The organism is Streptococcus sanguinis (assembly GCF_003943735.1).
Classification (GTDB): domain Bacteria; phylum Bacillota; class Bacilli; order Lactobacillales; family Streptococcaceae; genus Streptococcus; species Streptococcus sanguinis_E.
On the sequence record NZ_RJMV01000002.1, the window covers coordinates 171,625 to 286,967 of the forward strand.

At 43.1% G+C, this 115,343-nt stretch carries 113 protein-coding genes, 1 tRNA gene and 3 pseudogenes (2 of these 117 only partly in view); 104 read left to right on the forward strand and 13 right to left on the reverse strand.

The window, feature by feature from the left end; all coding sequences use genetic code 11:
- From srlE to D8877_RS03335, 9 genes are all read left to right on the forward strand, one after another.
- Positions 1-732 carry the 3' portion of a PTS glucitol/sorbitol transporter subunit IIB gene (srlE, locus tag D8877_RS03295; protein ID WP_009660130.1) on the forward strand. The gene continues 249 nt to the left of window position 1, outside the view, so the window shows 732 of its 981 coding nt (coding positions 250-981); its start codon lies beyond the left edge, outside the window; its stop codon occupies positions 730-732.
- Between the two features lie 98 nt (positions 733-830).
- Positions 831-1,211: a PTS glucitol/sorbitol transporter subunit IIA gene (locus tag D8877_RS03300; protein ID WP_125352450.1), complete on the forward strand. Its 381-nt coding sequence runs from the start codon at positions 831-833 to the stop codon at positions 1,209-1,211.
- A 322-nt stretch (positions 1,212-1,533) separates the two neighbouring features.
- Complete coding sequence (locus tag D8877_RS03305) at positions 1,534-2,394, forward strand: hypothetical protein (RefSeq protein WP_125352452.1); 861 nt, start codon at positions 1,534-1,536, stop codon at positions 2,392-2,394.
- 79 nt (positions 2,395-2,473) lie between these two features.
- Entirely contained in the window at positions 2,474-3,409 is a 936-nt protein-coding gene (locus D8877_RS03310; RefSeq protein WP_125352454.1) for a hypothetical protein, read from the forward strand.
- Positions 3,410-3,439: 30 nt separating this feature from the next.
- On the forward strand, positions 3,440-4,453 hold the full coding sequence (locus D8877_RS03315; protein WP_125352456.1) for a hypothetical protein: 1,014 nt from the start codon (positions 3,440-3,442) through the stop codon (positions 4,451-4,453).
- A gap of 349 nt (positions 4,454-4,802) precedes the next feature.
- Positions 4,803-5,501: a 2,3,4,5-tetrahydropyridine-2,6-dicarboxylate N-acetyltransferase gene (gene dapD, locus D8877_RS03320; RefSeq protein WP_125352458.1), complete on the forward strand. Its 699-nt coding sequence runs from the start codon at positions 4,803-4,805 to the stop codon at positions 5,499-5,501.
- A 76-nt stretch (positions 5,502-5,577) separates the two neighbouring features.
- Positions 5,578-6,711 carry an N-acetyldiaminopimelate deacetylase gene (locus tag D8877_RS03325; RefSeq protein ID WP_125352460.1) on the forward strand — a complete coding sequence of 378 codons (1,134 nt, stop codon included), beginning with the start codon at positions 5,578-5,580 and terminating at the stop codon, positions 6,709-6,711.
- Between the two features lie 20 nt (positions 6,712-6,731).
- Positions 6,732-7,268: a 5-formyltetrahydrofolate cyclo-ligase gene (locus tag D8877_RS03330; RefSeq protein WP_125340285.1), complete on the forward strand. Its 537-nt coding sequence runs from the start codon at positions 6,732-6,734 to the stop codon at positions 7,266-7,268.
- Positions 7,252-7,935, forward strand: coding sequence for a rhomboid family intramembrane serine protease (locus D8877_RS03335; RefSeq protein ID WP_125340286.1), 684 nt, complete (start codon positions 7,252-7,254; stop codon positions 7,933-7,935). The genes D8877_RS03330 and D8877_RS03335 overlap by 17 nt, the downstream gene beginning before the upstream one ends.
- Before the next feature lie 100 nt (positions 7,936-8,035).
- Here the strand turns inward: D8877_RS03335 and galU are convergent, their stop codons facing one another.
- Together galU and D8877_RS03345 are read right to left on the reverse strand one after the other, a co-directional pair.
- Entirely contained in the window at positions 8,036-8,941 is a 906-nt protein-coding gene (gene galU / locus D8877_RS03340; RefSeq protein WP_033179226.1) for a UTP--glucose-1-phosphate uridylyltransferase GalU, read from the reverse strand.
- Between the two features lie 16 nt (positions 8,942-8,957).
- The gene (locus D8877_RS03345) at positions 8,958-9,980 is read right to left on the reverse strand and encodes an NAD(P)H-dependent glycerol-3-phosphate dehydrogenase (RefSeq protein WP_125340287.1); all 1,023 of its coding nucleotides are present in this window, start codon (positions 9,978-9,980) and stop codon (positions 8,958-8,960) included.
- Positions 9,981-10,140: 160 nt separating this feature from the next.
- Here D8877_RS03345 and D8877_RS03350 point away from each other — a divergent pair, with 160 nt between their 5' ends.
- The 4 genes and pseudogenes from D8877_RS03350 to D8877_RS12545 all read left to right on the forward strand — a co-directional run bounded on the left by D8877_RS03350 (position 10,141) and on the right by D8877_RS12545 (position 13,618).
- Positions 10,141-11,847, forward strand: coding sequence for an ABC transporter ATP-binding protein (locus tag D8877_RS03350; RefSeq protein WP_185760154.1), 1,707 nt, complete (start codon positions 10,141-10,143; stop codon positions 11,845-11,847).
- Between the two features lies 1 nt (position 11,848).
- Positions 11,849-11,987: pseudogene (locus tag D8877_RS12535) on the forward strand (ABC transporter ATP-binding protein); the annotation flags it as partial.
- A pseudogene (locus tag D8877_RS12540) lies at positions 11,963-12,694 on the forward strand (ABC transporter permease); the annotation flags it as partial. The pseudogenes D8877_RS12535 and D8877_RS12540, both read left to right, overlap by 25 nt.
- Positions 12,695-12,829: 135 nt before the next feature.
- Positions 12,830-13,618: an ABC transporter ATP-binding protein gene (locus D8877_RS12545; RefSeq protein ID WP_376739360.1), complete on the forward strand. Its 789-nt coding sequence runs from the start codon at positions 12,830-12,832 to the stop codon at positions 13,616-13,618.
- A gap of 116 nt (positions 13,619-13,734) precedes the next feature.
- On the opposite strand, the gene D8877_RS03360 is transcribed toward D8877_RS12545, so the two are convergent.
- The gene (locus tag D8877_RS03360) at positions 13,735-15,708 is read right to left on the reverse strand and encodes a peptide ABC transporter substrate-binding protein (protein ID WP_125340290.1); all 1,974 of its coding nucleotides are present in this window, start codon (positions 15,706-15,708) and stop codon (positions 13,735-13,737) included.
- 228 nt (positions 15,709-15,936) lie between these two features.
- On the opposite strand from D8877_RS03360, the gene D8877_RS03365 reads away from it, so the two are divergent.
- The 13 genes from D8877_RS03365 (at position 15,937) to D8877_RS03430 (ending at position 25,728) form a co-directional block, all read left to right on the forward strand.
- On the forward strand, positions 15,937-16,626 hold the full coding sequence (locus D8877_RS03365) for a gamma-glutamyl-gamma-aminobutyrate hydrolase family protein (protein WP_061592453.1): 690 nt from the start codon (positions 15,937-15,939) through the stop codon (positions 16,624-16,626).
- A 265-nt stretch (positions 16,627-16,891) separates the two neighbouring features.
- Positions 16,892-17,341, forward strand: coding sequence for an 8-oxo-dGTP diphosphatase (locus D8877_RS03375; protein WP_049543970.1), 450 nt, complete (start codon positions 16,892-16,894; stop codon positions 17,339-17,341).
- A gap of 85 nt (positions 17,342-17,426) precedes the next feature.
- Complete coding sequence (locus D8877_RS03380; protein WP_002902130.1) at positions 17,427-17,870, forward strand: dUTP diphosphatase; 444 nt, start codon at positions 17,427-17,429, stop codon at positions 17,868-17,870.
- Between the two features lie 9 nt (positions 17,871-17,879).
- Positions 17,880-18,338, forward strand: coding sequence for a cysteine hydrolase family protein (locus tag D8877_RS03385; protein WP_002908592.1), 459 nt, complete (start codon positions 17,880-17,882; stop codon positions 18,336-18,338).
- An 18-nt stretch (positions 18,339-18,356) separates the two neighbouring features.
- Entirely contained in the window at positions 18,357-18,872 is a 516-nt protein-coding gene (locus D8877_RS03390; protein WP_125340291.1) for a histidine phosphatase family protein, read from the forward strand.
- Between the two features lie 52 nt (positions 18,873-18,924).
- The gene (locus tag D8877_RS03395; RefSeq protein ID WP_002911546.1) at positions 18,925-19,557 is read left to right on the forward strand and encodes a methyltransferase domain-containing protein; all 633 of its coding nucleotides are present in this window, start codon (positions 18,925-18,927) and stop codon (positions 19,555-19,557) included.
- Positions 19,558-19,562: 5 nt separating this feature from the next.
- Positions 19,563-20,930, forward strand: coding sequence for a DNA repair protein RadA (gene radA, locus D8877_RS03400; RefSeq protein ID WP_125352462.1), 1,368 nt, complete (start codon positions 19,563-19,565; stop codon positions 20,928-20,930).
- A gap of 116 nt (positions 20,931-21,046) precedes the next feature.
- Complete coding sequence (locus D8877_RS03405; protein WP_125352464.1) at positions 21,047-21,763, forward strand: TIGR00266 family protein; 717 nt, start codon at positions 21,047-21,049, stop codon at positions 21,761-21,763.
- Between the two features lie 113 nt (positions 21,764-21,876).
- Complete coding sequence (locus D8877_RS03410; RefSeq protein ID WP_002908599.1) at positions 21,877-22,572, forward strand: TIGR00266 family protein; 696 nt, start codon at positions 21,877-21,879, stop codon at positions 22,570-22,572.
- 290 nt (positions 22,573-22,862) lie between these two features.
- Positions 22,863-23,348: a GNAT family N-acetyltransferase gene (locus tag D8877_RS03415; protein WP_002908601.1), complete on the forward strand. Its 486-nt coding sequence runs from the start codon at positions 22,863-22,865 to the stop codon at positions 23,346-23,348.
- A gap of 163 nt (positions 23,349-23,511) precedes the next feature.
- Positions 23,512-24,009, forward strand: coding sequence for a beta-class carbonic anhydrase (locus D8877_RS03420; RefSeq protein WP_002905460.1), 498 nt, complete (start codon positions 23,512-23,514; stop codon positions 24,007-24,009).
- A gap of 97 nt (positions 24,010-24,106) precedes the next feature.
- Complete coding sequence (locus D8877_RS03425; protein WP_125340292.1) at positions 24,107-24,973, forward strand: ABC transporter permease; 867 nt, start codon at positions 24,107-24,109, stop codon at positions 24,971-24,973.
- Complete coding sequence (locus tag D8877_RS03430) at positions 24,970-25,728, forward strand: ABC transporter ATP-binding protein (RefSeq protein WP_048773884.1); 759 nt, start codon at positions 24,970-24,972, stop codon at positions 25,726-25,728. The genes D8877_RS03425 and D8877_RS03430 overlap by 4 nt, the downstream gene beginning before the upstream one ends.
- 150 nt (positions 25,729-25,878) lie before the next feature.
- Here the strand turns inward: D8877_RS03430 and D8877_RS03435 are convergent, their stop codons facing one another.
- The gene (locus D8877_RS03435) at positions 25,879-27,360 is read right to left on the reverse strand and encodes an AcpB/EbpR/MafR family transcriptional regulator (protein WP_048773885.1); all 1,482 of its coding nucleotides are present in this window, start codon (positions 27,358-27,360) and stop codon (positions 25,879-25,881) included.
- A 293-nt stretch (positions 27,361-27,653) separates the two neighbouring features.
- Between D8877_RS03435 and D8877_RS03440 the strand changes: the two genes are divergently transcribed.
- The 17 genes and pseudogenes from D8877_RS03440 (at position 27,654) to rpmH (ending at position 42,303) form a co-directional block, all read left to right on the forward strand.
- Positions 27,654-27,893: a GlsB/YeaQ/YmgE family stress response membrane protein gene (locus tag D8877_RS03440; protein WP_125352466.1), complete on the forward strand. Its 240-nt coding sequence runs from the start codon at positions 27,654-27,656 to the stop codon at positions 27,891-27,893.
- Between the two features lie 55 nt (positions 27,894-27,948).
- Entirely contained in the window at positions 27,949-28,530 is a 582-nt protein-coding gene (gene amaP / locus D8877_RS03445) for an alkaline shock response membrane anchor protein AmaP (RefSeq protein ID WP_048773887.1), read from the forward strand.
- Positions 28,531-28,541: 11 nt separating this feature from the next.
- A complete protein-coding gene (locus D8877_RS03450) occupies positions 28,542-28,712 on the forward strand; it encodes a DUF2273 domain-containing protein (RefSeq protein ID WP_002905455.1) in 171 nt (56 codons plus the stop codon).
- A gap of 14 nt (positions 28,713-28,726) precedes the next feature.
- Positions 28,727-29,326, forward strand: coding sequence for an Asp23/Gls24 family envelope stress response protein (locus tag D8877_RS03455; RefSeq protein WP_048773890.1), 600 nt, complete (start codon positions 28,727-28,729; stop codon positions 29,324-29,326).
- Between the two features lie 76 nt (positions 29,327-29,402).
- The gene (locus D8877_RS03460; protein WP_002899152.1) at positions 29,403-29,606 is read left to right on the forward strand and encodes a CsbD family protein; all 204 of its coding nucleotides are present in this window, start codon (positions 29,403-29,405) and stop codon (positions 29,604-29,606) included.
- Between the two features lie 770 nt (positions 29,607-30,376).
- Positions 30,377-32,044 carry a ribonuclease J gene (locus D8877_RS03465; protein WP_002899143.1) on the forward strand — a complete coding sequence of 556 codons (1,668 nt, stop codon included), beginning with the start codon at positions 30,377-30,379 and terminating at the stop codon, positions 32,042-32,044.
- 73 nt (positions 32,045-32,117) lie between these two features.
- On the forward strand, positions 32,118-32,897 hold the full coding sequence (locus D8877_RS03470; protein WP_125340293.1) for an alpha/beta hydrolase: 780 nt from the start codon (positions 32,118-32,120) through the stop codon (positions 32,895-32,897).
- A 106-nt stretch (positions 32,898-33,003) separates the two neighbouring features.
- A complete protein-coding gene (gltX, locus tag D8877_RS03475) occupies positions 33,004-34,461 on the forward strand; it encodes a glutamate--tRNA ligase (RefSeq protein ID WP_002916599.1) in 1,458 nt (485 codons plus the stop codon).
- Between the two features lie 88 nt (positions 34,462-34,549).
- Positions 34,550-35,185, forward strand: a pseudogene (locus tag D8877_RS03480) (DUF6287 domain-containing protein).
- Positions 35,186-35,360: 175 nt separating this feature from the next.
- Positions 35,361-36,560, forward strand: a complete 1,200-nt coding sequence (locus tag D8877_RS03485; RefSeq protein WP_125340294.1) for an argininosuccinate synthase — start codon at positions 35,361-35,363, stop codon at positions 36,558-36,560.
- A 14-nt stretch (positions 36,561-36,574) separates the two neighbouring features.
- Positions 36,575-37,960, forward strand: a complete 1,386-nt coding sequence (argH, locus tag D8877_RS03490; protein WP_125340295.1) for an argininosuccinate lyase — start codon at positions 36,575-36,577, stop codon at positions 37,958-37,960.
- 148 nt (positions 37,961-38,108) lie between these two features.
- Positions 38,109-38,468 carry a ribonuclease P protein component gene (gene rnpA / locus D8877_RS03495; RefSeq protein ID WP_002926202.1) on the forward strand — a complete coding sequence of 120 codons (360 nt, stop codon included), beginning with the start codon at positions 38,109-38,111 and terminating at the stop codon, positions 38,466-38,468.
- Entirely contained in the window at positions 38,452-39,267 is an 816-nt protein-coding gene (locus D8877_RS03500) for a YidC/Oxa1 family membrane protein insertase (protein ID WP_125340296.1), read from the forward strand. Before rnpA ends, D8877_RS03500 begins: the two co-directional genes overlap by 17 nt.
- Before the next feature lie 21 nt (positions 39,268-39,288).
- Positions 39,289-40,314 (forward strand): RNA-binding cell elongation regulator Jag/EloR, encoded by a 1,026-nt coding sequence (gene jag / locus D8877_RS03505; protein WP_125340297.1) that lies wholly within the window; start codon positions 39,289-39,291, stop codon positions 40,312-40,314.
- A complete protein-coding gene (locus tag D8877_RS03510) occupies positions 40,286-41,380 on the forward strand; it encodes a DUF6287 domain-containing protein (protein ID WP_125340298.1) in 1,095 nt (364 codons plus the stop codon). The genes jag and D8877_RS03510 overlap by 29 nt, the downstream gene beginning before the upstream one ends.
- Before the next feature lie 17 nt (positions 41,381-41,397).
- Positions 41,398-42,030 (forward strand): ribonuclease P, encoded by a 633-nt coding sequence (locus D8877_RS03515; RefSeq protein ID WP_125340299.1) that lies wholly within the window; start codon positions 41,398-41,400, stop codon positions 42,028-42,030.
- A gap of 138 nt (positions 42,031-42,168) precedes the next feature.
- On the forward strand, positions 42,169-42,303 hold the full coding sequence (gene rpmH, locus D8877_RS03520) for a 50S ribosomal protein L34 (RefSeq protein WP_002893904.1): 135 nt from the start codon (positions 42,169-42,171) through the stop codon (positions 42,301-42,303).
- A 60-nt stretch (positions 42,304-42,363) separates the two neighbouring features.
- Here rpmH and D8877_RS03525 read toward each other — a convergent pair whose 3' ends face one another.
- A complete protein-coding gene (locus D8877_RS03525) occupies positions 42,364-42,981 on the reverse strand; it encodes a helix-turn-helix transcriptional regulator (RefSeq protein ID WP_125352522.1) in 618 nt (205 codons plus the stop codon).
- A gap of 24 nt (positions 42,982-43,005) precedes the next feature.
- On the opposite strand from D8877_RS03525, the gene D8877_RS03530 reads away from it, so the two are divergent.
- Positions 43,006-43,470, forward strand: a complete 465-nt coding sequence (locus tag D8877_RS03530) for a pyridoxamine 5'-phosphate oxidase family protein (protein ID WP_125352468.1) — start codon at positions 43,006-43,008, stop codon at positions 43,468-43,470.
- 11 nt (positions 43,471-43,481) lie between these two features.
- A complete protein-coding gene (locus tag D8877_RS03535) occupies positions 43,482-44,042 on the forward strand; it encodes a DNA-3-methyladenine glycosylase I (RefSeq protein WP_125352470.1) in 561 nt (186 codons plus the stop codon).
- Between the two features lie 131 nt (positions 44,043-44,173).
- Here the strand turns inward: D8877_RS03535 and D8877_RS03540 are convergent, their stop codons facing one another.
- Genes D8877_RS03540 through D8877_RS03550 form a run of 3 tightly spaced genes read right to left on the reverse strand, consistent with a single transcriptional unit; the run spans position 44,174 to position 46,295 of the window.
- Complete coding sequence (locus D8877_RS03540; RefSeq protein WP_048773902.1) at positions 44,174-45,589, reverse strand: DUF4153 domain-containing protein; 1,416 nt, start codon at positions 45,587-45,589, stop codon at positions 44,174-44,176.
- Between the two features lie 2 nt (positions 45,590-45,591).
- Positions 45,592-45,810, reverse strand: a complete 219-nt coding sequence (locus D8877_RS03545; protein WP_002899126.1) for a helix-turn-helix domain-containing protein — start codon at positions 45,808-45,810, stop codon at positions 45,592-45,594.
- Between the two features lie 8 nt (positions 45,811-45,818).
- Positions 45,819-46,295, reverse strand: a complete 477-nt coding sequence (locus tag D8877_RS03550) for a DUF2975 domain-containing protein (RefSeq protein ID WP_048773904.1) — start codon at positions 46,293-46,295, stop codon at positions 45,819-45,821.
- Positions 46,296-46,500: 205 nt separating this feature from the next.
- On the opposite strand from D8877_RS03550, the gene D8877_RS03555 reads away from it, so the two are divergent.
- Together D8877_RS03555 and D8877_RS03560 are read left to right on the forward strand one after the other, a co-directional pair.
- Entirely contained in the window at positions 46,501-47,583 is a 1,083-nt protein-coding gene (locus D8877_RS03555) for an ArsR/SmtB family transcription factor (RefSeq protein WP_048773907.1), read from the forward strand.
- Positions 47,584-47,713: 130 nt separating this feature from the next.
- A complete protein-coding gene (locus tag D8877_RS03560) occupies positions 47,714-48,955 on the forward strand; it encodes an MFS transporter (RefSeq protein ID WP_048773909.1) in 1,242 nt (413 codons plus the stop codon).
- A gap of 240 nt (positions 48,956-49,195) precedes the next feature.
- On the opposite strand, the gene relB is transcribed toward D8877_RS03560, so the two are convergent.
- Positions 49,196-49,528, reverse strand: a complete 333-nt coding sequence (relB, locus tag D8877_RS03570; RefSeq protein ID WP_260468124.1) for a type II toxin-antitoxin system RelB family anti-toxin — start codon at positions 49,526-49,528, stop codon at positions 49,196-49,198.
- Between the two features lie 147 nt (positions 49,529-49,675).
- Here relB and D8877_RS03575 point away from each other — a divergent pair, with 147 nt between their 5' ends.
- A complete protein-coding gene (locus D8877_RS03575) occupies positions 49,676-51,127 on the forward strand; it encodes a hypothetical protein (RefSeq protein WP_125340305.1) in 1,452 nt (483 codons plus the stop codon).
- Positions 51,128-51,162: 35 nt separating this feature from the next.
- Here D8877_RS03575 and D8877_RS03580 read toward each other — a convergent pair whose 3' ends face one another.
- Positions 51,163-51,606, reverse strand: a complete 444-nt coding sequence (locus D8877_RS03580; RefSeq protein WP_003036577.1) for a hypothetical protein — start codon at positions 51,604-51,606, stop codon at positions 51,163-51,165.
- A gap of 194 nt (positions 51,607-51,800) precedes the next feature.
- Between D8877_RS03580 and D8877_RS03585 the strand changes: the two genes are divergently transcribed.
- The 10 genes from D8877_RS03585 (at position 51,801) to D8877_RS03630 (ending at position 58,991) form a co-directional block, all read left to right on the forward strand.
- Positions 51,801-52,178 carry a hypothetical protein gene (locus tag D8877_RS03585; RefSeq protein ID WP_124765715.1) on the forward strand — a complete coding sequence of 126 codons (378 nt, stop codon included), beginning with the start codon at positions 51,801-51,803 and terminating at the stop codon, positions 52,176-52,178.
- Between the two features lie 14 nt (positions 52,179-52,192).
- Positions 52,193-52,759, forward strand: coding sequence for a hypothetical protein (locus D8877_RS03590; protein WP_124765717.1), 567 nt, complete (start codon positions 52,193-52,195; stop codon positions 52,757-52,759).
- A 236-nt stretch (positions 52,760-52,995) separates the two neighbouring features.
- On the forward strand, positions 52,996-53,847 hold the full coding sequence (locus D8877_RS03595; protein WP_125340306.1) for a rolling circle replication-associated protein: 852 nt from the start codon (positions 52,996-52,998) through the stop codon (positions 53,845-53,847).
- 48 nt (positions 53,848-53,895) lie between these two features.
- On the forward strand, positions 53,896-54,105 hold the full coding sequence (locus tag D8877_RS03600) for a hypothetical protein (RefSeq protein WP_003036575.1): 210 nt from the start codon (positions 53,896-53,898) through the stop codon (positions 54,103-54,105).
- A 64-nt stretch (positions 54,106-54,169) separates the two neighbouring features.
- Positions 54,170-55,309 (forward strand): tyrosine-type recombinase/integrase, encoded by a 1,140-nt coding sequence (locus D8877_RS03605; protein WP_125340307.1) that lies wholly within the window; start codon positions 54,170-54,172, stop codon positions 55,307-55,309.
- Positions 55,310-55,443: 134 nt separating this feature from the next.
- Positions 55,444-56,214: a TatD family hydrolase gene (locus D8877_RS03610; protein WP_125340308.1), complete on the forward strand. Its 771-nt coding sequence runs from the start codon at positions 55,444-55,446 to the stop codon at positions 56,212-56,214.
- On the forward strand, positions 56,207-56,776 hold the full coding sequence (gene rnmV / locus D8877_RS03615; protein ID WP_376739359.1) for a ribonuclease M5: 570 nt from the start codon (positions 56,207-56,209) through the stop codon (positions 56,774-56,776). Before D8877_RS03610 ends, rnmV begins: the two co-directional genes overlap by 8 nt.
- Positions 56,777-56,787: 11 nt before the next feature.
- Positions 56,788-57,675 (forward strand): SDR family NAD(P)-dependent oxidoreductase, encoded by an 888-nt coding sequence (locus D8877_RS03620; RefSeq protein ID WP_125340310.1) that lies wholly within the window; start codon positions 56,788-56,790, stop codon positions 57,673-57,675.
- Complete coding sequence (rsmA, locus tag D8877_RS03625; protein ID WP_125340311.1) at positions 57,656-58,528, forward strand: 16S rRNA (adenine(1518)-N(6)/adenine(1519)-N(6))-dimethyltransferase RsmA; 873 nt, start codon at positions 57,656-57,658, stop codon at positions 58,526-58,528. The genes D8877_RS03620 and rsmA overlap by 20 nt, the downstream gene beginning before the upstream one ends.
- Positions 58,529-58,583: 55 nt before the next feature.
- Positions 58,584-58,991 carry a hypothetical protein gene (locus D8877_RS03630; RefSeq protein ID WP_125340312.1) on the forward strand — a complete coding sequence of 136 codons (408 nt, stop codon included), beginning with the start codon at positions 58,584-58,586 and terminating at the stop codon, positions 58,989-58,991.
- Positions 58,992-59,006: 15 nt separating this feature from the next.
- On the opposite strand, the gene D8877_RS03635 is transcribed toward D8877_RS03630, so the two are convergent.
- Positions 59,007-59,089: transfer RNA gene (locus tag D8877_RS03635), tRNA-Leu, on the reverse strand.
- A gap of 194 nt (positions 59,090-59,283) precedes the next feature.
- Between D8877_RS03635 and D8877_RS03640 the strand changes: the two genes are divergently transcribed.
- The 20 genes from D8877_RS03640 (at position 59,284) to D8877_RS03740 (ending at position 82,756) form a co-directional block, all read left to right on the forward strand.
- Positions 59,284-63,969: a Cna B-type domain-containing protein gene (locus D8877_RS03640; RefSeq protein ID WP_125352472.1), complete on the forward strand. Its 4,686-nt coding sequence runs from the start codon at positions 59,284-59,286 to the stop codon at positions 63,967-63,969.
- A gap of 234 nt (positions 63,970-64,203) precedes the next feature.
- A complete protein-coding gene (rsgA, locus tag D8877_RS03645; protein ID WP_125352474.1) occupies positions 64,204-65,082 on the forward strand; it encodes a ribosome small subunit-dependent GTPase A in 879 nt (292 codons plus the stop codon).
- 11 nt (positions 65,083-65,093) lie between these two features.
- Positions 65,094-65,753 (forward strand): ribulose-phosphate 3-epimerase, encoded by a 660-nt coding sequence (gene rpe / locus D8877_RS03650; protein WP_049552868.1) that lies wholly within the window; start codon positions 65,094-65,096, stop codon positions 65,751-65,753.
- Positions 65,746-66,378 (forward strand): thiamine diphosphokinase, encoded by a 633-nt coding sequence (locus D8877_RS03655; protein ID WP_185760159.1) that lies wholly within the window; start codon positions 65,746-65,748, stop codon positions 66,376-66,378. Before rpe ends, D8877_RS03655 begins: the two co-directional genes overlap by 8 nt.
- Before the next feature lies 1 nt (position 66,379).
- Entirely contained in the window at positions 66,380-67,636 is a 1,257-nt protein-coding gene (locus D8877_RS03660) for a DNA recombination protein RmuC (protein ID WP_125340316.1), read from the forward strand.
- Positions 67,626-68,570 carry a 3'-5' exoribonuclease YhaM family protein gene (locus tag D8877_RS03665; RefSeq protein WP_004185282.1) on the forward strand — a complete coding sequence of 315 codons (945 nt, stop codon included), beginning with the start codon at positions 67,626-67,628 and terminating at the stop codon, positions 68,568-68,570. Before D8877_RS03660 ends, D8877_RS03665 begins: the two co-directional genes overlap by 11 nt.
- A 92-nt stretch (positions 68,571-68,662) precedes the next feature.
- A complete protein-coding gene (gene purR / locus D8877_RS03670; RefSeq protein WP_032905583.1) occupies positions 68,663-69,478 on the forward strand; it encodes a pur operon repressor in 816 nt (271 codons plus the stop codon).
- Between the two features lie 21 nt (positions 69,479-69,499).
- Positions 69,500-69,964, forward strand: coding sequence for a hypothetical protein (locus D8877_RS03675; RefSeq protein ID WP_125340317.1), 465 nt, complete (start codon positions 69,500-69,502; stop codon positions 69,962-69,964).
- A 215-nt stretch (positions 69,965-70,179) separates the two neighbouring features.
- Positions 70,180-70,593 carry a 30S ribosomal protein S12 gene (rpsL, locus tag D8877_RS03685; protein WP_002893867.1) on the forward strand — a complete coding sequence of 138 codons (414 nt, stop codon included), beginning with the start codon at positions 70,180-70,182 and terminating at the stop codon, positions 70,591-70,593.
- A 19-nt stretch (positions 70,594-70,612) separates the two neighbouring features.
- Positions 70,613-71,083: a 30S ribosomal protein S7 gene (gene rpsG, locus D8877_RS03690; RefSeq protein WP_002893865.1), complete on the forward strand. Its 471-nt coding sequence runs from the start codon at positions 70,613-70,615 to the stop codon at positions 71,081-71,083.
- 241 nt (positions 71,084-71,324) lie between these two features.
- Entirely contained in the window at positions 71,325-73,406 is a 2,082-nt protein-coding gene (gene fusA, locus D8877_RS03695) for an elongation factor G (RefSeq protein WP_002908654.1), read from the forward strand.
- Between the two features lie 322 nt (positions 73,407-73,728).
- Positions 73,729-74,736 (forward strand): type I glyceraldehyde-3-phosphate dehydrogenase, encoded by a 1,008-nt coding sequence (gap, locus tag D8877_RS03700; protein WP_002908655.1) that lies wholly within the window; start codon positions 73,729-73,731, stop codon positions 74,734-74,736.
- A gap of 353 nt (positions 74,737-75,089) precedes the next feature.
- Positions 75,090-76,901 (forward strand): glutamine--fructose-6-phosphate transaminase (isomerizing), encoded by a 1,812-nt coding sequence (gene glmS / locus D8877_RS03705; protein ID WP_125340318.1) that lies wholly within the window; start codon positions 75,090-75,092, stop codon positions 76,899-76,901.
- 210 nt (positions 76,902-77,111) lie between these two features.
- Complete coding sequence (locus D8877_RS03710) at positions 77,112-78,158, forward strand: uroporphyrinogen decarboxylase family protein (protein ID WP_125340319.1); 1,047 nt, start codon at positions 77,112-77,114, stop codon at positions 78,156-78,158.
- 56 nt (positions 78,159-78,214) lie between these two features.
- The gene (locus tag D8877_RS03715) at positions 78,215-78,415 is read left to right on the forward strand and encodes a hypothetical protein (RefSeq protein WP_125340320.1); all 201 of its coding nucleotides are present in this window, start codon (positions 78,215-78,217) and stop codon (positions 78,413-78,415) included.
- An 86-nt stretch (positions 78,416-78,501) separates the two neighbouring features.
- Positions 78,502-79,503, forward strand: a complete 1,002-nt coding sequence (locus D8877_RS03720; RefSeq protein WP_125340321.1) for a uroporphyrinogen decarboxylase family protein — start codon at positions 78,502-78,504, stop codon at positions 79,501-79,503.
- Positions 79,504-79,518: 15 nt separating this feature from the next.
- The gene (locus D8877_RS03725; RefSeq protein WP_125340322.1) at positions 79,519-80,403 is read left to right on the forward strand and encodes a transporter substrate-binding domain-containing protein; all 885 of its coding nucleotides are present in this window, start codon (positions 79,519-79,521) and stop codon (positions 80,401-80,403) included.
- Between the two features lie 193 nt (positions 80,404-80,596).
- Entirely contained in the window at positions 80,597-81,289 is a 693-nt protein-coding gene (locus tag D8877_RS03730) for an amino acid ABC transporter permease (protein WP_002916549.1), read from the forward strand.
- 3 nt (positions 81,290-81,292) lie between these two features.
- A complete protein-coding gene (locus tag D8877_RS03735) occupies positions 81,293-81,979 on the forward strand; it encodes an amino acid ABC transporter permease (protein WP_125340323.1) in 687 nt (228 codons plus the stop codon).
- Positions 81,980-81,991: 12 nt separating this feature from the next.
- Positions 81,992-82,756 carry an amino acid ABC transporter ATP-binding protein gene (locus tag D8877_RS03740; protein WP_125340324.1) on the forward strand — a complete coding sequence of 255 codons (765 nt, stop codon included), beginning with the start codon at positions 81,992-81,994 and terminating at the stop codon, positions 82,754-82,756.
- Positions 82,757-82,888: 132 nt separating this feature from the next.
- Here D8877_RS03740 and D8877_RS03745 read toward each other — a convergent pair whose 3' ends face one another.
- Complete coding sequence (locus D8877_RS03745) at positions 82,889-83,641, reverse strand: DeoR/GlpR family DNA-binding transcription regulator (protein WP_125340325.1); 753 nt, start codon at positions 83,639-83,641, stop codon at positions 82,889-82,891.
- Between the two features lie 212 nt (positions 83,642-83,853).
- Between D8877_RS03745 and D8877_RS03750 the strand changes: the two genes are divergently transcribed.
- The 25 genes from D8877_RS03750 to D8877_RS03880 all read left to right on the forward strand — a co-directional run bounded on the left by D8877_RS03750 (position 83,854) and on the right by D8877_RS03880 (position 110,719).
- Positions 83,854-84,573 carry a class II aldolase/adducin family protein gene (locus tag D8877_RS03750; RefSeq protein WP_032906171.1) on the forward strand — a complete coding sequence of 240 codons (720 nt, stop codon included), beginning with the start codon at positions 83,854-83,856 and terminating at the stop codon, positions 84,571-84,573.
- Between the two features lie 21 nt (positions 84,574-84,594).
- Entirely contained in the window at positions 84,595-86,361 is a 1,767-nt protein-coding gene (locus tag D8877_RS03755) for an L-fucose isomerase (RefSeq protein WP_125340326.1), read from the forward strand.
- Positions 86,362-86,426: 65 nt separating this feature from the next.
- A complete protein-coding gene (locus D8877_RS03760; RefSeq protein ID WP_002916544.1) occupies positions 86,427-86,723 on the forward strand; it encodes a PTS sugar transporter subunit IIB in 297 nt (98 codons plus the stop codon).
- A 4-nt stretch (positions 86,724-86,727) separates the two neighbouring features.
- Positions 86,728-87,090: a PTS lactose/cellobiose transporter subunit IIA gene (locus tag D8877_RS03765; RefSeq protein ID WP_111675256.1), complete on the forward strand. Its 363-nt coding sequence runs from the start codon at positions 86,728-86,730 to the stop codon at positions 87,088-87,090.
- A 1-nt stretch (position 87,091) separates the two neighbouring features.
- Positions 87,092-88,588 (forward strand): sugar ABC transporter ATP-binding protein, encoded by a 1,497-nt coding sequence (locus D8877_RS03770; protein ID WP_125340327.1) that lies wholly within the window; start codon positions 87,092-87,094, stop codon positions 88,586-88,588.
- 24 nt (positions 88,589-88,612) lie between these two features.
- Positions 88,613-89,596, forward strand: coding sequence for an ABC transporter permease (locus D8877_RS03775; protein ID WP_111675257.1), 984 nt, complete (start codon positions 88,613-88,615; stop codon positions 89,594-89,596).
- Between the two features lie 56 nt (positions 89,597-89,652).
- Positions 89,653-90,735 (forward strand): ABC transporter substrate-binding protein, encoded by a 1,083-nt coding sequence (locus D8877_RS03780; protein WP_125340328.1) that lies wholly within the window; start codon positions 89,653-89,655, stop codon positions 90,733-90,735.
- Positions 90,736-90,777: 42 nt separating this feature from the next.
- Positions 90,778-92,262 carry a rhamnulokinase gene (locus tag D8877_RS03785; protein ID WP_125340329.1) on the forward strand — a complete coding sequence of 495 codons (1,485 nt, stop codon included), beginning with the start codon at positions 90,778-90,780 and terminating at the stop codon, positions 92,260-92,262.
- Positions 92,263-92,691, forward strand: coding sequence for an RbsD/FucU family protein (locus D8877_RS03790; RefSeq protein WP_002916538.1), 429 nt, complete (start codon positions 92,263-92,265; stop codon positions 92,689-92,691). It begins immediately after the preceding gene.
- Between the two features lie 188 nt (positions 92,692-92,879).
- A complete protein-coding gene (locus D8877_RS03795; RefSeq protein ID WP_125340330.1) occupies positions 92,880-94,031 on the forward strand; it encodes an iron-containing alcohol dehydrogenase in 1,152 nt (383 codons plus the stop codon).
- A gap of 479 nt (positions 94,032-94,510) precedes the next feature.
- Positions 94,511-96,649, forward strand: a complete 2,139-nt coding sequence (locus D8877_RS03800) for an ATP-dependent Clp protease ATP-binding subunit (protein WP_125352476.1) — start codon at positions 94,511-94,513, stop codon at positions 96,647-96,649.
- A 344-nt stretch (positions 96,650-96,993) separates the two neighbouring features.
- Positions 96,994-97,872: a CPBP family intramembrane glutamic endopeptidase gene (locus D8877_RS03805; protein WP_002914085.1), complete on the forward strand. Its 879-nt coding sequence runs from the start codon at positions 96,994-96,996 to the stop codon at positions 97,870-97,872.
- Between the two features lie 272 nt (positions 97,873-98,144).
- On the forward strand, positions 98,145-98,417 hold the full coding sequence (locus D8877_RS03810; RefSeq protein WP_002902212.1) for a TIGR04197 family type VII secretion effector: 273 nt from the start codon (positions 98,145-98,147) through the stop codon (positions 98,415-98,417).
- A gap of 12 nt (positions 98,418-98,429) precedes the next feature.
- On the forward strand, positions 98,430-98,792 hold the full coding sequence (locus D8877_RS03815; RefSeq protein WP_002902213.1) for a hypothetical protein: 363 nt from the start codon (positions 98,430-98,432) through the stop codon (positions 98,790-98,792).
- Positions 98,782-100,362, forward strand: coding sequence for a hypothetical protein (locus D8877_RS03820; protein WP_002902214.1), 1,581 nt, complete (start codon positions 98,782-98,784; stop codon positions 100,360-100,362). The genes D8877_RS03815 and D8877_RS03820 overlap by 11 nt, the downstream gene beginning before the upstream one ends.
- Before the next feature lie 17 nt (positions 100,363-100,379).
- Complete coding sequence (locus tag D8877_RS03825; RefSeq protein ID WP_002902215.1) at positions 100,380-100,700, forward strand: DUF4176 domain-containing protein; 321 nt, start codon at positions 100,380-100,382, stop codon at positions 100,698-100,700.
- Positions 100,690-101,100 carry a hypothetical protein gene (locus D8877_RS03830; protein ID WP_002902216.1) on the forward strand — a complete coding sequence of 137 codons (411 nt, stop codon included), beginning with the start codon at positions 100,690-100,692 and terminating at the stop codon, positions 101,098-101,100. Before D8877_RS03825 ends, D8877_RS03830 begins: the two co-directional genes overlap by 11 nt.
- 641 nt (positions 101,101-101,741) lie before the next feature.
- A complete protein-coding gene (locus tag D8877_RS03840) occupies positions 101,742-101,999 on the forward strand; it encodes a hypothetical protein (protein WP_002893837.1) in 258 nt (85 codons plus the stop codon).
- Positions 102,000-102,547: 548 nt separating this feature from the next.
- Positions 102,548-104,524, forward strand: coding sequence for a transketolase (gene tkt / locus D8877_RS03845; RefSeq protein ID WP_125352478.1), 1,977 nt, complete (start codon positions 102,548-102,550; stop codon positions 104,522-104,524).
- Between the two features lie 177 nt (positions 104,525-104,701).
- Complete coding sequence (gene yajC / locus D8877_RS03850; protein WP_002927941.1) at positions 104,702-105,037, forward strand: preprotein translocase subunit YajC; 336 nt, start codon at positions 104,702-104,704, stop codon at positions 105,035-105,037.
- A 240-nt stretch (positions 105,038-105,277) separates the two neighbouring features.
- Entirely contained in the window at positions 105,278-106,027 is a 750-nt protein-coding gene (uppS, locus tag D8877_RS03855; RefSeq protein ID WP_125352480.1) for an undecaprenyl pyrophosphate synthase, read from the forward strand.
- 18 nt (positions 106,028-106,045) lie between these two features.
- On the forward strand, positions 106,046-106,849 hold the full coding sequence (locus D8877_RS03860; protein ID WP_125352482.1) for a phosphatidate cytidylyltransferase: 804 nt from the start codon (positions 106,046-106,048) through the stop codon (positions 106,847-106,849).
- 226 nt (positions 106,850-107,075) lie between these two features.
- Entirely contained in the window at positions 107,076-108,332 is a 1,257-nt protein-coding gene (gene rseP / locus D8877_RS03870; protein WP_125352484.1) for an RIP metalloprotease RseP, read from the forward strand.
- A 65-nt stretch (positions 108,333-108,397) separates the two neighbouring features.
- Entirely contained in the window at positions 108,398-110,248 is a 1,851-nt protein-coding gene (locus D8877_RS03875; RefSeq protein ID WP_125352486.1) for a proline--tRNA ligase, read from the forward strand.
- Between the two features lie 90 nt (positions 110,249-110,338).
- Positions 110,339-110,719: a PH domain-containing protein gene (locus D8877_RS03880; protein ID WP_125337694.1), complete on the forward strand. Its 381-nt coding sequence runs from the start codon at positions 110,339-110,341 to the stop codon at positions 110,717-110,719.
- Positions 110,720-110,775: 56 nt separating this feature from the next.
- Here D8877_RS03880 and D8877_RS03885 read toward each other — a convergent pair whose 3' ends face one another.
- Positions 110,776-111,318 (reverse strand): DUF1307 domain-containing protein, encoded by a 543-nt coding sequence (locus D8877_RS03885; RefSeq protein ID WP_125337643.1) that lies wholly within the window; start codon positions 111,316-111,318, stop codon positions 110,776-110,778.
- A gap of 167 nt (positions 111,319-111,485) precedes the next feature.
- On the opposite strand from D8877_RS03885, the gene D8877_RS03890 reads away from it, so the two are divergent.
- Positions 111,486-115,343 carry the 5' portion of a PolC-type DNA polymerase III gene (locus D8877_RS03890; RefSeq protein ID WP_125352488.1) on the forward strand. 531 nt of this gene lie beyond the right edge of the window, so 3,858 of the gene's 4,389 nt are visible here — the first part of the coding sequence; it begins with the start codon at positions 111,486-111,488; its stop codon lies beyond the right edge, outside the window.

A 115,343-nucleotide genomic window follows, 5' to 3' on the forward strand; every position in this document is an offset into this window, starting at 1 on the left:
CCTAAAAAGGGGATCCCTACAATCAATATTGTCGCTACAGGGAAAAGTGGCCCTCTAGCACAATATATCACCGAGGAAATCTATGTGTCAGCAGTTGGCCTTAATCAAATTTCTGCTGCTAATGAAGACGAAAAAGCGACAACTGTGGTAACAGAAAAGCCAACTTACGATACTAGTAAAAAAATTACAGAGCAAAAAGCTGAAACAAGTATTGTAGCAAGAATTGGGATGGGCGCTGGGAAGGTCGTTGCGACTTTCAACCAGGCTGCTCGTGAAGCCATCCAAACAATGCTCAACACAATCATTCCTTTCATGGCCTTTGTTTCCTTGCTGATTGGGGTTATTCAAGGTTCAGGTGTTGGAAATTGGCTGGCAAAATTAATGGTTCCCCTAGCGGGGAACATCTGGGGACTCATTTTGATTGGCTTTATCTGTTCCTTGCCATTCCTATCTCCTTTGTTAGGCCCCGGAGCTGTTATCAGTCAGATTATCGGAACCTTAATTGGAGTCGAAATCGGAAAAGGGAATATTCCGCCCCAAATGGCTCTGCCAGCTATATTTGCTATCAACACTCAAAACGGTTGTGATTTCATTCCTGTAGCACTCGGTCTATCTGAAGCCAAGTCTGAAACAGTTGAGGTTGGTGTCCCTTCTGTGCTTTATTCACGCTTTCTCAATGGTGTTCCGCGGGTGCTAGTAGCTTGGATAGCTAGTATTGGTCTTTATCAATAGACCTTTGATAGATGCACGTAAACAGAGCAACTATTATGTTAAACTTATCTATAAGCATAAGTTTAAGACAAATTAGAGAAAGGATAAATAGGAATTAGATGAAGAAAATTTTTGAAGCTAAAGTAATTCAAGTAGGGCCTGAAGCTCAGAATATGATTCAAGATGCCAATATGCTCATTTTATTTGGAGAAGAAGCTCCGGAAGACTTAGCAGAGTATTGTTTTAAAATCGATAACAAAAATCTTCTAGGTGCAATACTAGAAGGTGGAAAGCTGGTCGTAGATAGTCAGGAATATTCGATTACTGCCGTAGGAAATGTAGTAGAAAAAAATTTAACTGGACTGGGCCATATCACTATTTCTTTTGATGGTTCAAAAGAGGGGAGCCTGCCGGGCACTCTCCATGTTGCAGCAGACCAAGCAGTAGTAATTGAAAAGGGCTCTACCATTCAGATTTTTGAAGTAGCTCAAGTAGGATAAAATATCTAAATAAGAATACTAGAAAAATAAGAGTCTAAAAACTTGATTCAGAGCCTGGGCAAAAGTCCAGGCTTTTGGGTCTAAATTAGAAAAAATAGATGACGCAGTGGTTGATTGGCATCTTCCTTCGCTTTTTAAGCCCCAAAGATTGCCTGATCAACTGTGCGGGGGTGGGAAGACGAACTTTTTAACTTGTTTGAAGTTCTTTCCCACTCCCTTTTTGATTGAAAGAACAATTTATGTTATAATGTTGTAAAATTTGTCATTGTTTTTCAATGTTTTCGCAATATGACAAATCAATGAAATTTATAAGGAGAAAACCATGTCAGATAAAGATGGTCAAGGTCAAGTGCAAGGGGCTTGGCAAGAAAATCAAACTAGCAGCCAGCCATTGCAAGGGAATTTCCAGCAGATTCAGCCGCAAGGATTGCCTGATAAGAAGGGTAATATCGGAAAAGTCATAGGACTTTCAATTTTTGCTCTCATAATTGGTCTTTTGATTGGCAGCGGTTCAGCTTATTTTATCGGCAAGCAGGCGCAGACAAATAAGGATATTCAAAGGATTAAGCGTCTGAGTAAGGCTCAGGAAGAAGCCAAAGACAAGAGTGACAGCTTTACTACAGACGGGCAGTCGGTTCAGTTTAATTGGACATTGAAAGACTTGGGACGGTTGAGCTATACAAATGATGAAGGATTAGGCCTGACGGCTGATCAAATCGTTGAAACTTATGGCTTGGCTAGTTCAGCAGAATATGATCGTAATCGTCTGTTACTCCGATGGGGCCCTTCTGTCAGGGACAAGGAGCAAAATATTTCTTTTCAATTTGATAAAGTTGACCAGAACTACTATCTGAGACAAGTGGTAGTTGGAGATTCTTTTAAAGAATATAGAAAAGGGAAGGAAACGACAGATTGGAGCGTATTATCTCCCAAAGACCTTGAACGTTTGAAAAAAGGAGACAAGGAAACAGGTGAAGGAGGAACAGCTTTATCAGAGGTCCTGAAGAAGCATCCTGTTCCGTCAGAAATTGTCATCACAACCGAACGTGACGTAGATAATAAGATTATCTCCAACCGTCTGATTGCTGAGGTGACTTATAAAACAGAAGATGGTTATGAATACCTATTGTTTGTAGGCCAGCCAGATGGAAATTTCTTATATATAAAGTCAGAGGAAATGTAAGTTTTTAGTTATTTAGTTTATCTTTTGTAACTGACTGCTTTCAAAGCATTTCGTTATTAAAAGAGAACTGATAAGACTATTGGAAATAAACAAGAAAGAGGAAAGAAGATTGACAGAACAGCAAACACAGCATTCTTTTGAGCCTTCAAGGAATGCTCAGTCGCAAGAGGAATTCCCGCATCATTTTCAACCTCAGCAGGGCCATGTTTCAAGTCCGCAGGGACCAACCCCACCTTTGGCCAAGAATAAATCTTGGAAAGGAATCCTGATAGGCGGAGCCTTGCTCTCTCTTGGTCTTGGACTAATCGGAGGGGGAATCTGGGGCTATGGAATGGGAGTAGCGGATGTCATCAAAGGTGAATATCCTGTGCTCCATCCTTTGGCAGATGCTAGGGAATCAAAGAGAGATCAATCAGATCAGTACATTGACCCCGATACTACTGAGTTCAAGTGGGACATTGATAGTTTGTCAGAGTTACGGTTCAATACTATTCAGACAGATACGAATGGTACTTCTGTGGAAGATATTCTTGATAAATATGGCAAGGCTTTAAAAGAAGAAATCTCTCGTGACAGCCTTGATTTAGAGTGGGGAACGCTTCAAGATTCTGATGATGAGGAGGACTGGCCAGTTTATTATACAGATCAAACCGCTTCTCTGGCTTTTGAGAAGAAAAAAGATGGTTTCTATCTGAATAGCCTTCATATCTATAATATTCGCTTTGAAGGAAGCAAACATAATGCTGAGGACGAAGCGATGGCGGCTGATTACTTTGAAAAATTGAAAAAAGGCGATGCAAAGACTGGTAAAGATGGCATTTCCTATAAGGAAGTTTTTAAGGAATATGGCAGTCCGCGAAGTATCTCTATTCGTGTAGATGAAGATTTCAATGAGGATACTAGTCAAACCATTATGGAGGTGGCTTATGACGCTCCTAATGATGGTACTTACAGGTTGTTCTTCGTTCAGCAGGAGGACGGAAACTATCTTTTGTCCACTACTGCCAATAAATAAAATAGAACTCGAATAATAAAAGGAGAAACGATGTCAGAACAAAATAAACCGCAGGAACAATCTTTAGAAGGATTAGCTCCATATCCACAGCAAGTCCAGTCATCAGACTCAGGACAATTTGTAGCTAACTCAACAGAGGGGCAGCCTCTTCCAGTAGAAGGGGGCAGTCCTGAAATGCCGAATCCTAATCAAGATTTTGGTGTTCAGCAACCCATTTTTGACGCTCCACAGCAGCAGATGCCTCAGCAGGATAATTGGGGAAATCCCGCTTTTCAAGAAGCAACGTCTCAGGGATTTAATCCAGCTGGTCAGAACTTTGCCGGACCACAGCAAGCTGCAAACTTCGCTGGCCAGCCAAGTCCAGAGCCAAAGAAAAATAGTACGGGCAAGCTGATAGGATTTTTAGGAATAGGTCTGGCAGCGGGACTATTGCTAGGAGGTCTTGGCGGCTATTTCCTAAATGATTTTATGAGTGGGGGAAGTGTGCCAAGTCTGTCTCGAAAGGGACATCAAAGCGATGTTGCTTCTTTTGTGGCTCCGTCAAAAGAGGATGTGTATGAATGGGAAGTGAAAGACCTTGAAAAGCTGAGCATTGTTAGTGCGGATGATGAAGGATTGACCCCTGAACAAGTAGTCAAAGATTTTGGCTTGGCCAGCAGTGTGACGTTTCAAGAAGAAGGGCTCTCATTGTCTTGGTTACCTGACTCTAGTTATACCACTCTGACCTTTATGAAACACGAGGATGGCAGCTACCATCTTCAGGGTATGAGTATTATGCCCGGCAGTGATGACTATAATCAAAAGGTATCTAGCCAGATTACAGAGAACTTAAAGACGGGTGATGCGGAAACAGGCGAGGGCGGTTCTTCCTTTAAAGAAGTAATCAAGGAATACCCAGAATATCAACATATTTCAGTTTATGGGGATGGTGAATCAGAGCCGAAGATGCTTGTAAACTATGAAACATCTTCAAATAAGGAAATAACTTTGACTTTTATCCGTCAGGAAAACGGACAGTACCTATTGAGTAATCTTTCTAAATAGAATAAATGAATAGGAGTGCTTATCTTACAAGCTAGAAGCTCTGAACGGTACGCAAAAGATCAAAATGACCATTGATGCCAACAGTGGGAACATTTTGAACGAAAGAATTAAATAATATCGTTGATATATAGTTTGGAATTGCTTTGTTGGGCACGGACGAAAGTTCGTGCCTTTTTACAATCCGTATCTCATGTAGAGAATCTTATAGGAGTTTTGCAATCCTTTTTTTTGTGTTATAATATTGTCTAATCAAGCTTCTTGGTTTGCTTCAATTGTTCTTCAAGTTGTTGGAGATTGAGGAGATAAACAAACTAAAAGGCTAAACTATTCACGAATCGAGGGAAGAATCATGTCTGCTACTAAAATGAACGCTCAAGAAATTATCAAATTTATCGCTGATGCCAAGAAAAAAACTCCGGTCAAGGTGACCTTTGATGGAGAATTGCACGGTTCGATTCCTTGGTCTGTTGTGAAGTTAGGCAATGTTCTTTTTGGAGACTGGGAAGAAATTAAGCCGCTCCTAGTGAACTTAGAGGAAAATAAGACCTATGTCGTGGAGCAGGATGCTCGCAACTCAGCGGTGCCGCTTTTGGACAAGCGCGATATCAATGCCCGTATTGAGCCGAGCGCTATTATCCGTGACCAAGTCGAAATTGGTGATAATGTAGTCATCATGATGGGGGCAGTTATCAATATCGGTGCGGAGATTGGTGCTGGAACTATGATTGATATGGGTGCCATTCTGGGTGGTCGAGCAATTGTTGGTAAAAACAGTCATGTCGGTGCTGGTGCGGTTCTGGCGGGAGTCATTGAGCCGGCTAGTGCTGAGCCAGTTCGGGTTGGCGATAACGTGCTGATTGGTGCCAATGCGGTTGTGATTGAAGGTGTACAAATTGGCAGTGGTTCCGTTGTTGCAGCTGGTGCGATTGTGACTCAGGATGTTCCGGAAAATGTAGTAGTTGCTGGCGTTCCGGCACGAGTTATCAAGACCATTGACGAGAAGACCCAGCAGAAGACAGCTCTGGAAGACGCTCTGCGTACTCTTTAAAAATAGCATAAAGATGAATTGATTGGGTGCGGCCCGACACTTTGACTGGTCTGACAAGATTTTAAAGGAAAGAAAAATGCTTGATTATCTGAACATTCGCCGTGATTTACACCAGATAGCAGAAATCGGTCTGGAAGAATACAAGACCCATGCCTACCTGATGCAGGTCATTGATGGCCTGACAGCTGGCCTAGACTTTGTGGAAATTCGAACTTGGCGGACTGGTATTTTGGTCTTTATCAAGGGAAGTTCACCGGATAAGACGATTGGCTGGCGGACAGATATTGATGGCCTTCCGATTGTGGAGGAGACGGGTCTGGACTTTGCCAGTACCCATGAAGGCCGGATGCATGCCTGCGGACACGATATGCACATGACGGTTGCCCTAGGCCTGCTGGAACAAGCTGTGAGCACTCAGCCTACCCACAATCTCCTCTTTCTCTTTCAGCCTGCAGAGGAAAATGAAGCTGGCGGTATGCTTATGTATGAAGACGGTGCCTTTGGCGACTGGCTGCCAGATGAATTTTACGGTCTCCATGTGCGACCGGATCTCAAGGTCGGCGATATTGCCACTAACAGAGGAACCCTTTTTGCTGGTACCTGTGAAGTTAAGCTGACCTTTAAGGGGAAGGGAGGTCATGCAGCCTTTCCTCATGAAGCCAACGATGCCTTGGTGGCAGCTAGCTACTTTATCACCCAGGTGCAGACCATTGTCAGTCGCAATGTCGATCCTATCGAGGGGGCGGTTGTAACCTTTGGTTCGCTCCATGCTGGCACGACCAACAATGTCATCGCAGAAACTGCCTTTCTGCATGGCACCATTCGGACTCTGACTCAGGAGATGAACCTCTTGACCCAGAAGCGCTTACGGGAAATAGCAGAGGGGCTAGCCCAAAGTTTCGGTCTGGAATTGGACTTGGAGCTTAAACAAGGTGGCTATCTGCCTGTAGAAAATCATCCTGGTCTAGCAGACGAATTGATGGACTTTTTCCAGAAGGAAGAAGAAGTGGAGCTGATTGATATTGCGCCGGCTATGACAGGCGAGGATTTCGGTTATCTGCTCAGCAAGGTCAAGGGCGTCATGTTCTGGCTGGGAGTGGATAGTCCCTATGCCCTCCATCATCCCAAGATGACACCGGACGAGGCAGCACTGCCCTTTGCGATTGAAAAGATTGGGAAATTCCTAGATTATAAAATCAACGAAAGATAAGAAAAAGGTGGACGAGCTGCATGAAAGAAGAGCTGAGACAAACTGTACTGAACCAGATGAAGAAACTGTCAGGAAAAGAAAAAGAGCTGGCAGATAGCTGGCTGACCCAGCACTTGCTCAGTTCAGCAGCTTATCAAAAAGCTCAGGTTATTGCTACCTATCTTTCTATGCCGCATGAAGTCTCAACTGCAGCCTTTATCAAGCAGGCTCAGTTGGACGGCAAGCGGGTTTTAGTGCCTAAGACCTATGGCCAGGGTCGGATGATATTTGTGGATTATGATGAAAGTTGCCTGCAAAAAAGCTCTTTTGGACTTATGGAGCCGATAAGTGAAGAGGCTGTGGATAAGACAGAAATTGATCTGATTCATGTGCCGGGTGTGGTCTTCAATTCTCAAGGGTTTCGGATTGGTTACGGCGGTGGCTACTATGACCGCTATCTAGCTGATTTTGCGGGAGCATCTATCAGCAGCATCTATAGTTTTCAAAAGTCTGATTTTGAGCCCGATTATCACGATATAGCAGTAAAGGAAGTGTTGACTTATGAACTACATCTATGATAAAAAATATCCTGTGACCAGTATTTTGCTAATTTTGACAACACTTGTCTTTGTGGGTATGCTTATTTTACGTGGTTTTTCTTATGCTGAAGAACAAACTGTCTTTGAATTTGGAGCAGTTTTTTCTCCAACCATTATCATGTATCCTGCTCAGATATGGCGTCTCTTTTCTGCTATCTTTGTGCATATTGGCTTGGAGCACTTTGTGGTAAATGCTGTTACTCTTTATTTTATTGGACGGCAGGCAGAAGATATTTTTGGATCGCGAAATTTCTTTCTGCTCTATATGATGTCTGGCCTGATGGGAAATATCTTTGTCTTCTTTTTCAGTCCAGATGCTCTATCAGCAGGAGCTTCAACCGCCTTGTTTGGACTTTTTGCCTCTATCGTGACCCTGCAATATATCGTTCGCGACAGCTATATTCAGCAGCTGGGGCAGTCTTATATGACCTTGATTGTGGTCAATATCATCTTTAGTTTCATGCCTGGTATCAGCCTGGCGGGGCATTTGGGCGGTTTGATTGGCGGCATACTCTGCGCGGTCATTTTACCTGTAAAAGGCTCGAGCAATGCTTTTAAACCAGCTCAGCGCTGGCTGGTCTTGTTTGGCTATCTTGCCTTAGCGGCCCTTCTGATTTTTCTAGGCTTTCATCATTCCTTGATTTAATGAGTCTTTAGAAAATAACTGATGAGATATCAAAAAAGAGGTTGATAAACCTCTTTTTTATAGCTAAAATTTTATTTTCAACGTTAGTTGTTTGAATCAATTATTTTTTCTCTTGTTTTTTCTCTAGTTTATGGCCCAAGTCAATGATATACTGCTTCAAGGAGTCTTTGACTTGCGGATGCTTGAGGGCATAGTCGATAGAAGTTTTCATAAAGCCGAACTTGTCACCGACATCATAGCGATCTCCCTTGAATTCACGAGCGAACACGCGCTGCGTCTTGTTGAGAGTATCAATTGCATCGGTCAGCTGAATCTCATTTCCAGCACCTGGCTCTTGCTTTTCCAAGATTTCAAAAATTTCTGGTGTCAGCAAGTAGCGGCCGATAATAGCCAAATCACTCGGTGCATCTTCAGGTTTTGGCTTTTCGACAAAAGTTTCCACGCTGTAGAGACCTTTGACACCTTCGCCTTGAGGGGCAATCACACCATAAGAGGAAACTTCATCATGAGGGACCTGCATGACAGCGATGGTAGAAGCATGAGTAGCTTCGTAGTCATCAATCAATTGCTTGGTTAGGGGTACAGCCTTATCATTGGTGATGTCCATGAGGTCATCGCCCAGCATGACAACAAAAGGTTCGTTTCCTACGAAAGCCTTGGCCTGAAGGACAGCATCTCCCAGTCCGCGCGGATGGCTCTGACGGATGAAGTGCAGACCGATACCAGTGGTTTCATCGACCAATTTGAGCAAGTCGTCTTTACCCTTTTCTTTGAGGTTATATTCTAATTCAAAGTTTGAGTCAAAGTGGTCTTCGATTGAGCGTTTTGACTTACCTGTGACAACTAGAATATCTTCAATTCCAGATTTGAGAGCTTCCTCGACGATGAACTGGATGGTTGGCTTGTCGACGATCGGCAGCATTTCCTTAGCTAGAGCTTTAGTAGCTGGCAGGAAGCGGGTTCCGAGACCAGCTGCAGGGATGACGGCTTTCTTAACTTTTGACATAATTATTTCCTTTCTATTAGAACGAAGTCCATTCGTTCTCAGCCTTAAATTCATTGTTCATGATTTCATAAATGGCTTCTTTGATATTCCAGTTTTGATAAATAACCTTATAAATAGCCTGGGTGATCGGCATATAAACATCCAGCTCTTGGGCCAGTTCATAGGCAGCCTTGGTGGTAGAAATTCCTTCGATAACCATGCCCATATTGGCTTCAATATCAGCTAACTTCTCGCCGCGTCCTAGAGCATTGCCGGCCCGCCAGTTGCGGGAGTGGACAGAAGTCCCTGTGACAATCAGGTCACCGACACCAGATAGGCCGCTGTAAGTCAGAGGATTGGCTCCTAACTTGACACCTAGACGCGTGATTTCGGCCAGACCGCGTGTGATAATAGCTGCCTTGGCGTTGTCACCATAGCCTAATCCATGGAGAGCACCAGCTCCGACTGCGATGATGTTTTTCAGAGCGCCGGCAGTCTCCACTCCGATAACGTCGGTATTGGTGTATAGGCGGAAGTAGTGATTGCTGAAGAGCTCCTGCACATACTTAGCTGTTTCTAGGTCCTTAGAAGCAGCAGTAATTAGGGTAATATCGCGTACAATGGTTTCCTCAGCATGGCTAGGACCTGAGACGACGACAATCTCGCTGCGTAGCTCTGCAGGGATTTCTTCTTCTAGGATGGTTGAAATCCGTTCGTGGGTATTGGGCTCCAGTCCCTTGGAGGCGTGCATGATTTTCACCTTGTGGTCTAGGGCTTGAGCCACTTGTTTGGCTACCAGACGGGTTACCTTGGTAGGAACGACAAAAAGCACGGCATCCGCATCTTTTAAAGCTTCTTCTAAGTCATGATAGGCCTTGATGTTTTCGTCTAGTACAATATCTTTGAAATAGCGTTTATTGGTGTGTTCGTCGTTGATTTCGTTGATTTGCTCAGCGATATTTCCCCAAATACGAACCTCGTGTCCGTTGTCATTTAACACTTGTGATAAGGCCGTTCCCCAAGAACCAGGACCAATCACAGCAACTCGTTGTTTATCCATATCTTCTCCTTATGATGAAATTCCGAGTCTGAATTTAAATCAGTTTTAGAGTTCTATATCTCATTTTACCATATAATATAAGAAATTTCTTGCTTGACATTGTTTTTATCTGTGATATAGTAAGGAAACTAAGTCAAATATGAAAAAAGTAGGAGGAAGCATGTTTTTTAAAAGTCTATTACGGTATAAATGGTATGCACTGAGTTCGCTTTTGATGACCTCATTGATGATTGCCAGCTCTCTTTTACTGCCCTGGTTTTTAAAGCACATCTTAGATGCTCTGCAGGAGCAAAATAGCCAGACCATCTACAGTATGGGCGGTTGGCTGATTGGCATCGGTTTAGTTGGACTGGTGGCAGGAGGGATTAATGTGACCTTGGCGGCTTACATTGCCCAGGCTGTCTCATCGGATCTCCGTGAGGAGACTTTCCGCAAGATTCAGACCTTTTCTTATGCCAATATCGAGGAATTTAACGCTGGAAATCTAGTCGTGCGGATGACGAATGACATCAATCAGATTCAAAATGTGACTATGATGCTCTTTCAAATTCTTCTTCGCTTGCCCATTCTTTTTATCGGATCAGTTATCTTGGCCATTGTGACCATGCCCTCTCTCTGGTGGATTATCTTCTTGCTGATTGTGCTCATAGCTGGTCTAACGGCTGTCATGATGGGGATGATGGGGCCTCGTTTTAAGAAATTCCAGACTCTTTTGGATAAGATCAATGCCATTGCTAAGGAAAATCTTCGTGGTGTGCGAGTGGTCAAGTCCTTCGTTCGGGAGGAAGATCAGTTTCATAAGTTCAGTCAGGTGTCTGATGAACTTTTGTCAGAGAATCTCTATATTGGCTACGCTTTTTCAATCATTGAGCCAATGATGATGTTGGTCGGCTACAGCTCTGTTTACTTGGCTATCTGGACTCTATCTGGCATGATTCAGGCGGAGCCAGGACTGGTCAGCTCTATCGCTTCTTTTATCGGTTATCTGAGCCAGATTATTTTCACTATCATTATGGTTGGTTTCTTGGGAAATGGCGTGACGAGGGGAATCATTTCTATCCGTCGGATCAAGGAAGTATTGGCGACGGAGCCAGCTATGACTTTCCCAGACTCACCAGATGAAGAACTAGAAGGCAGCATCAGCTTTGAGCATGTGACTTTTTCCTATCCCAACGATGACGAGCCAATGCTAAAGGACATCAGCTTTGATGTTGAGCCTGGGCAAATGATTGGCGTTGTCGGTGCGACAGGTGCTGGTAAGTCCACCTTGGCCCAGCTGATTCCTCGTCTTTTTGACCCGCAGGAAGGTTCTGTCAAGATTGGCGGTCGAGATCTGCGAGAGCTTAGTCAGGGAACTCTTCGTAAAAATGTTTCCATCGTGCTCCAGCGGGCGATTCTATTTAGCGGGACCATTGCGGACAATCTCCGTCAGGGCAAGCTCAACGCTTCGCTGCCTGAGATGGAGCGGGCGGCTCGCATTGCCCAAGCCAGTGAATTTATCAGCCGTATGGAAGAGAGTTTTGACAGTGCAGTGGAGGAGCGTGGCAGCAACTTCTCTGGCGGTCAGAAGCAGCGGATGTCCATTGCCAGAGGTGTTGTCAACAATCCCAATATTTTGATTTTAGATGATTCGACCTCGGCCTTGGATGCCAAGTCAGAAAAGCTGGTTCAAGAAGCCTTGAATAAAGAGCTGCAAGGAACGACAACGATTATCATTGCTCAAAAGATTAGCTCTGTTGTACATGCAGATAAGATTCTAGTCTTGGATCAAGGACGGCTGATTGGTCAAGGGACGCATGCGGAATTGGTCGCCACTAACGATGTCTACCGTGAAATCTACGAAACTCAGAAAGGAAAGGAGGACTAAGATGCGGACGATTGCATTTTTTTGGCAATATTTTAAGCGTTACAAATTATCCTTTGTCATTGTGCTCTTGATGATGATAACAGCGACTGTTTTTCAGGTCCTTTTTCCGGTTTATGTCGGTCAGGCTGTTCAGCATTTGGTTGAGTTGGGACGTGCTTTTGCAGAGAAGGGTGAGACTAATCAGATTCTGTCGACTTTTGGCAGCGTCATGGGCAGTGTATTGGTATCCTTTGTCTGTCTATCTGTTTCCAGCTTGATTTACATGCTTTTGATGACCCGAGTTATTGCCCATTCGACCAATGAGATGCGCAAGGGCCTGTTTGGCAAGCTGTCCAAGATGACAGTTGCTTTCTTTGACCGCCATCAGGATGGAGATATTTTATCTCGCTTTACCAGTGACTTGGACAATATCCTGCAAGCTCTAAACGAGAGCATGATCCAGGTTATGAGCAATGCCTTGCTCTATCTGGGTCTCGTGATTATCATGTTTGTCCAAAATGCTAGATTGGCCTGGATAACGGTAGCCAGCACACCGGTTGCTTTTCTTCTCCTAGTGGTCATTGTTAGGCTGGCTCGGAAATACACCAATCTTCAGCAAAAAGAAGTCGGCCGCCTCAATGCTTATATGGACGAGACCATTTCAGGTCAGAAGGCTGTTATCGTTCAGGGAATGCAGGAGGAGGTCATCAAAGGATTCATTGAGCAGAATGACCGAGTACGCTTAGCAACCTTTAAAGGACGGACCTTTTCAGGTCTTCTCTTTCCTATCATGAATGGGATGAATTTGATTAATACAGCCATTGTTATTTTTGTTGGATCGGCTGTCTTACTAAGCGACCCTAATGTTGAAACGGCTGTTGCAGTTGGCCTGATTACCACCTTTACTCAGTTTTCTCAGCAGTATTATCAGCCCATCATCCAGATTGCAGCCAGCTGGGGCAGTTTGCAGTTGGCTTTTACAGGGGCTGACCGGATTCAGGAGATGTTTGATGCGCCAGAGGAAGTCCGGCCAGAGAATGCCCCTACTTTCACAGAGCTTACAGACTCCGTGGAGATCAAGCATGTGGACTTCTCATATGTAGAAGGCAAGCCTATTCTCAAAGACGTATCTATTTTAGCCCCTAAGGGCAAGATGACGGCTGTTGTTGGCCCGACTGGATCAGGTAAGACGACCATTATGAACCTGCTTAATCGCTTTTATGATGTGGATAATGGTAGTATCGAGTTTGACGGTCGTGACATTCGAGATTATGAGCTGGATAGCCTACGGAGCCATGTGGGGATTGTCTTGCAGGATTCGGTGCTCTTTAGTGGTACGATTCGGGACAATATCCGCTTCGGTGTGCCGGATGCTAGTCAGGAGATGGTAGAAACGGCTGCGCGTGCGACTCATATCCATGACTATATCGAAAGTCTGCCAGACAAATACGATACCCTGGTAGATGATGATCAGAATATTTTCTCAACTGGGCAGAAACAGCTGATTTCCATTGCTAGAACATTGCTGACGGATCCGCAAGTCTTGATTTTGGACGAAGCGACTTCTAATGTCGATACGGTGACGGAGAGTAAGATTCAGCAAGCTATGGAAGCCGTTGTAGCTGGCCGAACTAGCTTTGTCATTGCTCACCGCCTCAAGACAATCCTTAATGCCGACCAAATTATCGTCCTCAAAGACGGAGAGGTTATCGAACAGGGCAATCATCACCAGCTCCTCAAACTCGGCGGTTTCTATTCAGAACTCTATCACAACCAGTTTGTGTTTGAGTAGATGGTTGGTTTTGCAGCTGGATAATCAGCTAGGCTTTTGAAGAATCAGATAGAAAATTAAAAAAATCCAGCAGGTTTCTGTTCCTGCTGGATTTTTAATTAACATCAAAGTAGTGATTATTTCACATGTTTAGCTAGATCCTCTTGGGCCTTTTTATTGGATTCCTCTTTTTCTTTTTTCCACTTTTCTTGGGCCTTTTGATAGTCTTTAGTCGTGACAATCTCATCACTGATTTCCACGTATTTATGGTAGTTGGCATCTTTTGTACCTGTCTGAGCATAAGAGTTTGTAAATGGCACAATCCGAGAAATGAATGGTGCTGCTCCTCTGCTGCTCATAGTTGGCACAACGAGGGCGCTATCTGTCAGCCATGCTTGAGCTACAGCATATTTTTCATAACGCTTGTCAACATCTTGTGTTTCGTTTCCGGCCTCTTCGATCAGTTTACTATACTCATCCAGTCCTACAGCTTTAGCAGCAGCATTATCTTTGTCTTCAAATCCAAGGTAGGTTCTGGTCTGAGTGCTGTTACCTGGCACTAAAATGTCCAGGTAAGTAGATGGATCTTGGTAGTCTGGATCCCAAGCAACGAGACCGTTGATATCCCAGTCTTCCTGGCTAGCAGCTTCAGCATTGAAGGTGATGTTTAGTGCTTCGTCCTCAGCCAGCATCTGCAGGTCTACAGAGACATTGTCCTTGCCTAAAGCCTCTTCTAATGACTGTTTCAGAGATTGCATACGGTTGACGAAGTTAGTAGAATTCTGAGCGACAGGAACATCTAGGTGAATTGGGAATTGTACGCCTTCATTTGCAAGAGCCTGCTTGGCTTTGGCAAATTCCGCCTTGGCTTTGTCAGTATTGTGGAGACCGTCTTGGCCGTCATCCAGCTTGATACCTTTCCACTCGTCACCATAGGAAGCCAGTGATTCTTCGACAAGAGTGCCAAATTCCTTGCCATTGGCTTGAACGAAAGTTGGCGGAACAAAGAGATTACGGACAGCTGGCTTGGCTGCATCTTCTCCGTTGACCTGAGCCGAATAGCTTTCGCGGTTAAGGGCAAAGGCTAGAGCTTGGCGGAAGTCTTTATTCAGCAGAGCTTTTTTGGTAGCTTCTTTTTGTTCATCGCTGGTTTTAGAAGTGTGGTTATAACTTTGACGGTCAATGTTAAAGCTGATTAGACCGACCCCCGCTCCTGCTTCTGTCATGAAGATATTATCTTTGTATTTCTCAGCGATTGAGGAATAACTGGAAGTGGCTGGGTAGAGTCTTGCCAAACTGTATCCGCCATCCCCAAAGGTCCGCGCTAATGAATCTTGGTCAGAACCATCGTAGTAAGACAGTTTGACACCATCAATCTTAACCTTGTCCTTATCCCAGTAGTTAGGGTTCTTCTCAAATTCGACAGAGGATTTAGAAGTAATGGATTTCATGATAAATGGACCGTTATACAAAATGGAATCTGCCTTGGTTGCCTGACCGAATTCCTTGCCTTGCTTTTCTAGGAAGGCCTCGTTGACCGGCATCATAACACCTGACGTTGTTTTAGAGTTCCAGTAGGTTTCAGGCTTGTTGAGTGTATATTGAACCGTATAATCGTCCAGTGCCTTGACTCCAACAGCTGAAAAGTCCTTGTTGGTTCCGGCTGCATATTCACTCAGCCCCTTGATAGAATCTTGGATAAGAGGGAGAGCGTCTGATTTGACATCAGCAGCATGTTTGATACCTGCCACAAAGTCCTGAGCCGTGACATCTGCGTATTCTTCGCCATCAGCGGTATACCACTTAGCATCTTTGCGCAGCTTATAGGTATAGACGAGACCATCTGGAGAAACTGTCCAATCTTCTGCGATAGACGGAGCTAAGTTTCCATATTTATCATTTTCCAGCAAGCCATCTACACCATTTGTAGTCAGCTCGTGGGTAGACCCCTTTGCCGACTGGATGTAGTCCAAAGTCGTTGGATCAGACGTAAAGACATAGCTGTAGATTTTTTTGCTGGATTGGGAACTTCCGCCTCCAGAACAAGCTGTAAGTAAGCCGACAGAGAGCAGAGTGAGCCCTGCGGCAAGAAGAATTTTTGATTTTCTCATAGGGACCTCCAAGTCATGAGTTTTTACACTGCTTATTATAACAAATTTCTGTCAAAAGTAAATAATTTTCTGATAATTCTGAAATGTTTTTCTAAATTTTAAAAAAGAGATTTGTAGTGTTGCATATTCTGATAAAAAATTTTTATAACCAGCTTTAAAAAAATCTATTGGACGGCTTCGCAGAGGAGTGGTAAGATATACTATATCAAAATAAGGGGGAATCACGGTATGTGCAGAACGATTGTTGGAATTTCAGCCAATCTTTGTCCAGTTGATGAAGCTGGAAAGAATATTCACACCTCTGTATCACGCAAGTTTGTGGACGGCGTACGAATGGTTGGTGGCCTGCCGATGGTGATTCCCGTTGGAGATAAAAGTTTAGTTCAGGATTATGTGGAAACGATTGACAAGCTGATTTTGTCAGGCGGGCAAAATGTTCACCCGCAGTTTTATGGGGAAGAAAAGACCATCGACAGTGACGACTACAATATTGTTCGCGATGAGTTTGAGTTGGCTCTCTTGAAAGAAGCTCTGCGCCAAAACAAGCCAGTCATGGCTATTTGCCGCGGTCTGCAGTTGGTAAATGTTGCTTTTGGCGGTACTCTTAATCAGCATATCGAAAATCACTGGCAGGGCTTGCCATTTGGTACTTCGCACTCCATTCGCACGGAGAAAGACAGCGTTGTGGAGCGTTTGTTTGGTCAGGCTAGCCAGATTAATTCGGTTCATCGCCAAAGCATCAAGGAATTGGCACCTAATTTCCGCGCGACAGCCTTTGACCCAAGAGACAATACCATCGAAGCGATCGAATCGGTTGACAATCATCGTATCATAGGCCTTCAATGGCATCCAGAGTTTTTAATTAACGAAGAAAAGGGCAATTTGGAGCTGTTTCAGTACCTCTTGCAAGAGCTGTAAAAAATTATTTCATTTTTTTAAGTTACTTTTAGGAAAATTTAAGATAAGTGTTCTATACTAAGACCATAAACAAAGACCTCCTAACTTTGTTTAGAAATCCTAAAACTTTTCTTTTTCATAATAATCTCCCTATAAGAACCGCCCAATTGGCGGTTTTTTTGCTGGAAAGGCTGAGAAATCTAGATTTTCATCAATTTGATGTCTTTTATGTTATAATGAGTCACAAGTAGGCCGAACGAATTGGTTGGTAGATGGAGGAGCAGAGATGTCAAGAGCGGAGCGAGTTATTTTAACAAATATGTGTATGGTTTATGATGAGGACCGCATTTTAGTACAAAATAAAGTAAATGATGATTGGACCGGCCTTTGCTTTCCAGGCGGCCATGTTGAACATCGGGAGTCCTTTGTTAAGTCAGTGATTCGTGAAGTCAAAGAGGAAACGGGACTGACCATATACGAGCCTCGCTTGTGTGGTGTCAAGCAGTTTTATACTGAAAAAGATGAGCGCTATATCGTTTTTCTTTACAAAACCAATCGTTTTGAAGGAGAGCTGGTCTCGTCCGACGAAGGAGAAGTGTTCTGGATTAAACGCGAGGATCTTAATCACCACTCGCTGGCCTTGAGCTTTAAAGAAATGTATCAAGTTTTCACATCAGATTTGACGGAGCAGTTTACTTATCTGGATAATGGAGAGATCATCAGAGATCTATACTAGGGAGAACCGCCCAATTGGCGGTTTTTTTGCTTGTTTTTGGCGAATTTAGTATAATAGGGACAGCAAAAATAGAAAAGAGAAATGCATGAAAATTCGCGGATTCGAGCTGGTTTCCAGCTTTATAAATGAAGATTTGCTGCCCAAGAGAGAGACGGCTCACGCAGCTGGCTACGATTTGAAAGTGGCAGAGCGCACCCCTATTGCGCCAGGGGAGATTAAGCTGGTTCCGACTGGTGTCAAGGCCTATATGCAGCCGGGTGAGGTGCTTTATCTTTACGACCGCTCATCCAATCCTCGTAAAAAAGGCTTGGTCTTGATTAACTCCGTTGGGGTCATTGACGGCGACTACTATGGTAATCCTGGAAACGAAGGGCATATCTTTGCTCAGATGAAAAACATCACTGATCAGGAAGTCGTCCTTGAAGTTGGCGAACGTGTAGTGCAGGCTGTCTTTGCACCATTTCTGATTGCTGATGGAGATGAAGCGGAAGGCGTGAGGACCGGTGGATTTGGATCGACAGGGAAATAGAGTAAGAAAATGGGAGACTATTTATTAGTTGTAGATATGCAGTCAGATTATGTTGCTGCAGGAAAAGCATATGATAATGAAGCATTGACTGCGGCTGTAAATGACAAAATTGCTAGCTATCCTAGCGACCGGGTTATCTATATTCTCAACCGTTTTTTCTGGGAGAGAAAAGATAGGAAGAAGAAATTTGCGACTGGTTTGCAGGTTGTATCTTCTCGCATCTTTGAGAAGCGTCGGGCTTCTTGCTTTACTAATCCGGATTTAAAAGATTTTTTAGAGGGAAACGGTGCTAAAAGCATAGAGTTTATAGGGGTAGATGGCAATGGCTGTGTCAAGGCTTCCGTTTTGGCAGCTGTCAAGGAGAATTATCAGGTTTCCATCGATTTGTCTGCTGTCGGAGTTGCCAACCAGAAGAAATTCTCTAAAACACTGAAGCAATGGCAAGATTGCGGAATCAAGATTAGATAGCTTTATGAGGACATTAATATGAAAATCATTTTTATCCGCCACGGAGAGCCAGATTATTCACTTTTGGAAGAGGCTGGTTACACTGGCTTTGGACTAGATTTGGCTCCTTTGTCAGTTGCTGGTCGCCAGATGGCGACAGAGGCAGCTGCTAATCCTCTGCTGGAACAGGCGGAAATTCTGATTTCATCTTCTGTGACGCGGGCTTTGGAGACGGCTTCCTATCTGATTCGAGACCGCCAACTGCCGCTTTTTGTGGAGCCTTTTCTGCATGAATGGCAGGTATATGAGAGTGGGATAGATAAGTTTGAGCAGGCTCGGAAGTTATTTTTGGAAAATAATGGTTCTCTTCCTGCAGGAAGTCCTGTCCGTTATGAGACGGCTGAGCAGATGAAAGTCCGTTTTTTGCGCACCATAAACAAATACAGAGAATACGAGACGGTAGCTCTTGTAGCCCACCGCATGCTCATCCGCCAGTTTGTAGTTGATCAGCAGATTGATTTTTGTCAGTTTGTTGAATGTGAATTGAAGTTTTAATGTTTCGTTGTAAAAAGAATCTTAATAAAAGGATTTTGAGATAGAAGAAAATATGAAAGAATTTAAGAACAAGGACTATGCAACAGAAATTCGTCAGAAAATTCCAGGCTATGATGTGATGCTAGATGTGATTTTCCGAGGAGTATTGCTTAGGTTAGCACCCAGTTTAAAAGTCGATAAGGTGTTAGCTTTGGCAAGCCAGACGGATGAGCTGAATGGTTTGGCATCCTTATTTCCTAAGGCCGGATTGACGGTAGTAGAGCCAAGTGAGGCGATGCTACAAGAGCTTAAAAGACAGGCTCATCTGCCTCAAGCGGAGTATCTTAATAGTCGGTTTGAAGAAGCAGTGCTGCCTTCTGCTTATCAGATTTGTTCTTGCTTGCTAGTATTGCAGTTTGTTGAAAATCCCAGCTTATTTCTTCGAAAAATTTATGATTCTTTAAGTGAAGATGGCCTTCTGATTCTTAGCTTTTTTTCCAACCAGCAACTGGGCTATTGGAAAACACTTGCTTCAGAGCTAGGAGCTAATCAGCAACAAGTTCAGCGTACTTATGAGAATCAAGCTGGTTTGATGAATTCCCTCTCGCCTCAAGAAGTTGCAGACATGCTGGAAGAGGCTGGCTTTACTAATATAGAGCAAGTGTGTCAGGTTTTATCAACTTTTGTTTGGATTATTAGAAAATAAGGAGAATCACCATCGCTAAGAAAAAAACGACCTTTGTCTGTCAAAATTGTGAATATCATTCGCCCAAGTATCTAGGCCGCTGTCCTAACTGCGGCTCTTGGTCTTCTTTTGTTGAGGAAGTAGAGGCTGCTGAGGTCAAGCATGCCCGTGTTTCCTTGACGGGCGAAAAGACTCGGCCCATGAAGCTGGCTGAGGTCACTTCTATTGATGTCAATCGGACCAAGACGGAAATGGACGAGTTCAATCGTGTGCTAGGTGGTGGCGTAGTACCTGGCAGTCTGGTCCTGATTGGCGGGGATCCCGGTATCGGGAAATCCACCCTGCTTCTGCAGGTGTCCACTCAGCTTTCTCATCAGGGCACCGTCCTATATGTCAGCGGAGAGGAATCAGCTGAGCAGATTAAGTTGCGAGCGGAACGTCTCGGTGATATTGACAGTGAATTTTATCTCTACGCCGAGACCAATATGCAAAATATCCGTACGGAGATTGAGAAAAACAAGCCAGATTTTCTGATTATTGACTCTATACAGACGGTGATGTCGCCAGAGATTTCCAGTGTTCAAGGCTCTGTTTCTCAGGTTCGAGAGGTGACAGCTGAGCTCATGCAGCTGGCCAAGACCAATAATATTGCGACCTTTATCGTTGGTCACATGACCAAGGAAGGAACCTTAGCTGGTCCTCGAACTTTGGAGCACATGGTGGACACCGTGCTTTATTTTGAGGGTGAACGTCAGCATACTTTCCGTATCTTGAGAGCGGTCAAGAACCGCTTTGGTTCGACCAATGAAATCGGTATTTTTGAGATGCAGTCTGGTGGGCTAGTTGAGGTTGTCAATCCAAGTGAAGTCTTTCTGGAAGAGCGTCTGGACGGCGCGACAGGTTCTTCTATCGTTGTGACCATGGAAGGAACGAGGCCGATTTTAGCAGAGGTGCAGGCCTTGGTGACTCCGACCATGTTTGGCAATGCCAAGCGAACCACGACTGGACTGGACTTTAACCGAGCCAGCCTCATCATGGCGGTTCTGGNAAAACGGGCAGGGCTCCTCCTGCAAAATCAAGACGCCTACCTCAAATCAGCTGGTGGTGTCAAGCTAGATGAGCCAGCCATTGATTTGGCAGTAGCGGTCGCCATTGCTTCCAGCTACAAGGATCTGCCTACCAATCCTCAAGAGTGCTTTATCGGTGAAATTGGCCTGACTGGTGAAATCCGTCGAGTCAATCGCATCGAGCAGCGCATCAACGAAGCAGCAAAGCTGGGCTTCACCAAAGTCTACGCTCCTAAAAACTCTCTGAACGGCCTCAAAGTTCCAGACAATATCCAAGTCATCGGTGTGACGACGATTGGGGAAGTTTTAAAGAAGGTATTTTCTTGATTAAAGTAGTATTGCGAAAAGTTGTTGTGCGTGCTATAATATTGCTAGAAAAAATAGGATTTGTCTGGAAATTCCTATAAGTTGTTTTTCCGGACTTTTTAGGAGGATAATCAACCATGGTAGATCATCGTATGAATGTTTCTATTACCAATAATGCTCAATTTCCCTTGGCGGAGATTGCCTTAGATGCATCAGAGTCTGTTCGTATTCAGACCGGGAGCATGATATACCACACTCCCAACGTTGTCCTGAATGCCAAAGTGAATGCAGAGTCTCAATCAATCTTTGGCAAGGCAATCCAAGCTGTTGGCCGTTCTATGGCTTCTGGCGAAGGAGTGTTCATCACTGAAGCAACTGCCCAATCAAATAACGGTCGTCTAGCCTTAGCGCCTAATGTACCTGGTCAGATTGTTGCTCTGGAACTAGGCGAAAAGCAATACCGCCTTAATGATGGAGCTTTTCTGGCTATGGATGGTTCTGCCTCTTATACTTTGGAGACGCAGTCGGTAGGTCGAGCTCTCTTTGGCGGCCAAGGAGGCTTTTATGTGATGAGTACCCAAGGTCAGGGGACACTCTTGGTAAATTCCTTTGGCTCGATTCAAAAGGTCGAGCTGCATAATGATAGGATAACGATTGACAATGCTCACGTAGTAGCATGGAGTCGAGAGTTGGAATATGATATTCATTTAGAAAATGGTTTCTGGCAGTCCATGGGGACTGGTGAAGGAGTGGTTAATACCTTCTATGGAACTGGGGAAATTTACATCCAAAGTCTCAATATTGAAACCTTTGCTAATGTTCTTCGCCCACATCTACATATTGACAATTCTTGAAAAATTTCAGAAGAGACTGGAGGGTCTCTTATTTTTTTGATGCTTCAGTTTTCCTTTGTCCAAAATATATGAAAATGTTATAATCAAGTCATAATAAGAAGGAGGTATTTCTTATGCGATTTTCTATGGATAGTAATATGCAGTTTCCTTTGGTTGAGTTGTCGCTCAATCAAGGTGAAACCGTCTTTATCCAGCGTGGCAGCATGGTCTACCACACGCCGAATGTGACCCTGAATACCCAGCTCAATGCAAGCGGTTCTGGCTTGGGACGTTTTGTCAAGGCTGTAGGTCGGTCAATGGTTTCTGGTGAAAGTACCTTTATTACTCAGGCTGTTGCCCAGTCTGATAATGGCTACCTTGCTTTAGCGCCAGATTCTCCTGGTCAAGTCATTCCCCTTCAGCTAGGCGAAAAACAATATCGGCTTAATGACGGCGCCTTTCTGGCTCTTGATGGTACGGCTTACTATACCATGGAGCGCCAGTCTGTCGGCAAGGCTATCTTTGGCGGGCAAGGCGGTCTCTTCGTTATGACGACCCAAGGTCAAGGCACTCTTTTGGCTAATGCCTTTGGTTCTATTAAGAAAATTGAGCTTCATAACCAAGAAGTAACAATTGACAATGCCCATGTAGTAGCTTGGAGCCAGTCTTTGAATTATAATATCCATTTAGAAAATGGCTTCTGGCAGTCTATCGGAACGGGTGAAGGAGTGGTCAACACCTTCCAAGGTACTGGTGAAGTCTATGTGCAAAGTCTCAATCTTCAAACCTTTGCAGGCTCACTCAGCAAGTTTATTCCAAGAAGCTCATAAGAAATAAAACTAGGATAGAAGATCAGGCTAGATGCTGGATTTGACTGTCCTATTTTTTTGTAACAAAGTCGAGAACTGACAAATAACAGAAAAGATGGTAAGATAATATAAAATTATTTGAATATCAAAGTACCAGTAAGGGGAAAGAATGTCATATTTTGAAAACTTTATGAAGGCCAATCAAGCCTTGAAAAGGCAACGGCCGCCTTTATGATTTAGCTGTTAGCACCATCGGATGCTAACTCGTTCGTGGCATTTTTGGCGGATTAAAGAAACGTTAGGAGAATAAAGTGACAATTACTATAAAACCTTATCAGAAATTGGATAAAGAGGCTGTTTTAGAATTATCAATTCAAGCTTGGTCTCCAGTTTTTCCAAAAATGGAAAAAGGAGTTCCTAAGTTTGTTTATGATAATTTTTATCCTCAAGGGTGGGAAAAAAGGCAAATCAATGATCTAACAGCAGTCTTAAATGAAGAGAGTCAGTTTGTCTGGTTAGCTTTTCTGGAGGAAGAATTAGTCGGATGGATTCACATTCGCTTGCACCCTGAGGATAAGATGGGTGAGATTTATATCCTAGCTGTTGCTCCAAGATATCAGCGTCAAGGTATTGGAAAAGCGCTCATGACCTATGCTTGTGATCAGATTAAACAAAAAGGAATGGAAATGGTCATGGTTGAGACGGGTGGTGATCTAGGTCATGCACCGGCTCGTAAAACCTATGAGAACTTTGGTTTTGAACAATGGCCCGTTGCTCGCTACTTTAAGAAGTTATAACTCACGGCTCTTTGTCAACTGTAGTGGGTGATAAAAGCTAGCACAGAGAGCAGTTCATATAGGTTCTCTCTTTTTTGAAGTTAGGGAAGTTCTAAAGCCAAAACCTAGTATGATAAGGTTAATCCGTTTGAACATCAAATAATATAATTAGTCAGGAGTCAAAATGTCATATTTTGAAAACTTTATGAAGGCCAATAAAGCTTATGTTGATCTGCATGGGACAGCGCATTTGCCCATTAATCCCAAGACCAAGGTAGCTATCGTGACCTGTATGGACTCTAGGCTACACGTGGCTCAGGCTCTGGGACTGGCACTAGGAGATGCCCATATCTTGCGCAATGCTGGCGGTCGGGTAACAGAGGACATGATTCGCTCGCTGGTCATCTCTCAGCAGCAGCTAGGAACGCGGGAAATCGTAGTTTTGCATCATACAGACTGCGGGGCACAGACCTTTAAGAATGAGGATTTTACCGCCTATCTTCATAAAGAGCTAGGTGTCGATGTCAGCGAGCAGGACTTTTTGCCATTTACAGATGTAGAGGAAAGTGTGCGTGAGGATATGGCCTTGCTGAGGCAGTCGCCGCTGATCCCAGCTGATGTAAAAATCTCAGGTGCGGTTTATGATGTAGATACTGGTCGAATGACAGTTGTTGAGGAATAGTTGGGAAGTCAATTTCTTTGTCTGCGCATCAGCATTGAAATTGGCTCCTTTTTTATGTTAAAATAGAGAAACGATTTTAATTAGTTAGGACAATGTTATGATTCTTTCCATTATTTCTCAGGGACTGATTTGGGCCGTCCTAGGTCTAGGTATTTTTATGACCTTCCGGATTCTGGGATTTCCTGATATGACGACAGAAGGCTCCTTCCCCTTGGGCGGGGCAGTGGCTGTTACCTTGATTACCAAGGGAGTCAATCCTTTTCTAGCAACAGCAGCGGCCGTTTTAGCAGGCTGTGCTGCGGGTGCAGTGACAGGTCTGCTCTATACCAAGGGGAAAATTCCGACCTTGCTTTCTGGGATTTTGGTCATGACCTCCTGCCACTCTATCATGCTGATGCTGATGGGCCGTGCCAATCTGGGGCTTTTAGGCAGCAGTAAAATTCAGGATATTCTGCCCTTTTCAGGGGAAGTCAATGACCTCTTGACAGGTTTGATTTTTGTCAGTCTGGTGATTGCAGCTCTGCTCTTTTTCTTGGATACCAAGCTAGGGCAGGCTTATATCGCGACCGGAGATAATCCAGACATGGCTCGCAGTTTTGGGATCAATACTGGCCGCATGGAGTTGATGGGACTGATTCTATCAAACGGATTGATTGCTCTGGCTGGAGCGCTGATTGCCCAGCAGGAAGGCTATGCAGATGTTTCCCGCGGGATTGGAGTAATCGTAGTTGGTCTGGCCAGTCTTATCATTGGCGAGGTACTCTTCCAGAGTCTGACCTTGGCAGAGCGGCTGATTACCATTGTGGTTGGTGCGATTGCCTATCAGTTCTTGATCTGGGGTGTCATTGCTCTCGGCTTTAATACCAACTATCTCCGTCTCTACAGTGCGGTAATTCTGGCCGTCTGTCTCATGATTCCAACCCTGAAAAATAAATTCTTTAAAGGAGCCAAGTTAAGCAAATGACAGCGATTGTAGAATTAAGAAATGCAACCAAGCTTGTAAAGAGCGGCTTTGATGAAGAAAAAATCATCCTAAATGATGTTTCTTTAGACATTCACGAGCATGATTTTATTACAATTTTAGGTGGAAACGGTGCAGGAAAGTCAACCCTGTTCAATGTCATTGCCGGAACTCTCCCCCTAACCAGCGGCAGCATTCATATCTTGGGGGAAAATGTCACTCATTTTTCACCAGAAAAGCGGGCCAAGTACCTGTCCCGTGTCTTTCAGGATCCTAAGATGGGAACGGCTCCGCGGATGACAGTGGCGGAAAATCTTCTCATTGCCAAATTCCGAGGCGAAAAGCGTGGCTTGGTGCCCCGTGGACTCAACAGTTACAGGGAAGAGTTTCAGGCGACGATTGAGAAAATCGGCAATGGTCTGGACAAGCATCTGGATACACCGATTGAATTTCTTTCTGGCGGACAAAGACAGGCTTTGAGTCTGCTCATGGCAACGCTCAAGCGCCCAGAGCTTTTGCTTCTGGATGAGCATACTGCGGCGCTGGATCCTAAGACCAGTGTAGCCTTGATGGAGCTGACCAATGAATTTGTCAATCGTGACCGCCTCACAGCCCTTATGATTACTCATCACATGGAGGATGCCCTCAAATACGGTAACCGACTAATCGTTATGAAAGATGGGCAGATTATTCAGGACTTGAACAAAGAAGAGAAGGGCAAGATGACCATCGCGGATTATTATGGCTTGTTTGAATAGGCTTGCTCAGAGTTTTGTAAAAACAAGAGAAAGAATATGTACTAAATAATGTATTGCTCCCACAACGTTAGACAATTAATGATCAAAAGGCTCTCGTAGATTAATAAAAACCGCTAGATTGCGGTTTTTTTGTTATCAAAATAGTCTAAATCACTCATCTAATCGAATAAACATCATTGCGTTAAGTAAGGAGATGAGTGCGACCGTATTAATATTATTGGAATAGATCAGTCTCTTATTCTCAATGGGTGGAATAATAAAATTAGAAATGATGATATCGTAAGGTGATTCTTTTAAAGAATCGATTGATAGTTCTAATTTATTCCAAACCTCAAGTTCAAAATTGTTGCTGCAATAATAAGAAAGGGTCTCTGCTACTGATTTTGCATGATACTGATCAAAATTACTCATGACTAAAACTTTTAATTTAGGCTGATTTTGTAAAAGATTCAGCACTAAATGTTTGCTGTGAGTGATAAAAGTATAGGATAGGTGGTTGACTTTCATTGGTGTGCTATGGATATCCAAAGTCTCTAGGTAATGTTCAATCCCTTTTTTAATATCTGAAACAAATTGAGGGAAAATATTTTGAAAGTTCTTGATGGTATTCCCTTTTTGATCAAACAGAATAAACTCTGTAGATAGTTCCTGACGATGCAGATGTGCTGTATTATGCAAATGCCAAATAAGATTGTCATTATTGTCTATTTTTAGATTATATTTGCTTTCTATCTGATCAATTAAATCACTTAATAATTGATACGAATTTTTTACATAGCTGTCTGTTTTTGCGCAGCTCATAAATAGATTTTCATCAATGAAAAACATTTTTTGAAAATAGGAGACAAATAGTTGACCTATCACTTCTTTATTCAGAGAGATATGATATTCAGAATCAAAGCTCGCTACAATGTCTTCGATTCCTTCTGCCTGCATGAAAGATTCTAACAATTGATTGTTAAAAGAATCTTTCTCAACTTCCAAGAAATGACCAAACTTTATTCGATATAAATTCGTAACGAGGAGCAATTTTAACATTCGTTGAGTTGCGAAATTGACAGGAAATGCAGTTTCTTTATAGACCAGTGCTAACAGCTTACACAAAGGTTCTACTGAAAAATCTGTAAAGGGCCATTCAAGAAAATAATATTTTTCCGAAAAATATTGTGCAAAAAAATAGCGGATATCAATCTCATCTCCAATAATCCGAGCAGGATTGAGACTAATTTTAAAATTATATTGTTTTTTTATAATTTTGTTAATATGACTGATTATACGATAGAGTGATGAAGAGCTTATATAAAACTCTTTACAAATATTCTCAGTTTCATATTCTTCGTTAAAGAAGATGAATTCTAAAATTGAAAAATGGGTTGAATGCTTAAAAAAATGGTGATAGACCATCTCAATATCACTATCATCGGTATTAATGATACGTATACCATTAGTGGACGAGTGAAAAATCAATTGAGGAAACGCAGACTTGACATGGGATAAATCATCTTTTACTGAACGTTCTGTACAATTCAATAGTTCAGCCAGTTCAGAAATATGAAACCAGCGTTTGTTTTTAAATAGTAGTTCTAATAGTTCTAATTGCCTGTGGCTCTTTTTAGACAGTAATTCTCGCATTAAAATATTATCTTTCTTTATATAGTGTTTTTATTATCAGGCAATTATACCATATTTTATGCATTTAACCTCGTTTAACAACTCTAAAATATATCTAAAAATGCTGATAAAAGCCTATAGAACAAGGAATTCTTATCTTTGCGTATCTATAGTACAGATAAACGGAAAGAAAACCAAGTTGAATTATTATGTTTCCAAGTTGGAAAATTATATAATTATGTTAATCAAAAAATAATAGTAAAAAATATTATTAAACAATTTTGATTTAGAAAAAATTAGAAAGGAGAATCAATATGCTTTGGTCTATTATTGTTGGAGGTGTTATTGGTNTTATTGCTGGATCAATCACTAAAAAAGGCGGCTCAATGGGTGTTATTGCAAACGTTGTTGCAGGTTTAGTTGGTTCTGCTGTCGGTCAGTCACTTTTGGGAACTTGGGGTCCTAGTTTGGCTGGTATGGCCTTGCTTCCTTCTATCATTGGTGCAGTTATTGTAGTAGCTGTTGTATCATTTTTTGTAGGTAAAAATGCATAAATTGTCTTTTTACTTTCAAAATACAATTTAAAATTTAATGATGTGAGGATTCAATATGTCAAAATCAAGAAAAATACTTTCCCTTATTTTCTGTATTTTAATCTTGACAATTTTGATTCCTGTTTTGCTAGACTTTCATAAAGTCAGCGGTCTGGGGCTCCAGTTATTTAGTTGGAAGTTATTCACGTGGAAGCAGATTCCTTTTGTGGGCTACTATCTTTCTAGGTATGTTTTCTGGGGCACTGTGGTTTTAGCAAGCTTAATCTTACTACTAATGTTAGTGATAGTTTTTTATCCTAAGAGACGTTTGGAAATTCAGCTAGCTGATGCGGATGGGAAACTGATGCTGAAAAATTCAGCCATTGAAGGGTTTGTTCGTAGTCTGTTAACAGACCACGGTTTAATTAAAGATCCTACAGTTTCAGTAAATAGCCGTAAAAACAAATGCATGGTTTCCGTTAAAGGGGCAATCGTTCCTTCGGAAAACATCATCAAGAGAAGTCAGTTGATTCAAGAAGAAATTGCGTCTGGATTGACAGAATTCTTCGGAATCAATCATAATGTCAAGCTTAAAATCTCTGTCTCAGACTTCAAGCCAAAAGAATCGGCTAAAAAAACTACTAGCCGTGTAAAGTAAGGAAGTAAAAAATGGAATGGTTTAAAAAATATCAATATCCAATCTTGTCTGGATTAGCAGGCATTATTCTAGCGTGTTTTATCCTATCCTTTGGCTTCTTTAAGACTCTATTTGTCTTGATTTGCGCTACTCTAGGGGCAGGAATTGGATATTATATTCAAAAAAATAATATATTTAAATAATAAAGGAGTTTAATATGTCACATAAAGATGTTAAAGAAGTAAAAGATGTTGCAAAAAAGGAAGTTGCTCCAGCAACTCATGAAGTAAAAGGTGAATTGACTTACGATGACAAAGTCATTCAAAAAATCATTGGTATCTCTTTAGAGAAAGTTTCAGGCTTGCTTGCTGTTGATGGTGGCTTCTTCTCTAACTTAAAAGATAAAATTGTCAATTCTGACAACGTGACTCATGGTGTCAATGTTGAAGTTGGTAAAGAACAAGTAGCTGTTGACTTGAACGTAGTTGTGGAATATCAAAAGAATGTCCCTGCATTATATGAGGAAATCAAAAAAGTTGTTGTAGAGGAAGTATCTAAGATGACTGATTTGGAAGTTGTTGAGGTTAATGTCAATGTTGTTGATATTAAAACAAAAGAACAACACGAAGCTGACTCAGTAAGCCTGCAAGATCGTGTGACAGATGTTGCTGAATCAACAGGTGAATTTGCTTCAGAGCAATTCGAAAAAGCAAAATCTGGCATTAGCGGTGGTTTCTCAGCTGTTCAAGAAAAAGTTGGCGATGGTGTAGAGGCTGTTAAAGACGCTGCATCAAATGAAAAAGCTCGCGTTCGTTAATTCTCTAGCTGAGATTAGGAATTCTTATATTCTTTCATTGCTTTAAAAATTGAAACTAATAACGGAGGTATCAATTATGTCTACAGAAGAAAAATTCAACCAAGCTAAAGGTTCTGTTAAAGAAGGCCTTGGCAAATTAACTGGTGATAAAAAAACAGAAAAAGAAGGAGCTGCTGAAAAAGTAGTTTCTAAAGTTAAAGAAGTTGCAGTAGATGCCAAAGATGCTGTTGAAGGCGCAATCGAAGGCGTTAAAAATATGGTTAAAAAAGACGATAAATAAAACCAATAGTTGATTTTCCTTATAAAAAGTCTTTGTTAGCTATAGTTACTGATAAAAATTATCTAGAATTTAAAGGAGATCATTTTAAGGTCTCCTTTCTTTTTTCTTAGCTAAAAAGTTTTTTAATTTCTTAGTTGTAAACGCTTGCAAAAATCTGGATAGAGTACTATAATAGAATTAAGGAAATAGAAAGAAAGGAAACCAAATTCATTCGGTTTTAAGTTTACTTTGTTGGTATAGTTGTTTGTAATACATAAGTAGTTGCTTTACTTGACATATTGGTTGAATTGTCAGACAGGCCTGCTTAGCTTGCCTGATTGTAACGATAGTATAGAAAGTAGAAGCTTTTAGATGGTTTTCAAACTTCGAGAATTCAATCAATAGTGCTTTATTATGTTATAGAGATTTCCAATGCTAAGATAAAAAGAAAATCATTAGCGGTTGAAGGAATTAAAAGTTTATAAAAAATAATAAAAACAATAAATCAAAAAAATTGTTATTCAGTTACACCTTGGATGAACTGATTGCTCTCATACCAGCGAAGTAAACCAGACCTCTAGCCGAGTAAAGCTAGAGGTCGTTTTTGTTGTAGAGGGTGCTAAGAAGGCACGCTTGACTTTGAAAAAACATGAAAAAATGCTATAATAGGTTAGATATGCGAACCTTAGGTTTGCAAGACTGTAATTCGACTTGGCTAGCCAAGGACCGTTAGTAATAAAATAAAGAATCTTTGATAAAAGTGAGATTCTGAAAATTGAATAGGAGAAAAAATGAGCAAGAGCAATATTAAACTGATTGCTTTGGGCGGCGTACGTGAAAATGGTAAAAATCTCTACGTTGCCGAAGTGGATGATTCCATTTTTGTATTGGATGTTGGGCTGAAGTACCCAGAAAATGAGCAGTTGGGTGTGGATTATGTCGTTCCCAACATGGACTATTTGTTTGAAAATAAGAAGCGGATTGCGGGTGTCTTTCTGACGCACGGACACGCGGATGCGATTGGTGCTCTGCCTAATCTTTTGGCAGATGCTAAGGTGCCCGTTTTCGGTTCTGAGTTGACGATTGAGCTGGCCAAGCTTTTTGTCAAAAACAACGATGCGGTTAAGAAGTTCAATGATTTCCATGTGATTGATGAAAATACCGAGATTGAATTTGGCAAAACCGTGGTTTCCTTCTTCCGGACGACTCACTCGATTCCTGAGAGTTTGGGAGTTGTCATCAAGACCAGAAAGGGCAGTATCGTTTATACAGGTGATTTCAAGTTTGACCAGTCTGCCAGTCCGTCCTATGCGACAGACTTTGGCCGTCTGGCTGAGATTGGCCGCGAGGGTGTTTTGGCCTTGCTCAGTGATTCAGCCAATGCAGATAGCACTGTTCAGGTGGCTAGCGAGAGCGAGGTCGGCAAGGAAATCGAAGATACGATTGCTGACTGGGATGGTCGTGTGATTGTTGCGGCAGTTGCCAGCAACTTGTCTCGTATCCAGCAGGTCTTTGATGCAGCTGCGGAGACTGGCCGCCGAGTGGTTTTGACAGGCTTTGATGTTGAAAACATCGTTCGTACGGCTATACGCCTCAAGAAGCTGTCCTTGGTGGACGAACGCCTTTTGATTAAGCCCAAGGAAATGTCTAAGTTTGAAGACCATGAGCTGATTATTTTGGAGACTGGCCGGATGGGTGAGCCTATCAATGGTCTGCGCAAGATGTCAATCGGCCGTCACCGCTATGTGGAAATCAAGGAAGGCGATTTGATTTACATCGTAACGACGCCGTCTATTGCCAAGGAAGCGGTCGTGGCTCGCGTGGAGAATATGATTTATCAGGCGGGGGGCATTGTCAAGCTGATTACCCAAAACCTGCGGGTTTCAGGTCACGGAAATGCGCGTGATTTGCAGCTCATGATTAACCTGCTGCAGCCTAAGTACCTCTTCCCTATTCAGGGTGAGTACCGTGGCTTGGATGCTCATGCTAAGGCTGCCATGGAAGTTGGCATGCTGCCGGAAAATATCTTCATTCCTAAGCGAGGTAGCATCATGGAATATGACCATGGTGATTTTGTGCCTGCTGGTGCAGTATCAGCTGGAGATGTCATGATTGATGGGAATGCGATTGGCGATGTGGGTAATATTGTCCTGCGTGACCGCAAGGTCTTGTCTGAAGATGGTATTTTCATCGTGGCACTCACAGTTAACCGTAAGGAAAAGAAAATCATTTCCAAGGCTAAAGTACACACCCGTGGATTTGTCTATGTCAAGAAGAGCAGAGATATTTTGCGTGAAAGCTCTGACATTATCAATAAAACCGTGGAAGACTATCTGGCGCAGGATAGCTTTGACTGGGGTGAGCTGAAGGGTGCTGTCCGTGACAGTCTGGCCAAATATCTCTTTGACCAAACCAAGCGTCGCCCAGCTATTTTGCCAGTTGTTATGGAAGTGCGGTAAAAATCTGAACACAAATACAAGAAAAGTCGGGCTTCGGCTTTTTCTTGTCAGAAAGATAGAAGGAGAAATGCGAATGGCAGTGATGAAAATAGAGTATTATTCTGAGGCTTTGGAGATGGAATGGGGCGTCAATGTCCTTTATCCGGACGCAGCTCGTGTGGACAAGCCGGATGATAAGGACATTCCTGTTTTGTACTTGCTTCATGGTATGAACGGCAATCACAATAGCTGGCTCAAGCGCTCAAATATTGAGCGTCTGGTTCGCTCGACCAACTTGATTGTTGTCATGCCTAATACCAGCAACGGCTGGTACACCGATACTCAGTATGGTTTTAACTATTACGAAGCCATCGCTGAGGAGCTGCCTCGGGTGCTCAAGCGCTTTTTCCCAAATATGTCGGATAAGCGGGAGAAGAATTTTATTGCGGGTCTTTCCATGGGTGGATATGGAGCCTTTAAGTTGGCTCTCAAGTCTAACCGCTTTTCATACGCAGCTAGTCTTTCTGGCGCTTTGAGTTTTCTTGATGCTCGTCCAGACAATGCTGAAATGGCAACGCCAGCCTATTGGCGAGGAGTTTTCGGAGACTATAAAGACTGGACTAGCAGCCCCCATTCGCTGGAAAGTATAGCCAAGCAATCTGATAAAAAGACTAAGCTTTGGGCATGGTGTGGCGAAGAAGACTTTCTCTACAAGGCCAATCAGGAGGCAGTGAAAAATCTGCAAGACTTAGGCTTGGAGATTACTTACAGCCACAGTCCAGGTAAGCATGAGTGGTATTACTGGGAAAAGCAGATGGAGAATGTGCTGGCCTGGCTTCCTATCGACTTCCAGCTGGAAGAGCGCCTGTCGTAAAAATAGACTGTAAAGTCGTATTATGACCTCAGAGTATGATATAATGATTACGTTTGAAAATCGGAGTGGGAATGATTCCCCGAAATACAAATAGGAGAATGGAACTTTGACAAAAGCGATTCGAGTGCGTTATGCACCAAGTCCGACTGGACTTTTACACATCGGAAATGCGCGGACTGCGCTCTTTAACTACCTCTATGCTCGTCACTATGGCGGAACCTTCATTATTCGTATCGAGGATACAGACCGCAAACGCCATGTAGAAGACGGAGAACGCTCACAGCTTGAAAACTTACGCTGGCTGGGTATTGACTGGGACGAAAGTCCTGAGACTCACGAAAACTACCGCCAGTCTGAGCGCTTGGATATTTACCAAAAATACGTCAATGAACTCTTGGACAAGGGCTTGGCTTACAAGTCCTATGTGACTGAGGAAGAATTAGCGGCTGAGCGTGAACGTCAGGAAGCAGCTGGTGAAACACCGCGTTATATCAATGAGTTTCTAGGTATGTCAGAGGAAGAAAAGGCAGCCTATATCGCTGAGCGCGAAGCAGCGGGCATCATTCCAACGGTTCGTCTGGCTGTCAATGAAGCTGGTGTCTATAAGTGGACTGACATGGTCAAGGGCGAAATTGAGTTCGAGGGTGGCAATATCGGTGGTGACTGGGTTATCCAGAAGAAAGACGGCTACCCAACTTATAACTTTGCTGTGGTTATTGATGACCATCTGATGGAAATTTCACACGTTATTCGTGGAGATGATCATATTGCTAACACACCTAAACAGCTCATGGTTTATGAAGCTCTAGGCTGGGAAGCACCAGAATTTGGTCACATGACCCTGATTATCAACTCTGAAACAGGTAAGAAGCTGTCCAAGCGCGATACCAATACCTTGCAGTTTATCGAGGATTATCGCAAGAAGGGCTACCTGCCAGAAGCAGTCTTTAACTTTATTGCACTGCTGGGCTGGAATCCTGGCGGCGAGCATGAGATTTTCTCTCGTCAAGAATTAATTGAGCTTTTTGACGAAAAACGTCTCAGCAAGTCCCCAGCTGCCTTTGACCAGAAGAAGCTGGACTGGATGAACAACGAATACATCAAGAATGCGGATTTTGACACAATCTTCGCCCTGGCTAAGCCGTACTTGGAAGAAGCGGGCCGTTTGACAGATAAGGCAGAAAAGCTTGTAGAGCTCTACAAACCACAAATGAAGTCTGTGGATGAAATCGTGCCGCTGACAGACCTCTTCTTTGCGGACTTCCCAGAGTTGACAGATGCGGAGCGTGAGGTTATGGCTGGTGAAACGGTACCGACTGTGTTGACAGCTTTCAAAGAAAAGTTAGAAGCCATGTCTGATGCAGATTTTGTGACGGAAAATATCTTCCCACAAATCAAGGCTGTCCAAAAAGAGACAGGGATCAAGGGCAAAAACCTCTTCATGCCGATTCGGATTGCCGTTTCGGGCGAAATGCATGGACCAGAGCTGCCAGATACGATTTACCTGCTAGGCCGCGAAAAATCCATCCAGCATATCGAAAACATGCTGAATCAAATTCAATAAGATAAACCAGCTTTCGAGCTGGTTTTTACTTTGCAAATTTTGTTTTTATGTCACAATCGTAATAAGAAAATACCTTAAGGAGATAAAAATGAAAAAATGGATCATTATCTTGGTTGGAGGGCTAGTAGCTTTACTCGTGCTAGTAACCTGTAACCAAAAGAAAGAACAGACGAATCCTGCTTCCAATAGTTCTAAAGCAAGTTTGACTAGCTCCGCATCTTCTAAAAAGTCTGAAAGAGGGAGCAATTCGAGCGAACTTGATGGCTAAGCGGATAATCAGGAAACTTCTGATACAGGCTCTCAGCAGAATTCGGAAACTGAAGCTGAAAAGTCTACCAAGGAAACTAGCAAAGGGGAGAAAGAGGCTGCAACAACTTCTAGTTTGGATATGAAGGCTATTGCTTCTGGAGATTTTTCCAGCATGATTGGTACTTGGCAGGATGCCAAAGGGAACAGTTATACTTTCGATGCGTCTGGTATCGAGTCAGATGTTGCCAAGCTTGAGACAGGAGATTACTCTGGGCCAGATGAAAATGGGATTTACCGAGCAGGGATTCGTTGGAAAAACCAAACCGGTGCTGCCTTTCTTATAATTCCAGCAGGAAAGAGTCTGCCAGCTGGGGAGACTGTCAATGGGACAGATCCGACTGATACCAGTCAAGATCGTTTCATCATCACCCAGAGCGTTTCCGAACATCCCGATGTTTTTTACCGCGTAAAATAAGGAGTCTTGACGGACTCTTTTTTTCTTGTTTTGAGTCCAGTATATAATATATTGATTTTGAATAAAAATCGATAAAACGCTTTTATTTTAATAAATATTAAATTTCCTCTTGACATTCGCATTTTCATACAGTAGAATGTTTAAAAATAAAATGTAGAAGGATAGAGGTAATCATATGATTAAAGAGAAAGTCATTTTAGCATATTCCGGTGGCTTGGACACTTCGGTGGCCATTACTTGGCTGAACAAGGATTATGATGTGATCGCGGTTTGTATGGACGTAGGTGAAGGAAATGATTTAGATTTCATTCATGACAAGGCGCTGAAAGTTGGCGCTATCGAATCACATGTTATTGATGTTAAAGACGAGTTTGCAGAAGACTACGTCTTGGTTGCTCTGCAAGGACACACCTTCTACGAACGAAAATATCCTCTAGTGTCCGCTCTGAGCCGACCTTTGATTTCTAAGAAATTGGTTGAAATTGCCCACAAGACGGGGGCGACAACCATTGCCCATGGCTGTACCGGAAAAGGAAACGATCAGGTACGTTTTGAAGTGGCTATCGCATCCTTGGATCCCAGTCTCAAGGTCATTGCTCCGGTTCGGGAGTGGAAATGGTCTCGGGAAGAAGAAATTAATTACGCCAAAGCTAATGGTGTGCCAATTCCTGCAGATCTGGATAGTCCTTACTCAGTCGATCAAAACCTTTGGGGACGGGCCAATGAGTGCGGAGTCTTGGAAAATCCTTGGAATGAAGCACCGGAAGATGCCTATGATTTGACGGTTGCACCAGAAGCAGCGCCAGACAGCCCAGTCTATGTAAATATTGACTTTGAGGCAGGTGTACCAGTTGCTTTAGATGGTAAAAAGATGAAGCTGGCGGACTTAATCCTTGAGCTAAATGACTTGGCAGGACAACACGGTGTTGGGCGGATTGATCATGTGGAAAACCGTTTGGTAGGGATTAAGTCTCGGGAAATCTATGAATGCCCTGGTGCGGTGACTCTCTTAGCTGCCCACAAGGAAATCGAGGATCTGACTCTAGTTAGAGAACTGGTTCATTTCAAACCAATTATCGAAAATGAGTTGTCTAATCTCATCTACAATGGCCTCTGGTTTAATCCAGCGACAGAAGCCCTGATTGCCTATCTCAAGTCCACTCAGCAGGTGGTCAATGGCACAGCTAAAGTGAAGCTTTATAAGGGCTCTGCGACTGTCGTAGCGCGTAAGTCTGACAATTCTCTCTATGATGAAAGTCTGGCTACCTATACCAGTGCAGATACCTTTGACCAGGATGCCGCGATTGGTTTTATCAAGCTATGGGGGCTTCCGTCTAAGGTTCACGCAGAGGTCCAGGCTCACAAAGATAAATAGAAAGGGGCTTTCCTATGGCGAATCATAAACTGTGGGGCGGACGTTTTGAAGCCTCTCTGGAAGGCTGGGTAGAAGAATTTGGTGCCAGCATTGGCTTTGACTATCGTCTGGCTCCTTATGATCTGCAAGGCAGCCTAGCCCATGTCAAAATGCTGGGGCAGACAGGAATCATTGCTCCAGAGGAAGCAGCTGTTATTCAGGCAGGTTTGGAAAAGCTGTTGGCACGTTATGAGTCTGGAGAGCTTGAGTTTGATGTCCGTAATGAAGATATTCATATGAATATGGAGGCTCTTCTGACCGAGGAGATTGGGCCAGTGGCTGGTAAGCTTCATACGGCTCGCTCTCGTAATGACCAGGTGGCGACAGATATGCACCTTTATCTCAAGGATCAGCTCGGTCAGATTGCGGATAAACTCTTGAATTTGCGTCAGGTGCTGCTGGACTTGGCTGAGGAGCATGTAGAGACAATCATGCCAGGCTATACCCATCTGCAGCATGCTCAGCCGATTAGCTTTGCCCATCATCTGCTGGCCTATTATCAGATGTTCAGCCGGGATAGTCAGCGCTTTGCCTTTAATCTGGAGCATACGGATTTGTCTCCTTTGGGAGCGGCGGCTCTGGCGGGGACAACATTTCCGATTAACCGAGAGCTGACGGCTGATTTATTGGGCTTCAAAGGCATTTACCACAATTCTTTGGATGCGGTCAGTGATCGAGATTTTATCTTGGAGTTTCTATCTAACAGCAGCATGCTCATCATGCATCTGTCTCGTCTCTGCGAGGAGCTGATTAACTGGTGCAGCTATGAATATGGCTTTGTCAGTCTGTCAGACACCTTTAGTACAGGATCATCCATTATGCCGCAAAAGAAAAATCCGGACATGGCGGAGCTGATTCGGGGTAAGAGCGGCCGGGTCTATGGCCATCTCTTCAGTCTTCTGACGGTTATGAAATCCCTGCCCTTGGCCTATAATAAGGACCTGCAGGAAGACAAGGAAGGCATGTTCGATACAGTAGATACTATCCAAAAATCGCTGGATATTATGGCGGGTATGCTGTCTAGTATGACAGTCAATAAGGAAAAAATGCTGGTTTCAACCCAGCAAGACTTCTCTAATGCTACAGAATTGGCTGACTATCTGGCCAAGAAAGGACTGCCTTTCCGGGAAGCCCATGAGATTGTCGGAAAGTTGGTGCTGGAATGCAGCAAGGCAGGCTATTATCTACAGGATATTCCGCTGAGCCGCTATCAAGAAGTGTCATCACTGATTGAGGAAGACATTTATCAAGCGCTTGAGTCTCAGACCGCTGTACAAAAACGGGATTCCCTTGGCGGGACGGGATTTGCACAGATCCGTCAGGAGTTGGAAAGAGCGAAGAAACAGCTGGAAAAGGAATAAGATATAGGGAACATCGCAAGGAAATTGCGGTGTTTTTTAAGTGAATCGACCTTTTAAATATTTGCAAAAACAGCGTCATAGCGGCTCTTATTGGCATTTTCGAAAAATATGGTATAATAGATATAATTTTGGTGGATGGAGTTGAGTTTTGAGAAAAAACTATCGCGTCAAGAGCGAAAAAGATTTTAATGCGATTTTTAAAAGAGGACAGAGTTTTGCTAATCGAAAATTTGTCGTTTACATGTTAGAAAAAGAGCAAAAGCATTTTCGAGTTGGAATTTCCGTCAGTAAAAAGCTAGGGAATGCAGTAGTTCGTAATCGTATTAAAAGAAAAATCCGCCATGTCTTGATGCAGTATCAGAAACAGTTAGTCCAGGCAGACTTCGTAGTTATCGCTCGCAAAGGAGTGGAAGAGTTGGACTACCACCAAGTTGAACAAAATTTATTGCATGTATTAAAGATTGCTAAACTTTATCAGGAAGGATTCATTTGTGAAACAGAAAAGTAAATTAGGGATTTTGCTGGTTGCCTCGTTGCTCTTTCTTACAGCCTGCGGAACTAGTCAAGTAACGGCCGATTCACATGGCTTTTGGGAAAAGTTGGTCTATTTCTTTGCGGACACCATTCGTTTTCTATCCTTTGGTGGAAGCAAGGGGATTGGGATTATTCTCTTTACCTTGATTATCCGGACAGTTCTCCTGCCGGTCTTCCAATTCCAGACGACTTCTTCGCGCAAGCTGCAGGAAGTACAGCCGCATATCAAGCAGCTACAGGAAAAGTATCCTGGTAAGGATATGGAGAGCAGAACAGCCTTGGCTGAGGAAACTCAAAAACTCTACAAAGAAATGGGTGTCAATCCTTATGCCTCATTCATTCCGCTCTTTATCCAGATGCCGGTTCTCTTGGCTCTTTTTCAAGCCCTGACTCGGGTTGAATTTATGAAGACAGGTCACTTCCTCTGGCTCAATCTAGGAGCGACAGATCCGACCTTTATTCTTCCGCTGTTGGCGGCTCTCTTCACTTTCTTCAGTACATGGCTTTCAAACAAGGCCTTGCCTGAGAGAAATGGCGGGATGACAGTCATGATGTACCTAATGCCAGTGATGATTTTCTTTTTTGCCCTTTATGCAGCGAGCGGGGTAGCCCTCTACTGGGCGGTCTCAAATGCTTATCAGGTGGTTCAGACCTTACTGCTGAGCAATCCTTTTAAAATCATTGCTGAGCGGGAAGACAAGGAACGGTCAGAGCGTCAATTGGAACAGAAAAAGAAACGTGCCCTGAAAAAAGCACAGAAAAAGAAAAAGTAAGTAAGAAGGAGGACTCTTGCAATGGTTATTTTTACAGGAGCAAGTGTTGAAGAAGCCATTCAAAATGGTTTGAAAACGTTGGATATTCCACGTATGAGAGCGCATATCACTGTTATTTCACGTGAGAAAAAAGGCTTTTTAGGCTTGTTTGGCAAAAAGCCAGCTCAGGTGGATGTCGAGCCGATTGCTGAGACGACAGTTGTCAAGGCCAATCAAAAGGCTGTAAAAGGTGTTCCCGAAGAGATTAATGCTCAGAATGAGCCTGTGCAGTCTGTCAGTGAAGCGACGGTTGATTTGGGCCGTGTGGTAGCTGCCATCAAGAAGGTCGAAGGCGAAGGCGAAGTTATCTCAGATGAGGTCAAGGCTGAAATTCTCAAAAATGACAAGCAAGCCAATACAATTTTAGAAGAGACTGGCACTATTGATCTTCTCAAGACCAACCAAGCTATTGATGAGTCAATTGCTCAAGCAGAAGAGGGCGATAGCAAGGTTATCTCTTTTGAACAAGCAGCTAAAGACAAGGCTGAGCCGACAGAAACAGAAGAAAGCTCTTTTGCTGATTTAGGCATCCAAGTCGAAGCAGACTATGATATTGAAGAAGTAGTTGAAAACGTAACGGACTACGTTCAGAAAATCGTTGATGAGATGGATGTTGAAGCGGGCATTTCCAGCAGTCACAACCGCCGAACTATCAACATGCAGATTGATACCAATGAACCGGGGCGCGTGATTGGCTACCACGGAAAAGTCTTGAAAGCTCTGCAGCTCTTGGCGCAAAACTATCTTTATAACCAATATTCTAAGAGCTTCTACATTTCCATTAATGTCAATGATTATGTTGAGCATCGAGCTGAAGTGCTGCAAAGCTATGCGCAGAAACTGGCTCAGCGGGCTTTGGAAGACCGACGCGGTCAGCACACAGACCCTATGTCTAACAGCGAGCGCAAAATTATCCACCGCATCATCTCTCGCATCGATGGCGTGACTAGCTATTCCGAAGGCGACGAGCCAAACCGCTATGTCGTTGTGGATATTGACAGCGAATAAAAAGAAAGCCAGCAGAGATGCTGGTTTTTGTAGTAATAAACCAGGAGAAAGAATTATGAAGAAGAGAGTTTTTCTAATTATTTTAGGATTAGCATTACTTGCTGCCTGTGGTCAAAATAAAATAAAGAATCAGGAGAATACTCCTGATTCGAGTAAGAGTGCATTGGACAAAAAGCAAAAGAGCTCTTCGATTTCAGTAGAACAAGATGAAAAATTATATGCTTCGACTTTGTATAAATTAACAAAAGATACTTCTGAAGGCCGTGCGCAGATATACACATTCTATGATATTGATAAAAATGGGACGAATGAATTAATCACAGGACATCATTCTGACGGGGCTTATTATTTAGCGGCTATTTATTATTTGAATCAAGGAACATCAACTTATTTAGCTCAATCAAAAGTAGCCTCAGCAGGTGGAAGTCGAGAAAGCGCCACAATATATGCAGATGGAACAGTCTTTTATGCTCAATGGCATTCTCTAAGTCCTGATGCTAAGGGTTATCTTTATCAATTGAGATCTGATAATAGTGGTATAGATGTGCTAAAAGAAGCAGATTTTCAAATAGCAGGTGTAGATTCAAATTCTGAAAAAAGCGTAGATTCAGTTTTTGGGTTAGCTTCTAAAAAAGAAATTGATTTAGCTTCGTTGACTTGGAAAGATATTGAATCTTATCAATCAAAAAGCTCCGTAGGAGCAGAGGACAATCCAGAAATTTCAACTCAAATGGATTTATCAAGCATTCAAAACGGTGATTTCTCAAGTATTGAAGGTACGTGGAAAAATGGAAATGGAGAAGAGTTGGCCTTTGATAAAAATGGTTTGGTGACTAATGGGCTAAAATTAGGAAATCAGTTTAAAATAGTCAACTCCTATTTAGAGGGTGGCGTATCCTATGGTGGTCCGGGTGCAGCGATATTATTTATTCCTGCTGGTGTAGATATGTCTATGACTTTAGATAATCAAAAAATAATGGATGCTTCTAATCGTAAGAGGGACAGGATTCTTATTACGCAAAGTGTTAACGTTAATAACTCAGAAGTATTCTATTATAAAGAGTAAAAAAGAAAGGATTTTTCATGTCACTTTTTCCAGCTATTGAAAGTTATCTGCCTCATCAAGGGGCTAAGTATATATCTCCAGACAAGGCGGGGCAGCTGCGTGAGTCTATGTTGGAGTTGAGAGCTAAAGGCCAGGCGGCACGCAAGGAATTTGCTGACTTGGTCAAGGATTTTCAGAGCTTCTATCCTAAGCTGACCTTGGAGCGAACCAGCCAGTGGATGAATCAAGCGCAGATACTGCGGCCCCATTTTTGGAATTATCTTAAAGGTTATGGGGAAATCACTGAGCCAATGTTTGCTCTGCGCTTGTATGGAACTGCAGAAGATTTCGGAGTGTCGCTGGAGGTGAGCTTCATGGAGCGCAAGAAAGATGAGCACAGCCTCAGCAAGCAAAATCGGGTCTTGGAGTTGCCCATTCAGTCGCCAGCTTATTATTTTGCTCAGATAGATGGTGTGAGTCAGCGTTTTGAAGGAACAGAGGAAAATCGCCAGTTCCTTACTCAGCAGCTAGCGGCCGGTCAAGTTCGTAAGGTCTTGGTCAAATACGATGTTTCCCTTTCTCAGGCTGCTTCAAGAGAGCAGGTGCTGTCTCAGCTGCAGGAGGCCATGACAGCTTTGATTCCCTTTTATGAAGCGACTCGGACTTTATGATTACGTTTACAAAGAGAAAGTTATTTAAGTAAGTATTGACAAAAGCCCCAGAATCATATAGAATAATAAAGTATGTTTAGTAACTGATCACAACTAGCCGGCTAAACGAATACAAGAATCTAAGAGGAGGTATTCATCGTGAAACGTACTTATCAACCAAGTAAAATCCGTCGTGCGCGTAAACATGGTTTCCGCCACCGTATGTCAACTAAAAACGGTCGTCGTGTATTGGCAGCTCGCCGTCGTAAAGGACGCAAAGTTTTGGCTGCTTAATCCAAACGATTTATCAAGAAACCAGCGGAGACTCGAGACCGCTGGTTTTTTGTGTTAAATTTACGGGTAAAAGTCGATAGACTGGCAGGAAAGTTCCTCTTTTTGTCCAGTGTCTTTATTTATGACCTCCACATACCAGTCTCCTTTGTGGCTATATAGTTTGATAAATTGAACCTGAAGAGACTGCTGCTCATACTTAATTGGAAAAAATTCTTCCTGCCTGTGCAATAAAATATCAAGAATGATTCGCAACTGAGAGTTGTTGATTGTCTTTCTGACTTCTGGTTGAAGGATTTTCTCAATTTTTGTGATCTTGCTTAACTGCTGTTCTGAAATCGAGTTTTCAAATTTTTCTTTTAATTTTTGCAGGTCAATATCAAAAGGACACATATTGTAGTTTTCCAGAGTCAGCATGGAAAAATACAAGGCAGAAATTTCATCTATGGAGAAAATAATAGGAGATAACAAGTCGTTGCTAAGAATTTTATAACTGCCATTCCGACCTAAGTCAGAATAAATTGGAATTCCCAGCGTTTCAAGGCTGGCAATATCACGAAGGGCAGTGCTTTTTGAAATGTGATATCGATTCATAATATCTTTTAGATTGAATTGTCTTTTCTTATTGAGGAAAATAAGCATATCGTTAATTCTTTGAGATTTATTCATGCTAAACTCCATATTTTTATTAAATGGTTTCAAATAATGATACCTTTTTATATTATACTAGTTTTAGAAAAAATAATAAAGGAGTCAAATATGAATCAATATTTTAAGGCCTTATTGGCAGAACAGACAGAAATGGCCCTAGCTACTTCTGTAAAGGATATCCCAAATGTAAGAATTGTAAATTTTTACTATGATGAGGAGACAAAGAAATTGTTCTTTATCTCATTTAAAAATAGTCATAAAATCCAAGAGCTGGCAATCAATAATCGTATTGCTCTTACAACAGTCCCGAAAGGTGATGGGAGGTATATCCGGATTCAAGGAAGAGTCAAAGAAAGTCAGCTTTCTATTGAGGATATAAGAAGCGTTTTTGTCCAGAAGTATCCTTATTATCAAGATATTATTGAGCAACACAAAAACTCTTTGCAACTTTTTGAGGTCTCTTTTTCTGATGCTTTCTTAGTCTTAGATAATAATCAAGTTGAGAAAATTAAACTATAAGGAGAAAATAGATGGTTGAGGTAAAAAGGTGCGATTGGGCTGAAAATAGTGAGCTTGAGAGAAATTATCATGACCATGACTGGGGGCGACCTGTGCATGACGAGCATAAACTCTTTAAAATGTTGATTTTGGAAGGTCAGCAGGCGGGCTTGAGCTGGCAAACTATTTTGTCAAAAATGGATGCTATGACAGAGGCTTATGAAAACTTCAATCCTGAAATACTCTCCAACTATGACGAGCAGAAGATTGAAGAATTGCTTAGTGATCAAAGAGTGATACGAAATAAGCTGAAAATAAAGGCAGTTATAAAAAATGCTAAAGCCTATTTAAAACTAAAAGAAGAATATGGTAGTTTGGATTCTTATATTTGGTCTTTTGTAAAGAATGGACCGATTGTCAATTCATGGTCTAGTATTGAAGAGGTGCCCGCTCGAACGGATCTATCCGATAAAATTAGTAAAGAACTCAAAAAGAAAGGTTTTTCTTTTGTTGGTTCTACGACTGTATATGCCTTTATGCAGTCCATTGGCATGGTCAATGATCATTTGCTGACCTGTGATTTGAGAATATAATTTTTTTCCTTTGAATGAGAAAGGTGAGCGGTCTATTATCGAACACCGGTAAATGATGTAAAAAAGGAGAATAAAACCAGAAAGAAATTGATTTTCTTTCTGGTTTTTTGTGTATAGTTAAGTACAGTTGCTTATTTTGCTACTGGTAAAAGTATTGGATACAGATAGCAGAGTAAGGTAAAGCTTATCAGGGCGTAAAAGATACCGATGCGGATAGCTTGGATAGGTTTATAGAAACGAATCAGGGTCAGTAGGCACCAGACTAAGAGAACTAGGATGAACCAAGCCGAAATCAAGCGCAGCGGTGTTGGTCCGTAAAGGTAGATATAGATGCCAAATAATTTCCAGCCAGCTAGCAAGGCCAGCAGACCCGTAAAGATAAAGAGAATAGTAGCTGCGGATCGTGTCCCTTTCTGGTCCCAGAGCGGTTTTTTGGCAATCAGATAGAAGACGCCTAGGACTGCAAAGTTAAGGATAGAGACCCGAACCAGCTGCCAGAAACCAGCTACGGCAACAGTCGAAGCATTCTGGGGAGAAATAGACTGAGCTACTGTTCCGGCGCTTAGGAGCTGACCGAGCTCACCCAGACCCGTCAGGAAAAAGAGCGCATAGGTCAAGCAGAGGCTGCCGATGATAATGTAGGCTGCGAAAGCGGGTGCTACTCGCAAAGGGCGGATACTTGCTTGGAATTTTTTGTAGCTAAGTTTAGTATCTTTTTTGCCTAACAGACTGCCGGCTAGGAGGCCATACAAGTAGAGACTGACAGGAACAGCCAGGAAGGCCTTGAAGAGAATCATGCTGCTATCAAGACTTGAAAAGAGGGAGTCAAGTAGATTCTCAATAATATCAGCGGTATTGCTGAAGAAGGAGGCAAAGCTGTCTGAAACCTGACTTAGCTGGGACCAGACAAAGTAGACCAAGATTCCTGCTACAAAGAAGCTGCTGACAATAATCGCGAGCTGTTGGGATTTCTTTGAAGATAGACTATCAGAGCAGTCGGAAGAGTCCTGCTGCTTGCCTTCTATAAAGACTAGAATAGCAGCAATGAAATTTTTAAAGGGCAGGATACAGAAGACTTGAATGGCATCAAACCAGACCAGGATACCCAAACGCCCCTGGCTTAACCAGCCGGTGCGGGACAGAATATAGAAAGCGAATGAGATGTGGATGGCTAGAAATTGAAACAATTCTAGCTGACGATGAAGCCCCCAGAGACTTAAAGCCAGAGCTTGAGCTAGCGTCATGATCAGAAAGCTTCTAGCCTCTAATCTGCTGCCAAGATTTTTTATCTGCAGTGATGGATAGGCCAATTTCCTGATTAGGGCTTCGCTTAGCAATATAAGACCAATTGCAAAAGGGAAAAAGGATGCAGTTTGATAATTAAAAAATACTGCAGAGTAAAAGTAGGTTAAAAGATAGAGGATTAGATAGCTGATTTTAAAGAATCGCAGTTGCTTATCCTCTAGGCCTGTGAAGATGGTCTGTCGTTCTGCTTCTGCGGGCAGACAAGGCTGGACATTCATCTGCTCTTGTGCTGGATATTCCATAATTATTTCTCCTCCTCATCGTCAGGGATATACTCCAAAATGTCGCCAGGCTGGCAGTCTAGTTCACGGCAGAGAGCGTTGAGTGTTGAAAAGCGGACGGCCTTGGCTCGATTATTTTTTAGGATAGATAGATTGGCTGGTGTTAGGTCAATCAGCTCTGCTAAACGGCCAGCACTGATGCGCTTTTGCGCCATGACAAGGTCTAAATTTATCTGAATCATAAGACCTCCTAAATAGTGTAGTCCACTTGATCCTGCAGCTCAATGGCCTTGCCAAAGGCGTTGCGGATGACACGGATAATCAGGGTCAAGATACTGCAAGAAACAGTGACTAAGAGCATGGGCAAATAGGCTGTCAGTCCCATAAAGAGGGAGATAAGAGCGACAGTGCCGACTTCCCAGCCAAGATAGCGCATGTACTGAACATTTTGTGTGATAAAGACCTGATTTTTACCGATGCGGCTAAGGAGCCGATAGAGATGGACAATGCAGGCCAGCGCTAGGCAGCCTAGGACATAGCCGAGCAGCAGCAAGATCCAAAAACGCGTCTCCCCTTGAAAGAAAGGAGAGGGAAATTTGATAACTAGATTGACGACCCAAGGTCCAAGAGCAATCAGGATAATGGAAGCAATAAATAAAAGGCTGATACTGATTTTTGTAAGAGTAATGCTCATATCTTCAGCAGTCTTTTTCATTTTGTCTGTCATAATTTCCTCCGACTAACGTTTCATTTCTTAGTAACTATAACACGACTCTTATCGATAATCAATAAAAAACCATCGAAAAAAGATAAAATCAGTCTTAAGGACTAGATGAAAGATTCTAAAAAGTTCTTATTGTATAGAGATGGATTTCTTGTCAGGAGATGAACAGAGTGGAAGACGATGAATATTTCGCCTGATTTTTGGTATAATGAAAAACAGGAATTGTATACTCTTTCTGGTCAGAAGCGGAGTATGTGTAAGGAGGGAAGAATCTGTGGGTGTAAAGCTTGTTCACTATCGTAGTAAGTTATATGAATTTCTCATGGTGCCTGCCATCGTTTCAAGGGATGATAAACATATGTGGAAGGATTTACGGCAGAATCAAAAGGAGCTGCTTCTTGATGTACAGCCGCACTATGATAAGCTCTATCAGGCTTTACTTCCTTTGAAAAGCGAGCTTGTTGCGGTTAGTTTGTTTGAAGGAGCTACGGTGGGACTGGCTCCGCTCCTCTACCTCTACTTGCTAGAAAAAGGAGAAGATCCGGCCAATTTGCATGACTTGTTAGAATGTCTGAAAAAACTAGACGCAAAGCAAATCATCTATTGCTTATCACTTAAGCTTTCTGCTGGGGAAGTTGCCAAGGAACGTCCTGAGAATCTGCTGGCTTTTATAGAGAATAGTGATAAGTCTCCGGAAAATAAATGGTACTGGTACCAAGCTATTCAGCATCCAGAGAAGCTTCGGAACCAATTAGTTTCCTTGTTGGAAAGAGTGTTCGAGCTCTATCAGCCTATTTATGAGCAGTTTGAGCAGGAAGTACTAGCTTTTGAACAAGAATTTAGCCTATCTGATGTGATGGATGACGAAGAGCAGAATGCCAAGCTCTTTGAAAAGGACACACAAATATTTGTTCTGTCACCCATGTTTATTGACTCTTTTCTCGAAAAGGTTCCTGATTTCACTTCCTATTCCTTAGTCCTTTCGACGAGAAGTTCCCAGTTATCAAAGGCGGAATCGGAGCTTAATGATGAAACATTGGCTCTGACCTTAAAAACTCTTGGTGATGAAACACGCTATAAAGTCTTGATTGAATTGATTCAGCCGCATGCCAAGAATAAAGATATAGCTAAAAAACTGGGGCTTACAAGAGCCTCTATCTCATTCCATACGCAGAAGCTGCTAAATTCTGGCTTGCTGGAGCTTGTGGTGGATGATGATTCTGTTAAATACACGGTCAACAAAGAACTGATTCAAAAAATTATAGAGAAGCTCAAACAAGACCTAAAATAGTTTGAGAAGACCTGGATTCATTCTAGGTCTTCTTTTTGTAAAATAATAATCTAATAAAAATTTGACAATTGACTAATTTATTGCTATGATTTGTTAAACAAAAATCTAACAAGAGTAAAGGAGATGTCGTATGATTGTTTTTACAAAAAACAAAAATTTTCGCCAGTTGCTCATCAATCAATGGATTTCAGGTTTTGGAGACGTTGTTTTTTATTTGGCTTTGATGAACTATGTTTCCGCCTATTCCTTTGCTCCACTTGCGGTTTTATTGATTTCTCTTTCTGAAACGCTACCCCAGTTAATTCAAGTTTTTACGGGAGTTGCGGCGGACTTTCAAAAGAATCGTATTCATAAATACCTGCTTATACAGTTTAGTAAGGTCGTGCTATATAGCCTGGTAACGTTTTTGCTTCTTGGACAAGATTTCTCTTTCTTGACTCTGCTTGTGATTTGCCTGATTAACTTTCTGTCGGATAGTCTGAGTTATTTTTCAGGTGCCATGCTGACCCCTGTTTATGTAAAGGTGATTGAGCAAGATATGACCTCTGCTATGGGCTTTCGACAGGCTAGTATGAGTCTGGTTCATATTTTGGGGAATCTAGCTGGCGGTTTTCTCATCGCTTGGATGAGTATTGGAGCTTTGGCAGGACTAAATGCTCTGACATTCTTACTAGCTTACCTTGGTTTTTGGCATATTAGTAAAAGCTTACAGGATTTAGAACCGGAGCTCAGCAGTGCCAAGGAGCTAAATAGAGAAAATTATTGGCAGCATTTATTGGATTCTCTTAAAGTCTTACTGGGATTGAAAAATGTTGTGAGGTTATTATTGGTTTCAACCTTTGGACAGGTCACTCTGAATATTCTGACGCCAGTAGCGACTCTTTTGTTGCTGAAAAGGCCTTTTTGGAATTTGCAGGTTGGTCAGTCCATTGCCGTGTTAATTGTTCTAAGTTCCGCTGGTCTGATCTTAGGAAATATTTTGAGTGGCAGTTTGCTGAAAAAACTTTCGACGAAGCTTGCTATGTATAGTAGCCAAGTATGTGAAGGTTTTATTCTTTGCGGTTTTTTCTGGCAAAATTTTTTACTTGTCCTGATAGCGAGCTTTGCTTGCTCTGTTACAGTCGGTCTGCTGAGTCCAAGATTGCAGAAATCTGTTTTCAGCCTAATACCAGAAGAGTCCATGGGAGCTATCCAGTCAGCTATTAATTTATTTAGCATGGCTGTTCCTAGTGTTTTATCTATGCTGTTGATAGCTCTTGCCAGCAGTTTGGGGGTTATTTATATTCTCCTCCCGCTTGTGTTAATGCTGGCACTGTCTTTCTACTTGATTATTCCAATGGAGAACTTGAAGGCAGATTCGGATAGCTGTTGAATGGCAGCTATCTTATTTTTCTGCTTTGAAGAGACTTCTGATTTTTCAGGTCATTTTTGGTATAATAAAGGACAGGAAATACAAGGAAGTAAACCATGAAGATTTTTGATACGCATACTACTGGCTGAAAAACTGAATATATCAGTATTTTAAAAAAAGAGATAAAAAATTAACCAAGAAAAGAACCAAAGGAAAGCAAGTGTAGCATGCAAAAAGAGGAATTCGTAATGAGTTCCTCTTTTAGTCTATACTTTTTACTATCTCATTAAAAGATGAAATAAGTTTTACCTGTTTATCATTTGATAATTCAGCAAGATTATCTACGAGTGTATCAAGAGATACAGAATTATCAGAGAGTGGGAAGTTAAAAAATTCTTCCACCGTCATATCTAAGGCGGTTAGCACTTTTTCAAGTGTTTGGATTTTAAAGTCGTATTTCAAATTTTCAATATTTTGAATAGCCTTGATACCTAAGCCTGCATCATTTGAAAGTTGCTCTTGACTCAGTTTCTTTTCTTTGCGGCATTCTCTGATTCTATTTGATATGTATTTCTGTAATTGGTTAGCTTTCATTCTTACAATCCTCTTTTGTATCATTTTACTATCCTTTTTACATGAAATTAAGTACAACAAACAGTCTAAAAAATAGAAAAAGTGTTGTTTAGCAATACTTTTTGTGATAAAATGGATAAAAAACGGTACAAGAGGAGGTTGTACAAGATGAATGAAAAGGAATGGATAGAATATTTCGAGCTTATCCATGGACGAAAACCTAAACCTGAAGAGTTTTCACAAGCGTTAAAAAATGGAGAATTTATAGATGATAGGGGCAATAAAAAATCTAATATAGGTAGAAAGAAATATTATTTCGCTTTACTTTTAATGTCTTTCATATCATTGGCGCTGTATGTATATACGTGCATCGACTTTGATCCGGGTTTATCTTTCTTGAATATTATAGAAGGGATTACTGTAGCTCCAGTTTTAATCGTAATGCTTATTTTTGGTTTGAGAGGATTCATAAGAACACCAAAACAATTTTTTAAAAGTAAGATATTATTTCTCTTAGTCTTTTTAGCATTTTCGATAGAATTTGTCATGAGATTTTTATTATTAGGTTCAAGTGCAATATTTGGGTGGACAGATAGAGATATAAGTAGGATTCTTTTTGAAGTTATATTAATGCCACTGCCAGTATTTATAACGTTCTTTTTATTGTTGCGGATGAAACATTTGGATAAGATAGTTTTTGAAAGTTACTTCAAAAAAATCATAGTCGCTTTATTTGTTATCTGTGTAATGTTGCCCATAGGAACAGTAAGCTTTATGTATTATAGCTATCAAAATTCTTTTGAACAACAAATGCAAAGAAAAACATGGTTTTCACTGAGAGTAGGAGTGGAGCTAGAGAAGTGGGAATTCACATCTTCGTATAAGCTTCATAAATCGGGGATTGATAATGAATATGATAATAATTTAGACTATACTTCTTATTCATCTTATTCAGAATTTAAAGAAGAAAATAATATCGTTTTATCTCAGAAAGAAATAATCTCAGATTTCAAAAAAAATTTTAAAGAAATAAAAGATACTAGGATAAAAGATAAAGATTTAAAATTTATCTTAATTCAAGATGAAGATAATAATCGTTATAGCATGGTGTTTTTAAAACTTAATAAAAATCAAATTTATTATTTATATATATTTGATAAACAAACACTACCAGGGATATTATTTACTCCATATGTGACAAATCTGAGCGGAAATTATAAAATAAACGAAGTGTTCGGATCTAAAACATCTGATGAAGAGAATCAAAGAAAGATCTCTAATTTTCCTGTATGGGAGTTTTCACATGATAAAGTAATTTCTAATAAAAAAACTCGTTACTTGATGAGCTATGAACAGGCAATTTCTTCTTATAATTTATATCCAAATGATAAATTAAAATCAAAAGAGGCTATCATAGAGTTGTTAAAAAGCAGGGGATATCAATTAAAGGACACTAACAATATATATGTCCTTGTAGAAGGATATGATATTTCACGAAGTTTTTTTATTGTTCCTGTAGAGAACAGAAATAAAATTTTTATGGGTTATCTTAGAAATGATAGCTCTAATGAAGAGAACAATATATTGATTCAATTAGAAAAGATTCAATTGAAAGAATGAAAAAATAGGGATTCGTAATGAGTCCCTATTTTCGGTTATTTTATCCATGAAGAATGAAACACATCTTCAGGTAAGTTGGAAGTGAGCTCTACGTTTAAATACAGGTGCCCGCTTGCGTTTGAAAAGACACTTCCCGTTTGGGCGATTTTTCGTATGAGAGTAATGGGTGCTATAACAGTCTCTAAATGGGATAGCTCATTTTTTATAAAGCTATAACTGATATAGGGCACTATCTCTTCGGGATAGGATTTTACGAAATTATCGAGTTTAGTTACTGCTTTGTAATCAGCTTTATATTGTGGACTTTCTTTATCAGAAAATTGCTTAGCCAAAGGATAGATAAGTAAATCTGCTTCACCTTCTTTATGTGCAAGAATATATCCTGATTCATCTAAGAGTTCATATCCTTCAAATTCTAGCGTTGCTTTTGTAATTGATAAGCATAAGTCTTTAACTGTTTTTCTTGATAGCTTAGCCATTGGATTCTCCTTGTTATTTATGTCTATAGAAATATTATAACACAAGAAACAAAAAATAGAAATAAATTCTTGACAACATAAAAATTTAGTGATATAATCTTTTTAGAATCTAAAAAATAAATTAGATTCTATCAAAATATTTTTCCAGAAACTATTATATGTATTAGTTTCTAAAAACTAGGAGGAGGTCTATCATGGCTTTAAAAAATCTTTCTCACTTCACTGCGTTCAACGCCCCAGAATTTCTTAAACGAAAAGAACTTCGCTTCATTTCTGCTACTCGTTGGATAGAAAAAATTGATAAGAGCTCTGAAGTTGAAAAGGGGGTAAAGGTGGGACTACTTATTTTCTCTGACGATAGTGACTATCCCAACGAAAAAACGAATATTGGAGAACAGCTTACTGTTAAAGTTCCTTATGGAGCAATCGAGGACTATGCTGATTATATGCCTATGGGCACAATTTGTGAAATCGTTGATATTGAAAAAGCTTCGGTTTACGGTGAATATCGTAATCAACTGTCAATCACAGCTAAAGTCATTCGAGCTGATGAAGAGATTGTTGAATTGTAGAAAAGAGGTTAATTATGCCATCGGTTATAGAAGAGCTACCTAGGAAAATTGCTTACACGGTCGTCAAAGTTTTTGGATTTTGTAAGCAAAAAATCATGGAGTATCAACAACAGCAGTTAGAAGAAGAGAAACAAAGACGATGGAATAATTTTCTGGGTCAAACACGTTTTAAATTAATGAAGTTGGTAAAAGAGCAGATTAGTGATGATCAGTTTGATTATGAATTACAACCTGATTTTGAAAATCAAGAAATCATTCAAGCTGATGGGAGCAAGTCAATTTATCGTATTCGCATAGAGGATAAAAAAGTACCAATTTGTGAGTTTGATAAAGCAGGAAGAGAATTTCAAGTGGCTTGTATTGTGTTTCGGTTTACTATTTTTGGTGAGTTAGATTCCGACATTTTGCTCAAAATGAAAGAAAAATGGGTCTATTATATGAAAAACAATGGATTGTATGGTATCGCTGATACTTATAAAAAAGATGATTTACATCGTTTAGTGTTTATCATCTATGAAAAAATAAATGAGCGAGCGGTTAAAAGTGCTTTGTTTCATTTGAAAAACTCACAAAATTATTGATATGAGAATTAAATTCTGTTTTATGCCGTGAAAGTTATTGACAGTAGGCTAAGATAAATTAGACTGGTTGAGGCGGTGCGGTCGAACTCTGTTCGCCCGTGCCGGCGCAATCAGTTTAGTCATCTTAGGGAACCTGTTGTCAATAAATCATGGAATAAATTAGAATTTAATGATTACAATTTTGACGCTCTTAACTTGATAAGCGTCAAACAAAAGCACGAGAAGATAGAGGTCGTATGTCAGAAATTGGGAGCAACAAACTAGTAAAATCTTATATTTACGGAGATACAGTTGAAATGACTACAGCTGACGGACAACAAAAACAGACCATCAAGGTAATATCTGGAAAACGTTATGTAAATCTTGAAACAGGTGAGATTTATGACATGAATACATCAAATAGTACACGATTTGATAATCTTAAATCGGTCAAGCAAACGATGAAAAAACTGCGTCGCTTGGTTGCTCATAACTTTACTGGTGGATACAATCAACTATGGATAACTTTAACATATAGGGAGCATGTTATTGATACTGAAATAGTTTATAAAGACTTTAAAAAATTTATTCGTAAAATTCGCAAAGAATACGGTCATGTAGAATATATTGTTGTTATTGAGCCACAAGCTAGTAGAAGATGGCATTTACATGTGCTGATGAAGAATACTACAACTTTGACAATTCCTAATGAAATTCTGGCAGACTTGTGGCAGAAAGGTTTTACAAAGACCAAACGATTGAGAAGGGCTGATAAGGTTGGAAATTACTTGATAGCTTATCTATCTAATTTACAGATAGGTGATGAAGATTCTCAGAGCAAAGCAACCGTTAAGGGAGCGAGACTATACATGTATCCAAAAGGGATTCGTATTTATAGAACCAGCCGAGGGATAAAAAAGCCTTTGGAGTTAACAGCAACCAAAGGAGAGATAGTGGAATCTTATAAAATCAATAGCCCGCCAAATTTTTCACGTACTACAAAGCATGAGACGCCGTATGGTGTGAAAGAATACACAACGGAGTTTTACGATAATATAAAAAGCCTGTCAGACACTTTTAGCGGAGCAACTGACAAGCCAAATGAGTGACAAAAGAAAACTTTTATCAACTCTATTATAGCAGAAAAAGGGAGTATTATGGAACATTTATACAAAACGAAAAAAGGTATTTCAGAATTATTTGATATCCCTTTAAAAACATTAAATAATGATTTGACTGAGATGAGGCGGATTGAGCAGTTTCAAGATTTTATTTTGAAGCCCTCCCATAAGAGGGTTTATATAAGTATTGAGGGATATGAGCGCTTTTTGCAATACAAACAAAAGAAGTATGAGGAAGCTATGTAGTTATGTTATAATTAAGCTATGCTACATAGCTTTCCTTTATTTATGATAATAAAAAGGAGAGATGATGTTTTATAAAGAGTTAGATAATGGTAAGTATCGCTATTATGAGAAATTTTATGATAAGCGTGATAAAAAGTGGAAACAGGTGACTGTTACTTTGAAATCAAGATCTAGAGTTTCTCAAGCAGAAGCAAAAAGGCGGTTAGCAACTAAGATAGATAAAATTCTTATGACACCGACAAAAGAAGAGCTGAAGCAACAAAAATATGAAGCGACTACGTTTAGTCAGCTGTTGGCAGAATGGAAAACTATTCGAGCTAGTGAAATTAAATCATCAAGTTTTAGAAGCGAAATGAAATGTTTACAATTTTTTGCTGATGCGGTAGGTGACTTGAAGTTGTCAGAATATACCACCCAGCAAATACAAAGCTACCTAATGAGTTTAAATGTTGAAAATTCTACAAGGAAAAATCGAAAGATTTATCTTAATGGTATCTTTGGCTATGCTGAGAAGGTCGGATATATCACCAAGAGTCCTGTCAAAAATGTAGTGATTCCTAAGCAAAAGGCTGATTATGAAAAACTAAAAAAAGCGAAGGAACATTTTATCAGCAGAGAGGAATTAGGAAAAGTTTTGTCGTATTGCGAAAATCATAATAAAGATAGACGCTATACATTAGCAATGGAGTTCATTTTTTTAACAGGTCTTCGCTTTGCTGAATTTATCGGTGTTCGCTATCAAGATATAGATTTTGAAAATTGTCTTTTGAAGATTGATCATACGATTGACTATGTGGCTCACAAGTATGACGAGCGAGTACTTCAAACTACTAAGACGGTAGGTTCTGTTAGAACGATAATTCTGAGTGAACGTTGTATAGAGATTGTTTTATATTTTCGTGAGCATTGCCGTGATGAAGAGTTTGTTTTTGTCACGGAGCAAGGAAATATTATGAGACAACCTTTATTATACAAATTCATCAAGAACAGTTGCGATACAGTTCTAGGTGAAGGAAAGGCATATAATATACATATGCTTCGGCATTCCCACATCAGCTTACTTGCTGAACTAGGATTACCTATTAAAGCGATTATGGAGCGTGTAGGTCACCGTGATGAGTCCATTACTTTACAGGTATATAGCCATGTTACGGAGAATATTCAAGACGAAGTAAGAACGAAGCTCAATCAAATTCACCTGTAAAGGACTAACCAAAAAACTAACCATAAATTAACCAAAGTGGTGAGAAACAATAGGAAATACAGGGAAATATAGAAAATTAAAATTCTGTATTTCCAATGGTTAGAGAAGTATAGGGAAGAAGGAGGAAACAAAGTTTGAACATTTTTGATACACATACGCATTTAAATGTGGAAGAATTTGCTGGTCGAGAGGCAGAGGAGCTGCAGCTGGCTACAGAAATGGGCATCAGCAAAATAAATATTGTCGGTTTTGACCGACCGACCATTGAGCGCGCCTTGGAGCTGGCAGATAGCTATGATCAGCTTTATGCTACGATTGGCTGGCATCCGACTGAGGCGGGGACTTATGATGAGGCGGTGGAAGCCTATCTGTTGGACAAGCTTGGTCACCCCAAGGTGGTGGCTCTGGGCGAGATTGGGCTGGACTATCACTGGATGACAGCTCCAAAGGATGTTCAGGAGCGGGTGTTTCGACGCCAAATCCAGCTCTCCAAAGAGCTGAACCTACCCTTTGTTGTTCACACACGTGACGCATTGGAGGACACCTATGAGATTATCAAGAGTGAGGGCGTAGGTCCTCGTGGCGGTATCATGCACTCTTATTCGGGTTCTTTGGAAATGGCAGAGCGCTTTATCGAGCTAGGGATGATGATTTCCTTTTCTGGGGTCGTCACTTTTAAAAAAGCGATAGATATTCAGGAGGCGGCTCAGAATCTGCCTTTGGACAAAATCCTCGTTGAGACTGATGCGCCTTACTTGGCGCCTGTTCCCAAGCGTGGTCGAGAAAACAAAACAGCCTATACCCGCTATGTTGTAGAGAAAATTGCTGAGCTTCGTGGGCTGCCTGTCGAAGAAGTAGCGCAAGCGACCTATGATAATGCAAAGAAGGTGTTTGGGCTTGACTGAGAAGATAAAAATCCCTCAGGTGATCGTCGTTGAGGGCAAGGATGATACAGCCAACCTGCAGCGATTTTACCAAGTTGACACTTACGAGACGAGAGGTTCCGCTATCAATGAAGAAGACCTAGAGCGGATTGAGAAATTGCACCAGCTGCGAGGTGTGATTGTCTTTACCGATCCAGACTACAATGGCGAGCGTATTCGTCGAATGATCATGGAGGCTGTGCCAACTGCTCAGCATGCCTTTCTCCGCCGTGATGAGGCGGCTCCTAAGTCTAAGAACAAAGGAAAATCGCTTGGAGTAGAGCACGCTTCATTTGAGGATTTACAGCAGGCGTTAGCTGGGCTGGTCGGATATTTCGATGATGAGGATAATTTTGACATCACCCAAAGCGATCTTGTTCGGCTGGGCTTGCTTATGGGAAGCGACAGCCGACAGCGTCGAGAGTATTTGGGTGAGCAGCTCCGTATCGGCTATTCCAATGGTAAGCAACTACTCAAACGATTGGAATTGTTTGGCGTGACTTTGGCGGAAGTGGAAGAAGCTATGCTCAAATATTCAGTCTAACGGAGTAAGAAATGAAAAAAGTAATTATTACGGGCGGCAATAGTGGGATTGGATATCAAACTGCAAAACAGTTAGCTGAGAAAGGTTGGTCAGTGACCCTATTTTGCCGTCGAAAAGAAGCTGCTGAGCAAGCCTGTGAGAAAATCCGTCAACAAACAGGAAACCCGCATATAGATTACATCTTGGTTGATTTATCTGATATGAAAAGTGTCATGAAAGCGGTAGAACAGTATATCCACAAAGAAGAGAATTTAGATGTTTTAATTAACAATGCGGCCGATTTTGATTTATCGATCAAAAAGCCGATTCTTACCAAAGACGGATTGGAAAAACAATTTGCGACCAATGTGGGCGCTCCTTTCTTGCTTTCTTCCTTATTGAAAGACTTGTTGGGAAAGTCAGAAAGTGGTCGGATTATTAATATTTCTTCCCAAGGGCTGGTGCTTTATCCTTTCATGAAGCTTGATTTTGAAAATTTATCTGGACAAAAACATTACAGTCCTGCTAAGACCTATTATCAGAATAAACTGGCCTTGTTGATGCTGTCGCTTTATATGCGGAAGCATTGGAAAGGTATCAAGGTTCAGGCCATCCGTGTGACCAATGTCAAAGTAGATATGCGCCGCTATGATCACCTCAACGCTTTTATGAAAAATCTGTATAAAATTAAGTCGAGATTTTCGATTAGTCCTGAAGAGATGGCGAAAGTCTATACAGCCTTATCTACAGAAGATGGCTATGAGGGCTTTTTGTATGACGAGAAATGTAGAGAAGTCAAGGCTAACGTATTTGCTTACAAGGAAGAAGAACAGAAAAAACTTTACACCTTGCTAGAGCAAATGACCTTCTTAAAAGATAACGAATTAGAAAAGAGAAAAGATGCGTATTGCAGACCATAGTGTGACCCGTGCCATTCTGGAGCGTCACGGTTTCACTTTTAAAAAATCTTTCGGTCAGAATTTCCTGACGGATACCAACATTCTCCAGAAGATTGTGGATACAGCCGAGATTGACAAAAATGTCAATGTCATCGAGATTGGGCCTGGTATTGGGGCTTTGACAGAATTTTTGGCCGAAAGTGCCGCCGAAGTCATGGCCTTTGAGATTGATGACCGTCTGGTGCCAATTTTGGCGGATACTCTGCGCGATTTTGACAATGTGACAGTGGTTAATCAGGATATTCTCAAGGTTGATTTGGCCCAGTACATAGCAGAGTTTAAGAATCCAGACCTGCCTATCAAGGTAGTGGCGAACTTGCCCTACTATATCACGACGCCGATTCTCATGCACTTGATTGAGAGTAGGATTCCTTTTAGTGAGTTTGTCGTGATGATGCAGAGAGAAGTGGCCGATCGGATTTCGGCTCAGCCTAATACCAAGGCCTACGGTAGTTTGTCAATCGCGGTCCAGTATTACATGACGGCTAAGGTTGCCTTTATCGTGCCACGGACAGTCTTTGTACCAGCGCCAAATGTGGATTCGGCCATTCTCAAGATGGTGCGCAGAGACCAGCCAGCTGTTGAGGTACAGGACGAGAAATTCTTTTTCAAGGTCTCCAAGGCCAGTTTTGTCCACCGTCGGAAGACTCTCTGGAATAACCTGACCAGTTGTTTTGGGAAGTCTGAGGAGACTAAAGGCAAACTGACAGCAGCCTTAGAACGAGCTGACTTATCTCCAAGTGTTCGGGGAGAAGCTCTGAGTTTAGAGGAATTTGCGCGCCTGGCAGACGCTTTGAAGTCTGAGGGATTATAAAAAATAGAAGATCTGCTCTGTATAGCTGGTCTTCTATTTTGCTAATGAGGTACATATGAAAGTGAAATTTCTGTCTTTGTTTTCTGCCCTGCTCTGGTTTTCGCAGTCTTTACTCCATTTCCTGCTTATGTTAGGTCTGCCTCTGGGACGTTTTGTATTTGGCGGAGCTTATATAGTATTTCCTTTATGGCTGCGTCCTGTCAACTTCCTTCTTTTCTTGATGTTGGGTTTCTTTGGTTTCAGTTATCTATCTTTTGGCAGCTGGCTAAGAAGTAGCTTGAAGTCTTCTGTTCTGAGAAAGATCATCTTAAGCGGAACTGTTTTTCTCTTTTTGGCTACTGTTTTCAATTTCTTTGTGACCGTGAGTCTCTTAGAGAAGTATTTAACTGGGGGACTGACCTTTCTGGCTTTTCTAAGCAGTGTAATTCTGCTTCATAATAACAAAAAATCCTATCAATCATGATAGGATTGCTTTTTATGCGGAGGAAGGGATTTGAACCCTCACACCCGTACGGGCACATGCGCCTGAAGCATGCGTGTCTGCCGTTCCACCACCTCCGCTTGAGATTCTATTATAACTTATTTTTGTGAAAATGCCAATAGAGAATATCAGTTTTTTTCACTGTATGAAAAAAGCAGAAAAATTTCTATTTTTTCTTTACTAAAATAGTTCTATGATATTGCCATTATAGCAAGTATTTGTTACAATTAGATTAATTACTTATTTAGGTAACGAAATAAAAAAGGAGAATGTTATGAAACTGAAAAAATGGCTGCTATTTTTGATGCTGCCCCTGCTGTTTTTGCTGGATTTGAAGCTGTTTACAGCAACAGCTCAAGCTGATGCTTTGAAGAATGCAATCACAGATATTAAGATTTGGGACCACTCTAATGGCCGCGAAGCAACCAAGGTTAACGGTGCTTACAATTTGGTCCAAGGGGGAAATTATCGCTATGAGCTAGTTTTTGATTTGTCTGCTTACGATAACCAGCTCAAGGATGGGGATACCTTTACCTTTACAGTACCGAACGGTGCAACCATTGCTGATGGTACAACTTTTACTCTGACGGATAATGAAACGCAGGTCCAGCTCGGAGCTGCTAAGATGACATCGAATGGTTCAGGTAAGGGCGGTCTGATCACAGTTACTATTCAGAATTTGGCAGATTACAAGTCTAAGACAACTGCTAGTGGAGTAAGAGGGAGCTTCTTCTTTGACTTTCAGGCGACGACAGTAGGCGCTGATCAAGACTGGAATTATAAGCCTGAGGAAACTCAAGGCGCGATGAGCCATAAGGTAACCATTAACGAGCGCAAACAGAGCAGTTTTTCAACAGCCGGTGAAAACTACGCTAAGATTGGAGGAGTCATTGCTAAGAAGCCATATAATTCGGCTATTCTAGGAAAGAGCGGTGACTACTCACACAACTGGACTGTTCGTATCAATACTCAGCAAAAGACTTATAATTCTCCGATTGTTATCAAGGATGTCATTCCAGATAGCAGTGCACCAATGCAATTCGTTCCGGAGCAATTTGTCCTTCGCCAAGGGGAGTACACACAGAGTTTATCAAGTATTGCGAATTCTGTTATCTTGAAAGAAGGTCAAGATTATACAGTTGCCTATAATGACACTTATACAGAGTTTACTCTAACCATCAATAACCCAGGCAATCGTGCCTTTATGTTGAACTATATGACTACTTCACCAGCTGATGGTTCTTTAGTATCCAATACGGCTGAGATGGAAGTTGATAATACAAAACTGCCATTCAGAGACGATCGTCCTAGTCAGACGAGTTCTACGATAGAGCGCAGTAGCCGGATTACAGAGGGCGGTGTCATCACAGCTGATATCAGCAACAGTCTGGTTCTCTACAAGCAAGATTCTAAGACTGGCAAAATGCTGGAAGGTGCTGTCTTTAAGGTGACAACTCCTAGCGGTGAAGAGATTACTCTGCCGCCGACAGATGCTAACGGTCGGGTTTCTACACAACCTTTCTCAAGTGAAGAAATCAAGAAAGGCCAATTCACAGTAGAAGAAGTCACAGCTCCGGAAGGCTATGTACTGGACAGCAATCCGATGAAAGTGACTATCAAGGCTGACGGAGCGGTTAAGACAGTCAAGAATACGGTAGATCCAAATGCCAGCAAAAAGCTGACAGTCAAGAAAATTTGGAAAGATGAAAACAATCAGGATGGCAAGCGTCCGGCTTCCATCACTGTAGATGTCTACGCTAACGGTCAAAAACTGGCTGATAAGACAGTGACCGTAACTGGTGGCAGTACAGATGCGGAGTGGACAGCTCAGATAACTGATTTACCAATCTTTGATGCCAACGGACAAAAAATCACCTATACAATCGGTGAAGAACAGCTTGATGGCTACGATGCTCCAGAAGTAGATCAGGAAAATCTCACTGTTACCAATAGTCGTACGCCAGAGAAAATCTCTATTAAAGCCAGCAAGAAATGGGATGATGCCGAGAATCAAGACGGCAAACGTCCTGCCAATGTTGTTGTAAAACTTTATAAAGAAGTCGGCGGTCAGAAATCAGAAGTTGCGAACAGAACTCTGACCGAAGCTGACCAGTGGGCGACTGAGTTCACTAACTTGAACAAATATGAAAAGGGACAAGAAGTTGTTTATTCTCTGGAAGAAGACGCGGTTCCTCACTATCAATCTCAGGTAACTGGCAATGCTGCTGATGGCTTTGTAGTGACCAACACTTACAAGCCAGAAACCATCAAGATTTCCGGTCAGAAGAAGTGGGATGATGCAGATAACCAAGATGGCAAGCGTCCAAATGCTGTTAGAGTCAAGATCTTGAAAGGCCAAGATATTGTCGATGTACAGGAAGTGACGGCTGCTAACGGTTGGAAATATGAATCTAATCCTCTTCCTAAATATGCAGCTGGCCAAGAAATTGCTTATACTGTTGCAGAAGAAGCTGTCTCAGGCTACACGAGCAAGGTGGACGGCTACAACATCACCAACTCTTACACTCCAGAAACGGTCAAGATTTCTGGTCAAAAGAAGTGGGATGATGCGGACAACCAAGATGGCAAGCGTCCAGCTTCTGTTAAGGTTAAAATTCTGAATGGAGATACGGTTGTTGATGAGCAAAATGTGACTTCTGCTAACGAATGGAAATATGAGTCTAAGGCTCTACCTAAATATGCGTCAGGCCAAGAAATCACTTATACCGTAAGTGAGGAAACTGTTCCAGGTTATACTAGCAAAGTGGATGGTTACAACATCACCAACTCTTACACTCCAGAGACAACGACTGTGTCTGGAAGCAAGACTTGGGAAGATGGCGATAACCAAGATGGCAAGCGTCCAGCTTCTATCACAGTTAATCTGCTAGCTGATGGTCAAAAAGTCAATACCCAAACAGTCGGAGAGGCAGAAGGCTGGTCTTACAACTTTACTGGCTTGCCAGTCTACAAGGATGGCCAACGAATTACCTATACAGTAACGGAAGAAGCTGTTCCAGGTTATTCAACCAGTCTCAACGGCTACAATATTACTAACTCTTATACACCAGAGAAGACAGAAATCACTGCCAGCAAGACCTGGAATGACAGCGACAATCAAGACGGCAAGCGTCCAACTAAGATTAGCATTAAGCTGATGAAGACAGTCGGCGGTGTCAAGACAGAAGTCGCTAGCAAGGAAGTGACGGCTACTGATCAATGGAAAACCAAATTTGAAAATCTGCCAGTCTATGAAAATGGTCAGAAGATTGATTACTCTATCGAAGAAGATGATGTAGCTGGCTATACTAAAGAAATCAAAGATTTCACAGTTACCAACTCTTACACTCCAGAGATGATCAAGATTTCCGGTCAAAAAGTCTGGGATGACGCTGATAACCAAGACGGCAAGCGTCCAGCTTCTGTTAAGGTTAAGGTAAAAAATGGTGATACTGTCGTAGATGAGCTGGAAGTAACAGCTGCTAACGATTGGAAGTTTGAGTCTAAAGCCCTTCCTAAGTATGCAGCAGGTCAAGAGATTGCCTATACTGTTACTGAAGAAGCAGTTGCGGACTATCAAACTAAGATTGATAAGTTCACCATTACTAATTCTTACACTCCTCAAAGTACAGAATATGCTGTGACTAAGGTTTGGGAAGATGCTGATAACCAAGACGGCAAGCGTCCAGCTTCTATCACAGTGCAACTGTATAGCTCAGTAAATGGTAAAGAGCCAGTTGCTGTCGCAGGTAAGACATTGACCTTGACGGCTGATAATGAGACAGCTGCTAACACTTGGAAAGCAAGCTTCACCAATCTGCCTCAGTTTGACAAGGGACAGGAGATCACTTACTCTGTCAAAGAGGATGATGCAACAGTAGCCGTTTTGAAAGAAAAAGGTTACAGTCCGAAAGTAGAAGGTCAGACAATCACTAACTCTCATACTCCAGAGCAGGTGAAAGTTTCTGGTCAGAAAGTCTGGGATGATGCAGACGATCAAGACGGCAAACGCCCAACATCTATTACAGTTAAGGTAATGGATGGAAGCACTATTGTTGATACACTTGAAGTAACAGCTGCTAATGGATGGAAGTTTGAATCTAAAGACCTGCCTAAATATAGAAATGGTCAAGAGATTGTCTACACGCTTTCTGAAGTGTCAGTTGCTCAATATGAAACTAAGATTGATAAGTTCACCATTACCAACTCCTATACTCCAGAAACCGTTAAAGTCTCTGGTCAAAAGGTTTGGGATGATGCAAATAACCAAGATGGCAAGCGCCCAGCATCTATCAAGGTCAAGATTTTGGACGGAGACAAGGTGGTAGATGAGCTGGAAGTGACAGCCGCTACTGACTGGAAGTTTGAGTCTAAAGATCTGCCTAAGAATAAGAAGGGCAAGAAAATCAACTATACAGTCCTTGAAGAAGTGACAGTTGAGGGTTATAGCAGTAGCCAAGAACAAGCAACAGATGGCAGCTTCACTTTGACTAACAGCTATAAACCAACACAGATTGCTGTTAAGGGAACTGCGGTATGGTCAGATGCTGAAAATCAAGATAAGGTGCGACCTTCTAAGGTTACTGTTCGCCTCTTGGCAGATGGCAAACCAATCAAAGAAGAGGTTGTGTCAGGAGAAAATGGTTGGCAGTATAACTTTAGCGACCTTCCTAAGTACAAGGATGGCAAGGAAATTGTCTATAGCGTTGCGGCTGATCCAGTAGATGGCTATAAGCTTGAGATCAACGGTACTCAGCTGACCTTTAGTCATGTCCCTGCTAAGAAAGAGAGTGTTGAAGGGAAGGTTTCTGCTGATAAGCCAGGCGGTCAAGCTCCGAAAGTCGGAGGAAAAGCTCTTCCGCGTACTGGACAGGAAGAAAATCTCCTTGTTACTATTCTTGGCTTCCTAGCAGCGCTTCTCGCAGGAGGAATGCTGGTAGCTAAGGCAAAACGCAGCTAATCAGTTTTGTGACTTACTGAAAATTACAGTGAGCATCTCATTCGATATAAAAAAGCGAACAGGTTCTTTTAAGCTTGTTCGCTTTTATCATGCCAGTTTTATTACAAATATTTTAAAGCGATTGTTTTCTATGAAAAATGAAGCCAACCTTAAGAAATGTCTTCTATGCAAAACAAGCAAGCTAAATCTCGCTTTTTTTGTTATAATGAGTGTATTAACTTTTAAGGAGCAATCTTGCAAGGAAAAATCATTAAGGCTCTGGCTGGTTTCTATTATGTAGAGTCGGATGGACAGGTTTATCAAACCAGAGCGCGGGGTAATTTTCGCAAAAAAGGGCAGACACCTTATGTCGGTGATGAAGTCGAATTTTCAGCAGAAAAAGACTCGGAAGGCTATATTTTAAAAATAGCAGAGCGAAAGAACAGTCTAGTACGGCCGCCGATTGTCAATATTGACCAGGCAGTTGTAATCATGAGCGCGAAAGAGCCGGATTTCAATGCCAATCTGTTAGATCGTTTTCTGGTGCTTTTAGAGCATAAACAGATTCATCCTATTATCTACATCAGCAAGTTGGACCTGCTAGAGGACGAGCAGAGCTTGGATAGCTATGTGGATGTCTATCAGGCTATCGGATATGAGGTTCTTAAGGCTACTGAGGAGTTGCTGCCGCAACTGACAGGGAAAATCACCGTTTTCATGGGACAGACTGGGGTTGGAAAGTCCACCCTGCTCAATAAAATCGCTCCAGACCTAGAGTTAGAAACAGGAGAGATTTCTGAAAGTCTGGGTCGTGGCCGCCATACGACACGGGCTGTCAGCTTTTACAATCTAAACGGTGGGAAGATTGCCGATACGCCAGGATTTTCGTCTTTGGATTACGAGGTGACTACAGCTGAAGATCTCAATCAAGCTTTTCCAGAGATTGCTGAGTTCAGCCAGTCTTGTAAGTTTCGTACTTGCACTCATACTCACGAGCCGGCTTGTGCAGTCAAGCCAGCAGTTGAGTCCGGCCAGATAGCTTCATTCCGCTTTGATAATTATTTGCAGTTTCTCAGCGAGATTGAGAATCGCCGGGAAACCTATAAAAAAGTTGCCAAAAAAAATTCTAAATAAGGAGAAGAACTATGACATCATTCAAAATCGCCCCTTCAATTCTAAGTGCGGACTATGCTAATTTTGAAGCAGAATTGAAGAAGTTAGAAGCGACAGGTGCTGAGTATGCCCATATTGATATTATGGACGGTCATTTTGTACCAAATATCAGCTTTGGAGCTGGGGTTGTTGCCAGTATGCGTCCTCACAGTAAGCTAGTCTTTGACTGCCATCTGATGGTTTCCAATCCTGAGCACCATATCGAAGAATTCGCTCGTGCCGGTGCAGATATTATCAGCATCCATGCCGAAGCGACGCCTCATATCCACGGAGCACTGCAGAAGATTCGGGCAGCGGGAGTCAAGCCTAGTGTTGTGATTAATCCGGGAACACCAGTCGAAGCAGTCAAAAATGTTTTGAATTTGGTTGATCAAGTCCTTGTGATGACAGTGAATCCAGGATTTGGCGGTCAGGCCTTTCTGCCAGAAACCATGGATAAGATTCGTGAACTGGTCGTTCTGCGCGAAGTCAATCAGCTGAATTTTGATATTGAAGTGGATGGCGGTATTGATGATAAGACGATTGGAATTGCTAAAGAAGCCGGTGCCAATGTCTTCGTAGCAGGCAGCTATGTCTTCAAAGGTGATGTCAATCATCAAGTCCAAACCTTACGGGATGCCCTGCATGACTAGGATTGCGCTTTTTGCTGGGGGGAATTTGGAGCATTTTAGCTTAGACTTTGATGTGTTGGTCGGAGTAGATCGTGGGAGCCTCTTTCTGCTTGAGCAAGGAGTTTGTCCTGATTTGGCTGTTGGGGATTTTGACTCTGTGACCAAGGAAGAATTGTCGCATATAAAAGATCGAAGCAAGGAAGTCATTCAGGCCCATCCTGAAAAGGATGATACGGACTTGGAATTAGCTGTTCTGTCTTGTTTTGAGCGCTACCCGGATGCCTGTCTGACCATTTTCGGAGCCTTTGGCGGTCGTCTGGATCATACTTTGGCCAATGTTTTCCTGCCTAGCAATGAGAAAATTGCTCCTTATATGGAGAAGATTTGCCTAGAAGATGGACAGAATCTGCTGACCTATGTTCCCAAGGGGCGTCATGAAATCAAGCCAGTAGCTGGTATGCGTTATCTGGCTTTTCTGCCATCGGATGATGCTGCCTTAACGATTGAGGGCGCCAAATATCCGCTCAATAAAGATAACTTTTTTTTCAAAAAAGTGTATGCTTCTAACGAATTTATAGATAAGCCCATTTATTTGGACTTTGATAGCGGCTATACAGTCGTTATTTACAGCAAAGACAGGAGCTGATATGGAGTTTATAATTATCCTCATTCTTTTGGGAAATATAGTGCTGACCTTTCTTCTATGGCAAAAGCTTAGTCAGCAGACCGAGACGCTAAAGCAAGTCTTGGAAAATCAGGCAGATCATCTATCGGATCAGTTGGACTATCGCTTGGAGCAGGAAAGCCAGAAAAAGCAAACGGCTCAGAAAGAGCTGGAATTAGCTCTGGGAGATCGTTTGAGCGAGGTCAGGACAGATTTGAACCGCAACTTGACAGAGCTGCGCTTGGAAATCAGTGACAACCTTACCAAGAATCGGGATAAAACTGACGAGCGTATGCGGCAAATCCAAGAGTCAAATGAAACCCGTCTAGAACAGATGCGACAGACTGTTGAAGAAAAACTGGAAAAAACACTTCAGACTCGTCTTCAGACTTCTTTTGAAACCGTCTCTAAGCAGTTGGAGTCTGTCAATCGCGGTCTGGGAGAAATGCAGAGTGTTGCCCGAGATGTCGGTACACTGAATAAGGTCTTATCCAACACCAAGACGCGAGGGATTCTAGGGGAGTTGCAGCTAGGGCAGATTATTGAGGACATCATGACTGCTAGTCAGTATGAGCGAGAGTTTGTGACGGTGGCCGGCTCTAGTGAACGGGTCGAATATGCCATTAAACTGCCGGGGCAGGCAGAGCATGAATATGTCTATCTGCCCATTGATTCTAAGTTCCCTCTGGCTGATTATTACCGTTTGGAAGATGCTTATGAGTCTGGCAGCAAGGAAGAGATTGAGCTCTACCGCAAGTCTCTCTTAGCAAGTGTCAAGCGCTTTGCCAAGGATATTAAGAGTAAATATCTGGCACCGCCGGCTACAACCAACTTTGGTATCATGTTTCTGCCAACGGAAGGTCTCTATTCGGAAGTTGTTCGCAATCCAGCCTTTTTTGACAGTTTGCGACGGGAGGAGCAGATTGTGGTGGCGGGACCGTCGACCCTCTCTGCCTTGCTCAATTCACTGTCTGTCGGCTTTAAAACGCTCAATATCCAAAAAAGTGCGGACGACATCAGCAAGGTTCTGGGCTCAGTCAAATCCGAGTTTAACAAGTTTGGTGGCATTCTGACCAAGGCACAGAAACATTTGCAGCATGCTTCGGGTAACATTGATGAACTCTTGACTCGGCGGACAGGAGCTATCGAAAGAACCTTACGCCATATTGAGCTGTCTGACCAAGACCTCGATTTGAACTTACTTGATTTTTCAGAAGAAAGGGAAAACAATGAAGATTAATCAAATGAAAAAAGATGAACTGTTTGAAGGTTTCTATCTGATCAAGTCAGCAGAAGTCCGTCAGACAAGGGCTGGGAAAAATTATCTGGCCTTCACTTTCCAAGACGATACAGGAGTAATCGAGGGCAAACTCTGGGATGCTCAGCCACATAATGTTGAAGAATTTACTGCTGGCAAGGTTGTGCACATGCAAGGCCGACGAGAGGTCTACAATAACACACCCCAGGTAAATCAACTGACCCTGCGTCTTCCTAAGGCTGGAGAGCCCAATGACCCGGCAGACTTCAAGGAAAAACCACCAGTTGACCAGAAGGAAATCCGAGAGTATCTAGCTCAGATGATTTTTAAGATTGAGAATTCGGTCTGGCAGCGCGTGGTCCGCTCGCTTTATAGCAAGTACGACAAGGAGTTTTATTCTTATCCAGCTGCCAAGACTAATCACCATGCTTTTGAGTCTGGCCTAGCCTTTCATACCGCTACTATGGTCAAGCTGGCAGACGCTATCGGAGACATTTATCCTCAGCTTAATAAAAGCTTGCTCTTTGCAGGGATTATGCTCCATGACTTGGCCAAGGTTATTGAGCTCAGCGGTCCGGAAAATACAGAGTACACTGTGCGAGGCAATCTGATTGGTCACATCGCTTTGATTGATGAAGAGTTGACCAAGACCCTGATGGAGCTGAAAATTGACGATAGTAAGGAAGAGGTTATTGTACTGCGCCATGTCCTTCTCAGCCACCACGGTCTCTTGGAATACGGCAGTCCTGTACGGCCTAAGATTATGGAGGCAGAAATTCTGCACATGATTGATAATCTGGATGCGGAGATGATGATGATGACTGCTGCCTTGGGACTTGTAGATCCAGGTGAAATGAGCAATAAAATATTCGCTCTTGAAGGCCGTTCTTTCTACAAACCAAAACTTGAACAGTAAAATACGAAAAATGGACATTACTTGGAAAAGAATGTTCGTTTTTTTGTTTCTGTTATGGTATAATGAATAAAATAACTTTAATTGGTGAAAAAATGAAATTAAGAAGAAGTGAGCGTATGGTGGTTATTTCTAATTATTTGATTAACCATCCTTATGAATTAACGAGCTTAAATACATTTGCAGAAAAATACGAATCTGCCAAATCTTCTATTTCAGAAGATATTGTCATTATTAAGCGAGCCTTTGAAGAGATTGAAATTGGGACCATTGAAACGATTACTGGTGCCGGTGGAGGAGTCATTTTTAGCCCATCCATCTCCGATACAGAAGCTAAGACCATTGTACAAGGTCTTTGTGATCAGCTGTCTGAAAGCAATCGGATTCTTCCGGGGGGCTACATTTACCTATCTGATCTGCTCAGCACTCCATCCATTTTGAATAATATCGGCCGGATCATTGCCAAAAGTTTTAAGGATCAACAGATTGATGCGGTCATGACGGTTGCGACTAAGGGTGTTCCTTTGGCCAATGCAGTAGCCAATGTACTTAATGTACCTTTTGTCATCGTTCGTCGGGATTTAAAGATTACAGAAGGGTCAACGGTCAGTGTCAACTACGTATCAGGCTCCAGCGGAGATCGTATCGAAAAAATGTTCTTGTCCAAGCGAAGTCTCAAGGCCGGCAGCCGCGTCTTGATTGTGGATGACTTCCTCAAAGGCGGGGGGACTATTACAGGGATGATTAGTCTCTTATCTGAGTTTGACTCTGAGTTGGCAGGTGTAGCTGTCTTTGCGGACAACGCGCAGGCCAATCGCGATTATCTGGACTATAAATCGCTCTTGAAAGTAACCAATATTGATGTCAAGGCGAATACCATTGATGTGGAAATTGGAAATATTTTTGATTAGGGAAAAGGGCGGAGATTATAGATGAAAACAGTTTTAGAAAAGTTTGACCACAGTCCGCTGTGGATTCGTTTAGGGGTATTGTCGATTTTATTTGGGATTCTGATTACCGGCATGTTTTTTGTGCAGGGCCAGTCTAATTCCACCAGAAATTCAGTTAGTTCAGCTGCCAGCATCGCATCAAGCAGCTCTTCCTTACAGCTATCTTCTGCTCAAAAAGAAGCGCAGGAAAAAGAAATTCAGGAAGAGGAGCAAGCAGTTCAGGCCGCAGAAGAAGCAGTTAAACAGCTTGAAACCATGCAAACTTTGGAAGATTTGCAGCTAGCTAAGACTGCTGCAGAGAAGGTCAAGGATGCAGCAACGAAGGCTAGATTCCAAAGCCGTATTCAGGCGATAGCAGTCTTGATTGATCCGGAAGCAGCTCAGGCCGCTGTTTCTGAAAATCCAGCTGCTGCATCAGAAGAAGCAGTGACTCAGCCGCAGCAATAAGTTAGCAGCAATCTAATAAGCAGAGATAAGCTTAAAATAGAAAAAATGTATTGACAGAGAAGTATCGTCATGCTATAATGATAGACGGTACTTTTTACTTTTGGTCTCTCAAAAGTGTACAGAGACGTGCTGACAAATGTTGCAAAAGTACACGCAGATGATAGCTGTCACCAAGTGTATCATCACCAAAATTAAAAAAATACAGGAGAATGTAGATGCCTACAATTAACCAATTGGTTCGCAAACCGCGTAAATCAAAAGTAGAAAAATCTAAATCACCAGCTTTGAACGTTGGTTACAACAGCCATAAAAAAGTTCAAACAAACGTATCTTCACCGCAAAAACGTGGAGTTGCAACCCGTGTCGGAACTATGACACCTAAGAAACCGAACTCTGCCCTTCGTAAGTTTGCCCGTGTACGTCTGAGCAACCTGATTGAAGTTACAGCTTACATCCCAGGTATCGGACACAACCTTCAAGAGCACAGCGTGGTGCTTCTTCGTGGTGGACGTGTAAAAGACCTTCCAGGGGTACGTTACCATATCGTCCGCGGTGCACTTGATACAGCAGGTGTTACTGATCGTAAACAAGGCCGTTCTAAATACGGTACTAAAAAACCAAAAGCATAAGGAAAGGGGAGAAAGATAAATGAGTCGTAAAAACCAAGCGCCTAAGCGCGAAGTATTGCCAGATCCGCTTTACAATTCAAAATTAGTTACTCGTCTTATCAACCGAGTTATGCTTGATGGTAAGCGTGGTACAGCGGCTTCTATCGTTTACGGAGCTTTTGATCAAATCAAAGAAGCAACTGGAAACGATGCGCTGGAAGTATTTGAAACAGCTATGGAAAACATCATGCCTGTACTTGAAGTTCGTGCTCGCCGTGTTGGTGGTTCAAACTACCAAGTTCCGGTTGAAGTTCGTCCAGAACGTCGTACAACACTTGGACTTCGCTGGTTGGTAACTATTGCTCGTCAACGTGGTGAGCACACAATGGTTGACCGCCTTGCAAAAGAAATCTTGGATGCATCTAACAACACTGGTGCAGCTGTTAAGAAACGTGAAGACACTCACCGTATGGCAGAAGCTAACCGTGCCTTCGCACACTTCCGTTGGTAAGAATAAGATACTAAGGGCGTTAAAAAAGCGACTGAAAATTAGGAAGCTTGACGCAGAATCAAAGATTCTAGGAAAGCTTATCTATTTTCCGAGCTTTTAGCCCGAGTTCAATTCAACTTATCTACAAGTTGAGACCAACAAAAACAAGATAAACATTGAGAACGGGTAGGTCCTGCCTATCCGTTTTTGCTAAATAATGTTATAATAAATTGTAAAATAAATTAATAGGAGAAATAACCAAATGGCTCGCGAATTTTCACTTGAAAAAACTCGTAATATCGGTATCATGGCCCACGTCGATGCTGGTAAAACAACAACAACTGAGCGTATTCTTTACTACACTGGTAAAATCCACAAAATCGGTGAAACTCACGAAGGTGCGTCACAAATGGACTGGATGGAGCAAGAGCAAGAGCGTGGTATCACTATCACATCTGCTGCGACAACTGCTCAATGGAACAACCACCGTGTAAATATCATCGACACACCGGGACACGTGGACTTCACAATCGAAGTACAACGTTCTCTTCGTGTCTTGGACGGTGCGGTAACCGTTCTTGACTCACAATCAGGTGTTGAGCCTCAAACTGAAACAGTTTGGCGCCAAGCAACTGAATACGGAGTTCCTCGTATCGTATTTGCTAACAAGATGGACAAAATTGGTGCTGACTTCCTCTACTCAGTAAGCACTTTGCATGATCGTCTTCAAGCAAACGCTCATCCAATCCAATTGCCAATTGGTTCAGAAGATGACTTCCGCGGAATTATCGACTTGATCAAGATGAAGGCTGAAATCTATACTAACGACCTTGGTACAGATATTTTGGAAGAAGATATCCCAGCTGAATACCTTGAGCAAGCTCAAGAATACCGTGAAAAATTGGTGGAAGCAGTTGCTGAAACTGATGAAGATTTGATGATGAAATACCTTGAAGGTGAAGAAATCACTAACGAAGAATTGAAAGCTGCTATACGTAAAGCGACCATCAACGTTGAATTCTTCCCAGTATTATGTGGTTCTGCCTTCAAGAACAAGGGTGTTCAGTTGATGCTTGATGCGGTTATTGACTACCTTCCAAGCCCACTTGACATCCCAGCAATCAAAGGTATCAACCCAGACACTGAAGAAGAAGAAACTCGTCCTGCATCTGATGAAGAGCCATTTGCAGCTCTTGCCTTCAAGATTGCAACAGATCCATTCGTAGGTCGTTTGACCTTCTTCCGTGTTTACTCAGGTGTTCTTCAATCCGGTTCTTATGTAATGAACACTTCGAAAGGTAAACGTGAGCGCATCGGACGTCTTGTGCAATTACATGCCAATAGTCGTCAAGAAATTGAAACCGTTTATGCTGGGGATATTGCAGCTGCTATTGGTTTGAAGGATACGACTACTGGTGACTCATTGACAGATGAAAAAGCAAAAGTGATTCTTGAGTCGATCCACGTTCCAGAGCCTGTTATCCAGCTGATGGTTGAGCCTAAGTCTAAGGCTGACCAAGACAAGATGGGTATTGCTCTGCAAAAACTGGCTGAAGAAGATCCAACTTTCCGCGTTGAAACAAACGTTGAAACTGGTGAAACAGTTATCTCTGGTATGGGTGAGCTTCACTTGGATGTCCTTGTTGACCGCATGCGTCGTGAGTTCAAGGTTGAAGCTAACGTAGGTGCTCCTCAAGTATCTTACCGTGAAACTTTCCGTGCTTCTACTCAAGCTCGTGGATTCTTCAAACGCCAATCTGGTGGTAAAGGTCAATTCGGTGATGTATGGATCGAGTTTACACCAAACGAAGAAGGTAAAGGATTCGAGTTTGAAAATGCTATCGTCGGTGGTGTGGTTCCACGTGAATTCATCCCAGCGGTAGAAAAAGGTTTGGTTGAGTCAATGGCGAACGGTGTCCTTGCTGGTTACCCAATCGTTGACGTGAAAGCTAAACTTTACGATGGTTCATACCACGATGTCGACTCATCTGAAACAGCCTTCAAGGTTGCTGCATCACTTGCTTTGAAAGAAGCTGCTAAGACTGCACAACCTGCTATCCTTGAGCCAATGATGTTGGTAACAATCACTGTTCCTGAAGAAAACCTCGGTGACGTTATGGGTCACGTAACAGCTCGTCGTGGACGTGTTGATGGTATGGAAGCGCATGGTAACAGCCAAATCGTTCGTGCTTATGTGCCACTTGCTGAAATGTTCGGTTATGCAACAGTTCTTCGTTCAGCATCACAAGGACGCGGTACATTCATGATGGTATTTGACCACTACGAAGATGTACCTAAGTCAGTACAAGAAGAAATCATTAAGAAAAACAAGGGTGAAGCTTAAGCTTTAAGCTAAACCTTGGCACTCGCGTTTGCGGGTGTTTTTTTCTATTTTTGGAGAACGACCCCTCAATAAAAAGGAGAAATGATTGATCTTGTAAGTTGTATTTCTACATTTTCAAAAGATACTGCTTTGCTTTTTCAAATCAATGAAAGTCGAAATGAAAGTTAGTGAAAGAATTCATAATACTTGTTAATAACAATGAAATCAGTTGCATTTTACCTCAATTAAGTATATAATAGAAATGTTGAAAGGTGATTTGTAGCAACTCAAGTTACTCTTTTCACATAAAAATTTTTTGATTTTCATAAGGAGGAAATCACGAATGGTAGTTAAAGTTGGTATTAACGGTTTCGGTCGTATCGGTCGTCTTGCTTTCCGTCGTATCCAAAACGTAGAAGGTGTTGAAGTTACTCGCATCAACGACCTTACAGATCCAGTAATGCTTGCACATCTGTTGAAATACGATACAACTCAAGGTCGTTTCGATGGTACTGTTGAAGTTAAAGAAGGTGGATTCGAAGTTAACGGTAAATTCGTTAAAGTTTCTGCTGAACGTGACCCAGAACAAATTGACTGGGCTACTGACGGTGTAGAAATCGTTCTTGAAGCAACTGGTTTCTTTGCTAAGAAAGATGCTGCTGAAAAACACCTTAAAGGTGGTGCTAAGAAAGTTGTTATTACTGCTCCTGGTGGAAATGACGTTAAAACAGTTGTATACAACACTAACCACGACGTTCTTGATGGTACTGAAACAGTTATCTCAGGTGCTTCATGTACTACAAACTGCTTGGCTCCAATGGCTAAAGCACTTCAAGACAACTTCGGTGTTGTTGAAGGATTGATGACTACTATCCACGCTTACACTGGTGACCAAATGATCCTTGACGGACCACACCGTGGTGGTGACCTTCGTCGTGCTCGCGCTGGTGCTGCAAACATCGTTCCTAACTCAACTGGTGCTGCTAAAGCTATCGGCTTGGTTATCCCAGAATTGAACGGTAAATTGGACGGATCTGCACAACGTGTTCCAACTCCAACTGGATCAGTTACTGAATTGGTTGCTGTTCTTGAAAAGAACGTAACAGTTGATGAAGTAAACGCAGCTATGAAAGCAGCAGCTAACGAATCATACGGTTACACAGAAGATCCAATCGTATCTTCAGATATCGTAGGTATGGCTTACGGTTCATTGTTCGACGCAACTCAAACTAAAGTTCTTGATGTTGACGGCAAACAATTGGTTAAAGTTGTATCATGGTACGACAACGAAATGTCATACACTGCACAACTTGTACGTACTCTTGAATACTTCGCGAAAATCGCTAAATAATTCAATAGTGAAAGAAAGAGGCTCAAATGAGCCTCTTTTTCTGTACCTTGCTTTGTGAGAATCATCAAAGACAGGGCTGTGGTATGTTGTACTTCTATTTTCCAAATTTTCAGTCATATAGAAAGTCATTTTTACCATATCTGTCCATTTTTCTAAATGCTTCAAGGAGCTATTTTGCGGTAAGAGAAGCTAAGCATACTTTTCTTAAAGAAAACTATACCAATTTCACGCTTGACAAAGTGAAAAACTGTGTGTATACTAGCTTTGTTGGAGTTTTTAGACTCCAAGAAGACTATACCAATTTTTAATAAGAAGGGCTGGTTTCTAAAATATAGGAAATCAGAAGTAACGTTATGTGTGGAATTGTCGGAGTTGTCGGAAATCGCAACGCAACAGATATTTTGATGCAGGGCTTGGAAAAGCTGGAATACCGTGGTTATGACTCAGCTGGAATTTTTGTAACAACAGGGAAAACTTCTAGTCTGGTCAAGTCTGTCGGTCGTATCGCTGACCTACATGCTAAACTTGGCATCGATTTTACTGGGACTACTGGTATCGGACATACTCGTTGGGCTACTCATGGGAAACCAAGTGAAAATAATGCCCATCCTCATACTTCACAGACTGGCCGTTTTGTCTTGGTTCACAACGGTGTGATTGAGAACTACCTTGATATTAAGAATACTTATCTAGCTGGTCATGACTTCAAGGGGCAGACAGATACAGAGATTGCAGTGCATCTGATTGGCAAATTTGCTGAAGAAGAAGGCTTGTCTCTTTTAGAAGCCTTTAAAAAAGCTCTCCACATTATACGTGGTTCTTATGCCTTTGCTTTGGTGGATTCAGAAGATGCAGATGTTATCTATGTTGCTAAAAATAAATCTCCGCTTTTAGTCGGACTGGGTGAGGGCTACAATATGGTCTGCTCAGATGCTATGGCCATGATTCGCGAGACAAGTCAGTTTATGGAAATTCATGATCAAGAGCTGGTTATTGTCCGTAAAGACAGTGTGGAAGTGCAGGATTATGACGGGCATACTCTGGAGCGTGAAAGCTATACAGCTGAGCTTGACTTGTCCGATATTGGTAAGGGAACTTATCCATACTATATGCTCAAGGAAATCGATGAGCAGCCAACTGTGATGCGTAAGCTAATCAGCGCTTATACAGATGATAAGGGGCAAGTATCAGTAGATGCAGATATTGTCAAAGCTGTTCAGGAAGCTGACCGTCTCTATATCCTTGCAGCTGGAACTTCTTACCATGCTGGCTATGCTTCTAAGCGTATGCTGGAAGAGCTGACAGATACACCTGTTGAGCTGGGCATTGCTTCTGAGTGGGGCTATGCTATGCCTCTCCTCAGCAAGAAGCCTCTCTTCATCTTTATCAGCCAATCTGGTGAGACAGCTGACAGCCGTCAGGTCTTAGTCAAGGCGAATCAGATGGGTATTCCAAGTTTGACCGTGACCAATGTTCCGGGTTCTACGCTTTCTCGGGAAGCCAATCATACCATGCTACTGCATGCAGGTCCTGAGATTGCGGTTGCTTCTACTAAGGCCTATACAGCTCAAATTGCAACCTTGGCTTTCTTGGCTAAAGCTGTTGGCGATGCCAATAATTCCGAGAAAGCGGCAGCCTTTGACTTGGTTCACGAGCTGTCCTTAGTTGCGCAGTCTATTGAGTCCACTTTGTCAGAGAAGGAGTTGATTGATAATAAGGTCCGTGGTCTTCTGGAAACAACTCGCAATGCTTTCTATATCGGCCGTGGTCAAGACTACTATGTGGCGATGGAAGCTAGCTTAAAACTCAAAGAAATTTCTTATATCCAGTGTGAAGGATTTGCTGCTGGTGAGCTCAAACACGGTACGATCTCTCTGATTGAAGACGGAACACCAGTTTTGGCTTTGCTTTCAGATGAAGTCTTGGCTAGCCATACTCGGGGCAATATTTCAGAAGTCGTAGCTCGGGGTGCCAAGGTGTTGACCATTGCTGAGGAGAATGTAGCCAAAGAAGGCGACGATATCGTGCTCAATCAGGTTCACCCATACCTGTCACCAATCTCTATGGTGGTACCGACACAGCTCATTGCTTACTTTGCAACCTTGCACCGTGGTCTGGATGTTGACAAACCGCGTAATCTGGCTAAGTCTGTCACTGTAGAATAAGCACAGAGGGCCATTGCCTATAAAAATTACCTATCTCATCCATAGAAAATATATATGGTACTTATCTAAAAAGGGTACGAAAAATAAGGTTATTCAGTAGAGTCTGAAAAGCCTTGAAAAAGCTAGCTTAGTCTAGCTTTTTTATTTTGCTTTGATAAATATTTTTAATCAGGCTGATAGGGAAAATATATTTCCCAGGAGAAAAAGAGGATGGTAAGATATATTACAAATTCAAAGAAGGAGGAAGTAATGGTCAGCAAGAAAGAATTAGTGCTGAGAGCTTTTCGGGGTGAAGAAGTTGACCGAGTGCCTGTTGGATTTTGGTTTCACTTTGTAAGCCAAGAGGAAAAGATGCTGGGCCTGGACAATCCAGTAATTTTCAATAAAAGTGTTGAGGGGCATGCTGCTTATGTTCGAGCTGCACGGCCAGACTTTGTCAAGATTATGAGCGATGGCTTCTTTAAGTATCCCAGCACGCTTTATTCGGATCATATTGAGTCCATTCAGGACTTGGCAGCTATCCAGTCTATCGGTGAGCATCATCCTTGGATTGAGCAGCAGATTGATATGGTGAAAGCTGTAAAGGCAAGCTATCCGGAGGACCTCGCTTCCTTCTACAATATTTTTGCGCCGGTCTCCTATCTCAAGCGCTGGTTCCGTCGGGAAGGGTCACGAGGAGATAGAGAAATAGCAGATTTTCTGGCAGAGGATCCTGAGCTGATAGGACATGTTTTAGATGTCATTGCCGGTGATATTGCTATTTTGACTAGGCGGATCATTGAGGAAGCGGGCATTGAGGGGATTTATCTCAGTACCCAGCAAGTCCAAGACGGCCGGGTAGATGCGGCCAGTTATCGTCGTTATATTGAGCCTAGTACGGTCAAGGTTCTGGAAGCGGCCAATGCGGCTGGCGGTCAGAATATTCTCCACATTTGCGGCTTTGAAGGAGCCAGCAATGATTTGGAACTGTTCAAGGACTATCCGGCTCAAGTCTTTAACTGGGCAACCCATCATGAGGGTGTCAGCTTAGCGGAAGGGCGCAAGCTCTTTGGCGGTCAGACTGTCCTGGGCGGCTTTGAAAATGGCAGAGCAGCTCTTCTAAATACAGGCAGTCGTGCAGAGTTAGAGGATGAGACCAAGCGACTGCTGGCTGCAGCTGGCAGACAGGGAGTGATTCTTGGGGCTGACTGCACAGTACCAGATGATTTCGAAGTAGAAAGACTGGACTGGATTCGTCAGGCAGCTAGTCAGTTCTGATAGATTTGCCAAAGCAATCAAAGAGTAATTTTCAACTCTTTCAAGGAGGAAGATAGATGAATCGGTATCAAAAAAGGCTTGCTGCTCTTGCTCTGATATTCTTGATAATAGGCACCTTTCTGAGCATCAGTCAGATTTATGCTCATCAGTCTTCAGACAAAAAAGAAGATGATTTGCAGGTGCTCAAGAGACTGCCTGAGCAGTCAACTGGCTTGATGCAGCCCAATGATATCGCTGCCCTGCTCTTGTCGGATTAGAATTTTTACTAAAAGGTTGACTTGGCTCATTAGCAAGCTAAAAACTAACCCATTGGCTAGATAGGGATAATAAAAAAGGAGAGAAGATGACTTCAAAAAGAGAATTAGTACTGAAGGCATTCAGAGGAGAGCCCGTTGACCGAGTGCCAGTTGGTTTCTGGCATCATTTTACCAGCGAGGATGAGTGGCTGGCTGGTTTTGGAAATCAAGCCATTATTGAGAAAAATCTGGCAGGCCATCAAGCTTTTCTGGCAGAAGTAGAGCCAGACTTCATCAAGCTGATGAGTGATGGTTATTTTGCTTATCCTAATGAACGCTTGAAAAAAGTCCAATCTATCAAAGAGTTGGCATATATTGAGCCACTAGGTGCTGACCACCCTTGGATTAGTGAGCAGGTGGAGCTGGTGCAGAAGATTAGGGTTGGCTTTACAGAGGACTTGATCGCTATTTACAATATTTTTGCGCCAGTGACCTACTTCAAATGGTTGGTCGGCAAGGTTGCCGGAGGAGATGATATCATTGCAGATTTCTTGGCAGAGGATGCAGTACTCACGAAGCGGGTGCTGGATGTGATTGCTCAAGATATTGCTGCTTTGACAGAGCGAATTATCAAGGAAGCTGGTGCGGATGGAATCTACCTCAGCGTTCAGAGCATTCAGGATGCGCGGGTGTCGGCTGAAGACTATAAGACTTTTATTGCTCCTAGTGAATTGGCAGTGCTGGAAGCAGCCAACGCGGCTGGTGGAGTGAATATCTTGCACATTTGCGGTTACGAAGGCGCGCGAAACGATGTTCATCTTTTTACTGACTATCCAGCTCAGGTCATCAACTGGGCAGTGGGGCCAGAAGGCATCAGCCTAGCGGAGGGCCGGAAATTGTTTGGCGGTCGCACTGTTCTCGGTGGTTTTGAAAACGGCAAGAATGGCCTGCTCTACACGGGCAGCCAAGTGGCTATTCAAGACGAGACCAAGCGGCTGATAGCAGAGGCTGGCAAGGAAGCTTTGATTATCGGGGCTGACTGTACTATTCCAAGCGATATTAAGGCAGAGCGGATTCAGTGGGTTCGCCAAGCAGCAAGCTTAACATAAGAAGGAGACGAAAGAATGAGCAAGAAAAAATGGATTATTGGTGGAGCGGCAGTGATTGCTATTGTAGCAGCGACTTATTTGGGGCGGACCTTGACAGGTGCTTCATCTAGCAAGACGAGCAGCTCTGCATCTGGCAGTGGCAAGGTCACGACTTTGAAAGTGGCACATACACAGAACTATGTTCCTTATGATTTTGTGGATGAAAAGGGAGAATCAGATGGCTATGAAGTTGCTGTTCTCAAGGCTATTGATGAGAAGCTGCCTGACTATCAGTTTGAATATACCGGTACTAGTGATGAGGATCTCTTAGTCGGTCTGGAATCTGGGAAATATGATATTGGAACCAAGGGAGCATGGTACACCGAAGAGCGGGCGAAGAAGTTCATCATTCCAAAAAGCCCAATCGGGGCTAGCATTATCGGTTTCACTATCCGCAAGGAAGATGCAGAAAAATACAAGACCATTGATGATTTTGCCAAGGAAAAGGGTAAGCTGGTACCGATTTCTCCGCAGAATGCTCAATGGGCCGTTATCGAAGAGTATAATCAGAAGCATAGCGGTGCTCCTATTGATTTGACTGCAGCAGAGTCCTTCAAGGTAGCTGATGCTTATGCTTGGGTTCTGGAAGGGCGCTACGATGCTTTCTTTGACATCAAGCTGTCTTTTGAAAAAGCTGTGAAAGACAAGGAAGGTTCTTACCATCAGTATGCGGATCAACTGACTTGGTTCCCTTACAAGGGGATTCCGACCTATCCCCTGCTTCATAAAAACGAAAAAAATGAAGAATTTGCTAAGGCATATGAGAAGGCAATTAAGGAACTGGAAAAAGACGGAACCTTGGCTAAACTATCGGAGAAGTATTTCGGAGAAGATGTCTTCTCTTATGTGGACAAGAATTAGTGGCTGCTGTCTGCTGATTATGGGAAATCAAAGGCTGACTGATAAGCTATCTGAATACAGAGCTGGTGGCTTCTAAGCTGACCTTGATGCTGCTTGAAGGAATTTTCAAAGAGAGAGCAAGGCTGCTCCAATCTGAAAGTGCCCGTCCAAGAGAAGCTTATTCTATCTAATCACTGTCGAAGGAGAAGAAATTATGGTCTCGTATGACTTATCCCGTGTCTTTGGCCTGCTGCCTAGTCTGCTGCAGGCTCTGCCGACCACTTTATGGATTATGTTTGTGACAGCATTGATTGGCTCCTTGCTGGGTGGTCTGTTGGCTTGGGCTCAGATTGCTGAGGAGCAGTCTTTTGCTGGCTTGGCTAGAGGATATATATTTATTCTTAGATGTACACCGCCTATTGTCTTACTTTTCTTGGTTTTTTATGGTATTCCAGAGTTTTTAGAATGGTGGCTGGGGCTGGATATCAATAATTGGTCGCGGACTGTGTTTGTCATCATCACCATGATTCTTCTCTTTGCGGCTATGATTGCGGAAGTCTTCAAGGCAGCTTATCTTGCTGTTCCCAAGGGACAGACTGAGGCAGGTCTCAGTATTGGCTTGACACCGGTGCAGACTTTTCTGCGCATCGTCCTGCCACAGGCTTTTCGCATCGCCCTGCCCAATCTCACGACTGCCCTTCTTAATCTCATGCGGGATGCTGCGCTGGCTTATACGATTGGGGCAGTTGATGTCATGGGAGCAGGGCAAAATCTCATCAGCCGTAATCTGGGCAATTATTCCCTCGAAACCTATACAGCGGTGGCCTTGATTTACTGGGGGATTGCCCTAGTGGTTTCACTGGCTTCCCAGCTTCTGGAAAAAAGTCTGACAGTCAAGGAGAGGTAAAGCATGGATTTGAATTATATTGTAAATACCTTTCTGGTAACGTTGAAAGGCATACCTGTAACCTTAATCATTATGGCGGTGGCTATTCTGCTCAGCTTTATTCCGGCTCTGCTTCTAGCTCTGGGACAGATTTATAAAGTTCGGGGTGTTCGGACTTTTTCGGTGGTTTATCTGGCCTTCATTCGGGCAACGCCTCCTATTTTGCTCATTCTCTTTTGCTACAGTCTTTTTCCTAGCTTACTGAATCAAATTTTCAAAAGTCTGGGTAGTCAGGTAGACGTCTTTAAGTTCAATCCGCTTTACTATGCTTTCATCATCTATAGCCTGATGACGACAGGTAGTTTGTCGGAAATACTGCGCTCTGCCATTTTGACAGTGGATAAAGGGCAGTTGGAGGCGGCTCAAGCGATTGGTTTAAGGAATTTTCAAGCCTATCGGAGAATTGTTTTTCCTCAGGCTCTGCGCTCTGCCCTGCCCAATCTGGCCAATCTGGTTATCAATCTAGTCAAGGGAACCTCGCTGGTATTTGTCATGACAGTCAAGGATATCACTGCCTTGGCTAAAATAGAGGCCTCCCATTCTTACCAGTATTCAGAGTCTTATCTGGTGATTTTTGTTATTTATCTCATTATTTGCGGCTTGATTCAGTGGATTTTTAGGGGCTTGGAAAAGCGCTACGCTCTTGCTTAGGAAGGAAAGATTATGTTAGAAGTAAAACATATCTCCAAACGATTTGGAGAGCACCAGGTGCTGGCAGATGTCAGTCTAAAGGTCAATCAAGGTGACGTTGTGGTTATTCTGGGACCCTCGGGCTCTGGGAAAACAACATTTCTGCGCTGTCTGAATCACTTAGAAAAAGCGGATAGCGGCCAGCTGACTTTGTCTGGCAAGGACTATGATTTGGCTAAACTCAGCAAAAAAGAGATTTTGGAAATTCGTAGAAAGACGGCCTTTGTCTTCCAGCATTATAATCTCTTTGCCAATAAAACAGCCCTTGAAAATATCTTAGAGGGCTTAGTAATCGCTCGTAAGATACCGAGGGAAGAAGCGATTGAGATTGCGGAAGAGTCCTTGAAGCGCGTGGGCCTTTTGGCCTACAAGGACTATTATCCTTCGCAGCTATCAGGCGGTCAGCAGCAGCGGATTGGAATTGCCCGTGCCATTGCTGTTAAGCCAGATGTCATTCTGCTGGATGAACCAACTTCGGCTCTAGATCCGGAACTGGTCGGCGAAGTTCTTAGTGTCATGAAGCAGCTAGCTCAGGAGGGAGTGACCATGGTCGTTGTGACCCACGAGATGAGCTTTGCCCGTGATGTGGCCAACCATGTCATCTTTATGGACGGAGGTCACATTGTCGAAGAAAATCCTCCTCAGGAATTCTTCTCTAGCCCGAAGGAAGAGCGGACCAAACAGTTTTTGTCCCGCATTTTGTCGGACGCCAGCTATAGTGTAGAATATATGATTTAAAATCTGGATTATGTCCAGATTTTTATTTTTGATAGAACGCTGTTATCCTTTGGCTCAATAATGAAAAAGATAGACAAAAAACTAGACCGAGATAGGCTTATCTTGGTCTAGTTTGTGTTTAAAGAAAGTTGCTTACCAGAGGATTTCGCACTGGCTGCCGACAGCGTTTTGGAAGGATTCAACTGGTGCCTGGTCGGTGATAATGCAATCCAGGCTAGAATAGTTGGAAAGTTTGAAATAATGACTAGTGTTAAACTTAGAGTGGTCGGCCAATAGAATTGCCTTGTCACTATTAGCGATCATTTCGCGCTTGATATGTGCCTGATTGTGATTGGCTTCGTAGGCAGCGTAGCGATCCAATCCGCGGCAGCTAAAGAAGAGCAAGTCTGCATGGAAATTATTGATGAAGTTGGCAGCAAAATCGCCCAGCGCAGAATTGGTTCCGCAGCCAATGTGTCCGCCTGATAAAAAGAGGGTGACATTTTCAAAGTTATTTAGCTGGCGGGCTGCTTCAATACCATTGGTTATGACACGTAGGTTCTGGAAAGGTGCCAAATGCGGAATGAGCATAGCTGCAGTCGTAGAGCTATCAATGAAGATAGATTGGTTATGAGTGATAAAAGTTGAAGCAATTTCAGCAATTTGCTGCTTGCTTTTTTCTTCTTCACGGGCGCGAGCAGAATACACATATTCTACGTTGTTGGCCGTAATCAGCATGACTTCACCATGAGAGCGGATGATTTTCCCCTCTTTTTCTAGCTCAATCAAGTCCCGTCGAAGCGTTGATGTAGAACAGTACAAAAGTTCTTCAAGTTGGGCGGTTGCAATAATCTTTCGCTTGCTGAGAATGTCTATAATTCGACTCATTCGTTCCAAAGAAACCATAGTGACCTCCACCGATGAACAAAGCTGAACATTTATGGTCACATTATAACACATTAAACGAAAAAAAATCAATATAGTAACCATTAGATTGAACGATTATGAACAGTTTTGGATATATTGTTATATAAAAGTTGGCTATTTATCAATTAGAGGTATAGGTATTGAATGCGCTTACAAAAAAGATTATGATGAATCCAGAAAGGAGTGAGATTATGGATCATCAAGAAGAAATAATCCGCGAACAAATATGTGATGTATGCCACAAGATGTGGCAATTAGGCTGGGTAGCCGCTAATGACGGCAATGTCTCAGTCCGTCTAGACCAAGATACCATTATTGCAACACCAACAGGTATCAGTAAGAGCTTTATCACGCCTGAAAAACTCGTCAAGCTCAATCTAAAAGGGGAGATTATCGAGGCTCAGGACGGCTATCGTCCATCCAGTGAAATCAAGATGCACATTCGCTGCTATGAAGAACGGGAGGATGTGAATGCTGTTGTCCACGCGCATCCGCCAATTGCGACTGGCTTTGCGCTGGCTCATATTCCGCTTGATACCTATTCCTTGATCGAAAGTGCCATTGTAGTAGGAGCAATTCCTATCACTCCCTTTGGTGTGCCATCTACTATGGAAGTGCCAGATGCTATCACTCCGTACTTGCCAGAACATGATGTCATGTTACTTGAAAATCATGGTGCCTTGACAGTAGGAAGCGATGTGATTACAGCTTACTATCGGATGGAAACCTTGGAGCTGGTTGCTAAGACTACCTTCCATGGACGCATGTTGCTTTCCACTAAGGGAGTTGAGGAGGAAGAGATTTCTCGTCCAACCTTGGAACGCTTGTTTGCAATGCGGGCCAATTATAAAGTCACAGGCCGTCACCCTGGTTATCGTAAATATAATGGTGACGGAAGCATCAAAGAATAAGAAACATTGGAGGAAATGATTATGACTCAACATCCACGTATTGGAATTCGTCCAACCATTGACGGACGTCGCCAAGGTGTTCGGGAATCACTAGAAGTACAAACCATGAATATGGCTAAAAGTGTGGCTGACTTGATTAGCTCAACTCTGAAATATCCCGACGGTCAGCCTGTTGAATGTGTTATTTCGCCATCTACCATCGGACGTGTGCCTGAGGCAGCCGCATCACATGAATTATTCAAAAAATCAAATGTCTGCGCGACTATCACAGTGACACCCTGCTGGTGCTATGGTAGTGAAACCATGGATATGTCGCCAGATATTCCGCATGCTATCTGGGGCTTCAATGGCACTGAACGGCCAGGAGCTGTTTATCTCGCTGCAGTACTGGCTTCACATGCGCAAAAAGGAATTCCAGCTTTTGGTATTTATGGCAGGGATGTCCAGGAAGCTAGCGACACTGAAATTCCAGAAGATGTAAAAGAAAAAATTCTCCGTTATAGTCGGGCCGCTTTGGCAACAGGACTGATGCGTGACACAGCTTACTTGTCCATGGGCAGCGTCTCCATGGGAATTGGTGGCTCCATTGTCAACCCAGACTTCTTCCAAGAATACCTGGGCATGCGCAATGAATCAGTTGATATGACGGAGTTTACTCGTCGGATTGACCGAGGCATTTATGACCACGAAGAATTTGAACGGGCCATGGTCTGGGTCAAAGAGCACATCAAAGAGGGTGTGGATCGCAACCGCGAAGACTTGGTTCTTTCTCCAGAAGAAAAAGCAAAACAATGGGAATTTGTAGTCAAGATGTTCATGATTGGCCGAGACCTTATGCAAGGCAATCCTCGCTTGGCTGAGCTTGGCTTTGAGGAAGAAGCTGTTGGACATCATGCCTTAGTTGCTGGCTTCCAAGGTCAGCGTCAATGGACTGACCACTTCCCGAACGGGGACTTCATGGAAACCTTCCTCAATACTCAGTTTGATTGGAATGGTATCCGTAAGCCTTATGTCTTTGCAACAGAAAATGACTCGCTCAACGGTGTGTCCATGCTCTTTAACTATCTCTTGACAAATACACCGCAAATCTTCGCAGATGTCCGGACTTATTGGAGTCCAGAAGCGGTAGAACGTGTGACAGGACACAAGTTAGAAGGCCAGGCAGCTGATGGCTTCTTGCACTTGATTAACTCTGGTTCTTGTACTCTGGATGGAACGGGGCAAGCCAGTCGAGATGGCAAGCCAGTCATCAAGCCATTCTGGGAATTGGAACAGAGCGAAGTAGATGCGATGCTTGAAAATACAGACTTCCCACCAGCCAATCGCGAATACTTCCGTGGGGGCGGTTTCTCTACTCGCTTCTTGACCAAGGGCGATATGCCTGTGACCATGGTACGTTTGAACATCCTTAAAGGTGTAGGTCCGGTCTTACAAATCGCTGAAGGTTATACTTTGGAATTGCCAGAGGAAGTGCATCATACCTTGGATAATCGAACAGATCCGGGCTGGCCAACCACTTGGTTTGCACCGCGTTTGACAGGAAAAGGCGCCTTCAAGTCTGTCTATGATGTTATGAACAACTGGGGAGCAAACCACGGTGCTATCACCTATGGCCATATCGGAGCGGATTTGATTACGTTGGCTTCCATGCTGCGTATCCCAGTCAATATGCACAATGTGCCAGAGGAAGACATCTTCCGTCCCAAGAACTGGTCACTGTTTGGCACAGAAGATTTGGAATCAGCCGACTACCGTGCTTGCCAATTATTAGGGCCAATTCATAAATAAAGATTTTGGGTGGGCGTGCCTCTTTCTGGGCACGCAGCCTACCCAATAGAAAGAGAGTAGCTTAGATGACCAAGACAATTATTCTAGCCTGTGTAGGTGGCTTAACAACCAGCATGTTGGTAGAGAGAATCAATGAAGTTATTCATCGTGACCAATTAGATTATTCCTTTTATTCCATTGGGATTACCGGCATGAATAACTTGAAGAATATTGATGTCTTATTGCTCAGCCCGCAATTAGCCTATTTAGAAGAAAAGGCTAAAGCAAGCCTGCAGGTGCCAGTCGCAGTCATTAGTGATGAAGATTTCGAGTTGATGAGAGGCGAAGAAGTGCTTCGTCAGGCTGAAGTATTGATGGACTAGGCCTATGGCAGGACAAGACAAAAGCTCAAGCCAAGAGCTGATGCGACTGATTGTCAAGAGTAGTAAAGTGACTGCGCAAGTCATGCAGAGTTTGGAGTTGGCTCAGTCAGGTCAGAAGGAGGAAGCAAATGCTGAGTTGGAACAAGCGAGAAAACTCAGCGTGGAGGCTCACAACTTACAGACCAGCCTTATCCAGTCTGAACTGAGTGGTCAAGCCAATCCTCCAAGTCTGCTGGCGGTCCATGCTCAGGACCATTTTATGAATAGCCATTTATTACTCGAATTGGCTGCCGTATTTCTCAATCAAATAGAAGAAATTGAAGATTTAAAAGCAAGAATTGCAAAACTGGAACAGGTAGGTGAGTAGCATGGATCATCCTGTCATATTAGAAATGAAGGGCATTGTTAAAAGTTTCGGTCCAGTCCGAGCCTTAAAAGGAGTCAATTTTGACTTGCGGGCTGGTGAAGTGCATGCTCTAATGGGTGAAAATGGGGCTGGTAAATCCACTTTGATGAAGGTCTTGACTGGTATCTATGGAGCAAATGAGGGTACCATTCATTACAATCAAGAAGAGGTGGTCTATTCCAAGCCCAAGGAAGCAATGGATGCTGGGATTGTTATCGTTCATCAAGAATTGAATATGATGAACCATCTAACAGTGGCTCAAAATATCTTTATTGGACGGGAAGAAGTTCAAGGCAGCTTCTTCATTAACGATGCATCCAGTATTAAGAAAGCAAAAGAACTCTTTAGTCTCTTAAAACTAGACATCAACCCAACTGAAAAAGTAGGAAATCTGACAGTTGGGAAACAACAAATGGTCGAAATTGCCAAGGCCCTCTCAATGGATGCCAAGGTGATTGTCTTTGACGAACCGACTGCAGCTCTGACTGAATCGGAAATCAATGAGCTCTTTGTCATCATTGACGACCTGCGTGCAAAAGGTGTCGGTATTATCTACATTTCTCACCGGATGGATGAGATTGCCCGAATCACAGACCGCGTGACTGTTATGCGGGACGGTGAGTATGTAGGCACGGTCAATACCAAAGATACCACCAAAGATGAAATCATCTCGATGATGGTTGGACGGACGATTTATGAAGATCCTAAGGCTGCGTCAACAGTAGCAGAAGATGCTCCTGTGGTGCTAGAGGTGAAAAACCTCTGTGCAGGAACGGCCGTTAAAGATGTGAGTTTCAAACTCCATAAGGGCGAAATTCTAGGTTTCTCAGGATTGATGGGAGCCGGTCGGACAGAAGTTGCCCGTTTGCTGTTTGGTGCAGACAAAAAAGAAAGCGGTTCCATTGTTATAAATGGGAAAGAAGTAAGCATCAATTATCCCCAAGATGCCATTCGGGAAGGGATTGGTTACTTATCTGAAGACCGCAAGCGCTTTGGCTGTATCGTGGACATGACCATTGCCAACAATACGGTTATAACCAATCTTGATAAGTATATCAAGGCTGGCTTGATTGATGATGGTGCTATTGTCAAGGCAAGTGATCAGTTTGTTCAATCTTTACATACCAAGACACCGTCATCCAAACAGCTGGTCCGCAATCTTTCGGGAGGGAACCAGCAGAAAGTAGTCATTGCCAAATGGCTGGAACAAAATAGTGATATTTTAATCTTTGATGAGCCGACACGAGGAATTGATGTCGGTGCCAAAAGTGAAATATACACACTGATGAATGATCTGGTTGCGCAAGGCAAATCCATTATCATGATTTCGTCAGAACTGACGGAAATCTTACGGATGAGCGATCGAATCGTAGTCATGTGTGAAGGTAGAAAAACGGGTGAGCTGGATATTAGCCAAGCAACACAAGAGAGAATCTTGGCGCTAGCGACTGACCGTTAAAAGTGAAAACAGAGGTGTTTACGTATGGAAGAGAAACAATCCTTATGGATGAAATTAGAAAAAACAGTTGGTTTACAAAAGCTGATTGCCTTGATTGCCTTGGTGGTAATCTTTGCCTTCTTTGCCATCTCCAGCGAATCATTTCGTTCGTTTGATACGGTAGTCAGTATCTTAGATGCGTCATATTACATTGGTTTCCTTGCCATTGGGGTCACATTTGTCATCATTACAGGTGGTATTGATCTCTCTATTGGTACGGTGATGATGTGCTCGGCTATTATCGGGGGCGTCCTTCATACCAAGATGGGCTGGCCGCTCTGGCTGTCTTTGCTGGCCATTCTAGTCATTGGAGGATTATTCGGCCTGCTGAATGGAATCATGGTCGCAAAATTCGGTTTGCCGCCTTTTATCGCGACACTGGGTACGATGATGATTTCCCGCGGTTTAAGCTCTATTGTCTCAAATGTGCAAAGTGTGACCTTCCCTCTTCGTGGAACAGGTGAAGGTTGGTACAAAGATTTATTCCGAACTCAGGATAATTTCCCGACAGGCTTGATCGTGCTGGTGATTGTGGCTGTCCTTGCTGCAGTAGTATTGAACAAGACAAAAATTGGCCGCTATATCTTCGCGATTGGATCCAATAAAGAAGCCACTCGTCTGTCTGGGGTCAATGTCGTCAAATGGGAAGGCATGGCCTATGTCATAGGTGGTCTGTCAGCAGGGCTTGCTGCCGTTGCTTATGCAGCCACCTATTCTACGATTCTGCCAGGTACTGGTAACGGTATGGAGCTTGATGCAATTGCCGGTGTCGTAGTAGGGGGAACTTCTCTAGCTGGTGGTGTCGGATCTGTTATTGGTACCATTATCGGGGTCTTCATCATGTCAGTCCTGAAAATTGGTTTGCCTTATATCGACCTACAGCCCCACTATCAACTCTTTATTACTGGTTTTGTTGTTATCATCGCTGTTTACTTTGATATTTTCATTCGCAAGAATAAGAAGAAATAAGTACAGCCCTCGCTATCATATAAATGAGTGTATAAAACATAATAGGAGCTTTTATCATGAGAAAATCATTTAAATTTGCTACTGCGGCACTTCTTGCTGCTGCTGCGATTGGACTAGTTGCTTGTTCTTCTAAGAAAGACAACAATAAAGCTACAGACAGCAAGGGTGGAGACTATCGGGTAGAAGTAATTGCCAAAGGTTTCCAACATGACTTCTGGAAAGCCGTTAATAAGGGTGCTGAACAAGCGGCAGATGAATTTGGCGCTAAGATTACTTTTGTCGGCCCTCAAAATGAAACCGCTATCGCAGAACAATTGGAACAGTTAAATAATGCCATTAACAAAAATCCAGATGCGATTGCCCTAGCAGCGCTTGACACCGAATCAGAGCTAGACGCTATTAAACAAGCTCAAGCGAAGAATATTCCGCTGATTGGTTTTGACTCAGGGGTTCCAGGTGCACCAGACGGAGCAATCAAAGCAACCGCCTCTACAGACAACCATGCAGCCGGTGCCAATGCAGCAGAACACTTGTTCCCATTGTTAGAAAAGAAATTGGGCGACAAACCGATTCGTATCGGAGTAGTTTCCCAAGAAGCAAACTCACTTTCTATCACACAACGGACTTCCGGTTTCATTGATAAGATGGTTGAGTTGCTAGAAAAGAAAGGCATCAAAACGGCGGTTGTTGGTCATGATAAATTCAAAAACAATGTCTCTGAATCAGATGCCAAAGCTATCATTGAAGTTCGTGTACCAGCACAAGTAGACGATGCAGCAGGTAAGACAGAAGCATCCACTGTGCTTGAAAAATCAGATACCGTCGCTATTTACGGTTCAAATGAATTTGCAGCCAAAGCTATTATCAATGCCAATGGCAGTTTCAAGGAATCTAAGCTCGGTGCAGACAAGATTTTGGCTGTCGGTTTTGACTCAGGTGCCTTGCAGCAAGATGCAATTCGCAACGGTCTCTTTGTAGGCTCTGTTACGCAAGACCCGATTCAAATCGGCTATCAATCTGTAAAATTAGCTATTGAAGCGGCTCAAGGGAAAGAAGTCAAAGATGTAGACACAGGATCAAAATGGTATGATGCCAAGAACATCGACTCTGATGAAATCAAACCATTGCTTTACCAATAATCAAAATTATTTGTAAAGATTGGTGTATTGGAGGAGATGAGAATGACATTGATGAAATTACTGGCCATTGACCTAGGTGCTAGTTCAGGTCGTGTCATGCAAGCAATTTACAATGGCCATAGTATCCAGCTATCAGAAGTTCATCGCTTCAAAAACGAGCCGATGAACGTGAATGACGGTCTTTATTGGAATATCCTGCATCTGTTTGGAGAAATTAAGATTGGGATCAAGAAAGCTTCAGTAGATGGGATTCCTATTCGATCCATATCCGTTGATACATGGGGAGTGGACTATGCCTACCTAGACCAAAACGGTGATCTGCTCTACCAGCCGCATTGTTATCGTGACAATCGTATGGGCCAATACGAAGAAACTTTTTACAAGAAAATCAGCAAAGAGACGCTTTTTGAGGAGACAGGCGTACAGCCTGCCTGCATTAATACTGTCCTGCAAATATTCGCTGATTTGCAGGAAAAGCCCCATTTGGCAAGAGTTGCAGAGCGCGTGCTCTTCATGCCGGATTTGATTAACTATCTTTTGTCAGGTGTTTTATCCAGCGAGTATACCATTGCCAGCAGCAGCGGTTTGCTCAATATCAATTCTCAGACATGGTCTGACAGCGTTTTTGAGACGCTGGGGATTCCTAAAAAGTGGTTTGGTGAGGTGATACAGGGAGGAAAAGTCTTGAGAAGCCTGTCGCCACGGATCACACAAGAGCTGAAAATTGAGCCTTTTGATGTCATTGCTGGGGCTGGTCATGATACAGCGACAGCTGTTCTGGCTATTCCTTATGCGAGTGAGCAGCCAACAGCCTTTATCTCTTGTGGCACTTGGTCTCTGGTCGGTCTAGAATCTCAGAATCCTGTAACCAGCCAGGAAGCTTTAGCGGCCAATCTGACCAATGAAGGCTGCTTTGACGGACGCTATCGGATTTTGAAGAATACGACAGGGCTCTGGATTGTCCAGGAACTGCAGCGGGACTGGCGCTTGCAAGGAGAGGACATCAGCTTTGCTGAAATGGTGAATCTGGCAAGAAACGTTACGAATAATCGCTCTTGGATTAATCCTAATGATGCTATTTTTGCAGCTCCGGGAGACATGGAGGCTAAGGTCAAGGAGCGTTGTCATATGACCAACCAGCCTGTCCCTCAAAGCAAAGGAGAGGTTGTCCGAGTGGTCTTGGAAAGTCTTGCTTTTGCCTACCGTCAAACCGTGGAGCAAATTGAGAGCTTGACCGGTCAAAAAATCGAGCAGATTCACATGGTCGGAGGCGGTATCCAAAATGAACTGCTCTGTCAGCTGACAGCTGATGTAAGCCAGAAACCAGTCCTAACAGGGCCGATTGAAGCCAGCGCTTTGGGAAATATTTTGGCACAGCTTTTGACCTTGGGTGAGATTCAAGATCGGCAGACTGCCCAAAAGCTCATCAAGGATTCAGAAAAAACCAAGCAATACCAGCCTCAAGAAGGTTCAGACTTGCCTCAGTCCTATCAAGAATTTCAAGCAAGAATGAAAGTAGGAAGCTAGATGTTAAAGTATATTCCAACTATTTTAAGTCCAGAATTGGTCAAGTATCTGATGGAGATGGGTCACGGAGATGAAGTAGTCATTGCCGATGCAAACTTCCCTGCCCATCGGATTGGTCAGCGGGTTGTTCGCTGTGATGGTCACGGAGTTCCAGCGCTGCTAGATGCTATCTTGACTGTGCTGCCCTTGGATACTTATAGCAATTACCAAGCAGGTCTTATGCAGGTAGTAGCGGGAGATCCGACCGTACCAGTCATCTGGGATGACTACAAGGCCTTGTTAGAAAAGCACTATCCAGGTACAGCCATTAAAGAATTTGAACGCTTTGCTTTCTATGAGCAGGCGGAAAAAGCTTATTTGGTCATCCAAACGGGCGAGGGAGCTCTGTATGGCAACATCATTTTGAAAAAAGGTGTCATTGCCAGCTAATGAAAAAAACAGGTAAGAGATGGACAAGGTTGCTTCTGGAAAGGAATGCCCTTGTTCCTCATCCTTATCTGGGAATTTCTTTGCTTTTTTTATCAATAAACTTGTTAAAAAAATCACAAAAAAACTTGCAAAAAGCAAAATTTTGCAGTATCATTATATTAACAATATAAAACAAAAGGAGAAAATATATGTCTACATTTTACGTACCTGCTGTCAATCTTATTGGCAAAGGTGTTGTCAAGGAAGTTGGGCCTTATGTTAAGGAGCTGGGTTATAGCAAGGCCTTGCTGGTGACGGATAAGTTTATCGAAGGCAGTGATATCCTGCCACAAATCCTAGCACCACTAGATGCGGAAGGCATCCAGTATGTGGTCTTCAGCGATGTTGAGCCAAACCCGACTTGTAAGAACGTCATGGATGGTGTAGCTGCTCTCAAGGAACACAACTGTGACTTCATTATCAGTGTCGGCGGAGGTTCACCTCAGGATGCGGCTAGCTGTATTTCAGTTATTGCGACAAATGGTGGCAAACCACAAGACTACGAAGGCTTGCACAAGTCTGCTAAGAAAGGTCTGCCGGTAGTGGCAATCAATACTACAGCGGGAACTTCAGCTGAAATTACCATTAACTATGTCATCACAGATGAGGAACGCAAGGTTAAGATGGTTATGGTGGACAAGAATAGCTTGGCCCTGATCTCAGTCAATGACCCTGAACTCATGGTATCCAAACCAGCTGCCCTCACAGCAGCAACAGGGATGGATGCTTTGACTCACGCGGTCGAAGCTCTCGTCACACCAGGAGCCTACGGTGTAACCAAGAAATTATCTATCGGAGCTATTGAACTTATCAAAGAATACCTTCCTCGTGCGGTTGCCAATGGCCATGATATTGAAGCACGTGAAGGCATGGTGAATGCCATCTTCCTTGGAGGTATGTCTTTTAACAATGCTGGACTAGGTTATGTTCACTCTATGGCTCACCAGCTTGGGGCAGTTTACAATCTGCCGCACGGTGTCTGCTGTGCTATGCTCCTGCCAGTTGTAGAGCGTGAAAATGCTAAACGGGTTCCAGAAGCTTTCCGCAATGTTGCCAAAGCCCTTGGTCTGCAAATCGAAGGCAAGACTGACGAAGAATGTGCAGCTTATGCCATTTCTGAAATCGAAAAACTGTCTGAAACGGTTGGTATTCCGAAAAAACTCACTGAACTTGGTATCGAAGAAAAGGACTTTGACTTTGATTACCTATCTAAAAACGCTTTGATTGATGCTTGTGCGCCAGGCAATCCATTCATGCCAACTCTAGAAGAAACGATTGCTTTTTATAAAGAACTCTTCTAAGAACGAAAAAATTCTGCTGAAACAAATAAGGCACTGCATGACTCTAACTTGCAGGGCTTTTTTTATAGGAATGAAAAGAACCTAAACCAAAATTTTGATTACAACTGTAAAGTTATTTTAAAAAATTATGTAAAATCTATTGACAAATAAATTATGTCATGATAAAATTACAACTGTAAACAAAAAAGTTTACGTAAATTTAATCAGAAGATAAGAATAAAGCCGGAAGGCGATTATTTTTGGGAGGATCAAAAATTATGTAAAATCATCTTCGTCTGAAAGAGATTTGATTCACTCATAAAAGTAGAGACTGACTCAGTCTTGAATTTTGGAAATGAAATAAGTTATGTAAAATAATAGATTGGAGAAGATCTCCCGAATGAATATTTATAGTAGATAAGGAAGAGATTTCTTATCTGAAACTTTGGTAAAAATAAAAATTATGTAAATCGAAAAATGAAGAAAAGTGAGGCAATGCTATGAACAACAACTACAACAATTTTAACAATATGGACGACCTTTTCAACCAACTCATGGGGCGCATAGGCGGCTACAACAGTGAGCACCGGCGCTACTTGATTAATGGTAGAGAGGTCACACCGGAAGAGTTTGCTCAGTACCGGGCTACTGGCAAGCTCCCCGGTCAAGGAGCAGGTGAGCAGAATAGCCAGACTGCTGCTCAAGGACCTAAGCAGGATGGTATCCTGGCTAAGCTAGGTCGCAATCTGACTCAGGAAGCTCGTGATGGTAAGTTGGATCCAGTCATTGGGCGCAATAAGGAAATCCAAGAAACTGCTGAAATCCTTTCCCGCCGGACTAAGAATAATCCTGTATTGGTTGGAGATGCCGGAGTTGGTAAGACAGCTGTCGTAGAAGGATTGGCTCAGGCTATCGTCAATGGTGATGTGCCAGCGGCAATCAAGAACAAGGAAATTATTTCTGTTGATATTTCCGGTCTGGAAGCTGGTACTCAATATCGTGGTAGCTTTGAAGAAAATATCCAAAACTTGGTCAATGAAGTCAAGGAAGCCGGCAACATTATCCTCTTCTTTGATGAAATCCATCAAATCCTGGGAGCAGGATCTACTGGCGGAGACAGCGGGTCCAAGGGCTTGGCGGATATTCTTAAGCCAGCGCTTTCTCGTGGGGAGTTGACCGTTATCGGGGCTACTACTCAGGACGAGTACCGAAACACCATTCTCAAAAATGCAGCTCTGGCTCGTCGTTTCAATGAAGTCAAAGTCAATGCTCCGTCTGCCAAAGATACCTATCAGATCCTTCGAGGCATTCGGGATTTGTATGAAAAGCACCACAATGTCATCCTGCCGGATGAAGTGCTGAAAGCGGCTGTGGACTACTCTGTTCAGTATATTCCACAACGGAGCCTGCCAGACAAGGCGATTGACCTGGTCGACGTGACTGCTGCCCACCTGGCAGCCCAGCATCCAGTTACCGATGTTCATGCGGTTGAACATGAGATTGCTGAGCAAAAAGACAAGCAGGAAGCAGCTGTTGAAAAAGAAGATTATGAAGCAGCTCTGAATGCCAAGACCCGCATTGAAGAGCTGGAAAAGAAAATTCAAAACCACACCGAGGATATGAAGGTGACGGCGACAGTCAACGACGTAGCGGAGTCTGTTGAGCGGATGACGGGAGTGCCGGTATCTCAGATGGGTGCCAGCGACATTGAGCGACTCAAGGGCATGAATGACCGTCTCAAAGCCAAGGTGATTGGTCAAGACAAGGCTGTAGAAGCTGTGGCTAGGGCTATCCGCCGAAACCGTGCAGGCTTTGATGAAGGCAACCGTCCAATCGGAAGTTTCCTCTTTGTTGGACCAACTGGTGTTGGTAAGACTGAGCTTGCTAAGCAACTGGCTCTGGATATGTTCGGTACCAAGGAAGCCATCATCCGTCTGGATATGTCAGAATACTCCGACCGGACTGCTGTTTCCAAGCTGATTGGTACGACTGCAGGCTATGTCGGCTATGATGATAACAACAACACCTTGACCGAGCGTGTGCGTCGCAATCCTTACTCTATCATTCTCTTGGATGAGATTGAAAAGGCTGATCCACAAGTGATTACCCTTCTCCTTCAAGTTCTGGATGACGGTCGTTTGACAGATGGTCAAGGGAATACAGTCAACTTCAAGAATACGGTTATTATTGCGACTTCCAATGCTGGATTTGGATATGAAGCAGGCTTGGAAGAGGATGCTGAAAAACCTGATCTGATGGATCGACTCAAAGCTTACTTCCGTCCAGAATTCCTCAATCGTTTCAACGCGGTTATTGAGTTCTCTCATCTCAAGAAAGAAGATTTGATGGAGATTGTTAATCTCATGCTGATCGAAGTAAATCAAACCTTGAGCAAGAAAGAAATTGATCTGGCTGTATCTGATGCAGCTAAGGAATTCCTGCGCGACGCTGGTTATGACCAAGTCATGGGTGTTCGTCCGCTGCGCCGTGTCATTGAGCAGCAAATTCGTGACAAGGTGACTGACTTCCACTTAGACAATCTAGATGCTAAGCACTTGACAGCCGATTTGGAAGATGGTGTCTTAGTTATTCGTGAAAAGGGTGCTGACGCATCTGAAGAAGACAAGCAAGCAGAATAAAGCTTACTGAGTCAACTAACTTTTCAAAGATCTCCTTCTTAGATGAAGGTAGGTCTTTTTTGTTAAGTAGGAATTACAAATATCTCCCCTTTCTGGAAATAAATTACCATTTACCCCAAAATCTCAACTAAATTCTCCTTGATATCACTTAAAAGAAATGTTTCTATTAGGTATATAAAAAGAAAAACATTGAAACCTGATGCTGAAGAAAAGCCAGACTTGCTTAGAAGGTATCGGTAAAATGAAACAAAATTTTGATATTGCCGAAGCAGTCGATGACTCGAATCAACCTAGCTTCTCTCAAATAAGAGAGATGAATAATTTTTTGACGAAAGGAGACTGCTATGAAACAGTCCATAACTACAATTAAACGCAATGTCATTATCTTCGCCATTCTCAGCAGCCTATGTGGCAGGATTGGTTATGTTGTTGATAAAGTAACTGGCCAAGCTCATTACGAAAATATCGGAACAGAGATAGGAAGCGGCTCTTTAGGGATGCTGATTTGGCTGGTAACTCCGTTAATCTGTACCATCTTTCTTCGAAGCTTTGGCGGAGACGGCTGGAAAGAGGCAGGTTTTTCCATTCATTTTAAGAATAACAAAAAATTATATCTGATTAGTTTTTTAGTCTACCCTCTTGTTACTATGATAGTGATACTCTTGGGACTGATGACACAAGGCATCAGAGTGACAGATGTGAAGGTTGAGTTTACGGTCTATCTTGGAATCTTGCTCACACAGATAGGGGCTCAATTCATAAAAAATATTTTTGAAGAATCCGTTTGGAGGGCATATCTTACCAATCAATTAATCAAATTAAAATTATCTGACTTAAAACTATATCTACTTGTTGGATTTATCTGGTGGATTTGGCATCTGCCTTACATTATGAAGCTTCTGTCTGAGAGAGAAATCCAAAATACCTTGCCGGTTGGAAGGTTTACATTCTTCCTTATCGGGATGATAACTGTTGCATGCTGGACGGTCATGTATACAGAGATTTTTAGAATTACTAAGTCTGTCTGGCCGCTGGTAATTATGCACACTATGGAGGATGCGGTTATAAATCCTTTACTATTACTAGGCTTTGTCTCGGTAGAAAAAAATCAAGCTTTCCTCTTCTCGCTTTCAGTGGGGATGATTCCGACCGTTCTTTATTTTACAGTCGGTCTAGCTATACGGAAATGGAGAAAAAAACTGGAGTATGGAAAGTCGAGCTAACAGAGTAATAAAAAGCAGATTCCTGATAATGTTACCGGATCTCGCTTGAATCATCTGGCTGTCAAAGATTTGGAAGGCGATCTGGAGAATGAGTTTCTGCTCATTAGGAAGCGGAAATTAGAGGCTTTAAAAGCACCAGATTAAGTAGGTTTAGCAATTAACAAGATTGGAATTATTTATCAGTCTTGTTTCTTTTTGGTTAAAAAGCAGGCGGAGACTTGAACTTATAATATAAATGTCATAAAATAAAAGCAAAAACAGAGGAGCAAGCAATGTCAGATATTAAAAGTGATAATGGGCTAGTAGCTAGCCATGCTAATAGCTTTTCAGCCGCTTCCAGTCAGATAGGTGCAGCATCTCAGCCTGACAAGGATGCTATCAGTCGTTTGGAGGGAAATAGCCGGGCAAGTGAGGAAATTGATCATTCCAGTACGGCGTCAGCTGATATCGCCGGTAAGATTACAAGCTTCAGTCAGCTCCTGCAAAGCGTAGCAGAGGAATTTCAGGCGACTGACCAAGGAATGGCTGCGGATATTGAGGGATAAGGAGGAAGTAGTATGAAGAATTCCCAAACTCTAGCTGCTGAACGCCTGCAGGCATTTGAAAAACTGGATAAGGCTGAGGAGCAAAAGCGTCGTCTAGACCGCTTTGAAGAGGATATTGATTATCTCTATGACCGGGGACTTTCGGCCTTGAGAGAGCTGAATTACCTGCCCTTAACGGCCAAGGACAGTCAGGATTTTTATGATATTATGGGTCTGGTTGAGCACAGTCACCGATTGCTGGATTTGGATATCCAGGATGGTCAGGATCGGCTGGATAAGGAAAGAAAAAAGCTAGACCGTCAGATTGAGATCATCCAGGGTCAGTATAGACAAGCTCTGGAAGCAGAAGACAAGGAGGCTGGATATGGGCGCTAAGATGGAACTCCCCGTTTCCAACCAGCAGGCAGGGTCAATGGCCACTGCCAGCCAGGTGAGGATCGCGGCTTATGAATCTGCCATGCAGGCCATGGAAAATTTTGCAGGGGAAAGCGGGCTGACCGGAACAGCATATGACAGTGCTAAAACCTACTGTCAGGGGATGTTCCTTCCCCTCTTTAAGGCAGCGATTCTCTTTGAAGAAGAGCTGGTCAAAGCTGGCAGCGATCTGCCCAGCCGTTATGTCAGTGAGGTGGCAGAAGAGAGTTTGGATCAGGATGTCCTGGAGAGTCAGATTGCTTCTTATGATCAGACCATTGACAGCCAAAATCAGGCTCTGACCGAGGCCAATAAACAGAAGGATGTGGCTGCTTCTACCAAAAGCAGCATCCAGAATGCCATTACAGCAGCTCAGGACAAACGTCATGAATTGCAGGACAAGCTGAATAAACTGCTGGCCTTTTATTCATCGTCGGCCACTATTTTCGACAATCTGCCGGGGCTGGCTGCTGCTTTGGACCAAGCTCTGAGCCTGATGACAGAAGGCTTTGCAAACTTTAACGGCAGCTTTGTCCTGCCTAGTCCGGACAGGATGACCTGGACCCAGACTGTTGAAACAGCTTGGGAGAGCAAAAAAGCAGTTGAAGCTGCCTTTCAAAAGGTCATGGATAAGCTAGACAGCGGTGAAGAGCTGACTCCGGAGGATATCCAGGCTGTCCAGGCCTATCTAGAGCGCTATCCCAGCCGGAACATTCCGCAGGCCCTCCGCAGCCATCTGGAAGAAGCGGTCCAGCAGGCTGATCCCATCCTCAAGGTACGACTGGACCAGGCCAAGGCAGATCAGGCTTCTGGTAGTCTCTCGCAGGCTGCTTTCAATGGGCTGTGGGCTGGGGCTATGCTGGGCTTTATGAAGCAAGCAGGCAATCAAACTGGTGCCCAAACAGTAGCTATGCCTGCTGCCAAACAGGCTGCTGGTAGTAGCGGTGGTTCATCGGGCTTTTGGGACTTTCTTTTTGGTCATACCAATACCCTGGAACACTCCAAAAAGACTGACTGGAGTACAGGCTGGTTATATAGTACCTATGCCAAATACTCGACAACTGTGGAAGAAGATGATCCTGGTATTTTCAAGTACAAGACAAATAATGGTATTTTTAATGGAGTAGCTGTAGATTTGGGTGTGGCTTCTGTTGATATAGATGCCAGTGACTGGAAGCTTAATGCCAGTCCTCAAATCAGTGTCGGTGGCTATCATATTGGTGTCAATGGCAGTGTTGGCTTAAATACAGACACAGGTTGGCTCCCTATGCCGGAGATTAATCTTTCTCTACATGCTGGAACAGAGCAGCACGATACTGGGGCCGGTCTTAAAGTATCTACTGATATCTGGAATGGTATGGTTGGAGTCTATGGCGTCGACTCGAATATCAGTAAAGACTCGAATGGAAATAAAACGGTGAATTCGGTTGAAACGGGGGCGCAAACCGTGAATGGTCTGGAAGTTGCAGCTGTAGTAGTTGCAGTGACAGTAGCTCCTGTAGTCGCCCTCCCAGCGCTTGCTCTGGCTTAAGGAGAAAGGAGACTTTGATGAAGCAACAATTACCTATCGGAAGTGTAGTCATGGTTAAGGGCAGTTCTCAACCCCTGATGATTGTCAGCCAGTTTCCTGTGACGACCCTTGACGGACAGACCGGCTACTTTGACTTTGGAGCAGTAATCCTGCCCTCCGGTCTGACGGGAAAAGAATTAATCTTTTTTAATAAAGAAGATATTGAGCGGCTGGTCTTTGTTGGTTATGTAGATGTGACTTTTCAGGATTTGCTCCAGCGTTATGACGAGCTGATAGCTGATATCCCCTATCCCAGGCTGACCGTCCCGGAAAGAGCAGGAGCGGCAGATGAAGCGTAAGACAATTATTTTCTCAGGCCTAGTCCTCCTTGCTTTAGCTTTTGGAGCTCTCTTCCTCTTTGCCAGCCTGAATGAGGCCAGTCTGGACGGAGTGTATTACCGCCAGATTGAGGATGGGGCAGACGGCTTCAGTGGCTTGGACAAGGAAACGATTCTGAATATCAGAGACCAGCAAGTCACCTTCTATAAAGAGGGTCTGGAAGAGAAGGGCAGCATTGACCGCAAGGCCGGCAGTATCCGGCTAGGGTCTAAACTTTACAGCTATGTCCACAATGGGGATTTGCTCATGCTCAAGCTCAAGGAGGATCCGACCAATTCCAAGGAGGGCCTTTATCTGGTCAGAAAAGACAGCCCCTCAGCCAAGAGGCTAGAGCAGAAGTCTAAATCTCAGTCACCTTAATGCACAGCTACATCCGTCTCGTTCTAGCGAGGCGGATTTTGTCATTTGAACAGGCTCCTGCAGCAGAGAAAGAGCTGATAAGCCTTATACAAGTCTTCTATCAAAACCTTTCTATTGGCTTGGTGCTCCATTTCATAATTTGGAAATACTTGCAAGGGCATAAGAACTATAACTTGTCATCTGCTCTTTGTTTTCTTCTAGATACTGCCGTTCTCTCTGATAGACTAACATACTGGCTTCATGAAGCTGCTTACTTTTTAGAAAGGTTAACATTGCTATTTTCCTCTAAATTTTTTAAGTTTTTTCTTGAAAACTCTAAAGCAGACTAGTGTAAAATGCGGGAACGCAATACTGTATTTCATCAGCTTTCAGAAAATTAAAAAAACTGTTGGAAGACACTCACATAATCTGAACTAGCATGATTTAGGCTTCTAAAAAATGTTTAGATAATTTGGAGGAAGACAGCAAATGACAATTGGGCATTTTAAATTTTTTAGATAATGGAGATAAAACATGAAAAGTTGACATTTCAATAGATTGTGTTCTAATTTTTTTGTACATTTTCAAGTTTTTATATATGTAAATGTCAGAAAAAAGTGTATAATGGATTAGTAAATTAAATTTTAGGAGAGGATTTAATTATGAAAAAGTTGGATATTACAACTATGCCTGACTATAGGAAAGTCGAGGCTGTTGTTCAGTTGTTAGTTAATGGAACCTTAACTAGTTATCGAATTGCGACGGATGCAAACATCAGCAAGATGAGTATCCTGACCTTAACTAAAGGGACCAGCAAAATTAAGAACATTACTTATCAAACTGCGATGGCCTTAATTAATTGGTATGAAGAAAACCATGAAAAATACGGCATCACCATTCATCAAAAGGCCGCAGGATAGTCTAAAACTATGATGTAGCTCAACCCTAACCCAGCTAACCATTTGGATAGCTGGGTTTTTCTATGTCTCTTAATGAGACAAGCTGTGGGCGCAGTCGAATTTAGAGGCATTGATGCAGACTGAGTGCAAGCTAAGTCTACGTTCCGCTATTTTTTTAGCGATTGCCGGCTCGCAGAGTCGAGCAGAGCTTAGAAGCATAGATGCAGTTTGAGCGTAAGCGAAAACTACGTTCTGTAAAAACTTAATGAAACAATCTGTGGGCGCAGTCAAACTTAGGAGCAGGATGCTCAATTTCTTACTTTTTCTGTCCTTATGGGCAGATTTTTTTGACAGTCCAAGAGTGAACAGTCGCCTGTGTAATTCTTGGTCTTTTTGTTGCCGTTTTCAAGATTTATAATAAATCTATAAAAAAGATGAGATTATCCCTATCTTGCGATATAGGGATAATTTTCTTATAATAGATATGAGACAATTTTTATCGTTTCTACGACCATTGTTTATCCTGTTCTGATGTCAGGACAGATTTTAGTAAAAATAAGGAGAATCCAATGTCACAATTATCAGTTAATGCCATTCGCTTTTTAGGGATTGACGCGATTGAAAAGTCTAAGTCAGGTCACCCTGGCGTAGTCATGGGTGCTGCACCGATGGCTTATGACTTGTTTACTAAACAACTTCGTATCAATCCAGAACAGCCAAACTGGATTAACCGCGATCGCTTCGTCCTATCTGCAGGACATGGCTCTATGTTGCTTTATGCCTTGCTTCATCTGTCTGGCTTTAAAGATGTCAGCATGGATGAAATTAAAAACTTCCGCCAATGGGGTTCTAAGACACCAGGTCACCCAGAGTTTGGCCATACAGCTGGTGTTGATGCTACTACTGGCCCACTGGGACAGGGGATTTCTACAGCTACTGGATTTGCTCAGGCAGAGCGTTTCTTGGCTGCCAAGTACAACCGTGAAGGCTATCCAATTTTCGACCACTACACTTATGTCATCTGTGGTGATGGCGATTTGATGGAGGGGGTTTCAGCTGAGGCTGCTTCTTACGCTGGCCTGCAAAAGCTGGACAAGCTGGTTGTTCTCTATGATTCAAATGATATCAACTTGGACGGAGAAACCAAGGATTCCTTTACAGAAAATGTTCGTGCCCGCTATGAAGCCTATGGCTGGCATACTGCCTTGGTGGAAGACGGGACAGACCTTGCAGCGATTGATGCAGCTATCAATGCGGCTAAGGCTTCCGGCAAGCCATCTTTGATTGAAGTCAAGACAGTTATCGGTTACGGTTCTCCAAATAAGCAAGGAACTAATGCAGTTCATGGTGCGCCTCTTGGAGCAGAAGAAGCAGAAGCTACTCGTAAAGCCTTGGGCTGGGACTATGCCCCGTTTGAGATTCCTGAGGAAGTCTATGCAGATTACCGTACAAATGTAGCAGAGCGTGGTGCAGCAGCATACGATGCTTGGAAACAGCTAGTAGAGGACTACAAGCAAGCCCATCCTGAATTGGCGGCAGAAGTAACAGCTATCATTGCTGGTCAGGATCCAGTAGAGATTAAGCCAGAAGACTTCCCAGTGCTTGAAAATGGCTTCTCTCAAGCAACCCGTAATTCTAGTCAGGATGCCCTCAATGCAGCAGCTAAGGTGCTTCCAACTTTCCTCGGCGGTTCTGCTGACTTGGCTCATTCCAATATGACCTATATCAAGGAAGACGGCCTGCAGGATGATGCCCACCGTCTCAACCGCAATATTCAATTTGGTGTGCGCGAGTTTGCGATGGGTACGATTCTTAACGGTATGGCGCTTCATGGTGGACTTCGCGTCTACGGTGGTACCTTCTTCGTCTTCTCAGACTATGTCAAGGCAGCTGTCCGTTTGTCTGCCCTTCAAGGTTTGCCAGTGACTTATGTCTTCACACACGATTCTATTGCAGTTGGTGAAGACGGCCCAACTCACGAACCGATTGAGCATTTGGCTGGTCTGCGTGCCATTCCAAACCTGACTGTTTTCCGCCCAGCAGATGCGCGTGAAACTCAGGCAGCTTGGTATCTGGCCCTTAAGAGCCAATCTACTCCGACTGCTCTGGTCTTGACCCGTCAAAATCTAACAGTTGAAGAAGGAACAAACTTTGACAAGGTAGCTAAAGGTGCTTATGTGGTCTATGAAACAGGAGCAGATTTCGACACAATCTTGCTGGCTTCTGGTTCTGAGGTTAATTTGGCAGTTGCAGCTGCTAAAGCACTTGCAGCAGAAGGCGCTAAAATCCGCGTGGTCAGCGTGCCATCAACAGAGCTTTTTGATGCTCAAGATGCAGCCTACAAAGAAGAAATTCTGCCAAATGCAGTTCGTCGCCGCGTAGCGATCGAGATGGCAGCTAGCCAGCCTTGGTACAAGTATGTCGGTCTAGACGGTGCAGTTATCGGAATCGACCAGTTCGGTGCATCTGCTCCAGCAGTCAAGGTGCTGGAAGAATACGGCTTTACAGTTGAGCACGTAGCAGAAGTTGCTAAAAATCTTAAATAAAAAGACATAAAATCAGGGTGTTAGTCATCCTGATTTTTACTTTTTAAAAAATGTCGTTAGGCCAGTCATGCTTCATCCGACTTGAGACGGACTTTTCCTGAAAAGTCAGAATCATCTTGTAAAAATAAGGGAAATCTGCTATAGTAGTTCATATATGACATTCGAAGGAGAAAATATATGAATCCAACTATGCTTATTGTCTTTGCAGTTGTACTGATAGGGATGACCTATTTCCAAATGCGTGCTCAAAAGAAACAGGCTCAGCAGCGTATGGAAAGTCTTAACAAGCTGCAAAAGGGTTATGAAGTCATTACCATTGGTGGTTTGTATGGAACGGTAGATGAAGTGGACACAGATAAAAAGACAGTTGTTCTGGATGTAGACGGTGTTTACCTGACCTTTGAACTGACAGCTATTAAGACTGTACTGCCATTGACTGAGGGGATTCCTGCTGTTGCTGGCGGTGAGGGAAGCGTTGACCTTCCTGAGGAAGAATCAGCGATTGAAGAGTAAAGAAATAAACAGCTTGCGGGCTGTTTTTTTGTTTTGAATCATGTGGCTAGGAGGTGTCTGGTTTCAAGCTTATTCGCCTTGCAGTTTGGACAAGCTGGTGAGTTTTAACTGAGTTTGGATTCTCTGGTTGACATTCTGTCCTTATTTTATATCCTCGGATTTGAAAAAGCGGATGAATTGCCCACATTCCAAGGATTTATGATATAATGAACTGATAAAACTTTAAATAGGATAAAAAGTATGTTTAGTTTTAAGAAAAAAGAAAAGCTGAACGCACCTCTGAATGTTCCCAAACACATTGCTGTCATTATGGACGGCAACGGCCGTTGGGCTAAAAAAAGGATGCAGCCGCGCGTATTCGGTCATAAGGCTGGCATGGAAACCCTGCAAAAGGTGACGATTGCTGCCAAGGAGATGGGTGTTCAGGTCTTGACAGTCTATGCCTTTTCAACGGAAAATTGGTCTCGTCCGGAAAAGGAAGTTTCCTTTATCATGAATCTGCCAGTTGAATTTTACGACCGCTATGTACCGGAGCTTCACAAGAATAATGTCAAGATTCAGATGATTGGTGATACGGCTAAGCTTCCTAAGGCGACATTTGAAGCTTTGGAAAAGGCTGAAAGCCTGACCAAGCTCAATACAGGTTTGATTCTCAATTTTGCCCTAAACTACGGTGGTCGATATGAGATCAATCAGGCTGTTAAAGAGATTGCTCAGGATGTTCTGGATGCCAAACTCAGTCCCGGTGACATTACTGAGGAAGTCATTGGCAACTACCTCTATACCAGCAATTTGCCTAAGATGCTGCGCGATCCGGATCTGGTGATTCGGACCAGTGGAGAGCTGCGTCTCAGCAATTTTCTGCCTTGGCAGTCAGCCTACAGTGAGCTGTATTTTACGGATATCCTCTGGCCTGACTTTGATGAGAAGGCTTTGAAGGCTGCAATTGCAGAATACAGCCGTCGGAATCGACGCTTTGGCGGTGTTTAAGGGAGAAAGTAAAAGAGTATGAGTAAAAATTTACAAAAACGTCTAATCTTTGGGGGAATCGCTCTTGCTATTTTTATTCCTCTGGTATTGACAGGAGGCGTCATCTTTCAGATTTTTGTGGGGCTACTGGCTATGCTGGCGGTGCATGAATTTCTCCAAATGAAAGGTCTGCCGACAGCGACCATCGAAGGCGTCTTGGCCATGCTGGCAGCCTTTGTCCTAACCCTGCCTTTGGAGAACTATCTGAAGTTTCTGCCAGTGGATGGCAATGTCGTGGCCTATGGCTTGGTCGTCTTCCTTCTGTTGATTTCGACTGTTCTAGGTTCCAACTACACTTTTGAGGATGTAGCCTATCCGATTGCAGCTAGTTTTTATGTTGGTCTTGGTTTTAATGCCTTGATTGATGCCCGCTTGATGAATATTGACAAGGTCCTGCTAGCTCTCTTTATCGTCTGGGCTACTGACAGCGGAGCTTATCTGGTCGGGGTGCGTTTTGGTAAAAGAAAGCTGGCGCCGAGAGTTTCTCCTAATAAGACTATTGAAGGCAGCCTGGGCGGCATTCTATCAGCCGTTCTAGTGACTGGGATTTTTATGTTGGTTCGACCGCAAGTGTACGCACCTTATCATGCCCTTGTCTTTTTGATTCTGGCAGTGCTCTTTAGTATTGCAGGTCAGTTGGGAGATTTGGTCGAAAGCTCAGTTAAGCGTCATTTCGGGGTCAAGGATTCTGGGAAATTCATTCCTGGTCACGGCGGTGTCTTGGATCGCTTTGACAGCCTTCTCTTCGTCTTTCCGCTCATGCATTTCTTCGGCTTGTTCTAAGACAGTCGTGCATGGCTGAAAGTAAGGGATGGCAAGTTTGTCCAAAGACCGCACAATCTGAGAAGGAACTAGGATTTGGAGCTCAAAATTTTGAGTTGAGCTTCTACCCTATTTTCAAGAGTGTCAGCTATGCAGGGGCGGGAAGCTCGGTATTTGGCCGTTTTCTGCTCCTTCTTTGATTTAAAGAAAAAATAAGATTTCTAGGAAAGGTAAAATATAGAAGTCCATGCAGTTTATAACCTTTATTATTATTTTTGGGATCATTGTGGTGGTCCATGAGTTCGGACACTTCTACTTTGCAAAGAAGTCCGGCATTTTGGTCAGAGAGTTCGCTATCGGTATGGGCCCCAAGATTTTCTCCCATATTGGCAAGGACGGGACGGCCTATACGATTCGGATTTTACCCTTGGGGGGCTATGTGCGCATGGCCGGCTGGGGGGAAGACTCCACTGACATTAAGGTGGGGACACCGGCTAGTCTGACCTTGGATGCAGAGGGCAAGGTGGTTCGTATCAATCTCTCTGGCAAAAAGGTTGACCAGACAGCTCTGCCCATGAATGTGACTGGCTTTGACTTTGAGGAAAAGCTGGAAATCACAGGTCTGGTCCTTGACGAGCTCAAGACTTATGCAGTAGATCATGATGCAACGATTGTTGAAGAAGACGGCACTGAGGTGAGGATTGCACCGCTGGATGTTCAGTATCAGAATGCTAGCATCTGGGGTCGCCTCATCACCAACTTTGCTGGGCCTATGAATAACTTCATCCTGAGCGTGCTGGTATTTATGCTGCTGGCCTTTGTTCAGGGCGGCGTTCGTGATGAGAACAGCAATCATTTTCAAGTCATGGATGGTAGTGCCATAGCAGCTGCTGGGGTTCAAAATAATGACCAAATCCTTAAAATTAATGACTATAAGATTAGCAACTGGGCGGATCTAACCAGCGCTCTGGCGAAAATCACAGCCAAGAGCAAGGAAGCGCCGACCTTGTCTGTTACCTACAAACACGGTAGCGAAACGAAAGAGATTACCGTACAGCCTAAAAAAGACGGCAATCGCTATCTGCTGGGTGTATCCCCAACAGTCAAGACAGGCTTTTGGGACAAGGTCATTGGCGGCTTTACTGCAGCTTGGTCTACCACGGTTCGCATTTTGTCAGCTCTGAAAGATATCGTCTTCCACTTCAATATCAATAAGCTGGGCGGTCCAGTTGCTATTTACAATTTCAGCAGTCAGGCTGCTGAGCAAGGATTACCAGCAGTGCTCAGTCTTTTGGCGATGCTGTCGCTCAATATCGGTATTTTCAACCTGATTCCCATTCCAGCCTTGGACGGCGGAAAAATCGTCCTCAATATTCTAGAGGCTATCCGCAGAAAACCTCTTAAAAGGGAAACGGAGACCTATATCACTCTGTCTGGAGTGGCTATTATGGTTATCCTGATGATTGCCGTTACCTGGAACGATATTATGAAATTATTCTTCTAGGAAACTAAAGTTCTTAGAACTATGAAAAAGAAATTATTCAATGAAAGTCAAGGAGTTTTGTTTTTATGAAACAAAGTAAAATGTTAATTCCAACTCTGCGTGAGATGCCTAGCGATGCTCAAGTTATCAGCCACGCTCTCATGCTACGGGCTGGCTATGTCCGTCAGGTTTCAGCCGGAGTTTATTCTTATCTGCCGCTGGCCAATCGTGTGATTGAAAAAGCAAAAAAAATCATGCGAGAAGAGTTTGACAAGATTGGTGCAGTAGAGATGCTGGCACCAGCCCTGCTCAGTGCAGACCTCTGGCGCGAGTCTGGCCGTTATGAGACCTATGGTGAAGACCTCTACAAACTGAAAAATCGTGAGAAATCTGACTTTATCTTAGGGCCAACCCATGAGGAAACCTTTACGGCTATCGTCCGTGATTCGGTTAAATCCTACAAACAGCTGCCGCTTAATCTCTATCAGATTCAGCCTAAATACCGCGATGAAAAACGTCCCCGTAACGGGCTCTTGCGGACGCGTGAGTTTATCATGAAAGATGCCTACAGTTTCCACGCTAACTATGACAGCTTGGATGTAGCTTATGATGAATACAAGTCTGCCTATGAGAAAATCTTTACCCGCAGCGAGCTGGATTTCAAAGCCATTATCGGTGATGGTGGCGCTATGGGGGGCAAGGACAGTCAGGAATTCATGGCCATTACGCCAGACCGGACGGATTTGAACCGCTGGGTTGTCTTGGACAAGTCTGTAGCCAGCTTTGATGAAATTCCTGAGGATGTTCAGGAAGCTATTCGGACAGAATTGACCAGCTGGATGGTATCTGGTGAGGATACCATTGCCTACTCCAGTGAGTCCAGCTATGCTGCCAACCTTGAAATGGCGACAGATGAATACAAGCCTGCAGGACGTGTCGTGACTGAGGAAGAAGTAGCCCGCGTTTCAACGCCTGACTGCAAGACTATTGACGAAGTTGCTGCCTTCCTTGGGCTGGATGAAAGCCAGACAATCAAGACCTTGGTTTACATGGCTGACGAAGCTCCTGTCGTAGCACTTTTGGTCGGCAATGACCAGCTTAATGAAGTCAAGCTGAAAAATCATTTGGCAGCGGATTTCTTTGACGTAGCTAGTGAAGATGAAGTCCGTCAGCTCCTAGGAGCAGGTTTTGGCTCACTAGGGCCAGTCAATCTGCCAGAAGGCGTGAGAATCATCGCTGACCGCAAGGTGCAAGACCTAGCTAACGCTGTGGTTGGCGCTAATGAAGATGGTTACCATCTGACTGGTGTCAATCCAGGCCGTGACTTTACCGCTGAGTATGTGGATATCCGTGAAGTTCGTGAAGGTGAAATTTCACCGGATGGTCAAGGTATCCTCAAGTTTGCTCGTGGGATTGAGATTGGACACATCTTCAAGCTGGGAACTCGCTACTCTGACAGCATGAACGCTAATGTTTTGGACGAAAATGGCCGAGCAGTACCGATGATTATGGGTTGTTACGGTATCGGTGTCAGCCGTCTCCTGTCCGCTGTTATGGAGCAGCATGCCCGTCTCTTTGTCAATAAAACTCCTAAGGGTGAATTCCGCTATGCTTGGGGCATCAACTTCCCGAAAGAGCTGGCACCATTTGATGTGCACTTGATTCCGGTAAATGTCAAGGACGAGGAAGCCTTGGCTCTAACTGACCAAATCGAGGCTAACTTGCTAAGTGCTGGTTATGAGGTCTTGGTGGATGATCGCAATGAGCGCGCTGGTGTTAAGTTCAGCGACAGCGATTTGATTGGTCTCCCAATCCGTGTGACAGTTGGTAAGAAAGCTGCAGAAGGCATTGTCGAAGTCAAGATTAAGGCTACTGGCGATACCATTGAAGTCCACGCTGATAATTTGCTAGAAACCTTGTCAATTTTGACAAAATAAAACAAACTGCCAGTTTTGTCTGGCAGTTTTCTTTTGCTTATTAGTCTTGAAAATGCTATAGTAGGAAAGAATAGATTGGAGGATCGAATGATGGGATTATTCAGCGGTTTATTAGGCAATGCCTCTCAGAAAGATATTGAAAAAACAGAAAGACAATTAGAGGATATTCTGACAACAACAGAGAATGTGAAACTGGCTTTTAGCCTCATTCGTGACTTGATTGTCTTTACAGATAAGCGTTTAATTTTGGTCGACAAGCAGGGAATGACTGGCAAAAAGACTTCTTATAAGTCCTTTCCTTATCGCTCAATTAGTCGCTTTTCAGTGGAAACAGCCGGCCATTTCGACTTAGATGCCGAGCTGAAAATCTGGGTTTCCAGCGCTCAAGATCCAGCAGAAGTCCTGCAATTTACCAGCGATCGCAGCGTCATAGCCATTCAAAAGGCTTTGGCAGAAGCGGTGTTAAGATAGACAGAAAAAGCCTTCTGAGTATTAACTGTAAAGTTAAATCACTCAGAGAGCTTTTTTTATTCTTCTTTAAGTCCTTGCCCCTTCAAAAAATCAAAGACAACATCTGGTTTATCTTGAAGTTTCCTGAAAAAAGTTTGACTACTTTCAGAGTCATCTGCTGACTGAATCAGTTGTTCTTGATCTATTTTGCTGAGGTCAAAGTCAAAAATGGCTATAGCTTTTTTCTTGTCTTCGGAAATCTCAACGTGAATTTCAAGTCCTTTTAGCTTTTCTTGGTTTTCAATCATGGGACTTTTCTTAAGATCTTCTCTATAGATTTTTGTTAGTTCTTCGACGCTCATTTTTTGATTATCTTCAGGGATAGCTTGGCTGGAAATTAGCTGAAAAGATAGGATCTTGTCCTTGGTATAGAAAAGCTTGACTGAATTAGTATAATACTCATCGATTTTATTAGAAAAAGTTTTCGTCTTCACCTTTTCTTCTTTGGCTTTGTTTTGACTTTGATTTTGCTTGGGCTTGTTTTCTTGCTTATCTTGATTAGGCATGCTGCAGGCAGTCAGGGTCAGCAGACAAGCACTAGCTAAGAGAATTTTCTTCACAATTAAGACTCCTTTTTGATAAATGTTTTTTCTATTATATCATAACTTAGCACCATGAAAAACGATTTGATAATTGTGTTGGGACTCGTGCTTTGTCCTACTCTTTTTCTGTCGAAAAAAGTGCTAATTTATGGTAAAATAGGGTCACTACTGTACGAGGAAATGTCATGTCAAACAAGTTTGAAATTTTAATGCATCAGCTGGATATGCCACTGGAAATGAGAAATTCAGAGGCCTTTTTGAATGCAGAAATTGAGAAGGTTCTGGTCCACAAGGTCAGTCGGGTCTGGGAGTTTCATTTTTCTTTTGCGAATATTCTGCCCATTGAGATTTTTCGGGAATTGCAGAAGCGCTTAGCTCAAGAGTTTTCTAAGACGGGAAATCAGGCCATTTTTGAAATTCACTGTCAGGCTCCCCAGGTGTCGGATGAGCTCTTGCAGGCTTATTACCAGCTGGCCTTTGAGGAAGGTCCATGTGCCAGTCATGGCTTTAAAAGTCTGTATCAGGATTTACAGGTTCATTTGGATGGAGACAAGCTGCTGATTGAGGGGGCTTCGACCATTGACACGGAGCATTTTCGCAAGAATCATCTGCCCAACCTCAGCCAGCAGCTTGTCAAGTACGGCTTTCCTCAGCTGACCTGTAAGGTTCAGCACAGCGATGAGCTGACCCAGCAGCAAGCGGAGAATTTCCAGGCAGAGAATGACAAGATTGTTCAGGCGGCCAATGAAGAAGCGCTCAAAGCCATGGAATCCCTGCAGCAGATGGCACCGCCGCCAGAGGAAAAGCCAGCCTATGACTTCCAAGCTCGCAAGGCTGCGGCTAAACCAAAGCTGGACAAGGCAGAGATTACCCCTATGATTGAAGTTCAGACTGAGGAGAATCGTCTGGCCTTTGAGGGAATGGTCTTTGATTTGGAGCAGAAGGTCACTCGGACTGGCCGGGTCTTGCTCAATTTCAAGATGACAGACTACACTTCCAGCTTCTCCTTGCAGAAATGGATGAAAAACGAAGAGGAAGCCAAGAAGTTTGACATGATTAAGAAAGGCGCCTGGCTGCGCGTGCGGGGAAATGTGGAGATGAACAATTTCACCCGCGACCTGACGATGAATGTGCAGGATGTGCAGGCCGTTACCCACTATGAGCGCAAGGATCTGATGCCTGAGGGCCAGAAGCGGGTTGAGTTTCACGCCCATACCAATATGTCTACTATGGATGCCCTGCCTGAGGTGGAGGAAATCGTGGCAACGGCCGCCAAGTGGGGCCACAAGGCTGTCGCCATTACCGACCATGGCAATGTGCAGAGCTTTCCCCACGGCTACAAGGCTGCTAAGAAAGCTGGTATTCAGCTGATTTACGGTATGGAGGCCAATATTGTAGAAGACCGGGTGCCCATCGTCTACAATGAAGTAGACATGGAGCTGAGCGATGCGACCTATGTAGTCTTTGACGTGGAAACAACAGGGCTTTCAGCGGTCTACAATGACTTGATTCAGGTCGCTGCTAGCAAGATGCACAAGGGCAATATCATCGCTGAGTTTGATGAGTTTATCAATCCTGGGCATCCTCTGTCGACCTTTACGACGGATCTGACTGGGATTACGGATGAGCATGTCCGCAATGCAAAGCCGCTAGAGCAGGTGCTGAAAGAATTTCAGGAATTTTGTCAGGACAGTGTCCTCGTTGCCCATAATGCTACCTTTGACGTGGGCTTTATGAATGTCAATTATGAGCGTCATGGCCTGCCCCAAATTACCCAGCCTGTCATTGACACGCTGGAATTTGCCCGCAACCTCTATCCAGAGTACAAGCGTCATGGTCTGGGGCCTTTGACCAAGCGTTTCCAGATTGCTCTGGAGCACCACCACATGGCCAACTATGACGCGGAAGCGACGGGCCGCCTCCTCTTTATCTTTATCAAGGATGTAGCTGAAAAGCATGGTGTGACAAATCTCAAGGATTTGAATACGGATCTGGTCGATGAGAATTCTTACAAGAAGGCTCGGGTCAAGCATGCGACTATTTATGTGAAAAATCAGACGGGACTCAAGAATATTTTCAAACTAGTCAGTCTGTCTAATACCAAGTATTTTGAAGGCGTCCCGCGGATTCCACGGACCGTGCTGGATACCCATCGTGAAGGCCTGATTCTGGGCTCAGCCTGCTCAGAAGGCGAAGTCTATGACGCCGTTGTCTCTCAGGGGGTGGATGCGGCTGTCGAAGTAGCCAAGTATTATGACTTTATTGAGGTCATGCCACCGGCTATCTATGAGCCACTGATTGCCAAGGAGCAAATCAAGGACCAGGAAGAACTGCAGACCATTATTCGCAATCTGATTGAGGTCGGAGATCGCTTGGGCAAGCCTGTCCTTGCGACAGGGAACGTCCACTATATCGAGCCGGAAGAAGAAATCTATCGTGAGATTATCGTACGGAGTCTAGGTCAGGGAGCCATGATTAACCGAACCATTGGTCACGGTGAAAATGCCCAGCCAGCTCCGCTTCCTAAGGCTCACTTCCGGACCACCAATGAGATGCTGGATGAGTTTGCCTTTCTAGGCGAGGACTTGGCTAAGAAGCTGGTCATCACCAATCCGAATCAGCTGGCGGAAACCTTTGAGCCGGTAGAGGTTGTCAAGGGCGACCTCTATACGCCTTTTATTGACAAGGCTGAGGAGACAGTTGCCGAGCTGACCTATCAAAAGGCCTTTGAGATTTATGGCAATCCGCTGCCTGATATCGTGGACTTGCGGATTGAAAAAGAGTTAACCTCTATCTTGGGGAATGGTTTTGCCGTGATTTATCTGGCTTCGCAGATGTTGGTGCAACGATCCAATGAGCGAGGCTATCTGGTAGGTTCACGGGGGTCAGTCGGATCCAGTTTTGTTGCGACCATGATTGGGATTACCGAGGTTAATCCTCTGTCGCCCCACTATGTCTGTGGCAAATGTCAATACAGCGAGTTCATCACGGACGGCTCCTATGGTTCTGGCTTTGATATGCCGGATAAGGACTGTCCAGAGTGTGGCCACAAGCTGAGCAAGAACGGTCAGGATATTCCTTTTGAGACCTTCCTTGGATTTGACGGGGACAAGGTACCCGATATTGACTTGAACTTCTCGGGAGAAGATCAGCCAAGCGCCCATTTGGACGTGCGGGATATTTTTGGTTCAGAATACGCCTTTCGGGCTGGGACCGTTGGTACCGTTGCGGCTAAGACGGCCTATGGATTTGTCAAAGGCTATGAGCGCGACTATGGGAAGTTCTACCGGGACGCCGAAGTTGAGCGTCTGGCGCAGGGAGCTGCCGGAGTCAAGAGGACGACTGGACAACACCCGGGCGGAATCGTTGTTATCCCTAACTACATGGATGTTTATGACTTTACACCGGTCCAATATCCAGCTGACGATGTGACCGCCGAGTGGCAGACCACCCACTTCAACTTCCACGATATCGATGAAAATGTCCTCAAGCTAGACGTTCTGGGACACGATGATCCGACCATGATTCGGAAGCTTCAGGACTTGTCTGGCATTGATCCAAATGACATTCCTATGGATGATGCTGGCGTCATGGCCCTCTTTTCTGGGACAGATATTCTGGGTGTGACTCAGGAGCAAATTGGCACGCCGACTGGTATGCTGGGAATTCCGGAGTTTGGGACCAATTTTGTACGGGGAATGGTTGATGAGACCCATCCGACAACTTTTGCCGAGCTCTTACAGCTATCTGGTCTCTCTCATGGTACGGACGTTTGGCTGGGCAATGCTCAGGACTTAATCAAGCAAGGGATTGCTGACCTGTCTACCGTTATTGGTTGTCGGGACGACATCATGGTTTACCTCATGCACAAGGGCTTGGAGCCTAAGATGGCCTTTACGATCATGGAGCGCGTGCGGAAGGGCCTTTGGCTGAAGATTTCTGAAGAAGAGCGCAACGGCTACATCGCAGCCATGAAGGAAAACAATGTGCCGGAGTGGTACATTGAGTCCTGTGGAAAGATCAAGTACATGTTCCCTAAGGCC

Bases quoted from the DNA above. Each gene is read 5' to 3' on its own strand.
- jag (WP_125340297.1), top strand. From the start codon at position 39,289: ATGGTTATTTTTACAGGAGCAAGTGTTGAAGAAGCCATTCAAAATGGT.
- D8877_RS03365 (WP_061592453.1), top strand. From the start codon at position 15,937: ATGTGCAGAACGATTGTTGGAATTTCAGCCAATCTTTGTCCAGTTGAT.
- D8877_RS03755 (WP_125340326.1), top strand. From the start codon at position 84,595: ATGACTCAACATCCACGTATTGGAATTCGTCCAACCATTGACGGACGT.
- D8877_RS03800 (WP_125352476.1), top strand. From the start codon at position 94,511: ATGAACAACAACTACAACAATTTTAACAATATGGACGACCTTTTCAAC.
- rpsL (WP_002893867.1), top strand. From the start codon at position 70,180: ATGCCTACAATTAACCAATTGGTTCGCAAACCGCGTAAATCAAAAGTA.
- D8877_RS03525 (WP_125352522.1), bottom strand. From the start codon at position 42,981: ATGGAGTTTAGCATGAATAAATCTCAAAGAATTAACGATATGCTTATT.
- D8877_RS03840 (WP_002893837.1), top strand. From the start codon at position 101,742: ATGAAAAAGTTGGATATTACAACTATGCCTGACTATAGGAAAGTCGAG.
- D8877_RS03745 (WP_125340325.1), bottom strand. From the start codon at position 83,641: ATGGTTTCTTTGGAACGAATGAGTCGAATTATAGACATTCTCAGCAAG.
- relB (WP_260468124.1), bottom strand. From the start codon at position 49,528: ATGAAAGCTAACCAATTACAGAAATACATATCAAATAGAATCAGAGAA.
- D8877_RS03540 (WP_048773902.1), bottom strand. From the start codon at position 45,589: ATGGAATATCCAGCACAAGAGCAGATGAATGTCCAGCCTTGTCTGCCC.
- D8877_RS03880 (WP_125337694.1), top strand. From the start codon at position 110,339: ATGGGATTATTCAGCGGTTTATTAGGCAATGCCTCTCAGAAAGATATT.
- D8877_RS03375 (WP_049543970.1), top strand. From the start codon at position 16,892: ATGTCAAGAGCGGAGCGAGTTATTTTAACAAATATGTGTATGGTTTAT.
- D8877_RS03760 (WP_002916544.1), top strand. From the start codon at position 86,427: ATGACCAAGACAATTATTCTAGCCTGTGTAGGTGGCTTAACAACCAGC.
- D8877_RS03630 (WP_125340312.1), top strand. From the start codon at position 58,584: ATGAAAGTGAAATTTCTGTCTTTGTTTTCTGCCCTGCTCTGGTTTTCG.
- D8877_RS03740 (WP_125340324.1), top strand. From the start codon at position 81,992: ATGTTAGAAGTAAAACATATCTCCAAACGATTTGGAGAGCACCAGGTG.
- D8877_RS03360 (WP_125340290.1), bottom strand. From the start codon at position 15,708: ATGAGAAAATCAAAAATTCTTCTTGCCGCAGGGCTCACTCTGCTCTCT.
- D8877_RS03380 (WP_002902130.1), top strand. From the start codon at position 17,427: ATGAAAATTCGCGGATTCGAGCTGGTTTCCAGCTTTATAAATGAAGAT.
- amaP (WP_048773887.1), top strand. From the start codon at position 27,949: ATGTCAAAATCAAGAAAAATACTTTCCCTTATTTTCTGTATTTTAATC.
- rseP (WP_125352484.1), top strand. From the start codon at position 107,076: ATGCAGTTTATAACCTTTATTATTATTTTTGGGATCATTGTGGTGGTC.
- D8877_RS03665 (WP_004185282.1), top strand. From the start codon at position 67,626: ATGAAGATTAATCAAATGAAAAAAGATGAACTGTTTGAAGGTTTCTAT.
- D8877_RS03420 (WP_002905460.1), top strand. From the start codon at position 23,512: ATGTCATATTTTGAAAACTTTATGAAGGCCAATAAAGCTTATGTTGAT.
- D8877_RS03345 (WP_125340287.1), bottom strand. From the start codon at position 9,980: ATGGATAAACAACGAGTTGCTGTGATTGGTCCTGGTTCTTGGGGAACG.
- D8877_RS03860 (WP_125352482.1), top strand. From the start codon at position 106,046: ATGAGTAAAAATTTACAAAAACGTCTAATCTTTGGGGGAATCGCTCTT.
- tkt (WP_125352478.1), top strand. From the start codon at position 102,548: ATGTCACAATTATCAGTTAATGCCATTCGCTTTTTAGGGATTGACGCG.
- rsmA (WP_125340311.1), top strand. From the start codon at position 57,656: ATGCGTATTGCAGACCATAGTGTGACCCGTGCCATTCTGGAGCGTCAC.
- D8877_RS03585 (WP_124765715.1), top strand. From the start codon at position 51,801: ATGGCTTTAAAAAATCTTTCTCACTTCACTGCGTTCAACGCCCCAGAA.
- D8877_RS03655 (WP_185760159.1), top strand. From the start codon at position 65,746: ATGACTAGGATTGCGCTTTTTGCTGGGGGGAATTTGGAGCATTTTAGC.
- D8877_RS03775 (WP_111675257.1), top strand. From the start codon at position 88,613: ATGGAAGAGAAACAATCCTTATGGATGAAATTAGAAAAAACAGTTGGT.
- rpe (WP_049552868.1), top strand. From the start codon at position 65,094: ATGACATCATTCAAAATCGCCCCTTCAATTCTAAGTGCGGACTATGCT.
- D8877_RS03430 (WP_048773884.1), top strand. From the start codon at position 24,970: ATGACAGCGATTGTAGAATTAAGAAATGCAACCAAGCTTGTAAAGAGC.
- D8877_RS03455 (WP_048773890.1), top strand. From the start codon at position 28,727: ATGTCACATAAAGATGTTAAAGAAGTAAAAGATGTTGCAAAAAAGGAA.
- D8877_RS03405 (WP_125352464.1), top strand. From the start codon at position 21,047: ATGGTAGATCATCGTATGAATGTTTCTATTACCAATAATGCTCAATTT.
- D8877_RS03810 (WP_002902212.1), top strand. From the start codon at position 98,145: ATGTCAGATATTAAAAGTGATAATGGGCTAGTAGCTAGCCATGCTAAT.
- D8877_RS03305 (WP_125352452.1), top strand. From the start codon at position 1,534: ATGTCAGATAAAGATGGTCAAGGTCAAGTGCAAGGGGCTTGGCAAGAA.
- D8877_RS03460 (WP_002899152.1), top strand. From the start codon at position 29,403: ATGTCTACAGAAGAAAAATTCAACCAAGCTAAAGGTTCTGTTAAAGAA.
- purR (WP_032905583.1), top strand. From the start codon at position 68,663: ATGAAATTAAGAAGAAGTGAGCGTATGGTGGTTATTTCTAATTATTTG.
- D8877_RS03600 (WP_003036575.1), top strand. From the start codon at position 53,896: ATGGAACATTTATACAAAACGAAAAAAGGTATTTCAGAATTATTTGAT.
- D8877_RS03330 (WP_125340285.1), top strand. From the start codon at position 6,732: ATGAAAGAAGAGCTGAGACAAACTGTACTGAACCAGATGAAGAAACTG.
- D8877_RS03550 (WP_048773904.1), bottom strand. From the start codon at position 46,295: ATGACAGACAAAATGAAAAAGACTGCTGAAGATATGAGCATTACTCTT.
- glmS (WP_125340318.1), top strand. From the start codon at position 75,090: ATGTGTGGAATTGTCGGAGTTGTCGGAAATCGCAACGCAACAGATATT.
- D8877_RS03590 (WP_124765717.1), top strand. From the start codon at position 52,193: ATGCCATCGGTTATAGAAGAGCTACCTAGGAAAATTGCTTACACGGTC.
- D8877_RS03530 (WP_125352468.1), top strand. From the start codon at position 43,006: ATGATACCTTTTTATATTATACTAGTTTTAGAAAAAATAATAAAGGAG.
- yajC (WP_002927941.1), top strand. From the start codon at position 104,702: ATGAATCCAACTATGCTTATTGTCTTTGCAGTTGTACTGATAGGGATG.
- D8877_RS03410 (WP_002908599.1), top strand. From the start codon at position 21,877: ATGCGATTTTCTATGGATAGTAATATGCAGTTTCCTTTGGTTGAGTTG.
- D8877_RS03335 (WP_125340286.1), top strand. From the start codon at position 7,252: ATGAACTACATCTATGATAAAAAATATCCTGTGACCAGTATTTTGCTA.
- rpsG (WP_002893865.1), top strand. From the start codon at position 70,613: ATGAGTCGTAAAAACCAAGCGCCTAAGCGCGAAGTATTGCCAGATCCG.
- argH (WP_125340295.1), top strand. From the start codon at position 36,575: ATGGCGAATCATAAACTGTGGGGCGGACGTTTTGAAGCCTCTCTGGAA.
- D8877_RS03620 (WP_125340310.1), top strand. From the start codon at position 56,788: ATGAAAAAAGTAATTATTACGGGCGGCAATAGTGGGATTGGATATCAA.
- D8877_RS03545 (WP_002899126.1), bottom strand. From the start codon at position 45,810: ATGATTCAGATAAATTTAGACCTTGTCATGGCGCAAAAGCGCATCAGT.
- D8877_RS03580 (WP_003036577.1), bottom strand. From the start codon at position 51,606: ATGGCTAAGCTATCAAGAAAAACAGTTAAAGACTTATGCTTATCAATT.
- D8877_RS03735 (WP_125340323.1), top strand. From the start codon at position 81,293: ATGGATTTGAATTATATTGTAAATACCTTTCTGGTAACGTTGAAAGGC.
- uppS (WP_125352480.1), top strand. From the start codon at position 105,278: ATGTTTAGTTTTAAGAAAAAAGAAAAGCTGAACGCACCTCTGAATGTT.
- D8877_RS03825 (WP_002902215.1), top strand. From the start codon at position 100,380: ATGAAGCAACAATTACCTATCGGAAGTGTAGTCATGGTTAAGGGCAGT.
- D8877_RS03350 (WP_185760154.1), top strand. From the start codon at position 10,141: ATGTTTTTTAAAAGTCTATTACGGTATAAATGGTATGCACTGAGTTCG.
- D8877_RS03555 (WP_048773907.1), top strand. From the start codon at position 46,501: ATGAAAAACAGGAATTGTATACTCTTTCTGGTCAGAAGCGGAGTATGT.
- D8877_RS03805 (WP_002914085.1), top strand. From the start codon at position 96,994: ATGAAACAGTCCATAACTACAATTAAACGCAATGTCATTATCTTCGCC.
- D8877_RS03395 (WP_002911546.1), top strand. From the start codon at position 18,925: ATGAAAGAATTTAAGAACAAGGACTATGCAACAGAAATTCGTCAGAAA.
- D8877_RS03750 (WP_032906171.1), top strand. From the start codon at position 83,854: ATGGATCATCAAGAAGAAATAATCCGCGAACAAATATGTGATGTATGC.
- D8877_RS03790 (WP_002916538.1), top strand. From the start codon at position 92,263: ATGTTAAAGTATATTCCAACTATTTTAAGTCCAGAATTGGTCAAGTAT.
- gap (WP_002908655.1), top strand. From the start codon at position 73,729: ATGGTAGTTAAAGTTGGTATTAACGGTTTCGGTCGTATCGGTCGTCTT.
- D8877_RS03535 (WP_125352470.1), top strand. From the start codon at position 43,482: ATGGTTGAGGTAAAAAGGTGCGATTGGGCTGAAAATAGTGAGCTTGAG.
- galU (WP_033179226.1), bottom strand. From the start codon at position 8,941: ATGTCAAAAGTTAAGAAAGCCGTCATCCCTGCAGCTGGTCTCGGAACC.
- dapD (WP_125352458.1), top strand. From the start codon at position 4,803: ATGTCTGCTACTAAAATGAACGCTCAAGAAATTATCAAATTTATCGCT.
- D8877_RS03510 (WP_125340298.1), top strand. From the start codon at position 40,286: ATGTCGTTGTGGATATTGACAGCGAATAAAAAGAAAGCCAGCAGAGAT.
- D8877_RS03325 (WP_125352460.1), top strand. From the start codon at position 5,578: ATGCTTGATTATCTGAACATTCGCCGTGATTTACACCAGATAGCAGAA.
- D8877_RS03770 (WP_125340327.1), top strand. From the start codon at position 87,092: ATGGATCATCCTGTCATATTAGAAATGAAGGGCATTGTTAAAAGTTTC.
- D8877_RS03720 (WP_125340321.1), top strand. From the start codon at position 78,502: ATGACTTCAAAAAGAGAATTAGTACTGAAGGCATTCAGAGGAGAGCCC.
- D8877_RS03725 (WP_125340322.1), top strand. From the start codon at position 79,519: ATGAGCAAGAAAAAATGGATTATTGGTGGAGCGGCAGTGATTGCTATT.
- D8877_RS03450 (WP_002905455.1), top strand. From the start codon at position 28,542: ATGGAATGGTTTAAAAAATATCAATATCCAATCTTGTCTGGATTAGCA.
- D8877_RS03560 (WP_048773909.1), top strand. From the start codon at position 47,714: ATGATTGTTTTTACAAAAAACAAAAATTTTCGCCAGTTGCTCATCAAT.
- D8877_RS12545 (WP_376739360.1), top strand. From the start codon at position 12,830: ATGTTTGATGCGCCAGAGGAAGTCCGGCCAGAGAATGCCCCTACTTTC.
- D8877_RS03390 (WP_125340291.1), top strand. From the start codon at position 18,357: ATGAAAATCATTTTTATCCGCCACGGAGAGCCAGATTATTCACTTTTG.
- D8877_RS03605 (WP_125340307.1), top strand. From the start codon at position 54,170: ATGTTTTATAAAGAGTTAGATAATGGTAAGTATCGCTATTATGAGAAA.
- D8877_RS03315 (WP_125352456.1), top strand. From the start codon at position 3,440: ATGTCAGAACAAAATAAACCGCAGGAACAATCTTTAGAAGGATTAGCT.
- D8877_RS03815 (WP_002902213.1), top strand. From the start codon at position 98,430: ATGAAGAATTCCCAAACTCTAGCTGCTGAACGCCTGCAGGCATTTGAA.
- D8877_RS03485 (WP_125340294.1), top strand. From the start codon at position 35,361: ATGATTAAAGAGAAAGTCATTTTAGCATATTCCGGTGGCTTGGACACT.
- D8877_RS03785 (WP_125340329.1), top strand. From the start codon at position 90,778: ATGACATTGATGAAATTACTGGCCATTGACCTAGGTGCTAGTTCAGGT.
- D8877_RS03730 (WP_002916549.1), top strand. From the start codon at position 80,597: ATGGTCTCGTATGACTTATCCCGTGTCTTTGGCCTGCTGCCTAGTCTG.
- D8877_RS03640 (WP_125352472.1), top strand. From the start codon at position 59,284: ATGAAACTGAAAAAATGGCTGCTATTTTTGATGCTGCCCCTGCTGTTT.
- D8877_RS03470 (WP_125340293.1), top strand. From the start codon at position 32,118: ATGGCAGTGATGAAAATAGAGTATTATTCTGAGGCTTTGGAGATGGAA.
- D8877_RS03795 (WP_125340330.1), top strand. From the start codon at position 92,880: ATGTCTACATTTTACGTACCTGCTGTCAATCTTATTGGCAAAGGTGTT.
- D8877_RS03710 (WP_125340319.1), top strand. From the start codon at position 77,112: ATGGTAAGATATATTACAAATTCAAAGAAGGAGGAAGTAATGGTCAGC.
- D8877_RS03765 (WP_111675256.1), top strand. From the start codon at position 86,728: ATGGCAGGACAAGACAAAAGCTCAAGCCAAGAGCTGATGCGACTGATT.
- D8877_RS03385 (WP_002908592.1), top strand. From the start codon at position 17,880: ATGGGAGACTATTTATTAGTTGTAGATATGCAGTCAGATTATGTTGCT.
- D8877_RS03875 (WP_125352486.1), top strand. From the start codon at position 108,398: ATGAAACAAAGTAAAATGTTAATTCCAACTCTGCGTGAGATGCCTAGC.
- D8877_RS03575 (WP_125340305.1), top strand. From the start codon at position 49,676: ATGAATGAAAAGGAATGGATAGAATATTTCGAGCTTATCCATGGACGA.
- D8877_RS03830 (WP_002902216.1), top strand. From the start codon at position 100,690: ATGAAGCGTAAGACAATTATTTTCTCAGGCCTAGTCCTCCTTGCTTTA.
- D8877_RS03820 (WP_002902214.1), top strand. From the start codon at position 98,782: ATGGGCGCTAAGATGGAACTCCCCGTTTCCAACCAGCAGGCAGGGTCA.
- D8877_RS03660 (WP_125340316.1), top strand. From the start codon at position 66,380: ATGGAGTTTATAATTATCCTCATTCTTTTGGGAAATATAGTGCTGACC.
- D8877_RS03675 (WP_125340317.1), top strand. From the start codon at position 69,500: ATGAAAACAGTTTTAGAAAAGTTTGACCACAGTCCGCTGTGGATTCGT.
- D8877_RS03425 (WP_125340292.1), top strand. From the start codon at position 24,107: ATGATTCTTTCCATTATTTCTCAGGGACTGATTTGGGCCGTCCTAGGT.
- D8877_RS03515 (WP_125340299.1), top strand. From the start codon at position 41,398: ATGTCACTTTTTCCAGCTATTGAAAGTTATCTGCCTCATCAAGGGGCT.
- D8877_RS03465 (WP_002899143.1), top strand. From the start codon at position 30,377: ATGAGCAAGAGCAATATTAAACTGATTGCTTTGGGCGGCGTACGTGAA.
- fusA (WP_002908654.1), top strand. From the start codon at position 71,325: ATGGCTCGCGAATTTTCACTTGAAAAAACTCGTAATATCGGTATCATG.
- D8877_RS03715 (WP_125340320.1), top strand. From the start codon at position 78,215: ATGAATCGGTATCAAAAAAGGCTTGCTGCTCTTGCTCTGATATTCTTG.
- D8877_RS03300 (WP_125352450.1), top strand. From the start codon at position 831: ATGAAGAAAATTTTTGAAGCTAAAGTAATTCAAGTAGGGCCTGAAGCT.
- D8877_RS03780 (WP_125340328.1), top strand. From the start codon at position 89,653: ATGAGAAAATCATTTAAATTTGCTACTGCGGCACTTCTTGCTGCTGCT.
- D8877_RS03435 (WP_048773885.1), bottom strand. From the start codon at position 27,360: ATGCGAGAATTACTGTCTAAAAAGAGCCACAGGCAATTAGAACTATTA.
- D8877_RS03595 (WP_125340306.1), top strand. From the start codon at position 52,996: ATGTCAGAAATTGGGAGCAACAAACTAGTAAAATCTTATATTTACGGA.